The organism is Pseudomonas sp. VI4.1, from assembly GCF_002029345.1.
Classification (GTDB): Bacteria; Pseudomonadota; Gammaproteobacteria; order Pseudomonadales; family Pseudomonadaceae; genus Aquipseudomonas.
This window is the reverse complement of sequence record NZ_MULM01000174.1, coordinates 1-113020: the sequence shown is the minus strand read 5'-3', so window position 1 is coordinate 113020 and position 113020 is coordinate 1. Positions and strand designations below refer to the sequence as shown.

At 60.4% G+C, this 113020-nt stretch carries 106 protein-coding genes and 6 pseudogenes (1 of these 112 cut by a window edge); 62 read left to right on the top strand and 50 right to left on the bottom strand.

What is annotated here, in order from left to right:
* The 7 genes from BZ163_RS24915 to BZ163_RS24885 all read left to right on the top strand — a co-directional run.
* Positions 1-461 carry the 3' portion of an ABC transporter ATP-binding protein/permease gene (locus BZ163_RS24915; protein WP_128873032.1) on the top strand. 1267 nt of this gene lie to the left of the window's left edge, so the window shows 461 of its 1728 coding nt (coding positions 1268-1728); the start codon falls outside the window, past its left edge; it ends in the stop codon at positions 459-461.
* Between the two features lie 179 nt (positions 462-640).
* On the top strand, positions 641-1390 hold the full coding sequence (locus BZ163_RS24910) for a FadR/GntR family transcriptional regulator (protein ID WP_178084719.1): 750 nt from the start codon (positions 641-643) through the stop codon (positions 1388-1390).
* A gap of 437 nt (positions 1391-1827) precedes the next feature.
* The gene (gene kdgD, locus BZ163_RS24905) at positions 1828-2739 is read left to right on the top strand and encodes a 5-dehydro-4-deoxyglucarate dehydratase (protein WP_128873031.1); all 912 of its coding nucleotides are present in this window, start codon (positions 1828-1830) and stop codon (positions 2737-2739) included.
* 76 nt (positions 2740-2815) lie between these two features.
* Complete coding sequence (locus BZ163_RS24900) at positions 2816-4261, top strand: aldehyde dehydrogenase family protein (RefSeq protein WP_128873030.1); 1446 nt, start codon at positions 2816-2818, stop codon at positions 4259-4261.
* A gap of 184 nt (positions 4262-4445) precedes the next feature.
* A complete protein-coding gene (locus BZ163_RS24895) occupies positions 4446-5813 on the top strand; it encodes an MFS transporter (RefSeq protein WP_128873029.1) in 1368 nt (455 codons plus the stop codon).
* An 11-nt stretch (positions 5814-5824) separates the two neighbouring features.
* A complete protein-coding gene (gene garD / locus BZ163_RS24890; RefSeq protein ID WP_128873028.1) occupies positions 5825-7378 on the top strand; it encodes a galactarate dehydratase in 1554 nt (517 codons plus the stop codon).
* A 181-nt stretch (positions 7379-7559) separates the two neighbouring features.
* Positions 7560-8501 carry an AEC family transporter gene (locus BZ163_RS24885; protein ID WP_128873027.1) on the top strand — a complete coding sequence of 314 codons (942 nt, stop codon included), beginning with the start codon at positions 7560-7562 and terminating at the stop codon, positions 8499-8501.
* Between the two features lie 68 nt (positions 8502-8569).
* Here BZ163_RS24885 and BZ163_RS24880 read toward each other — a convergent pair whose 3' ends face one another.
* From BZ163_RS24880 to gatC, 6 genes are all read right to left on the bottom strand, one after another.
* On the bottom strand, positions 8570-8905 hold the full coding sequence (locus BZ163_RS24880; protein ID WP_371916829.1) for a carboxymuconolactone decarboxylase family protein: 336 nt from the start codon (positions 8903-8905) through the stop codon (positions 8570-8572).
* A gap of 41 nt (positions 8906-8946) precedes the next feature.
* Positions 8947-10008 (bottom strand): calcium/sodium antiporter, encoded by a 1062-nt coding sequence (locus BZ163_RS24875; protein ID WP_128873025.1) that lies wholly within the window; start codon positions 10006-10008, stop codon positions 8947-8949.
* A 50-nt stretch (positions 10009-10058) separates the two neighbouring features.
* On the bottom strand, positions 10059-10430 hold the full coding sequence (locus BZ163_RS24870) for a septal ring lytic transglycosylase RlpA family protein (RefSeq protein ID WP_128873024.1): 372 nt from the start codon (positions 10428-10430) through the stop codon (positions 10059-10061).
* A 143-nt stretch (positions 10431-10573) separates the two neighbouring features.
* Positions 10574-12019: an Asp-tRNA(Asn)/Glu-tRNA(Gln) amidotransferase subunit GatB gene (gene gatB / locus BZ163_RS24865; RefSeq protein WP_128873023.1), complete on the bottom strand. Its 1446-nt coding sequence runs from the start codon at positions 12017-12019 to the stop codon at positions 10574-10576.
* 10 nt (positions 12020-12029) lie between these two features.
* A complete protein-coding gene (gene gatA / locus BZ163_RS24860) occupies positions 12030-13481 on the bottom strand; it encodes an Asp-tRNA(Asn)/Glu-tRNA(Gln) amidotransferase subunit GatA (RefSeq protein WP_128873022.1) in 1452 nt (483 codons plus the stop codon).
* Positions 13482-13497: 16 nt separating this feature from the next.
* Positions 13498-13785, bottom strand: a complete 288-nt coding sequence (gene gatC, locus BZ163_RS24855) for an Asp-tRNA(Asn)/Glu-tRNA(Gln) amidotransferase subunit GatC (protein WP_045061473.1) — start codon at positions 13783-13785, stop codon at positions 13498-13500.
* Positions 13786-13996: 211 nt separating this feature from the next.
* Between gatC and mreB the strand changes: the two genes are divergently transcribed.
* The 8 genes and pseudogenes from mreB to tldD all read left to right on the top strand — a co-directional run bounded on the left by mreB (position 13997) and on the right by tldD (position 25339).
* Entirely contained in the window at positions 13997-15034 is a 1038-nt protein-coding gene (gene mreB / locus BZ163_RS24850) for a rod shape-determining protein MreB (protein WP_002555108.1), read from the top strand.
* Between the two features lie 185 nt (positions 15035-15219).
* Positions 15220-16298: pseudogene (gene mreC / locus BZ163_RS24845) on the top strand (rod shape-determining protein MreC).
* On the top strand, positions 16298-16789 hold the full coding sequence (gene mreD / locus BZ163_RS24840) for a rod shape-determining protein MreD (protein WP_064679735.1): 492 nt from the start codon (positions 16298-16300) through the stop codon (positions 16787-16789). The pseudogene mreC and the gene mreD overlap by 1 nt, the downstream one beginning before the upstream one ends.
* An 82-nt stretch (positions 16790-16871) precedes the next feature.
* The gene (locus BZ163_RS24835; protein ID WP_128873021.1) at positions 16872-17468 is read left to right on the top strand and encodes a nucleoside triphosphate pyrophosphatase; all 597 of its coding nucleotides are present in this window, start codon (positions 16872-16874) and stop codon (positions 17466-17468) included.
* A 57-nt stretch (positions 17469-17525) separates the two neighbouring features.
* Positions 17526-18983 carry a ribonuclease G gene (rng, locus tag BZ163_RS24830; protein ID WP_064679733.1) on the top strand — a complete coding sequence of 486 codons (1458 nt, stop codon included), beginning with the start codon at positions 17526-17528 and terminating at the stop codon, positions 18981-18983.
* 75 nt (positions 18984-19058) lie between these two features.
* Positions 19059-22862, top strand: a complete 3804-nt coding sequence (locus tag BZ163_RS24825) for a YhdP family protein (RefSeq protein ID WP_128873020.1) — start codon at positions 19059-19061, stop codon at positions 22860-22862.
* Positions 22863-23030: 168 nt separating this feature from the next.
* Positions 23031-23891, top strand: coding sequence for a carbon-nitrogen hydrolase family protein (locus BZ163_RS24820; RefSeq protein ID WP_128873019.1), 861 nt, complete (start codon positions 23031-23033; stop codon positions 23889-23891).
* 5 nt (positions 23892-23896) lie between these two features.
* A complete protein-coding gene (gene tldD, locus BZ163_RS24815; protein ID WP_128873018.1) occupies positions 23897-25339 on the top strand; it encodes a metalloprotease TldD in 1443 nt (480 codons plus the stop codon).
* A 59-nt stretch (positions 25340-25398) separates the two neighbouring features.
* Here the strand turns inward: tldD and yjgA are convergent, their stop codons facing one another.
* Positions 25399-25923 (bottom strand): ribosome biogenesis factor YjgA, encoded by a 525-nt coding sequence (gene yjgA / locus BZ163_RS24810; protein WP_128873017.1) that lies wholly within the window; start codon positions 25921-25923, stop codon positions 25399-25401.
* 107 nt (positions 25924-26030) lie between these two features.
* Here yjgA and pmbA point away from each other — a divergent pair, with 107 nt between their 5' ends.
* The 6 genes from pmbA to BZ163_RS24775 all read left to right on the top strand — a co-directional run bounded on the left by pmbA (position 26031) and on the right by BZ163_RS24775 (position 31386).
* Entirely contained in the window at positions 26031-27377 is a 1347-nt protein-coding gene (pmbA, locus tag BZ163_RS24805) for a metalloprotease PmbA (RefSeq protein WP_128873016.1), read from the top strand.
* 251 nt (positions 27378-27628) lie between these two features.
* Positions 27629-28036, top strand: coding sequence for a FagA protein (locus BZ163_RS24795; protein ID WP_128873015.1), 408 nt, complete (start codon positions 27629-27631; stop codon positions 28034-28036).
* The gene (locus BZ163_RS24790) at positions 28017-29393 is read left to right on the top strand and encodes an aspartate ammonia-lyase (RefSeq protein ID WP_128873014.1); all 1377 of its coding nucleotides are present in this window, start codon (positions 28017-28019) and stop codon (positions 29391-29393) included. Before BZ163_RS24795 ends, BZ163_RS24790 begins: the two co-directional genes overlap by 20 nt.
* Before the next feature lie 26 nt (positions 29394-29419).
* Positions 29420-29848, top strand: coding sequence for a hypothetical protein (locus BZ163_RS24785; protein ID WP_128873013.1), 429 nt, complete (start codon positions 29420-29422; stop codon positions 29846-29848).
* Positions 29849-29850: 2 nt separating this feature from the next.
* Positions 29851-30462 carry a superoxide dismutase gene (locus BZ163_RS24780; protein WP_128873012.1) on the top strand — a complete coding sequence of 204 codons (612 nt, stop codon included), beginning with the start codon at positions 29851-29853 and terminating at the stop codon, positions 30460-30462.
* A 30-nt stretch (positions 30463-30492) separates the two neighbouring features.
* Entirely contained in the window at positions 30493-31386 is an 894-nt protein-coding gene (locus BZ163_RS24775) for a ZIP family metal transporter (RefSeq protein WP_128873011.1), read from the top strand.
* Between the two features lie 82 nt (positions 31387-31468).
* On the opposite strand, the gene BZ163_RS24770 is transcribed toward BZ163_RS24775, so the two are convergent.
* The 10 genes from BZ163_RS24770 to BZ163_RS24725 form a co-directional block, all read right to left on the bottom strand.
* The gene (locus tag BZ163_RS24770; protein ID WP_128873010.1) at positions 31469-31744 is read right to left on the bottom strand and encodes an HPr family phosphocarrier protein; all 276 of its coding nucleotides are present in this window, start codon (positions 31742-31744) and stop codon (positions 31469-31471) included.
* 15 nt (positions 31745-31759) lie between these two features.
* Positions 31760-32617: an RNase adapter RapZ gene (gene rapZ, locus BZ163_RS24765; RefSeq protein WP_128873009.1), complete on the bottom strand. Its 858-nt coding sequence runs from the start codon at positions 32615-32617 to the stop codon at positions 31760-31762.
* Between the two features lie 2 nt (positions 32618-32619).
* Positions 32620-33084, bottom strand: coding sequence for a PTS IIA-like nitrogen regulatory protein PtsN (gene ptsN, locus BZ163_RS24760; protein WP_128873008.1), 465 nt, complete (start codon positions 33082-33084; stop codon positions 32620-32622).
* Positions 33085-33096: 12 nt separating this feature from the next.
* Complete coding sequence (hpf, locus tag BZ163_RS24755; RefSeq protein WP_007941242.1) at positions 33097-33405, bottom strand: ribosome hibernation-promoting factor, HPF/YfiA family; 309 nt, start codon at positions 33403-33405, stop codon at positions 33097-33099.
* Between the two features lie 74 nt (positions 33406-33479).
* Positions 33480-34973: an RNA polymerase factor sigma-54 gene (locus BZ163_RS24750; RefSeq protein WP_128873007.1), complete on the bottom strand. Its 1494-nt coding sequence runs from the start codon at positions 34971-34973 to the stop codon at positions 33480-33482.
* 183 nt (positions 34974-35156) lie between these two features.
* On the bottom strand, positions 35157-35882 hold the full coding sequence (gene lptB, locus BZ163_RS24745) for an LPS export ABC transporter ATP-binding protein (RefSeq protein ID WP_128873006.1): 726 nt from the start codon (positions 35880-35882) through the stop codon (positions 35157-35159).
* Positions 35882-36430: a lipopolysaccharide transport periplasmic protein LptA gene (gene lptA, locus BZ163_RS24740; protein ID WP_128873005.1), complete on the bottom strand. Its 549-nt coding sequence runs from the start codon at positions 36428-36430 to the stop codon at positions 35882-35884. The genes lptB and lptA overlap by 1 nt, the downstream gene beginning before the upstream one ends.
* A complete protein-coding gene (gene lptC / locus BZ163_RS24735; protein ID WP_128873004.1) occupies positions 36417-36989 on the bottom strand; it encodes an LPS export ABC transporter periplasmic protein LptC in 573 nt (190 codons plus the stop codon). Before lptC ends, lptA begins: the two co-directional genes overlap by 14 nt.
* Before the next feature lie 7 nt (positions 36990-36996).
* Positions 36997-37521 (bottom strand): HAD family hydrolase, encoded by a 525-nt coding sequence (locus BZ163_RS24730; protein WP_128873003.1) that lies wholly within the window; start codon positions 37519-37521, stop codon positions 36997-36999.
* Positions 37521-38495, bottom strand: coding sequence for a KpsF/GutQ family sugar-phosphate isomerase (locus BZ163_RS24725; RefSeq protein WP_128873002.1), 975 nt, complete (start codon positions 38493-38495; stop codon positions 37521-37523). The genes BZ163_RS24730 and BZ163_RS24725 overlap by 1 nt, the downstream gene beginning before the upstream one ends.
* Before the next feature lie 278 nt (positions 38496-38773).
* On the opposite strand from BZ163_RS24725, the gene BZ163_RS24720 reads away from it, so the two are divergent.
* The 10 genes from BZ163_RS24720 (at position 38774) to hisC (ending at position 46740) form a co-directional block, all read left to right on the top strand.
* A complete protein-coding gene (locus BZ163_RS24720) occupies positions 38774-39583 on the top strand; it encodes an ATP-binding cassette domain-containing protein (RefSeq protein ID WP_128873001.1) in 810 nt (269 codons plus the stop codon).
* Positions 39583-40380 (top strand): lipid asymmetry maintenance ABC transporter permease subunit MlaE, encoded by a 798-nt coding sequence (gene mlaE / locus BZ163_RS24715; protein WP_128873000.1) that lies wholly within the window; start codon positions 39583-39585, stop codon positions 40378-40380. Before BZ163_RS24720 ends, mlaE begins: the two co-directional genes overlap by 1 nt.
* Positions 40380-40847 (top strand): outer membrane lipid asymmetry maintenance protein MlaD, encoded by a 468-nt coding sequence (gene mlaD, locus BZ163_RS24710; RefSeq protein WP_128872999.1) that lies wholly within the window; start codon positions 40380-40382, stop codon positions 40845-40847. Before mlaE ends, mlaD begins: the two co-directional genes overlap by 1 nt.
* An 11-nt stretch (positions 40848-40858) precedes the next feature.
* Entirely contained in the window at positions 40859-41515 is a 657-nt protein-coding gene (locus tag BZ163_RS24705) for a phospholipid-binding protein MlaC (protein ID WP_128872998.1), read from the top strand.
* A complete protein-coding gene (locus BZ163_RS24700) occupies positions 41512-41817 on the top strand; it encodes a lipid asymmetry maintenance protein MlaB (protein WP_128872997.1) in 306 nt (101 codons plus the stop codon). Before BZ163_RS24705 ends, BZ163_RS24700 begins: the two co-directional genes overlap by 4 nt.
* Before the next feature lie 114 nt (positions 41818-41931).
* On the top strand, positions 41932-42171 hold the full coding sequence (locus BZ163_RS24695) for a BolA family protein (RefSeq protein ID WP_128872996.1): 240 nt from the start codon (positions 41932-41934) through the stop codon (positions 42169-42171).
* Positions 42172-42193: 22 nt separating this feature from the next.
* Positions 42194-43459, top strand: coding sequence for a UDP-N-acetylglucosamine 1-carboxyvinyltransferase (gene murA / locus BZ163_RS24690; protein WP_128872995.1), 1266 nt, complete (start codon positions 42194-42196; stop codon positions 43457-43459).
* Between the two features lie 128 nt (positions 43460-43587).
* Positions 43588-44223, top strand: coding sequence for an ATP phosphoribosyltransferase (gene hisG / locus BZ163_RS24685; RefSeq protein ID WP_007901570.1), 636 nt, complete (start codon positions 43588-43590; stop codon positions 44221-44223).
* Positions 44224-44347: 124 nt separating this feature from the next.
* Positions 44348-45685, top strand: coding sequence for a histidinol dehydrogenase (gene hisD / locus BZ163_RS24680; RefSeq protein WP_128872994.1), 1338 nt, complete (start codon positions 44348-44350; stop codon positions 45683-45685).
* 2 nt (positions 45686-45687) lie between these two features.
* Positions 45688-46740, top strand: coding sequence for a histidinol-phosphate transaminase (hisC, locus tag BZ163_RS24675; protein ID WP_128872993.1), 1053 nt, complete (start codon positions 45688-45690; stop codon positions 46738-46740).
* Between the two features lie 102 nt (positions 46741-46842).
* Here the strand turns inward: hisC and algW are convergent, their stop codons facing one another.
* Positions 46843-48030, bottom strand: a complete 1188-nt coding sequence (gene algW / locus BZ163_RS24670) for a Do family serine endopeptidase AlgW (RefSeq protein WP_128872992.1) — start codon at positions 48028-48030, stop codon at positions 46843-46845.
* A gap of 102 nt (positions 48031-48132) precedes the next feature.
* On the opposite strand from algW, the gene BZ163_RS24665 reads away from it, so the two are divergent.
* The 6 genes from BZ163_RS24665 (at position 48133) to BZ163_RS24640 (ending at position 54686) form a co-directional block, all read left to right on the top strand.
* Positions 48133-48891, top strand: coding sequence for a Nif3-like dinuclear metal center hexameric protein (locus BZ163_RS24665; RefSeq protein WP_128872991.1), 759 nt, complete (start codon positions 48133-48135; stop codon positions 48889-48891).
* A 255-nt stretch (positions 48892-49146) separates the two neighbouring features.
* Entirely contained in the window at positions 49147-50064 is a 918-nt protein-coding gene (gene cysD, locus BZ163_RS24660) for a sulfate adenylyltransferase subunit CysD (protein ID WP_064679702.1), read from the top strand.
* Positions 50065-50073: 9 nt separating this feature from the next.
* Entirely contained in the window at positions 50074-51972 is a 1899-nt protein-coding gene (cysN, locus tag BZ163_RS24655) for a sulfate adenylyltransferase subunit CysN (RefSeq protein WP_128872990.1), read from the top strand.
* Between the two features lie 695 nt (positions 51973-52667).
* The gene (locus BZ163_RS24650) at positions 52668-53198 is read left to right on the top strand and encodes a hypothetical protein (protein ID WP_128872989.1); all 531 of its coding nucleotides are present in this window, start codon (positions 52668-52670) and stop codon (positions 53196-53198) included.
* A 3-nt stretch (positions 53199-53201) separates the two neighbouring features.
* Positions 53202-53786: a 2OG-Fe(II) oxygenase gene (locus BZ163_RS24645; protein WP_128872988.1), complete on the top strand. Its 585-nt coding sequence runs from the start codon at positions 53202-53204 to the stop codon at positions 53784-53786.
* Between the two features lie 3 nt (positions 53787-53789).
* Complete coding sequence (locus tag BZ163_RS24640) at positions 53790-54686, top strand: hypothetical protein (RefSeq protein ID WP_128872987.1); 897 nt, start codon at positions 53790-53792, stop codon at positions 54684-54686.
* A 198-nt stretch (positions 54687-54884) separates the two neighbouring features.
* On the opposite strand, the gene BZ163_RS24635 is transcribed toward BZ163_RS24640, so the two are convergent.
* From BZ163_RS24635 to BZ163_RS24625, 3 genes are read right to left on the bottom strand one after another with little or no spacing between them, the layout of a single operon-like run.
* Positions 54885-55790, bottom strand: coding sequence for an acyltransferase (locus tag BZ163_RS24635; protein WP_128872986.1), 906 nt, complete (start codon positions 55788-55790; stop codon positions 54885-54887).
* A complete protein-coding gene (gene pta / locus BZ163_RS24630) occupies positions 55791-57890 on the bottom strand; it encodes a phosphate acetyltransferase (RefSeq protein ID WP_128872985.1) in 2100 nt (699 codons plus the stop codon).
* Between the two features lie 60 nt (positions 57891-57950).
* Complete coding sequence (locus tag BZ163_RS24625) at positions 57951-58289, bottom strand: DUF3565 domain-containing protein (protein ID WP_128872984.1); 339 nt, start codon at positions 58287-58289, stop codon at positions 57951-57953.
* Here BZ163_RS24625 and BZ163_RS24620 point away from each other — a divergent pair.
* From BZ163_RS24620 to BZ163_RS24605, 3 genes and pseudogenes are all read left to right on the top strand, one after another.
* Positions 58258-58742 (top strand): annotated as a pseudogene (locus tag BZ163_RS24620) (peptidylprolyl isomerase). The gene BZ163_RS24625 and the pseudogene BZ163_RS24620 sit on opposite strands and share 32 nt — an antisense overlap.
* 121 nt (positions 58743-58863) lie before the next feature.
* Positions 58864-59346: a glutathione peroxidase gene (locus BZ163_RS24615; protein ID WP_128872983.1), complete on the top strand. Its 483-nt coding sequence runs from the start codon at positions 58864-58866 to the stop codon at positions 59344-59346.
* Positions 59347-59642: 296 nt separating this feature from the next.
* Positions 59643-60746, top strand: coding sequence for an NADH:flavin oxidoreductase (locus BZ163_RS24605; RefSeq protein WP_128872982.1), 1104 nt, complete (start codon positions 59643-59645; stop codon positions 60744-60746).
* Between the two features lie 132 nt (positions 60747-60878).
* Here BZ163_RS24605 and BZ163_RS24600 read toward each other — a convergent pair whose 3' ends face one another.
* A complete protein-coding gene (locus BZ163_RS24600) occupies positions 60879-62078 on the bottom strand; it encodes a glycosyltransferase family 1 protein (protein ID WP_128872981.1) in 1200 nt (399 codons plus the stop codon).
* Between the two features lie 40 nt (positions 62079-62118).
* Positions 62119-62871, bottom strand: coding sequence for a sulfate transporter CysZ (cysZ, locus tag BZ163_RS24595; RefSeq protein ID WP_128872980.1), 753 nt, complete (start codon positions 62869-62871; stop codon positions 62119-62121).
* Between the two features lie 314 nt (positions 62872-63185).
* Here cysZ and trxB point away from each other — a divergent pair, with 314 nt between their 5' ends.
* Positions 63186-64148, top strand: coding sequence for a thioredoxin-disulfide reductase (gene trxB, locus BZ163_RS24585; protein ID WP_128872979.1), 963 nt, complete (start codon positions 63186-63188; stop codon positions 64146-64148).
* A gap of 207 nt (positions 64149-64355) precedes the next feature.
* On the opposite strand, the gene BZ163_RS24580 is transcribed toward trxB, so the two are convergent.
* The 10 genes and pseudogenes from BZ163_RS24580 to folM all read right to left on the bottom strand — a co-directional run bounded on the left by BZ163_RS24580 (position 64356) and on the right by folM (position 72554).
* Positions 64356-65639 (bottom strand): FAD-binding oxidoreductase, encoded by a 1284-nt coding sequence (locus BZ163_RS24580; protein ID WP_128872978.1) that lies wholly within the window; start codon positions 65637-65639, stop codon positions 64356-64358.
* Between the two features lie 138 nt (positions 65640-65777).
* Positions 65778-66605 (bottom strand): transporter substrate-binding domain-containing protein, encoded by an 828-nt coding sequence (locus BZ163_RS24575; protein ID WP_128872977.1) that lies wholly within the window; start codon positions 66603-66605, stop codon positions 65778-65780.
* Between the two features lie 46 nt (positions 66606-66651).
* Positions 66652-67380 carry an amino acid ABC transporter ATP-binding protein gene (locus BZ163_RS24570; protein WP_128873045.1) on the bottom strand — a complete coding sequence of 243 codons (729 nt, stop codon included), beginning with the start codon at positions 67378-67380 and terminating at the stop codon, positions 66652-66654.
* 70 nt (positions 67381-67450) lie between these two features.
* On the bottom strand, positions 67451-68425 hold the full coding sequence (locus tag BZ163_RS24565) for an amino acid ABC transporter permease (RefSeq protein ID WP_128872976.1): 975 nt from the start codon (positions 68423-68425) through the stop codon (positions 67451-67453).
* A 252-nt stretch (positions 68426-68677) separates the two neighbouring features.
* Positions 68678-69926, bottom strand: a pseudogene (locus BZ163_RS24560) (aspartate aminotransferase family protein).
* 236 nt (positions 69927-70162) lie between these two features.
* Positions 70163-70501, bottom strand: coding sequence for a HopJ type III effector protein (locus BZ163_RS24555; RefSeq protein WP_128872975.1), 339 nt, complete (start codon positions 70499-70501; stop codon positions 70163-70165).
* Positions 70494-70790, bottom strand: coding sequence for a DUF1244 domain-containing protein (locus BZ163_RS24550; protein WP_017336573.1), 297 nt, complete (start codon positions 70788-70790; stop codon positions 70494-70496). The genes BZ163_RS24555 and BZ163_RS24550 overlap by 8 nt, the downstream gene beginning before the upstream one ends.
* Before the next feature lie 97 nt (positions 70791-70887).
* Complete coding sequence (gene folX / locus BZ163_RS24545) at positions 70888-71259, bottom strand: dihydroneopterin triphosphate 2'-epimerase (RefSeq protein ID WP_008026970.1); 372 nt, start codon at positions 71257-71259, stop codon at positions 70888-70890.
* Positions 71260-71261: 2 nt separating this feature from the next.
* Complete coding sequence (gene folE / locus BZ163_RS24540; protein WP_128872974.1) at positions 71262-71822, bottom strand: GTP cyclohydrolase I FolE; 561 nt, start codon at positions 71820-71822, stop codon at positions 71262-71264.
* 21 nt (positions 71823-71843) lie between these two features.
* Positions 71844-72554, bottom strand: coding sequence for a dihydromonapterin reductase (folM, locus tag BZ163_RS24535; RefSeq protein WP_128872973.1), 711 nt, complete (start codon positions 72552-72554; stop codon positions 71844-71846).
* A 128-nt stretch (positions 72555-72682) separates the two neighbouring features.
* Here folM and BZ163_RS24530 point away from each other — a divergent pair, with 128 nt between their 5' ends.
* A complete protein-coding gene (locus tag BZ163_RS24530; RefSeq protein ID WP_128872972.1) occupies positions 72683-73660 on the top strand; it encodes a MerR family transcriptional regulator in 978 nt (325 codons plus the stop codon).
* 1 nt (position 73661) lies between these two features.
* On the opposite strand, the gene BZ163_RS24525 is transcribed toward BZ163_RS24530, so the two are convergent.
* Positions 73662-74267, bottom strand: a complete 606-nt coding sequence (locus tag BZ163_RS24525) for a hypothetical protein (protein WP_128872971.1) — start codon at positions 74265-74267, stop codon at positions 73662-73664.
* A 54-nt stretch (positions 74268-74321) separates the two neighbouring features.
* Complete coding sequence (locus BZ163_RS24520; RefSeq protein WP_128872970.1) at positions 74322-74798, bottom strand: PAS domain-containing protein; 477 nt, start codon at positions 74796-74798, stop codon at positions 74322-74324.
* A gap of 144 nt (positions 74799-74942) precedes the next feature.
* Between BZ163_RS24520 and BZ163_RS24515 the strand changes: the two genes are divergently transcribed.
* The 3 genes from BZ163_RS24515 (at position 74943) to BZ163_RS24505 (ending at position 77735) form a co-directional block, all read left to right on the top strand.
* Positions 74943-75398, top strand: a complete 456-nt coding sequence (locus tag BZ163_RS24515) for a flavodoxin (protein WP_128872969.1) — start codon at positions 74943-74945, stop codon at positions 75396-75398.
* Positions 75399-75658: 260 nt separating this feature from the next.
* Positions 75659-76561, top strand: coding sequence for an alpha/beta fold hydrolase (locus tag BZ163_RS24510; RefSeq protein ID WP_128873044.1), 903 nt, complete (start codon positions 75659-75661; stop codon positions 76559-76561).
* A gap of 262 nt (positions 76562-76823) precedes the next feature.
* Positions 76824-77735 carry an SDR family oxidoreductase gene (locus tag BZ163_RS24505; RefSeq protein WP_128872968.1) on the top strand — a complete coding sequence of 304 codons (912 nt, stop codon included), beginning with the start codon at positions 76824-76826 and terminating at the stop codon, positions 77733-77735.
* 45 nt (positions 77736-77780) lie between these two features.
* Here BZ163_RS24505 and BZ163_RS24500 read toward each other — a convergent pair whose 3' ends face one another.
* From BZ163_RS24500 to BZ163_RS34945, 4 genes are all read right to left on the bottom strand, one after another.
* Positions 77781-78032, bottom strand: a complete 252-nt coding sequence (locus tag BZ163_RS24500; protein WP_128872967.1) for a bacteriocin immunity protein — start codon at positions 78030-78032, stop codon at positions 77781-77783.
* Position 78033: 1 nt separating this feature from the next.
* The gene (locus BZ163_RS24495; RefSeq protein WP_256579109.1) at positions 78034-79782 is read right to left on the bottom strand and encodes an S-type pyocin domain-containing protein; all 1749 of its coding nucleotides are present in this window, start codon (positions 79780-79782) and stop codon (positions 78034-78036) included.
* A 450-nt stretch (positions 79783-80232) separates the two neighbouring features.
* Positions 80233-81000, bottom strand: a complete 768-nt coding sequence (locus BZ163_RS24490) for an N-acetylmuramoyl-L-alanine amidase (protein ID WP_128872965.1) — start codon at positions 80998-81000, stop codon at positions 80233-80235.
* 463 nt (positions 81001-81463) lie between these two features.
* The gene (locus tag BZ163_RS34945; RefSeq protein WP_168187399.1) at positions 81464-81667 is read right to left on the bottom strand and encodes a hypothetical protein; all 204 of its coding nucleotides are present in this window, start codon (positions 81665-81667) and stop codon (positions 81464-81466) included.
* A 146-nt stretch (positions 81668-81813) separates the two neighbouring features.
* Between BZ163_RS34945 and BZ163_RS24480 the strand changes: the two genes are divergently transcribed.
* The 3 genes from BZ163_RS24480 (at position 81814) to BZ163_RS24470 (ending at position 87694) form a co-directional block, all read left to right on the top strand.
* On the top strand, positions 81814-83607 hold the full coding sequence (locus tag BZ163_RS24480; RefSeq protein ID WP_128872963.1) for a DUF1302 domain-containing protein: 1794 nt from the start codon (positions 81814-81816) through the stop codon (positions 83605-83607).
* A gap of 22 nt (positions 83608-83629) precedes the next feature.
* Positions 83630-84997, top strand: coding sequence for a DUF1329 domain-containing protein (locus BZ163_RS24475; protein ID WP_128872962.1), 1368 nt, complete (start codon positions 83630-83632; stop codon positions 84995-84997).
* Between the two features lie 141 nt (positions 84998-85138).
* Positions 85139-87694, top strand: coding sequence for a LuxR C-terminal-related transcriptional regulator (locus tag BZ163_RS24470; protein WP_128872961.1), 2556 nt, complete (start codon positions 85139-85141; stop codon positions 87692-87694).
* Here the strand turns inward: BZ163_RS24470 and BZ163_RS24465 are convergent.
* Positions 87687-88479 (bottom strand): annotated as a pseudogene (locus BZ163_RS24465) (IclR family transcriptional regulator). The gene BZ163_RS24470 and the pseudogene BZ163_RS24465 sit on opposite strands and share 8 nt — an antisense overlap.
* Positions 88480-88642: 163 nt before the next feature.
* On the opposite strand from BZ163_RS24465, the gene hmgA reads away from it, so the two are divergent.
* The 3 genes from hmgA to maiA are packed head-to-tail and all read left to right on the top strand — an operon-like array spanning position 88643 to position 91903.
* On the top strand, positions 88643-89947 hold the full coding sequence (gene hmgA, locus BZ163_RS24460) for a homogentisate 1,2-dioxygenase (protein WP_128872960.1): 1305 nt from the start codon (positions 88643-88645) through the stop codon (positions 89945-89947).
* A gap of 3 nt (positions 89948-89950) precedes the next feature.
* The gene (gene fahA / locus BZ163_RS24455; RefSeq protein ID WP_256579108.1) at positions 89951-91255 is read left to right on the top strand and encodes a fumarylacetoacetase; all 1305 of its coding nucleotides are present in this window, start codon (positions 89951-89953) and stop codon (positions 91253-91255) included.
* A gap of 12 nt (positions 91256-91267) precedes the next feature.
* A complete protein-coding gene (gene maiA / locus BZ163_RS24450) occupies positions 91268-91903 on the top strand; it encodes a maleylacetoacetate isomerase (RefSeq protein ID WP_128872959.1) in 636 nt (211 codons plus the stop codon).
* Between the two features lie 27 nt (positions 91904-91930).
* Here maiA and BZ163_RS24445 read toward each other — a convergent pair whose 3' ends face one another.
* On the bottom strand, positions 91931-92734 hold the full coding sequence (locus tag BZ163_RS24445) for a SirB1 family protein (RefSeq protein ID WP_128872958.1): 804 nt from the start codon (positions 92732-92734) through the stop codon (positions 91931-91933).
* A 183-nt stretch (positions 92735-92917) separates the two neighbouring features.
* On the opposite strand from BZ163_RS24445, the gene BZ163_RS24440 reads away from it, so the two are divergent.
* Entirely contained in the window at positions 92918-93937 is a 1020-nt protein-coding gene (locus tag BZ163_RS24440; protein WP_128872957.1) for a Glu/Leu/Phe/Val dehydrogenase dimerization domain-containing protein, read from the top strand.
* A 305-nt stretch (positions 93938-94242) separates the two neighbouring features.
* Here BZ163_RS24440 and BZ163_RS35925 read toward each other — a convergent pair.
* Positions 94243-94497, bottom strand: a pseudogene (locus BZ163_RS35925) (YebG family protein); the annotation flags it as partial.
* A gap of 228 nt (positions 94498-94725) precedes the next feature.
* Between BZ163_RS35925 and BZ163_RS24430 the strand changes: the two are divergent.
* Positions 94726-95226, top strand: a complete 501-nt coding sequence (locus tag BZ163_RS24430) for a phosphate-starvation-inducible protein PsiE (protein WP_128872955.1) — start codon at positions 94726-94728, stop codon at positions 95224-95226.
* On the opposite strand, the gene BZ163_RS24425 is transcribed toward BZ163_RS24430, so the two are convergent.
* The 3 genes from BZ163_RS24425 to BZ163_RS24415 all read right to left on the bottom strand — a co-directional run bounded on the left by BZ163_RS24425 (position 95223) and on the right by BZ163_RS24415 (position 98592).
* Positions 95223-95540, bottom strand: a complete 318-nt coding sequence (locus BZ163_RS24425; protein WP_128872954.1) for a DUF3509 domain-containing protein — start codon at positions 95538-95540, stop codon at positions 95223-95225. The two genes, BZ163_RS24430 and BZ163_RS24425, sit on opposite strands and share 4 nt — an antisense overlap.
* 310 nt (positions 95541-95850) lie before the next feature.
* Positions 95851-97152: a serine/threonine transporter gene (locus BZ163_RS24420; protein ID WP_128872953.1), complete on the bottom strand. Its 1302-nt coding sequence runs from the start codon at positions 97150-97152 to the stop codon at positions 95851-95853.
* Positions 97153-97215: 63 nt separating this feature from the next.
* Positions 97216-98592: an L-serine ammonia-lyase gene (locus BZ163_RS24415; RefSeq protein WP_128872952.1), complete on the bottom strand. Its 1377-nt coding sequence runs from the start codon at positions 98590-98592 to the stop codon at positions 97216-97218.
* 135 nt (positions 98593-98727) lie between these two features.
* On the opposite strand from BZ163_RS24415, the gene BZ163_RS24410 reads away from it, so the two are divergent.
* The 8 genes and pseudogenes from BZ163_RS24410 to BZ163_RS24375 all read left to right on the top strand — a co-directional run bounded on the left by BZ163_RS24410 (position 98728) and on the right by BZ163_RS24375 (position 106998).
* Positions 98728-99675: a LysR substrate-binding domain-containing protein gene (locus tag BZ163_RS24410; protein WP_128872951.1), complete on the top strand. Its 948-nt coding sequence runs from the start codon at positions 98728-98730 to the stop codon at positions 99673-99675.
* Positions 99676-99889: 214 nt separating this feature from the next.
* Positions 99890-100297, top strand: a complete 408-nt coding sequence (locus BZ163_RS24405) for an HPF/RaiA family ribosome-associated protein (protein WP_128872950.1) — start codon at positions 99890-99892, stop codon at positions 100295-100297.
* Positions 100298-100524: 227 nt separating this feature from the next.
* Positions 100525-100821, top strand: a complete 297-nt coding sequence (locus BZ163_RS24400; protein WP_128872949.1) for a DUF3649 domain-containing protein — start codon at positions 100525-100527, stop codon at positions 100819-100821.
* Positions 100821-102359: pseudogene (locus BZ163_RS24395) on the top strand (PepSY-associated TM helix domain-containing protein); the annotation flags it as partial. The gene BZ163_RS24400 and the pseudogene BZ163_RS24395, both read left to right, overlap by 1 nt.
* 43 nt (positions 102360-102402) lie before the next feature.
* Positions 102403-102729 carry a DUF3325 domain-containing protein gene (locus BZ163_RS24390; protein ID WP_128873043.1) on the top strand — a complete coding sequence of 109 codons (327 nt, stop codon included), beginning with the start codon at positions 102403-102405 and terminating at the stop codon, positions 102727-102729.
* 4 nt (positions 102730-102733) lie between these two features.
* Complete coding sequence (locus tag BZ163_RS24385; protein ID WP_128872948.1) at positions 102734-103297, top strand: RNA polymerase sigma factor; 564 nt, start codon at positions 102734-102736, stop codon at positions 103295-103297.
* Positions 103294-104283 (top strand): FecR family protein, encoded by a 990-nt coding sequence (locus tag BZ163_RS24380; protein ID WP_128872947.1) that lies wholly within the window; start codon positions 103294-103296, stop codon positions 104281-104283. Before BZ163_RS24385 ends, BZ163_RS24380 begins: the two co-directional genes overlap by 4 nt.
* A gap of 285 nt (positions 104284-104568) precedes the next feature.
* Positions 104569-106998 carry a TonB-dependent receptor gene (locus BZ163_RS24375; protein WP_128872946.1) on the top strand — a complete coding sequence of 810 codons (2430 nt, stop codon included), beginning with the start codon at positions 104569-104571 and terminating at the stop codon, positions 106996-106998.
* Positions 106999-107126: 128 nt separating this feature from the next.
* Here BZ163_RS24375 and BZ163_RS24370 read toward each other — a convergent pair whose 3' ends face one another.
* Positions 107127-108017, bottom strand: a complete 891-nt coding sequence (locus tag BZ163_RS24370; protein ID WP_128872945.1) for an AraC family transcriptional regulator — start codon at positions 108015-108017, stop codon at positions 107127-107129.
* 138 nt (positions 108018-108155) lie between these two features.
* On the opposite strand from BZ163_RS24370, the gene BZ163_RS24365 reads away from it, so the two are divergent.
* A complete protein-coding gene (locus tag BZ163_RS24365) occupies positions 108156-109058 on the top strand; it encodes a DMT family transporter (RefSeq protein ID WP_128872944.1) in 903 nt (300 codons plus the stop codon).
* Positions 109059-109067: 9 nt separating this feature from the next.
* On the opposite strand, the gene BZ163_RS24360 is transcribed toward BZ163_RS24365, so the two are convergent.
* The 4 genes from BZ163_RS24360 to BZ163_RS24345 all read right to left on the bottom strand — a co-directional run bounded on the left by BZ163_RS24360 (position 109068) and on the right by BZ163_RS24345 (position 112812).
* Positions 109068-109577, bottom strand: a complete 510-nt coding sequence (locus BZ163_RS24360) for a DUF2165 family protein (protein ID WP_128872943.1) — start codon at positions 109575-109577, stop codon at positions 109068-109070.
* A 219-nt stretch (positions 109578-109796) separates the two neighbouring features.
* The gene (locus BZ163_RS24355; protein ID WP_128872942.1) at positions 109797-110771 is read right to left on the bottom strand and encodes a D-glycerate dehydrogenase; all 975 of its coding nucleotides are present in this window, start codon (positions 110769-110771) and stop codon (positions 109797-109799) included.
* Positions 110772-111096: 325 nt separating this feature from the next.
* Complete coding sequence (locus BZ163_RS24350) at positions 111097-111402, bottom strand: DUF6124 family protein (protein ID WP_128872941.1); 306 nt, start codon at positions 111400-111402, stop codon at positions 111097-111099.
* 441 nt (positions 111403-111843) lie between these two features.
* A complete protein-coding gene (locus tag BZ163_RS24345) occupies positions 111844-112812 on the bottom strand; it encodes a LysR family transcriptional regulator (protein WP_128872940.1) in 969 nt (322 codons plus the stop codon).
* Between the last annotated feature and the right edge of the window lie 208 nt (positions 112813-113020).

The following is a 113020-nucleotide window of genomic DNA, read 5'->3' as shown; positions in this document are numbered from 1 at the left end:
CGGGCCACGGCAGTATTCGTCTGCCGGCGGCGCGGTATCTGTTCCTGCCGCAAAAACCCTATCTGCCGATTGGCACGCTGCGCGAGGCGTTGAGTTATCCACAGGCCGGCGATACCTACCCGCACGAGCGCTACGTTCATGTGCTGGAAACCTGCCGCCTGCCGCATCTGGTGGCGCGACTGGACGAAGCCAATCACTGGCAGCGCATGCTGTCGCCGGGTGAACAGCAACGTCTGGCCTTTGCCCGTGCGCTGCTCTATGCCCCGCAATGGCTGTACATGGACGAAGCGACCTCGGCGATGGATGAAGAGGATGAGGCGTCGCTGTATCAAGCGTTGATCGATGAGATACCGGGCTTGAGCATCGTCAGCGTCGGGCATCGCAGCAGCCTGAAACGCTTCCATCCACGGCACATTCGTATCGAGAATGGGCATCTGGTGGACCAGGCCGTGACGGCCTGAACACCACCATCCCTGTAGGAGCTGGCTTGCCAGCGAAGGCGGTGTGTCAGTCAGCGAAGATGCTGAATGACACACCGCTTTCGCTGGCAAGCCAGCTCCTACAGGGGGGGTGGGTGATCGTACAACCGCGTTGAGCTATGATGCGGATTCAGCCGAATTTTTCGAGAATGACGTTCACCATGGAAAACCCGATCGACACGCCACGCCTCCCTCGCAAGCGCCGCAGCCTCGCACAGGAATTGGTGACGGTGCTGTCCGAGCAGATTCGCGACGGTCACCTCAAGCGCGGTGACAAATTGCCCACCGAGTCGGCGATCATGGAGGCCCATGGCGTCAGCCGTACGGTGGTGCGCGAGGCGATTTCGCGGTTGCAGGCGGCAGGGCAGGTTGAAACCCGTCATGGCATCGGCACCTTCGTGCTCGATACCCCGAGCCCGAGTGGTTTTCGAATCGACCCGGCGACCGTGGTCACCCTGCGTGACGTGCTGGCGATTCTCGAACTGCGCATCAGCCTGGAAGTAGAATCCGCCGGCCTGGCCGCCCAGCGTCGCAGCGCCGAGCAGTTGGCGCTGATGCGAGCGGCGCTGGACGCGTTGAATGAAAGTGTCTCCCACGCCAGTGATGCCGTGGCGTCGGACTTCCAGTTCCACCTGCAAATCGCCCTGGCGACGGGCAACCGTTACTTCACGGACATCATGACCCACCTGGGCACCAGCATCATCCCGCGTACGCGACTGAACTCGGCACGCCTGGCCCATGATGACCAGCAGCACTACATGAATCGCCTGAGCCGTGAGCACGAAGAGATCTACGACGCGATTGCCCGCCAGGATTCCGATGCGGCTCGTGCAGCGATGCGATTGCATCTGACCAACAGCCGTGAGCGGTTGCGTCATGCCCATGAAGAGGCTGAGGCGCAGCGGGGGTAAACATTTGACTCAGTAAATCCATTGCCTGACAGGCCGCCTTCGCGAGCAAGCCCGCTCCCACAGTAAATTGCGAGTGTTCACAAACCCTGTGTTCATATTCGATCCCATGTGGGAGCGGGCTTGCTCGCGAAGGGGGCCGCAGCCCTGCCGCAATTCTCTGGGTCTGTGCCGAAACAAGCTACCCTCGCTAATCTCTCATTCCCTCTTCCGACAACGTATCTCCTAAACGCCCCATCGGGTGCGGTGTTTTTGCACGCTTTTTTTCTGCGGCAAAGGCCCTGAAGCATTAGTCATCAGCCCATCTTGTCGAACAATTTTCACCCTCGGCGATGAAATGCAGTTGACGGTTATTTTTTAAGTTGTACGATGACCTACAACTTCAGCGCAGGCTGAACGCTTTTCTCATACATAACGTCGCTACCCAGGGTGTTCGAATAATGAATCCACAAGAACTGAAGTCCATCCTCTCTTCCGGTCTGCTGTCTTTCCCGGTTACCGATTTCAATGCTCAGGGCGATTTCCATCGCGCGGGCTACATCAAGCGTCTCGAATGGCTGGCCCCATACGGCGCCTCGGCACTGTTCGCCGCAGGCGGCACCGGTGAGTTCTTCTCTCTGGCGGCCAGCGAATACTCGGAAATCATCAAGACCGCCGTCGACACCTGCGAAACCAGCGTGCCGATTCTGGCCGGTGTCGGCGGTTCGACCCGTCAAGCCATCGAATACGCTCAAGAAGCCGAGCGTCTGGGCGCCAAGGGCCTGTTGCTGTTGCCGCATTACCTGACCGAAGCCAGCCAGGACGGCGTGGCTGCCCACGTTGAAGCCGTGTGCAAATCGGTGAAAATCGGCGTGGTGGTTTACAACCGTAACGTCTGCCGCCTGACCGCGCCGCTGCTGGAACGCCTGGCCGAGCGCTGCCCGAACCTGATCGGCTACAAGGATGGCCTGGGCGATATCGAGTTGATGGTGTCGATCCGTCGCCGCCTCGGCGATCGCTTCAGCTACCTGGGCGGGCTGCCGACCGCGGAAGTCTACGCCGCAGCCTACAAGGCGCTGGGCGTACCGGTTTACTCGTCCGCGGTGTTCAACTTCATCCCGAAAACCGCGATGGATTTCTACCACGCCGTTGCCCGGGAAGATCACGCCACTGTCGGCAAGATCATCGACGACTTCTTCCTGCCGTACCTGGATATCCGTAACCGCAAGGCCGGTTACGCGGTGAGCATCGTTAAGGCCGGGGCAAAAATTGTCGGCTATGACGCAGGTCCTGTGCGTGCGCCGCTGACCGATCTGCTGCCGGAAGAGTACGAAGCTCTGGCCGCGCTGATCGACAAGCAGGGCGCCCAGTAAAAAAAACCGATTGAGGAAGGCCGCTGAGCAATCAGCGGCCTTTTGCGTCAGGACTCTTATGTTCAGGAGAAAGATTGTGGCTGATACAAAGCGTTTCGATAACTACATCAACGGCCAATGGGTCACCGGTGCCGACTACAGCGCCAACATCAACCCATCGGAGTTGACCGATACCATCGGTGAATACGCCAAGGCCGATCTGGCTCAGGTCCACGCTGCCATCGACGCCGCTCGCGCCGCGTTCCCGGCCTGGTCCACTTCGGGCATTCAGGCTCGCCACGATTCACTGGATAAAGTCGGCACTGAAATCCTCGCCCGCCGCGAAGAGCTTGGCACTCTGCTGGCTCGGGAAGAGGGCAAGACCCTGCCCGAAGCCATCGGCGAAGTGACCCGCGCCGGCAACATCTTCAAGTTCTTCGCCGGTGAGTGCCTGCGCCTGTCCGGCGACTACCTGCCATCGGTACGTCCGGGCGTCAATGTGGAAGTCACTCGCGAAGCGCTGGGCGTGGTCGGTCTGATCACCCCGTGGAACTTCCCGATCGCGATCCCGGCGTGGAAAATCGCTCCGGCCCTGGCCTACGGCAACTGCGTGGTGCTGAAACCGGCGGACCTGGTACCGGGTTGCGCCTGGGCGCTGGCGGAAATCATCTCCCGCGCCGGCTTCCCGGCCGGCGTGTTCAACCTGGTGATGGGCAGCGGTCGAGTGGTGGGCGATGCGCTGGTGCAGAGCCCTAAAGTCGACGGCATCAGCTTCACCGGCTCGGTGGGTGTCGGTCGTCAGATCGCCGTCAACTGCGTGTCGCGCCAGGCCAAGGTGCAGTTGGAAATGGGCGGCAAGAACCCGCAGATCATTCTCGACGACGCCGACCTCAAGCAAGCGGTCGAGCTGTCGGTGCAGAGTGCCTTCTACTCCACCGGCCAGCGTTGCACCGCTTCGAGCCGTTTCATCGTCACTGCCGGGATTCACGATCAGTTCGTCGACGCCATGGCCGAGCGCATGAAGTCGATCAAGGTCGGCCACGCGCTGAAAACCGGCACCGATATCGGTCCGGTCGTCTCGCAAGCCCAGCTTGAACAGGACATGAAGTACATCGACATCGGCCAGTCCGAAGGTGCGCGCCTGGTCAGCGGCGGTGGTCTGGTGACCTGCGACACCGAAGGCTACTACCTTGCGCCAACGCTGTTTGCCGACAGCGAAGCCGCCATGCGCATCAGCCGCGAAGAGATCTTCGGCCCGGTGGCCAACATCGTGCGCGTGGCCGATTACGACGCTGCGCTGGAAATGGCCAACGACACCGAGTTCGGTCTGTCGGCGGGCATCGCCACCACGTCGCTGAAGTACGCCAACCACTTCAAGCGCCACTCCCAGGCCGGGATGGTGATGGTCAACCTGCCGACGGCGGGCGTGGACTACCACGTTCCATTCGGCGGGCGTAAAGGTTCATCCTATGGATCTCGCGAGCAAGGTCGCTATGCGCAAGAGTTCTACACGGTCGTGAAGACCAGCTACATCGGTTCCTGACAGGAAACGCCGCGGTATCGGCATCGATACCGCGACCCCCTGTAGGAGCTGGCTTGCCAGCGAAGGCGGCGTATCAGTCGACACACTGTTGAATGACACACCGCTTTCGCTGGCAAGCCAGCTCCTACAGAGGAGGCACACCCGTTTCACCCCGCATAAAAATAATCAGTGGGAGTACATCTACATGCAAGCGACCAAGCCAACCCACGTCCGCTATTTGATTTTGCTCATGCTGTTCCTGGTGACCACCATCAACTACGCCGACCGGGCCACTATCGCCATCGCGGGCTCCAGCCTGCAAAAAGACCTAGGCATCGACGCGGTCACCCTCGGCTATATCTTCTCCGCATTCGGTTGGGCCTACGTGGCCGGGCAAATTCCCGGTGGCTGGCTGCTGGACCGTTTCGGTTCGAAAAAAATCTACGCGCTGAGCATTTTCACCTGGTCGCTGTTCACCGTGCTCCAGGGCTATGTCGGCGAGTTCGGCATGTCTACGGCGGTGGTTGCGCTGTTCATGCTGCGCTTTTTGGTAGGCCTGGCCGAAGCGCCATCCTTCCCCGGTAACGCACGCATCGTCGCGGCCTGGTTCCCGACGGCAGAGCGCGGTACGGCCTCGGCGATCTTCAACTCGGCGCAGTACTTTGCCACCGTGTTGTTCGCACCGTTGATGGGCTGGATCGTCTACAGCTACGGCTGGCAGCACGTGTTCATCGTCATGGGCGTGATCGGTATCATCTTCTCCGGGATCTGGCTGAAGGTGATCTACAGCCCGCGCCAACACCCGAGGATCAATGAAGCCGAGTTCAAGCACATCGCCGACAACGGCGGCATGGTCGACATGGACCAGGACAAAGGCAAAGGCAAAAAGGTCGACGGTCCGAAGTGGGACTACATCCGCCAGCTGCTGACCAACCGCATGATGCTCGGCGTGTACCTGGGCCAATATTGCATCAACGGCATCACTTACTTCTTCCTGACCTGGTTCCCGGTGTACCTGGTACAGGAGCGCGGCATGACCATCCTCAAGGCCGGTTTCATTGCCTCGCTGCCGGCAATCTGCGGCTTTATCGGTGGTGTGCTCGGCGGGGTGATTTCCGACTACCTGCTGCGCAAGGGCCACTCGCTGACCTTTGCCCGCAAGGCGCCGATCATCGCCGGCTTGCTGGTGTCCAGCAGTATCGTGGCCTGCAACTACGTGGACGTGGAATGGATGGTCGTCGGCTTCATGGCCCTGGCGTTCTTCGGCAAAGGCGTGGGTGCGTTGGGCTGGGCGGTGGTGTCCGACACCTCGCCGAAGCAGATCGCCGGTCTGAGCGGTGGCCTGTTCAATACCTTCGGTAACATCGCGTCAATCACCACCCCGATCGTGATCGGTTACATCATCAGCTCCACCGGTTCGTTCAAATGGGCGCTGGTGTTCGTCGGTTGCAACGCACTGGTCGCAGTGTTCAGCTATCTGGTGATCGTGGGCCCGATCAAGCGTGTGGTGCTCAAGGAGCCGCCAGTCAGCGGTCCTGAAACCCATAACAAATTGTCTCAAGCGCATTCCTGAGGAGCGGCGTCATGCAGTTGATTGAACATTCCGATTCGCCGCGCTACATCCGCCTGCACGAGCGGGACAACGTGGTCATCGTGGTCAACGATCAGGGGGTGCCGGCCGGCACCGAGTTTGCGGACGGCCTGGTCACCCTGGACTTCGTGCCGCAGAGCCACAAGGTCACCCTGGAAGATATTCCCGAGGGCGGCCAGGTGATTCGCTATGGCCAGACCATTGGCTACGCGTTACACCCGATTCCACGCGGCAGCTGGGTCAAGGAAGATCAACTGCGCATGCCGACCGCGCCACCGCTGGACAGCTTGCCGCTGTCCACCGAGGTGCCGGCGGCACAGGCGCCGCTGGAAGGCTTTACGTTCGAGGGGTACCGCAACGCCGACGGCACCGTCGGCACGCGCAACATTCTTGGGATTACCACGACCGTGCAGTGCGTCACGGGTGTGCTGGACCATGCGGTCAAGCGCATCAAGGACGAGTTGCTGCCCAAGTACCCGAACGTCGATGACGTGGTGGCGCTGACCCACAGCTACGGCTGCGGTGTGGCGATTACCGCGACTGACGCGTACATCCCGATCCGCACCGTGCGCAACCTGGCGCGCAACCCGAACCTGGGTGGCGAAGCCTTGGTCATTAGCCTGGGGTGCGAGAAGTTGCAGGCCGGGCAGGTGATGCACGAGAACGACAGCTCGGTGGATTTGAGCGAACCCTGGCTGTACCGCTTGCAGGATTCCAGTCATGGCTTCAGCGAGATGATCGAGCAGATCATGGCGCTGGCCGAGACCCGTTTGAAGAAGCTCGATCAGCGTCGCCGGGAAACCGTGCCGGCGTCAGAATTGATCCTCGGCATGCAGTGCGGTGGCAGCGATGCGTTCTCCGGCATCACCGCCAACCCGGCGCTGGGCTACGCCTCGGACTTGTTGCTGCGGGCTGGCGCGACGGTGATGTTCTCCGAAGTCACTGAAGTGCGCGACGCCATTTACCTGCTGACGTCCCGCGCCGAAACCGAAGAAGTCGCCCAGGAACTGGTGCGGGAAATGGACTGGTACGACCGTTATCTGGCCAAGGGCGAGGCGGATCGCAGCGCCAACACCACGCCGGGCAACAAGAAGGGCGGGCTGTCGAACATCGTCGAGAAGTCACTGGGCTCGATCGTCAAGTCCGGCAGCAGTGCAATCAATGGGGTGCTTGGCCCTGGCGAGCGCTTCAAGCGCAAAGGGCTGATTTTCTGTGCGACGCCGGCCAGTGATTTTGTCTGCGGAACCTTGCAACTGGCGGCGGGGATGAACCTGCATGTGTTCACCACCGGTCGCGGCACACCCTATGGTTTGGCGATGGCACCGGTGGTGAAGGTCTCGACCCGGACCGAACTGGCGCAGCGCTGGCCGGACCTGATCGACATCGATGCCGGACGGATCGCGACCGGGCGGGCTTCGATCGAGGACCTTGGGTGGGAGTTGTTCCACTACTACCTGGATGTGGCCAGCGGCAAGAAGCAAACGTGGGCGGAGCGGCACAAGCTGCATAACGACATTACCTTGTTCAACCCGGCGCCGATCACGTAAGACCGAGTCGACTGCTTCGCTGGCAAGCCAGCTCCTACAGGATTTGTGTCGAGCACAAAATATGCATACGACGCGGACCTGTAGGAGCTGGCTTGCCCGCGAAGGCGTTCTACCAGACGCCAACGTCCCAGGTGGCTTATCATTCGCCCCCTGACGACGCCCACCCAAGGTGACCCCCGGCATGCTGGCTATCTTCCTCGAAACCCTGAACATCACCGCGCCGGTGTTTGCCATGCTGTTTCTGGGGGTGCTGCTCAAGCGCATCGACTGGATCAACGACAACTTCATTCACACCGCGTCAGCCCTGGTGTTCAACGTCACCATGCCGGCATTGCTGTTCCTGGGCATCCTGCATGCCGACCTGCACGCCGCGTTGCAACCGGCACTGCTGATCTACTTCTCTATCGCCACCCTGGTCTGTTTTGCCATTGCCTGGGGCTGGGCGATCTGGAAGTGCCCACGGGAAGACCGGGGCATCTACACCCAGGGTGCGTTTCGCGGCAACAATGGGGTGATCGGCCTGGCGCTGGCAGCGAGCATGTACGGTGACTATGGGATTTCCCTTGGGGCGATTCTCGCGGCACTGGTGATCCTGCTCTACAACACGCTTTCGACCATCGTGCTGGCGGTGTACAGCCCGGTGATCAAGTCCGACCCGTGGAGCATCTTTAAAAGCGTGATGATCAACCCGCTGATCATCAGTGTGTTTACGGCGGCGCCGTTTGCCTACTTCAAGATCGGTTTGCCGGGTTGGCTGGAGACCTCGGGGCAGTACCTGGCGCAAACCACCTTGCCCTTGGCGTTGATCTGCATCGGCGGCACCCTGTCGCTGGCGGCACTGCGCAAAAGCGGCTCGATGGCGCTGAGTTCAAGCCTGGTGAAGATGATCAGCCTGCCGATCCTGGCAACGCTGGGGGCCTGGCTCTGGGGGTTTCGCGGGGCGGAACTGGGCATTCTGTTCCTGTACTTCGGCAGTCCGACCGCCGCGGCCAGCTTTGTCATGGCCCGCCAGGCCAATGGCAATCACGAACTGGCGGCGGCGATCATCGTGATCACCACCTTGATGGCGGCGGTCACCACCAACGTCGGGATTTTTTTGTTGCAGTGGGGCGGGTGGATCTAGCTTCCGGATTTGTTGTGTTTTATCGGGCCTCGCGAAGACGGCCGAACGATCACCACCAATACCGACGATTACTCCGGCTTCTTGTAGCTATCGATCACTTCCTGCGCCGCCCGAAACGCGTCGATGGCCGCCGGCACTCCGGCATACACCGCGCAATGCAGCAGCGCCTCGCGAATTTCCTCCACGGTGCAACCGTTGTTCAGCGCACCGCGCACATGGCCTTTCAGTTCCTGCGGACACTTCAACGCCGTCAGCGCGGCGAGGGTGATCAGGCTGCGGGTTTTCAGTGGCAGGCCTTCGCGGTTCCAGACGCCGCCCCAGGCATGCTCGTTGACGAAGTCCTGCAGGGGCTGGGTGAACTCGGTGGCATTGCCCAGCGCGCGATCGACGAAAGCGTCGCCCATCACTTGGCGGCGGACTTCAACGCCAGGCTTTTTATTATCGGTCACGGCAATTCCCTCTTGTGGTGTTGGCGACGCCAGGCGCGCAGCGACGTGAACAGCAAATACGCCACCAGTGCCGGCAGGACGAAAAACAGCATCAGGTGTTCAAGCTTGCCGGCCAACGGCATACCCGTGGTGAACGACACCACATGCAGGCCGTACGCCAGGTACAGGCCCAGAAACAGCAGGCCTTCGGCCCGGGTCATCCGGTAGCCGGAATAGAACACCGGCAGGCACAGCGCTGCGACGCCGAGCATGACCGGCAAATCGAAATCCAGGGCATTGGGCGACACCGACAGCGGCGACGGCGCAATCAGCGCGGTAAAGCCCAGCACGCCCAGAAGATTGAACAGGTTGCTGCCGACCACGTTGCCCACGGCGATCTCACGTTCTCCGCGCAACGCCGCGATCAACGAGGTGGCCAGTTCCGGCAGGGAGGTGCTGACGGCAACGATGGTCAGGCCGATGATCCGCTCGGAAAGCCCAAGATCGGTGGCGACCGACACCGCGGCGCCCAACAGCAGATGCCCGGCGTACACCAGCATTGCCAGCCCGACGACGATCATCAGCAGGCTGCTGAACCACGGCGCTTGCGCCACATCCTGGGTAGTCGATTGCGGACGGGCCGAGTGCCGCGACTGGCGCAGCAGCAAGCCCAGATACAGCACCAGCGCTGCCAGCAGCAGCACGCCGTCGACCCGGGTCAGCTCTTCATTCCACGCCAGTATGAACACCAGCAGGCTGGCGCCGATCATCAGCGCAATATCCAGGTGCACCAGTTGCCGTGACACCCGCAGCGGGATAATCAGCGCCGAGAGCCCGAGGGTGACGAGGATGTTGAAAATGCTGCTGCCGATCACGCTGCCGACGGCGATGTCGGCGTTGTGCGCCAGGGTCGCTTGCAGGCTGACCGCCATCTGCGGCGCGCTGCTGCCGAGGGCGACGATGGTCAGGCCGATGATCAGCGGGCGAACATGCAGCCGCGCGGCCAGGCGCACGGCGGCGCGCACCATCAGTTCGGCGCCGGCGATCAGTAACAACAGGCCGCTGAGCAGTTCAATCACGCTGAGCAGGGGTAAATCGGCAAGTCCGAAGATGGTCGAGGCTCCGTCGGTCAGTCGAGGGCTTGCACACGAACCCGTGCGGTACCGCTTCTGAGCATGCCCAGGCGTTCGGCAGCCTCGTGTGAAACATCGATCAGACGCCCACGGGTATGTGGCCCGCGATCGTTGATGCGCACTACACAGGATTTGTCGTTGTTCAGGTTGGTGACTTTCACCCGTGTGCCAAAGGGTAGCTGACGGTGAGCGGCGGTCAGGGCATTTTTGTTGAAGCGCTCGCCACTGGCGGTGCGTTTGCCTTGGTGTCTGGCGCCGTAATAGGAGGCGGTGCCGGTCTTGTCGTAGCCGTGTGGATCGATGATGTCGTTGCTGGAACAACCGGCCAGCAGGGAGAGCAGGGCGCAGGCACTGAGTAGACGTTTCATTCAAAGGTTTCCCGAAGCAACTGTAGGAGCGAGCTTGCTCGCGAAGGTGTGTCAGCTACTAAGATGTCGACTGATACTCCATCGCGAGCAAGCTTGCTCCTACAGGGGGGGTGAGCCAGGCTTGAGTGCTGGCTCCATTGCAATCAGCCTTCGAGCTTGCTTTTCAGCAGTTCATTGACCTGTTGCGGGTTGGCCTTGCCTTTGGACGCTTTCATGGCCTGGCCGACGAAGAAGCCGAACATCTTGCCGCGTTTGGCTTCGTCTGCCGCGCGGTATTGCTCGACCTGTTCGGCATTGGCCGCGAGCATCTCGTCCAGCACTGCCGAGATGGCGCCGCTGTCGGTCACTTGCTTGAGGCCGCGCTTGTCGATGATCTCGTCCGCGCTGCCTTCGCCGTTGGCCATGGCTTCGAACACCACCTTGGCGATCTTGCCGGAGATGGTGTTGTCCTTGATGCGCAGCAGCATGCCGCCCAGTTGCTCGGCCGAGACCGGCGACTGGTCGATGTCCAGGCCCTGTTTGTTCAACAGGCTGCCCAACTCGACCATCACCCAGTTGGCCGCCAGCTTGGCGTCGCCGCTGATGCCCACGACTTTTTCGAAGTAATCGGCTTGCTCGCGGCTGGTGGCCAGGACGCTGGCGTCGTAGACCGACAGGCCGAACTGCGCCTGGAAACGCTCGCGTTTCTGCGGTGGCAATTCCGGCAGGGTGGCGCGCACCTCGTCGAGGAACGAGTTCTCGATGACCACCGGCAGCAGGTCCGGATCGGGGAAGTAACGGTAGTCGTTGGCTTCCTCTTTGCTGCGCATCGGCCGGGTTTCGTCCTTGTTTGGATCGTACAGGCGGGTCTGCTGGATCACCCTGCCGCCGTCTTCGATCAGTTCGATCTGGCGTTGCACTTCGGTGTTGATCGCCTTCTCGATGAAGCGGAACGAGTTGACGTTCTTGATCTCGCAGCGCGTGCCGAACTCAACCTGGCCTTTCGGGCGGATCGACACGTTGCAGTCGCAGCGCAGCGAACCTTCGGCCATGTTGCCGTCGCAAATGCCCAGGTAACGCACCAGCGCGTGGACAGCCTTGACGTAAGCCACGGCTTCCTTGGCGCTGCGCATGTCCGGTTCGGAGACGATTTCCAGCAGCGGCGTGCCGGCACGGTTCAGGTCGATGCCGGTGGCGCCGGTGAACTCTTCGTGCAGGCTCTTGCCGGCGTCTTCTTCAAGGTGCGCGCGAGTGATGCCGACGCGCTTGACCGTGCCGTCTTCAAGGGCGATGTCCAGGTGGCCCTTGCCAACGATCGGCAACTCCATCTGGCTGATCTGGTAGCCCTTGGGCAGGTCCGGGTAGAAGTAGTTCTTGCGGGCGAACACGTTGTGCTGGCCGATCTCGGCGTCGATCGCCAGGCCGAACATCACCGCCATGCGCACCGCTTCCTGGTTCAGCACCGGCAGTACGCCGGGCATGCCCAGGTCGACCAGGCTGGCCTGGGTGTTCGGCTCGGAGCCGAAGGTGGTGGAACTACCGGAAAAGATTTTCGACCGGGTGGTGAGCTGGGTATGAATCTCCAGCCCGATCACGACTTCCCATTGCATGTGTTTCTCCTCAGAAGCCGGTTGGGGTGCGGGTGTGCCAGTCAGTGTTCAACTGATACTGATGGGCAACGTTCAACAGGCGACCTTCCTGGAAATACGGGGCGAGCAATTGCACGCCGACCGGCAGCCCGTCGACGAAACCTGCAGGCATGGACAAGCCCGGCAGGCCGGCGAGGTTGGCGGTGATGGTGTAGACGTCTTCCAGGTACGCAGCGACCGGGTCGCTGTTCTTGGCGCCGAGCTTCCAGGCCGGGTTCGGCGTGGTCGGGCCGAGGATGATGTCGACCTCGTTGAAGGCGGCCATGAAATCGTTCTTGATCAGGCGACGAATCTTCTGCGCCTTCAGGTAGTAAGCGTCGTAGTAACCGGCCGACAACGCGTAGGCACCGACCATGATCCGGCGCTGCACTTCCGGGCCGAACCCTTCACCGCGGGAACGCTTGTACAGGTCGATCAGGTTTTTCGGATCTTCACAGCGGTAGCCGAAACGCACGCCGTCGAAACGCGACAGGTTGGAGGAGGCTTCCGCCGGAGCGATCACGTAGTACGCAGGGATCGCGTGCTGCATGTTCGGCAGGCTGATTTCCTTGACCACGGCGCCGAGCTTTTCCAGCTCCTTGACGCTGTTGTGGATCAGCTCGGCAATGCGCGGGTCGAGGCCGGCACCGAAGTATTCCTTCGGCACGCCGATGCGCAGGCCTTGCAGCGAACCGTTGAGGCTGGCGCTGTAATCCGGCACGGGCTCGTCGATGCTGGTGGAGTCCTGCGGGTCGAAACCGGCCATGCCTTGCAGCAGGATCGCGCAGTCTTCGGCCGTGCGAGCCAACGGGCCGCCCTGATCGAGGCTGGAGGCGTAGGCGATCATGCCCCAGCGCGAAACGCGACCGTACGTCGGTTTCAGGCCGGTGAGGTTGGTCAGCGCGGCGGGCTGACGAATCGAACCGCCGGTGTCGGTGCCTGTCGCCGCCGGCAGCAGACGAGCGGCAACCGCCGCCGCCGAACCGCCGGACGAACCGCCCGGCACGTGCTCCAGGTTCCACGGGTTTTTCACCGGGCCGTAGTAGCTCGACTCGTTGGCCGAACCCATGGCGAATTCGTCCATGTTGGTCTTGCCCAGGGTCACGGCTCCGGCAGCGGCCAGTTTGGCCACCACGGTGGCGTCGTACGGCGCCTTGAAGTTGTCGAGCATCTTCGAGCCGCAGCTGGTGCGGATGCCCTGGGTGCAGAACAGGTCTTTATGGGCGATCGGCGCGCCGAGCAGGGCACCGTTCTCGCCATTGGCCCGGCGGGCGTCAGCGGCTTTGGCTTGCTGGAGCGCGAGGTCTTCGGTGAGGCTGATGAAGCTGTTGAGCTGCGGATCGAGCTGGGTAATGCGCGCCAGCAGGACCTTGGTCAGCTCTTCGGAAGAAAACTTTTTGTCGGCGAGACCGCGGGCGATCTCGGCCAGAGTCAATTGATGCATTGCAGGCTCTTTCCCTTTAGTCGATGACTTTCGGAACCAGGTACAGGCCGTTTTCGACCGCTGGTGCGATGGACTGGTAGGCCTCGCGATGATCGGTCTCGGTCACGACGTCTGCGCGCAGGCGCTGGCTGGCTTCCAGTGGGTGGGCGAGCGGCTCGATACCGTCGGTATTGACCGCCTGCATTTCGTCGACCAGCCCGAGAATGCTGTTCAGGGCCGAAGTGATGTGTGGAAGATCGGCATCATTGAGGCCGAGGCAGGCCAGATGAGCGATTTTTTCCACGTCGGAGCGTTCAAGCGCCATGGGAATCTCCAGTGGAAAACAGAACGGACGGCGTCCGTGTGTTAGATTGGTCGGAACACTACCGCATTTCTACGGTCATAAGGCCGCGATTGTGGGGTTTGGTGCACGGAAAAGCGGCCAATTTAACATATTGGCGCCTTGCCCAAAATCCCTGTCGTTGTTAGAGTTTGCCGCACTTTTTTACCCACGCGTTGCCTAGGGTCCTTTCCCCATGTTCAAGAAACTGCGTGGCATGTTTTCCAGCGATCTTTCCATTGACCTGGGCACTGCCAACACCCTTATTTACGTGCGCGAGCGCGGAATCGTTCTGAATGAGCCATCGGTTGTGGCCATTCGGACACACGGTAACCAGAAAAGTGTCGTTGCCGTCGGCACCGAGGCCAAGCGCATGCTCGGCCGTACGCCAGGTAACATTGCTGCCATTCGTCCGATGAAAGACGGCGTTATCGCCGACTTCAGCGTCTGTGAAAAGATGCTGCAATATTTTATCAACAAAGTTCACGAAAACAGTTTTTTGCAACCCAGCCCTCGCGTGTTGATTTGCGTCCCGTGCAAATCCACCCAGGTTGAGCGTCGTGCCATCCGTGAATCGGCCCTCGGTGCCGGTGCCCGTGAAGTCTTCCTGATCGAAGAGCCGATGGCGGCCGCGATCGGTGCCGGTTTGCCGGTTGAAGAAGCTCGCGGCTCGATGGTTGTCGATATCGGTGGCGGTACCACTGAAATCGCGCTGATCTCCCTGAACGGTGTGGTGTACGCCGAATCCGTACGGGTTGGCGGCGACCGCTTCGACGAAGCGATCATCACTTACGTGCGTCGCAACTACGGCAGCCTGATCGGCGAGTCCACCGCCGAGCGCATCAAGCAGGAAATCGGTACCGCCTACCCGGGTGGCGAAGTTCGTGAAGTCGACGTTCGCGGCCGTAACCTGGCCGAAGGCGTTCCACGCGCCTTCACCCTGAACTCCAATGAAGTGCTGGAAGCTCTGCAAGAGTCCCTGGCCACCATCGTTCAGGCCGTGAAAAGTGCGCTGGAGCAATCGCCGCCGGAACTGGCGTCCGATATCGCCGAGCGTGGCCTGGTGCTGACCGGTGGTGGCGCCTTGCTGCGCGACCTCGACAAGTTGCTGGCCCAGGAAACCGGCCTGCCGGTGATCGTTGCCGAAGACCCGCTGACCTGCGTCGCTCGCGGCGGTGGCCGTGCCTTGGAAATGATGGATAAACACACCATGGACCTGCTTTCCAGCGAGTGATATCGCCGGTTGCATCTATGCTGTTGGCGCGCAGGCAGCACTTTGCAGTGCTGCCTGTTGCGTTTATCTTCTGTCAGTCTGCATCCAGGCCGGTCTGCCTATGAATAACGAGAACATTTGCCTGGGAGGAGCGGCTTATTAAACCGCTTTTCACCAAAGGGCCTTCACTGGGCGTGCGCTTGTTGGTGCTGGTCGTGCTATCGGTCGCGCTGATGGTGGTCGATGCGCGCTTCACACTGTTCAAGCCGGTGCGTAGCCAAATGTCGCTGGTGCTGATGCAGTCTTACTGGATCACCGACCTGCCGCAGCGGCTATGGCAAGGTGTGGCCAGCCAGTTTGGCAGCCGTACCGAACTCGTCGCGGAAAACGAAAAACTCAAGACCGAAAACCTGCTGTTGCAGGGCCGCATGCAAAAGCTTGCCGCCTTGACCGAGCAGAACGTGCGGCTGCGCGAGTTGCTCAACTCCTCGGCGCTGGTCAACGAGAAGGTCGAAGTCGCCGAGCTGATCGGCATGGACCCCAACCCCTTCACCCATCGCATCATCATCAACAAGGGTGAGCGCGACGGTGTCGTGCTCGGTCAGCCGGTGCTCGACGCCCGCGGCCTGATGGGCCAGGTGGTCGAATTGATGCCGTACACCTCCCGCGTGCTGCTGCTGACCGACACCACGCACAGCATCCCGGTGCAAGTGAACCGCAACGGCCTGCGGGCGATCGCCAGCGGCACCGGCAACCCGGAACGCCTGGAACTGCGTCACGTGGCAGACACGGCCGACATCAAGGAAGGCGATCTGCTGGTCAGCTCCGGTCTCGGTCAGCGTTTCCCGGCGGGTTACCCGGTGGCCACGGTCAGGGAAGTGATCCACGACTCAGGGCAGCCGTTCGCCATTGTTCGCGCCGTACCGACCGCCGCCTTGAACCGCAGCCGTTATCTGTTGCTGGTGTTCAGTGACAGCCGCACCGCCGAAGAACGCGCCAACGATGCCGCCCAGGCCCAGGAAGCGCTGGATCAGCACGGCGGTGGACCGATCATTCCCGCGACCGTGCCCAGGCCTGGCTGCCGTCATTCCGGGCTGCCGTTGTCGCTCCGGCCGCTCCGGTTGCTCCGGTGATTGTGCCTGCCGCCGCGGCCAAGCCGGTCGCCACCAAACCTGCCGCCACCAAGCCGCCCGCCGCCAAACCACCGACAGCTCAACCCGCTGCCGTGAGGCCTGCCGCCAAACCGCCTGTCTCCGCGCCGGCTACCCCTGGGGGAAGAGAATAATGGTCGGTATTACCGCCTCCCGAAACGGCTGGATAGTCTGGCTGACGTTTGCCATCGGCCTGCTGCTCAGCGTCTCGCCGTTACCGCAATTCATGGAAATCCTGCGCCCCCTGTGGCTCGCCTTGCTGCTGGCATTCTGGGCGTTGGCCTTGCCGCAGAAAGTCGGCATGGTGACCGCGTGGTGCCTGGGCCTGGCCGAAGACGTGCTGTATGGCACGCTGCTGGGCCAGAATGCGTTGATCCTGACGCTCATCACCTACCTGGTGCTGGCGCTGCAACAGCGCCTGCGGATGTTCCCGATGTGGCAGCAGAGCCTGGTGATCCTGGTGATCTTCGGCCTCGCGCAGCTGGTTCAGCTATGGCTCAGCGCCCTGACCGGCAATCGTCAGCCAACGCTGGCGCTGGTCTTGCCGGCACTGGTCAGTGCGTTGCTCTGGCCTTGGGTCAGCTACGGTTTGCGTGGATTGCGTCGACGTTACAGAATCAATTGATTCGGTCAGGCATTGGCCCGTACCGGTGCCCTGCCAAGGAACAGTATGTGTGCGGCAGGGCGCTAAACAGGGAGATGTCTTGATGAAACAGCTGTACCTCGCCTCTGGCTCGCCGCGTCGGCGTGAACTGCTCACGCAGATCGGCGTACCGTTCTCCGTCATCAGTGCGGACATCGATGAAACCCCTTTGGATCTTGAATCGCCGTCGGCCTATGTCGAACGCCTCGCGCGTGGCAAGGCTGAAGCCGGGCGCCGGTTGGTCGTGTCCGATGCAGATTGCTGTGTGCTCGGTGCCGATACCGCCGTGGTGCTGGACGGGAAAATTCTCGGCAAGCCGGTTGATGAAGTTGAAGCTTGCGCCATGCTTATGATGTTGTCCGGACGTGAGCATGAAGTGCTGACGGCGATCGCGGTGCTCGAGGGTGAACATTGCGAATCCCGGGTGGTGCGCAGTCTGGTGCGTTTTCGCCCCATCGACCGCGAGGAAGCGCTGGCCTACTGGGCCAGCGGCGAACCGCGGGACAAGGCGGGCGGCTATGGCATTCAAGGGTTGGGCGCGGTATTTGTCGCCCAGTTGAATGGAAGCTATTCGGCGGTCGTCGGACTGCCGCTGTGCGAAACCTCGGAGCTGCTCGGCCATTTCGGCATACCCTGTTGGCAAACCCTTAACGCGCGCTGAGCGTCGTACTGACAAGATGCGGCCATTATCGTGAATATGCCTGAACGAGACCCTGCCATGAGTGAAGAGATCCTGATCAACATCACGCCGATGGAATCGCGCGTGGCGGTGGTTGAAAACGGTGTCCTGCAAGAGGTTCACGTCGAACGCACGCAAAAGCGCGGCATCGTCGGCAACATTTACAAAGGTAAGGTCGTGCGGGTATTGCCCGGCATGCAGGCGGCTTTCGTCGACATCGGCCTGGACCGCGCCGCGTTCATTCACGCTTCGGAAATTTCCCTGCGTGAAGGCCCGACGGTCGAGAGCATCAGTGCGCTGGTCCATGAAGGCCAGAGCCTGGTGGTGCAAGTCACCAAGGACCCGATTGGTTCCAAAGGCGCACGCCTGACCACTCAGCTGTCGATTCCATCGCGCTACCTGGTGTACATGCCGCGCACTGCCCACGTCGGCATTTCGCTGAAGATCGAAGACGAAGCCGAGCGCGATCGCCTCAAGCAAGTGGTCACCGATTGTGTCGCCGCGGAGGGCATCAAGGAAGCCGGCGGTTTCATCCTGCGTACCGCTGCCGAAGGTGCCGGCGCCGATGAAATCCTCATGGACATCCGCTACCTGCGCCGGCTCTGGGACCAGATCAACGACCAGATCAAGACCATCAGTGCGCCAAGTGTGATTTACGAAGACCTCGGCCTGGCGCTGCGCACCCTGCGTGACCTGGTCAGCCCGAAGATCGAGAAGATCCGCATCGATTCCCGCGAGACCTTTCAGAAAACCACGCAATTCGTTGCTGAACTGATGCCGGAAATCGCCGATCGCCTGGAGCATTACCCTGGCGAGCGACCGATCTTCGACCTGTACGGCGTCGAAGACGAAATCCAGAAAGCCCTCGAGCGTAAAGTGCCGCTGAAGTCCGGCGGCTATCTGGTGGTGGATCCGGCGGAAGCCATGAGCACCATCGACGTCAACACCGGGGCCTTCGTCGGTCATCGCAACCTCGAAGAAACCATCTTCAAGACCAACCTCGAAGCCGCCACCGCCATCGCCCGTCAGCTGCGCCTGCGCAATCTGGGCGGGATCATCATCATCGACTTCATCGACATGGAAGACGAAGAGCATCAGCGCCAAGTGCTGCGCACCCTGGAGAAACAGCTGGAGCGCGATCACGCCAAGACCAACATCATCGGGATCACCGAGTTGGGCCTGGTGCAGATGACCCGCAAGCGTACCCGCGAAAGTCTGGAGCAAGTGCTGTGCGAACCCTGCAGCAGTTGCCAGGGCCGCGGCAAGCTGAAGACCCCGGAAACCGTTTGCTACGAAATTTTCCGCGAAATCCTCCGCGAAGCGCGCGCTTATCAGGCCGAAGGCTATCGTGTATTGGCGAACCAGAAAGTCGTCGACCGTTTGCTCGATGAGGAGTCGGGCAATGTCGCCGAGCTGGAAGGTTTTATCGGACGCACCATTCGGTTCCAGGTGGAAACCATGTATTCGCAGGAACAATACGACGTGGTGCTGCTCTGAATCGTCGTGTTTTAACCTTACTGGAACAGCTGGCCTCAGCTTTTTGCATTGTCTTTGCCATGGGAGCCAACTGACATGGAGCGTCTGACACGCATACTGGCCGCACTGACCCGCTGGGGTCTGGGCCTGTGCGCGTTGGTCCTGGTGCTGATGGCACTTTACGTCAGCCTCGGCCGGGAGTTGACCCCCCTGGTGGCCGAATACCGCGCCGAAGTCGAAACCAAAGCCGGTGCTGCGTTGGGCATGCCGCTGCATATCGGCGAACTGGAAGGCAACTGGAGCGGTTTCGCGCCGATCTTGCTCGCTCACGACGTGATGGTCGGCGAGGGCGCCAATGCCCTGCGCCTGGATCAGGTGCGCGCGGTACCGGATCTCTGGGCCAGCCTGCTGGCACGGGAGGTGCGCATCGCTCACCTGGAGCTCGATGGCCTGAAAATCAGCCTCAAGGAAGGCGCAGACGGTCACTGGGCGCTGGAAGGTCTGCCGGTACAGCAGGATCAGCCGCTTGATCCGCAGCAGCTGCTCAATCGCCTGCAAATGGTCCGGCAGCTGTCAGTGCTCGACAGCCAGATCACCTTGCAGCCACTGGATCAGCCACCGCTGACCCTGACTTACGTCGGCTTGAGTCTGACAACCGGTGCCTCCCGCCAGCGACTCGACGCCCGCCTGACCCTGCCCGACGGCCAACCGGTGGCCATGAGTCTGCGTACGCGTATTCGCGCCAGCGAGTGGAAGGACGGCGAGGCGGACGCCTACCTGAGCCTGCCGCAAAGCGACTGGTCGAAATGGCTGCCGGAGCGCCTGACCCAGCAGTGGAATTTCTCCGAGATCAAGGCGGGCGGCGAGCTCTGGCTGAACTGGGGCAAGGGCGCCCTGCAAAGCGCCGCACTGCGTTTGAATGCGCCGCAACTCAAGGGCGCCTACGCCGAGCGCAAGCCGATCCAGATCAACAATCTGGCACTCAACGGTTATTTCCAGCGCAGTGCCGAAGGCTTCCTCGCGAGCCTGGATTCCCTGGCCATGAACCTTGGCGAGACGCGCTGGGAGTCGCGTTTGCAACTCAAGGGGAGCGTGGCCACCGACAAGACCGAAGAGCTCTGGCATCTGCAGGCCGACCGCCTCGACCTCACCGCGCTCACGCCTCTGCTGAATGCCTTGGGGCCACTGCCCCAGGGTGTTTCCACGGCGGTGGAGCGGCTGAAGGTGACCGGTGGTTTGCGCAATGTGCTGATCGATTTCCGGCCCAACGCCACCGACGACAGCAAGTTCAGCTTTGCCGCCAACCTCGATCGGGTCGGCTTCGATGCCTATCACGGCGCTCCGGCGGCGCGTAATGTCAGCGGCAGCATCAGCGGTGACCTTGGCCGCGGTGAGTTGCGCATGGACAGCAAGGATTTTTCCCTGCACCTGGACCCGATTTTCGCCAAGCCCTGGCAATACATCCAGGCCAACGCCACCTTGAACTGGAAGCTCGACAAAGAAGGCTTCACCCTGATTGCGCCTTACCTGAAGGTGCTGGGCGAGGAGGGCAAGATTGCCGGCGATTTCCTGATCCGCCTGCATTTCGATCATACCCAGGAAGATTACATGGACCTGCGGGTCGGTCTGGTGGATGGCGATGGCAAGTACACCGCCAAGTACTTGCCGAAAATGCTCAGCCCGGCGCTGGACGAATGGCTGCGTACGGCGATTCTCAAAGGCGCGGTGGACCAGGGTTTCTTCCAGTATCAGGGGTCGCTGAACAAAGGCGCGGCGGACGCGGACCGCAGCATCAGCCTGTTCTTCAAGGTGCACGATGCCGAGCTGGCCTTCCAGCCGGGCTGGCCACATGTCAGCAAGGTCACGGGTGACGTGTTCGTCGAAGACAGCGGTGTGCGCATCCTGGCCAGCAAGGGCCAGTTGCTCGACACCCAGGTCCGCGACATTTACGTCAATATCCCTCACGTAGCGAGTGGCAAAACCAGCCACCTGTTGCTCGACGGCGCGTTCGCCGGCGGCTTGGGCGATGGCCTGAAGATTCTGCAACAAGCACCGATCGGCACCGCCCAGACCTTTGCCGGTTGGGAAGGCGAGGGTGATCTGCAGGGCAAGCTGAAACTGGATATCCCCTTGGCCAAAGGCGAACAGCCGAAGATCCTCGTCGATTTCAAGACCGCCAAGGCCCGCCTGAAACTGGCCGAGCCGAGCCTGGAACTGACCCAGCTCAAGGGCGATTTCCGTTTCGACAGCGCCAAGGGCTTGAGCGGGCAGAACATCAGCGCTCGCGCCTTCGACAAACCGGTCAGCGCGCAGATTTTCGCCGATGGCAGCCCGGGCAACCTCAAGACCCGCGTTGCCGCCTCGGGTCAGGTCGAGGTGAAGAAACTCACGGACTGGTTGAGCGTCACCCAGCCGCTACCAGTGTCCGGCTTGATTCCCTATCAGCTGCAATTGAATCTTGAGGGTGACAACAGTCAATTGATGGTCAGTTCCAGCCTCAAGGGCGTGGCGCTCGATTTGCCTGCGCCGTTCGGCCTGGCGGCCGAGACGGGCCGCGACACCACCTTCCGCATGACCCTGCAAGGTCCGGAGCGGCGCTACTGGGTCAACCACGGCGAGCTGGCCAACTTCACCTTCGCGGCGCCGCCCGGCAATTTTGCCGACGGTCGCGGTGAGTTGATCGTCGGTGGCGGCAATGCCGTGCTGCCCGGTGCCAAAGGCTTGCGAGTGCGTGGCGCGCTGCCGGAACTGGATGTCGGACCGTGGAAGGATCTGCTGGACAAATACGCCGGCCAGGACCCGGGCGGTAATGCCAAGCAGTTGCTCAACAGCGTGGACTTCAAGGTAGGCAAGCTCAGCGGGGTCGGTACCACCCTCGATCAGGCTGACATTCAGCTGAACCGCAAACCGAGCGCGTGGGCCTTGCAACTCGATAGTCAGCAGGTCAAAGGGGGCGCCAGCGTTCCCGATGCCAAAGCCGCGCCGATTGCGGTCAATCTGCAATACGTGCGTTTACCCGCGCCGGATCCGACAGTGCTGGCTGACGAAAACTCGCCTGATCCGCTGGCCGCGGTAGACCCGACGAAAATCCCGGCGCTGGATATCACCATCAATCAACTGTTCCAGGGCAAGGATCTGGTGGGCGGCTGGTCGCTGAAAGTACGTCCGACCGCCAAGGGCATCGCCTTCAATACGCTGGACCTGGGCCTCAAGGGGATTCTGTTGCAGGGCAGCGGCGGTTGGGAAGGCACGCCAGGCTCCTCCAGCAGCTGGTTCAAGGGCCGGGCCAGTGGCAAGAACCTCGCCGATGTGCTCAAAGGCTGGGGCTTTGCACCGAGCGTCACCAGTGAAAATTTCCATATGGATGTCGACGGTCGCTGGCCTGGTTCGCCGGCGTGGCTGGCCACCAAGCGCTTCTCCGGAACCCTCGACGCCTCGTTGAATAAAGGCCAGTTTGTCGAAGTCGAGGGCGGCGCCCAGGCATTGCGGGTGTTCGGGCTGCTGAATTTCAACTCCATCGGCCGCCGCCTGCGCCTGGACTTCTCCGACCTGTTTGGCAAAGGCCTGAGTTACGATCGGGTCAAAGGCCTGCTGGTGGCGACCAACGGCGTGTACGTCACCCGTGAACCCATCCGGTTGACCGGTCCGTCGAGCAATCTTGAGCTCAACGGCACCCTGGACCTGGTAGGGGACAGGGTGGATGCCAAGTTGCTGGTGACCTTGCCGGTGACCAACAACCTGCCGATCGCCGCACTGATCGTCGGCGCACCGGCCATTGGCGGGGCGCTTTTCCTGATCGACAAGCTGATCGGTGATCGCGTGGCACGTTTTGCCAGCGTGCAATACAGCGTCAAGGGGCCGTGGAAAGATCCGAAAATCACCTTCGACAAGCCTTTTTGAAATCCCGTCCCTGGCCCGATGGAGTAGCATGGCCGTAGCGACGCAATCCCCTGTAGGAGCCGGCTTGCCGGCGAAGGCGTCTTCATGGGCGGTGCAAGGCTCGAGGCCGCCTTCGCTGGCAAGCCAGCTCCTACAAGGTCTGCGTTAACTCCAGATCAGGAAAAAACCATGTCTGTAGCGGTGATTCAAATGGTCAGCCAGAGCGATGTGCTGGCCAATCTGGCCCAGGCCCATCGCTTGCTCGAGGAAGCGGCCGCGGGTGGTGCGCGCCTGGCCGTGCTGCCGGAAAATTTCGCCGCCATGGGGCGTCGCGACGTTGCCGACATCGGCCGCGCCGAGGCAGCGGGCGAAGGACCGATCCTGCCATGGTTGAAACAGACCGCACGCGACCTCAACTTATGGATAGTGGCCGGCACATTGCCGCTGCCGCCGGTGGATCAACCGACGGCGAAAGTGCATGCCTGCTCGTTGCTGGTGAACGACCGGGGCGAAACGGTGGCGCGCTACGACAAGCTGCATTTGTTCGACGTGGATGTGGCGGACAATCGCGGGCGTTATCGCGAATCCGATGACTATGCTTATGGCAGTGGTGTGGTGGTGGCGGACACGCCCGTCGGTCGAGTCGGCCTGACGGTGTGTTACGACTTGCGATTTCCAGAGCTTTACAGTGAATTGCGTGCCGCCGGCGCGGAGTTGATTACCGCACCGTCGGCCTTTACCGCGGTGACCGGCGCGGCCCATTGGGACGTGCTGATTCGCGCACGAGCGATCGAGACCCAATGTTACGTGCTCGCGGCCGCCCAGGGTGGGACCCATCCGGGGCCACGGGAAACCTGGGGGCATGCCGCAATCATCGACCCCTGGGGGCGGGTATTGGCACAAAAGGATCAAGGCGAGGCCGTGCTGCTGGCCGAACGCGATAGCAGCGAACAGGCGTCCATCAGGGCGCGGATGCCGGTGTCCAGTCACCGGCGCTTTTTCTCGCAGGGCGCACAGCGACCTGCCCGGAACGACGAATTTAAGGCGTAAAGCATATGAGCGAGTTGTTGTCCTCAGTCAGTGAACACCTCCTGGCGCCCGGTGGCGTAACGATAGAGAGCCTGCAAGGGGTGCTCGGCGACCTGGCCGGTCCAGGCATCGATGCGGCCGACCTGTATTTCCAGGGGCAGATTTCCGAGTCCTGGGCGCTGGAAGACGGCATCGTCAAGGAAGGCAGTTTCAACCTCGACCAGGGGGTCGGCGTGCGGGCGCAATCGGGTGAAAAAACCGGATTTGCCTACAGCAACGCCATTACCCTGGAAGCGTTGGGGGCGGCGGCACGCGCCGCCCGTTCGATCTCCCGCGCCGGGCAGAACGGCACGGTGCAGGCGTTTACCACCCAGGACGTGGCCCAGTTGTACGGGCCGGATAACCCGCTGGAAGTGCTGACCCGCGCCGAGAAAGTCGAGTTGCTCAAGCGCATCGACGTCGCGACCCGCGCCCTCGATCCGCGTATCCAGCAAGTCACCGTCAGCATGGCCGGGGTCTGGGAGCGCATTCTGGTGGCGTCCACCGACGGCGGCCTGGCGGCGGATGTGCGGCCGCTGGTGCGCTTCAACGTCAGCGTGATCGTCGAGCAGAACGGTCGCCGCGAACGCGGCGGTCATGGCGGTGGCGGGCGTACCGATTACCGTTATTTCCTCGGCGAAGACCGCGCCATGGGCTACGCCCGTGAAGCCCTGCGTCAGGCGCTGGTCAACCTTGAGGCCATTCCGGCGCCGGCCGGTACCTTGCCGGTGGTGCTGGGCTCGGGCTGGTCCGGCGTATTGCTGCACGAAGCGGTGGGTCACGGTCTGGAAGGCGATTTCAACCGCAAGGGCAGCTCCGCCTACAGCGGGCGCATGGGTGAGATGGTTGCGTCCAAACTCTGCACCATCGTCGATGATGGCACGCTGGCCGGTCGTCGTGGCTCGCTGAGCGTCGACGATGAAGGCACCCCGACCGAGTGCACCACGCTGATCGAAAACGGCGTGCTCAAAGGCTACATGCAGGACAAGCTCAACGCCCGCCTGATGGGCGTGGCCCGCACCGGTAACGGTCGCCGTGAATCCTACGCGCACCTGCCGATGCCTCGCATGACCAATACCTACATGCTGGCGGGCGAAAGCGATCCGGCGGAAATCATCGCCTCGGTGAAACGCGGCATTTACTGCGCGAACCTCGGCGGTGGTCAGGTGGACATCACCAGCGGCAAGTTCGTGTTCTCCACCAGCGAGGCGTACCTGATCGAAGACGGCAAGATTACCGCCCCGGTCAAAGGCGCGACGTTGATCGGCAATGGGCCGGAAGCCATGAGCAAAGTGTCGATGGTCGGTAACGACCTGGCGCTGGACAGCGGCGTGGGGACGTGTGGCAAGGATGGGCAGTCGGTGCCGGTGGGTGTCGGCCAGCCAACGCTGAAAATCGATGCGATCACTGTGGGTGGCACAGGATCGTAAGGGGCTCTGAAAACGTGAAGCTTCGGGTGAGTTGCGAGGCAACCCACCCGATTCGGGACTCAGCGCAAACCGCGTTGAGTCTCGTCCAGTTCACGGATGTACTTGAAGATCTTACGGCTCGAGGCCGGTGGCTTGTTGGTCGCCAGTTCGTGCTGGGCCTGACGGATCAGGGAGCGCAATTGCTGACGATCAGCCTCCGGGTAGTCGAGCACGAACTTCTCCAGGACGCCGTCGTCGCCTGCGATCAAGCGATCGCGCCAGCGTTCCAGGCCATGGAAACGTTCGTTGTACTGCCGGGTGGAGGCATCGAGTTGATCGAGCAGAGTCAGAATGGCGTCAGTGTCCTGATCGCGCATCAGCTTGCCGATGAACATGAGGTGCCGTTTACGCGCGATATTCGCGGTGTGCTTGGGCGCATCGGCCAGGGCCCGGCGCATGGCGTCGGTCAATGGCAGTTTTGCCAGCAAGTCAGGCTTGAGCGTTGTAAGGCGCTCGCCGAGGCCAACCAGAGCATGCAGCTCGCGTTTGACCTGGGATTTGCTTTTTTCTCCCGTATCGAGGGAGTCGTCGTAAGAATCAACCATGGTGGCCGTCCGCAAAGAAACGCCGCCATGATAACCAGTCGGGGGCCGCTTGTCCGGCCCGGTCGCTCGAAGGCCTTACCGAAAGCAGAATTTGAGTGGAGAACAGCATGAGTGCAGTTGAAAGCGTCGGCCCACAAGCGTTGCCGGCACTGCAAGAACAAGTCGAGCAGATCATCGCTGAAGCCAAGCGCCAGGGCGCCAGTGCCTGTGAAGTGGCGGTGTCCCTGGAGCAGGGGCTGTCCACGACCGTGCGCCAGCGTGAAGTCGAAACCGTCGAATTCAACCGCGACCAGGGTTTTGGCATCACGCTGTATGTCGGCCAGCGCAAAGGTTCGGCGAGTACTTCGGCCAGTGGCCCCGAGGCGATTCGCGAGACCGTCGCTGCCGCGCTGGCCATCGCCAAGCACACCTCGGAAGACGAAGCCGCAGGCCTGGCCGATGCCGCGCTGATGGCCAAGGATCTGCACGATTTCGACCTGTTCCACCAGTGGGACATCACCCCGGAACAAGCCATCGAGATGGCCTTGACCTGTGAAGCGGCGGCGTTTGCCGCCGACAGCCGGATCAAGAACGCCGATGGCACCAGCCTCAGTACCCACCAGGGTTGCCGCGTTTACGGCAACAGCCATGGGTTTGTCGGTGGCTACGCATCGACTCGCCACAGTCTGAGCTGCGTCATGATCGCCGAGGCCGACGGCCAGATGCAGCGCGATTACTGGTACGACGTGAACCGTCAGGGCAACCTGCTGGCCGACCCGGTGAGCATTGGCCAGCATGCCGCGCAACGGGCGGCCAGCCGTCTGGGCGCGCGTCCGGTGCCGACCTGCGAAGTGCCGGTGCTGTTTTCCGCGGAACTGGCCGGTGGTCTGTTCGGCAGTTTCCTCTCGGCAATTTCCGGCGGCAGCCTGTACCGCAAATCGTCCTTCCTCGAGGGCACGCTGGGGCAGAAACTGTTCCCGGAATGGCTGACCATCGATGAGCGTCCGCATTTGATGCGCGCACTGGGCAGCGCGGCGTTCGATGGTGATGGCCTGGCGACCTATGCCAAACCGTTCGTCGAAAAAGGCGAGCTGGTGTCCTACATCCTCGGCACCTATTCCGGTCGCAAACTCGGCATGCCGAGCACCGCCAACGCCGGCGGCGTGCACAACCTGTTCGTCACCCACGGCGACGAAGACCAGGCTGCCCTGCTGCGGCGCATGGGGCGCGGCCTGCTGGTGACCGAACTGATGGGCCAGGGCCTGAACATGGTCACCGGCGATTACTCTCGTGGCGCGGCCGGTTACTGGGTCGAAAACGGCGAAATCCAGTTTGCGGTCCAGGAAGTGACCATCGCCGGCAACATGCGCGACATGTTCAAGCAGATCGTTGCGGTGGGCAATGATCTGGAACTGCGCAGCAACATTCGCACCGGGTCGGTGTTGATCGAGAAGATGATGGTGGCGGGTAGCTAACCCCCGACCGTTACACAAAAAAGGCGCGCTACCCGATTGGGTGGCGCGCCTTTTTTATGCGTCTGGCGCGGTCCCCTGTAGGCGCTGGCTTGCCAGCGAAAGCGGTATGCCAGTCAACAAAGATGTCGAATGTCACACCGCCATCGCGAGCAAGCTCGCTCCGCAGTTTAAGATCCTGCCTGCATCGTCGGGGTTGTTTTGCTTCTCATTATCATATAATAATAAATCTCATTACCGAATGAGCCCGGATTATGAGTTCTGCCTTGCACGAGCAGCCCTACCTCGAAAACTGGCGCTGGATGAGCCGCCAGATCCGTTGCGCGATGGACCCCGACGAACCGCGCCTGATCGACCATTACCTGGCCGAAGGCCGGTACCTGGCATGTTGCACGGCAACTTCGCCCTGGACCATCGCCGAAACTTCTTTCCGTTTATTGCTCGATACCGCCGCCGACGTCGCGCTGCCGTGGCACTGGCGGACCTATTGCCTGGATCAGGCCTGGCGTCCGCTGCGCGAACTGGAACGCCTCTCTCTGTGCAAGTGCCGCCTCAAGCGCTGGCAGAGCTACACCTGGCAACTGGCGACCTGCGAGTTGCATCCCTCGATTCCTCTTATTGAACTGGTGCAAGGATTTTCAGATGACCAAGACACGTATTGAGCGCGACAGCATGGGCGAGCTGCAGGTCCCGGTAGACGCGCTCTACGGCGCGCAGACCCAACGCGCGGTGGATAACTTCCCGATCAGCGGCAAACCGATGCCCGTGCAATTCATCCGCGCGTTGATCCTGGCAAAGGCCGCCGCCGCCCGGGCCAACGTCGAGCTCAAGCAAATCAGCGAAGCCCAGGGCCAAGCCATTGTCGATGCGGCCCAAGGCCTGCTCGAAGCTGACTTCATGCAGCACTTCCCGGTGGACATCTTCCAGACCGGCTCCGGCACCAGTTCCAACATGAACGCCAACGAAGTGATCGCCACCCTGGCCAGCCGTCTGCTCGGCGAGCCGGTGAACCCTAACGATCACGTCAACTGCGGGCAGAGCAGCAACGACATTATCCCGACCACCATCCATGTCAGCGCTGCGTTGGCGTTGCATGAGCAATTGCTCCCCGCGCTGCTGCATCTGGTGCAAGTGATCGAGCGCAAGGCCGAGGCCGTTCATCACCACGTCAAGACCGGGCGCACGCACTTGATGGATGCCATGCCGGTGCGCATGAGCCAGGTGCTCAATGGTTGGGCGCAACAGCTCAAGGCCAACATCGGTCATTTGCAGGATCTGCTGCCGAGCCTGCAAGCCCTGGCTCAGGGCGGCACGGCGGTGGGCACCGGGATCAACGCACACCCCGAGTTTGCGGGGCGTTTCAGTCAGCAACTGACCCGGCTGACCCAGGTGCAGTTCACGCCGGGCAAAGACCTGTTTGCGCTGATCGGTTCCCAGGACACTGCGGTTGCGGTGTCGGGGCAGCTTAAAGCCACGGCGGTCTCGTTGATGAAAATCGCCAATGACCTGCGCTGGATGAACTCCGGCCCCCTGGCCGGCCTCGGTGAAATCGAGCTCGAAGCCTTGCAACCGGGTTCTTCGATCATGCCGGGCAAGGTCAATCCGGTGATCCCGGAAGCCACGGCGATGGTCGCGGCTCAAGTGATCGGCAACGACACGGTGATCACCATCGCCGGCCAGTCGGGCAATTTCGAACTGAACGTGATGTTGCCGATCATCGCCCAGAACCTGTTGAGCAGTATCGAGTTGTTGGCCAACTCCAGCCGTCTGCTGGGGGACAAGGCCATCGCCAGCTTCAAGGTCAACGAAGCCCGGCTCAAGGAAGCGCTGTCGCGCAACCCGATTCTGGTCACTGCACTCAACCCGATCATTGGTTACCAAAAAGCCGCTGAAATCGCCAAGAAGGCCTATCAGCAGGGTCGTCCGGTGATCGATGTCGCCCTGGAACACACCGACCTCACACGCAACCAGCTTGAGGTGTTGCTTGACCCGGAAAAACTCACCGCAGGCGGCGTGTAATCACTGTTAACGCTTTGGAGCCCACCATGGAGCACTGGAAACGCACGATCGAAAGAGCCAATCGCTGTTTCATGCTGGGCGAACTGGTCGATGCCCGCGAGGCTTACTTGCAGGCATTGGCCCTGGCCCAGGTGTTGTTCGAGCGCTGGGCGGATGCCGATGAAGCGGTGGCGGCCTGCGTGATTTCCCACCACAACCTGGCAGACCTGCATCTGCGTCTGAACCAGCCGGAGGAGAGCGCCGAATATTTGTGCGCCATCCATCAGCGGTTATTGCAGACCGTGCAGGACCCGCGCCTGGCGCCGGCCTTGCGTGAAGCGGCATGGCGTCAGAGCAGCAAGACCTACGTCGAGCTGCTGAGTTTCATCAGCGAGCACGGCGAGTACCCGCGCAGCCATCGTTTACTGGACATGGATGCCGCCTCACCTGCACCTCTTCATCATGGAGTCCATTGAACATGGCTTTTACCCTGCCTGCCTTGCCCTACGCCTACGATGCCCTGGAACCGCACATCGATGCGCAGACCATGGAAATCCATTACACCAAGCACCACCAGACCTACATCAACAACCTCAATGCCGCGGTGGAAGGCACCGAGTATGCCGAGTGGCCGGTGGAGAAACTGGTGGCAAGCATCCAGCAACTGCCGGAAACACTGCGCGCGGCGGTGATCAATCAAGGCGGCGGCCACGCCAATCATTCACTGTTCTGGGAAGTGATGGCGCCTCATGGCGGCGGTCATCCCGACGGTGCGCTGGCCAAGGCGATCGATGAGCAACTGGGTGGCCTGGACACGTTCAAGGAGGCCTTCACCAAGGCCGCGCTGACCCGGTTCGGCAGCGGCTGGGCATGGCTCAGTGTCACGCCGCAAAAGACGTTGATCGTTGAAAGCAGCGGCAATCAGGACAGCCCGTTGATGAGCGGCAATACGCCAATTCTCGGCCTTGATGTCTGGGAGCACGCTTATTACCTGCGGTATCAGAACCGCCGTCCGGAATACATCAATGCGTTCTACAACGTGATCAATTGGCCACAAGTCAGCGCGCGCTATCAGGCAGCGCTGGCTTGAGTCTTCTATAAAAACCATCCAAGGCTGATTATGGGCACTGAAACACTGGCGATCGGAAGTGGACGAATGTTTCGTTACGCGATGGGATCGCTGTTGCTGTTGGCGGGCATGACGTTATTGGTCGCCCATGGGCTGGCGTGGCTGGACCTGGAGCCGAAACTGTTACGCGCATTGCAAGGCGGGGCGATCTGCGCGCTGGGTACGGCGTTGGGCGCGGTGCCGGTGTTGGTGATTCGGCAGATGCCCCAGGCGGTCAGCGATACGCTGCTGGGCTTCGGCGCCGGGGTGATGCTCGCGGCGACGGCGTTTTCGCTGATCGTTCCAGGTATCGCCGCCGCTGAAAACCTGGGGCTGACGCCCTGGGCGGCCAGCGGCCTGATCAGCTTCGGCATCATGCTCGGTGCGTTCGGGCTGTATCTGGTGGATCGCAAAGTGTCCGGCGCGTCGCCGGAGATGCTCGTGGGGACCGTTGAACATCCGGTGATTCCCCCGCGAATCTGGCTGTTCGTGTTTGCCATCATCGCTCATAACATACCGGAAGGCATGGCAGTGGGCGTCTCGGCCGGCGGCGGGATGCCGGATGCCGACAGTCTGGCCATGGGCATCGCCTTGCAGGATGTGCCGGAAGGGCTGGTGATTGCGTTGGTCCTGGCCGGGGCAGGGATGTCGCGGGTCAAGGCATTCCTGATCGGTGCGGCGTCAGGATTGGTCGAGCCGGTCTTCGCGCTGTTATGCGCCTGGCTGGTCAGCCTGGCCGAGATGTTGCTGCCATTGGGGTTGGCGTTGGCGGCGGGGGCCATGCTGTTGGTGGTTACCCATGAAGTAATTCCGGAGTCGCGCCGGCATGGTCACGATAAGCTGGCCAGCCTGGGGTTGCTGGTCGGGTTTTGTTTGATGATGGTGATGGATACGGCGTTGGCGTGAAGAAAGTTTAAGATCAAAAGATCGCAGCCTCGTTGCACTCGACAGCTCCTACAGGTGCAACGAGGCTGCGATCTGTTGACGTTTACTCGCCTTCATCGAAGTAGTTGTTGATCAGCGCCACCAGCGCATCCAGCGCTTCCTGTTCCTGCTCGCCTTCCGTGCTCAGATGAATTTTCGTGCCCTTGCCAGCCGCGAGCATCATCATCGCCATGATGCTTTTGCCATCGACCGTAGATTCCGGCGTACGTCCTACCCTGATCGAGCAATCCTTGAACTGACCGGCGACGCCGACAAATTTTGCAGACGCACGGGCGTGCAGGCCCAGCTTGTTGATGATTTCGATTTCCAGAGCAGGCATCGCGATGTGAATCCTTTAGCTGAGGTCGCGGTGGCGGACCTGGACGTTCTTCAGGGTTTTTTGCAGGGCCTGACCCAGACGTTCGGTCAGGTAGACGGAGCGGTGATGCCCGCCGGTGCAGCCAATGGCGATGGTGACATAAGCGCGATTGCTGGCCGCAAAGCGGGGCAGCCACTTGAGCAGGTAGGTAGAAATGTCCTGGAACATTTCTTCGACGTCCGGCTGTGCCGCCAGGTAGTCGGCGACCGGCTTATCGAGCCCGGACTGTTCACGCAACTCCGGCTTCCAGTAGGGGTTCGGCAGGCAACGCACGTCGAACACCAGGTCGGCGTCCACCGGCATGCCGCGCTTGAAGCCGAAGGATTCCACCAGGAACGCCGTACCGGGTTCCGGTTGATTCAGCAGGCGCAGCTTGATGGTATCGCGCAACTGATACAGGTTCAGGTTGGTGGTGTTGACCTTGAGATCGGCGAGGTCGGCGATCGGCCCGAGCAGGGTGGTTTCATCGCTGATCGCTTCCGCCAGTGAGCGGTTGGCGTTGCTCAGGGGGTGACGCCGGCGGGTCTCCGAAAAACGTTTGAGCAAGGTTTCTTCGTCGGCGTCCAGGTACAGGACATCGCACTGGATATGCCGGCTGCGGACTTCTTCCAGCAGCTCGGGGAAGCGCGACAGGTGGCTCGGCAAGTTGCGCGCGTCGATCGACACGGCAACCAGCGGCTGGGCCAGTTCGGTGTGGATCAGTGCACGTTCGGCCAGTTCCGGCAAAAGCCCGGCAGGCAGGTTGTCGATGCAGTAAAAGCCGTTGTCCTCGAGAACATCGAGCGCGGTACTTTTACCTGAGCCGGAACGGCCACTGACGATGATCAAGCGCATGATTACTGACCGTTTTGCTCGTCCAGGACAACCTGATACAAGGCTTCATTGCTCGGGGCGCTGCGCAGCTTTTCGCGTACTTCCTTGCGATCGAGCATGCTGGCGATCTGCCGCAGCAGCTCCAGGTGCGCATCGGTGGCGGCTTGCGGGACCAGCAGTACGAACAGCAGGTCGACCGGGGCACCGTCGATGGCGTCGAAATCGATGGGTGCGTCCAGATGCATCAAGGCACTGACGGGTGCGGTACAGCCCTTGAGGCGACAGTGGGGGATGGCGATGCCGTTGCCAAAACCGGTCGAGCCGAGTTTTTCACGGGCAATCAGAGCCTCGAAGACATCTTGCATCTCCAGATCCGGGACTTCTTTATGGATGAGGTTGGCAATTTGCTCGAGGGCTTTCTTTTTACTGCCGCCCGGCACGTTCACGAGGGAACGGCCGGGGGTCAGGATGCTTTCAAGTCGGATCATGGGTTGGGAGTGTTAACGACCGGTCGCGCCCTGGAGGAGGCTTTGGGTCTTTTCCTTATGCTTTTTGAGTTGTTTATCCAGCTTGTCGGTCAATGCGTCGATCGCCGCGTACATATCGGTATGTTCCGCGTTGGCGACCACTTCATTGCCGGGAATATGCAGCGTGGCTTCGATTTTCTGCTTCAGCTTTTCGACCGTCATCGTGACCTGCACGTTGGTGATCTTGTCGAAATGCCTCTCCAATCGTTCGAGCTTTTCGCCGATGTAGGTGCGAAGAGGTTCGGTCACTTCCAGTTGGTGTCCACTGATGTTGACTTGCATACAGCTTCTCCTTCGTTGCCAGTGCATAAAGCGGCAGGCAGAAATGCCTGCCACTGGAACGCTGTGGCGTGGCTCTACATCAACCGCTTGCGTTCGCTCGAAGGCGCGATCCCGAGGGATTCGCGGTACTTGGCGACGGTGCGGCGAGCCACCTGAATGCCTTGTGCCTCCAGTAAACCAGCGATCTTGCTGTCACTCAACGGCTTTTTCTGATTTTCCGCTGCAACCAGTTTTTTGATGATCGCGCGGATCGCCGTGGACGAGCATTCGCCGCCCTCGGAGGTGCTGACGTGGCTGGAAAAAAAGTATTTCAGTTCATAGATGCCCCGGGGGGTGTGCATGAACTTCTGCGTGGTCACCCGGGAAATCGTCGACTCGTGCATGCCCACCGCCTCGGCAATGTCATGCAGCACCAACGGCTTCATGGCTTCGTCGCCGTACTCCAGGAAGCCGCGCTGATGCTCGACGATCTGGGTGGCCACCTTCATCAGGGTTTCGTTGCGGCTCTGCAGGCTCTTGATGAACCAGCGGGCCTCTTGCAACTGATTGCGCATGAAGGTGTTGTCGGCACTGGTGTCGGCGCGGCGCACGAAACCGGCGTATTGGGCGTTGACCCGCAGCCGCGGCACCGATTCCTGGTTCAGCTCCACCAGCCAGCGCTCGTTGTCCTTGCGCACGATGACATCGGGGACGACGTATTCGGCTTCGCTGGACTCGATCTGCGAGCCAGGCCGCGGGTTGAGGCTCTGCACCAGTTCGATCACCTGGCGCAGTTCATCTTCCTTGAGCTTCATGCGGCGCATCAGCTGGCTGTAGTCGCGGCTGCCAAGCAGGTCGATGTAATCGCTGACCAGACGCTTGGCCTCGGCCAGCCACGGGGTCTTGGCGGGCAATTGGCGCAATTGCAGCAACAGGCATTCGCCCAGGTTGCGGGCGGCGATGCCGGCGGGTTCGAATTGCTGGATGCGATGCAGGACGGCTTCTATTTCGTCCAGTTCGATGTCCAGTTCCGGGTCGAAGGCTTCGAGAATTTCCTCGAGGGTTTCGTCCAGGTAACCCTGATTGTTGATGCAGTCGATCAGGGTCACGGCAATCAGGCGATCGGTGTCGGACATCGGTGCCAGGTTCAGTTGCCACAGCAGATGGCTTTGCAGGCTTTCACCGGCCGATGTACGGGTGGTGAAGTCCCACTCGTCGTCATCGTTGCTCGGCAGGCTGCTGGCGCTGGTCTGGTAAACGTCCTCCCACGCGGTATCGACGGGCAGTTCGTTGGGAATGCGCTCGTTCCAGTCACCTTCCTCGAGGTTATCCACCGTCGGGGCGGTTTCCTGGTAGGAGGGTTCCGACACGTCGGCATTGGGGAGCTGTTCGGCTTTGTCGGCCAAGGGGTCTGCGTTATCGAAGTCGTCGCCTTCTTCCTGGCGTTCGAGCATCGGATTGGACTCCAGGGCCTCCTGGATTTCCTGTTGCAGGTCCAGGGTCGACAATTGGAGCAGGCGGATGGCCTGTTGCAGCTGCGGTGTCATCGTCAGCTGCTGGCCCATTCTCAAGACTAGCGATGGTTTCATGGCAGGGGCTTAACACCTTATTCGCCGGCGCACATGCGCCATCCACTACAGGGCGCCGGAGCGCCAAACATAAGCAAATTATATGCCCGAAACTTTAGCGTTTGCCTAGAGCGCTGTAACAATAAAAAAGTGTTGATTTTTTATCGAGACAAGCGCTTGAGCGGCAAGGCGGACACCTCAACGCTACAGGCGGAACTCATGGCCCAGATACACTTCCTTGACCAGTTCGTTGGCCAGGATGGTGGCAGAGTCGCCTTCGGCGATCAGTTGCCCATCGTTGACGATGTAAGCGGTTTCGCAGATATCCAGGGTTTCGCGGACGTTGTGGTCCGTGATCAGCACGCCAATGCCCTTGGCCTTGAGGTGGTGGATGATCTGTTTGATGTCGCCCACCGAAATCGGGTCCACGCCGGCGAAAGGTTCGTCGAGGAGGATGAATTTCGGGTTGGTGGCCAGTGCCCGGGCGATTTCCACGCGGCGGCGTTCACCACCGGACAGGCTCATGCCGAGGTTGTCGCGGATGTGGTGGATGTGGAATTCCTGCAGCAGGCTTTCCAGCTCCTTGCGGCGACCGGCCTTGTCGAGTTCCTTGCGGGTCTCGAGGATCGCCAGGATGTTATCGGCTACCGAGAGTTTGCGGAAGATCGACGCTTCCTGCGGCAGATAGCCGATACCGGCTTTCGCGCGACCGTGCATCGGCTGGTGGCTGACGTCCAGGTCGTCGATCAGTACGCGGCCCTGATCGGCCTGTACCAGGCCGACAATCATGTAGAAGCAGGTGGTTTTGCCGGCGCCGTTAGGGCCAAGCAAGCCGACGATCTGACCGCTGTCGATGGACAGGCTGACGTCGCGCACGACCTGGCGGCTCTTGTAGCTCTTGGCCAGATGCTGAGCTTTCAGAGTTGCCATTACTGGGCCTTTTGCTCGTCGGATTTCTTTTTCGGCTGGATCACCATGTCGATGCGTGGGCGTTCTTCGGTGACTTTGGTGCCGGTGGCGCGGCCAGCGTTAGCCAGTTTCTTGACCGTGTCGTAGACGATTTTTTCGCCTTGGGTGACGTTGCCGTCCTTGTCGATGACTTTGGCGCGATCGATCAGCACAACGCGGTCTTGCGAGGCATGGTACTGGATCGTGACGCCATAACCCTGAACCGGCTTGGCGTCGCCGGCAGTCTGCATCTGCTCGAAGTAGGCCAGGTTGCCCACCGAGGTCACCACGTCGACGTCGCCGGAAGCGGTGCGGGTGATGGTCACGGTGTTGCCGGTGACCTTCATCGTGCCCTGGGTGATGATCACATCACCTTTGTAGGTGGCGATGCCTTGCTTGTCGTCCAGTTGGGCGTCGTCGGCCTGAATGCGGATAGGCTGGTTTCTATCGTCCGGCAGAGCCCAGGCGCTCACGCTTCCCAGTGCTGCGCCCAGACTGAGCAAAATAGGGAGGGTTTTAACGAGCCTCATACTGTCCTCTTACGTTCGATAGCAGGTGTATCCTGCTTTCTTTCAAATACGCTTTCATGCCCGTGCCGGTCGACACGCCACCAGCGCCGTCGATTCTAACGGGTTGCACGGTCTGCGCATATTGCTGCTGCGGGAACACGGTCATGCGACTGCTGGTGATAATGGTCGTGCGCTTTTTTTCGTCGGTGCGGGCGATACGTACCGAGTCGATCAGTTCGACTTCGGTTCCGCCGGAATTGACTTCGCCGCGTTCGCTCTGCACATGCCACGGAAACTCGGTGCCGCGGAACATGTTCAGGTCAGGTTTGCTGACCAGCGTCACATCAGTGGCCTTGAGGTGTTCGACCTTGTCGGACGTCATGTCGTACTGCAATTTGCCGTCTGGCAGGTACTGCACGCTATGGGTGTTGGTCGCGTACCAGTCGATCCGGGTTTCATCGGCCTTGGCCACCGGCTTGTCGAGGAACCGCTCCGGACTGATGTTCCAGTAGCCGACCGCCGCGAAAAGGGCGGCGATGCAGCCGAACACCAGGAAATTGCGAATCTTTTTGCTCAGCATAGTGGGCTCACAGGTACGCGGCGTTGGCCGCATCGAGGCGGTCCTGGGCGCGCAGGATCAATTCGCAGAATTCGCGAGCGGCACCTTCGCCACCACGGGCCTGGGTGATGCCGTGGGCGTGTTCGCGCACGAAACTGGCGGCACTGGCCACCGCCATGCCCAGGCCGACGCGGCGAATGACCGGCAGGTCCGGCAAGTCGTCGCCGAGGTAGGCAACCTGTTCATAGCTTAGGCCGAGTTTGGCAAGAAGCTCGTCGAGCACCACTAGTTTGTCTTCGCGACCCTGGTACAGGTGTGGAATGCCGAGGTTCTTCGCGCGTCGCTCGACCACCGGGGTCGTGCGCCCGCTGATGATAGCGGTCTGCACGCCGGCTGCCATCAACATCTTGATGCCCTGGCCGTCGAGCGTGTTGAAGGTCTTGAATTCGCTGCCGTCTTCCAGGAAGTACAGGCGTCCGTCGGTCAGTACGCCGTCGACGTCGAATACCGCCAGTTTGATGCGCTTGCCGCGTTCCAGCAGGTCGGTCGTCATTACATTACTCCTGCACGCAGCAGATCGGACAGGTTGAAGGCGCCGATCGGACGGTCCTCCTTGTCCACCACCACCAGTGCGTTGATTCGATGGTCTTCCATGATTTTCAGGGCTTCGGCGGCCAGCATTTCAGCGCGAGCGGTCTTGCCGTGAACGGTCATGACCTGGTCGATGGTGGCGTGATGGATGTCGATGGCGCGGTCCAGGGTGCGGCGCAAATCGCCGTCGGTGAAGATCCCGGCGAGTTTACCATCGGCTTCGAGAATCACGGTCATGCCCAGGCCTTTGCGGGTCATTTCCATCAGCGCGTCCTTGAGCAGGGTGCCGCGCTGGACCTGCGGCAGTTCCTGTCCGGCGTGCATGACGTTTTCGACTTTCAGCAGCAGGCGTCGGCCAAGGGCGCCGCCGGGGTGGGAAAAGGCGAAATCTTCAGCGGTAAACCCGCGGGCTTCGAGCAGCGCGACGGCCAGGGCATCGCCCATGACCAGGGCCGCGGTGGTCGACGACGTCGGTGCCAGGTTCAACGGGCAGGCTTCGTGCTCGACGTGCACGTTGAGGTTGACCTCGGCAGCCTTGGCCAGCGGCGAGTCGGGGTTGCCGGTCATGCTGATCAGCTGGATGCCCAGGCGCTTGATCAGTGGCAGCAGGGTCACGATTTCATTGGTCGAACCGGAGTTCGACAGGGCCAGGATGATGTCATCGCGGGTGATCATGCCCATGTCGCCGTGGCTGGCTTCGGCCGGGTGCACGAAAAAAGCCGTGGTGCCGGTGCTGGCCAGGGTGGCGGCAATCTTGTTGCCGATGTGCCCTGACTTGCCCATGCCGACCACGACCACGCGGCCTTTGCTGGCCAGAATCATCTCGCAAGCGCGTACGAAATCCGCGTCGATACGGGGCAACAAGCCGGTGACGGCTTCCAGTTCGAGGCGGATGGTGCGTTGTGCAGACTGAATCAGGTCGCTGGATTGGCTCATGTCGGAAATCGTATAGCCTGATGAAAAGGCGGCGATTATAGCGGTAATGATCGAAACCCTCACGCAAGTTCGTCGCGCTTTGTCACTCCCTGTTACTTAATCCCATCAAATACACGCTTTTACCCTGCCGGGTTGCTGAACATGAACCGGCTTGGGCCTTGGGCGCTTGGCCTTTGCAGTGATATAGTTCGCCGCCAGTTCGGCCCTGCCCGGGGAGGCATGTGCTTTCGCAAGAAAGCCAGGCGTCCGAGTGAGAGGCTGCATCGCAAGGAGTTTAGATGAGTGCCGATAACGCCTACGCGGTCGAGCTGAAGGGACTGACCTTCAAGCGCGGTGCGCGCAGCATTTTCAATAACGTCGATATCCGTATACCGCGCGGCAAGGTCACCGGCATCATGGGGCCTTCCGGGTGTGGCAAGACCACACTGTTGCGTTTGATGGGTGCCCAATTGCGCCCGACCAAGGGCGAAGTCTGGGTCAACGGCCAGAACCTGCCGAAGCTGTCGCGCAGCGACCTGTTCGATGCTCGCAAGCACATGGGCGTGCTGTTCCAGAGCGGCGCGCTGTTCACCGATCTCGATGTGTTCGAGAACGTCGCCTTTCCGCTACGGGTTCATACCGAGCTTCCGGAAGAAATGATCCGGGACATTGTACTGCTCAAATTGCAGGCCGTGGGCTTGCGTGGCGCCATCGACCTGATGCCCGACGAACTGTCCGGCGGCATGAAGCGCCGTGTCGCGCTGGCCCGGGCGATTGCCCTTGATCCGCAGATCCTCATGTATGACGAGCCCTTTGTCGGTCAGGACCCGATCGCCATGGGCGTACTGGTGCGCCTGATCCGCCTGCTCAACGATGCGCTGGGCATCACCAGTATCGTGGTGTCCCACGACCTGGCCGAGACAGCGAGCATTGCCGACTACATCTATGTGGTGGGTGACGGGCAGGTATTGGGGCAGGGCACGCCTGACGAACTGATGAATTCCAGTGAACCCCGTATCCGTCAGTTCATGACGGGGGACCCTGACGGACCGGTCGCCTATCACTTTCCAGCGACGGATTACCGCGCAGATCTTCTGGGGAAGCGTTGATGCGCAAGATTTCACTGCTAGAACGAGTGCGCCGCTTCGGCCATTCCGGCATCGATGTGCTGGCCGTGTTTGGCCGTTCGGCGATATTCCTGTTTCATGCCCTGTTCGGCCGCGGCGGTATCGGCGGCGGTTTCGGGCTGCTGGTCAAGCAACTGCATTCGGTGGGCGTGATGTCCCTGGTGATCATCGTGGTCTCCGGGGTGTTCATCGGCATGGTGCTGGCGCTGCAAGGGTTCAACATCCTGTCCAGCTATGGATCGGAGCAGGCGGTCGGGCAGATGGTTGCGCTGACGTTGCTGCGTGAACTGGGGCCGGTGGTCACCGCCTTGCTGTTCGCCGGGCGCGCAGGTTCGGCCCTGACGGCCGAAATCGGCAACATGAAGTCCACCGAGCAATTGTCCAGCCTGGAAATGATCGGTGTCGATCCGCTCAAGTACATCATCGCCCCGCGCCTGTGGGCCGGCTTCATTTCCCTGCCGGTGCTGGCGATGATTTTCAGCGTGGTGGGTATCTGGGGTGGTTCGTGGGTGGCCGTCGACTGGCTGGGGGTCTATGAAGGCTCCTACTGGTCGAACATGCAGAACAGCGTGACCTTTGCCGACGATGTGCTCAACGGCATCATCAAAAGCATCGTCTTCGCCTTTGTCGTGACCTGGATCGCCGTATTCCAAGGCTATGACTGCGAGCCCACTTCCGAGGGGATCAGTCGTGCCACTACCAAGACCGTGGTGTATGCCTCTTTGGCAGTGCTCGGCCTGGACTTTATTCTGACCGCCTTGATGTTTGGAGATTTCTGATGCAAAACCGCACCCTGGAAATCGGTGTCGGCCTTTTCTTGCTGGCTGGCATCCTGGCTTTGCTGTTGCTGGCGTTGCGGGTAAGTGGCCTGTCCCCGAGCGCAACGACCGATACGTATAAACTTTATGCCTATTTCGACAATATCGCCGGTTTGACGGTCAGAGCTAAAGTGACCATGGCCGGTGTGACCATCGGCAAGGTCACGGCGATCGATCTGGACCGCGACAGTTTCACCGGCAGAGTGACCATGCAGCTTGAAAAATCGGTGGATAATCTGCCGACCGACTCCACTGCATCTATCCTGACCGCTGGTCTGTTGGGCGAGAAGTACATCGGTATCAGCGTGGGCGGCGAAGAAGGCTTGCTCAAGGATGGTGGAACTATCCACGACACCCAGTCGTCGCTGGTGCTCGAGGACCTGATCGGTAAATTCCTGCTCAATACCGTTAGCAAAGAAGCCAAATGAGGAGTTTTTGAATGATCTCTACCTTGCGACGTGGCCTGTTGATATTGCTTGCGGCCTTGCCGTTGATGGCTAACGCAGTGGCGGCGCCGTCGGCGCACGATCTGATAAAGGACACCACGACCCGGATGCTGGCAGATCTGGCGGCCAACAAAGACAAGTACAAACAGGATCCGTCAGATTTTTATACGGCACTGAATACTATCGTGGGACCCGTTGTGGATGCCGAGGGCATTTCCAAGAGCATCATGACGGTCAAGTACTCGCGCAAAGCCACGCCCGAGCAAATGAAGACGTTTCAGGAAAACTTCAAAAGAGGCCTGTTCCAGTTTTATGGCAATGCCTTGCTCGAATACAACAACCAGGGCATCACCGTTGATCCTGCCAAGGATGAGTCGGGCGACCGTACAAGCGTTGCCATGACGGTCAAGGGCAGCAGCGGTTCGGTCTATCCTGTGTCCTACACACTCGAGAAAATCAACGGCGAGTGGAAAGTGCGCAACGTGATCATCAACGGTATCAACATCGGCAAGCTGTTCCGTGATCAGTTCGCTGACGCGATGCAGCGCAATGGCAACGACCTGGACAAGACCATCAATAATTGGGCCGGTGAAGTCGCCAAAGCCAAGGTCGCCACCGAGAAACAAGCGCCGGCGAAGCAAGCCCAATGAGTGTGTCGGCCATTCGCATGAACAACGCCGGCGAGTTGCTGCTCAGCGGCATGCTGGACTACCGCACCGGCCCCGGCCTGCGCAAGCAGGGCCAGGCGCTGATCAAGTCCAGCAAGGCGGCTACATTGGTAGTCGATTGCTCGGCGGTGTTGAAGTCCAGCAGTGTCGGCTTGTCGCTGTTGCTATGCTTCATGCGCGATGCAGAGGCGGCCGGCAAGGCGTGGAGCATCCGTGGGATGCCGGAAGACATGCGCGAAATCGCTCAGGTCAGCGAATTGACCGAGCTGTTGGCGCAACCCTAACCAGCATCTATGAACAAGCCCCCCGTCAGAGTCCTGCTTAGCGGGGTTCGCAGGCGCGGGGCTTTTTTGTATGATGTCCGACCCGCGCGCACAGGGCGCCGATTGAGGTTGAGCATGCAGGCCACCGAAGTAAAGAGCTTCCTTGAAGGAAAGCTGCCCGGAACGTTGGTAGAAGTTGAAGGCGAAGGCTGCAACTTTCAGCTGAACGTGATTAGCGATGAACTGGCGGCGTTGAGCCCGGTGAAGCGTCAGCAGCAGATCTATGCCCATTTGAACCCATGGATCACCGATGGCAGCATCCATGCGGTCACTATGAAATTTTTCAGCAGCGCGGCCTGGGCCGAGCGCACCTGAGCCCAAGGGCGTCGAGATTCTTATGGATAAATTGATTATTACCGGTGGCGTTCGTCTTGATGGCGAAATCCGCATCTCCGGGGCAAAGAACTCTGCCCTGCCGATCCTGGCTGCCACCTTGCTGTGCGATGGCCCGGTGACCGTGGCCAACCTGCCGCACCTGCACGACATCACCACCATGATCGAGCTGTTCGGTCGCATGGGCATCGAGCCGGTGATCGACGAGAAGCTCAGCGTCGAAATCGACCCGCGCACCATCAAGACCCTGATCGCCCCGTACGAACTGGTTAAAACCATGCGTGCGTCGATCCTGGTGCTGGGCCCGATGGTTGCCCGTTTCGGTGAAGCCGAAGTCGCACTGCCTGGCGGTTGCGCCATCGGTTCGCGTCCGGTTGACCTGCACATCCGCGGCCTTGAGGCCATGGGCGCAGTCATCGACGTCGAAGGCGGCTACATCAAGGCCAAGGCGCCTGAAGGCGGCCTGCGCGGTGCGCACTTCTTCTTCGATACCGTCAGCGTGACCGGTACCGAAAACATCATGATGGCCGCCGCACTGGCCAAGGGCCGCAGCGTGCTGGCAAACGCCGCTCGCGAACCTGAAGTCATCGACCTGGCGAACTTCCTGAACGCCATGGGCGCCAAGATCACTGGCGCCGGCACCGACACCATCACCATCGATGGCGTCGAGCGTCTGCACCCGACCACTTACAAGGTGATGCCCGACCGTATCGAGACCGGCACCTACCTGGTGGCCGCAGCGGTCACCGGCGGTCGTGTGAAGGTCAAGGACACGGATCCGACCATCCTTGAAGCCGTCCTCGAAAAACTCCGCGAATCGGGTGCCGAAATCACCTGCGGCGAAGATTGGATCGAGCTGAACATGCACGGCAAGCGGCCAAAAGCGGTCAACGTGCGTACGGCGCCGTACCCGGCGTTCCCGACCGACATGCAGGCACAGTTCATCTCCCTCAACGCCATTGCCGAAGGCACCGGTGCCGTGATCGAGACGATCTTCGAAAACCGCTTCATGCACGTTTACGAACTGCACCGCATGGGCGCCAAGATCCAGGTCGAAGGCAACACCGCCATCGTCACCGGTACCGAGAAGCTCAAGGGCGCGCCAGTGATGGCCACCGACCTGCGTGCATCGGCCAGCCTGGTCATCTCGGCGCTGATCGCCGAAGGCGACACCCTGATCGACCGCATCTACCACATAGACCGTGGTTACGAGTGCATCGAAGAGAAACTGCAGATGCTCGGCGCCAAGATCCGCCGCGTACCGGGCTAGTTTCTGCTGCAGGGGCACAGGGACGTGCCCGTTGGTTTCGTTTCAAGTCGAGCCTGTTTCAGGCTCGATGTGTGTCCGGCGCCATTTGCGACCGGGCATCAGTAGCCTGATAAGGACTGACGTTTCCCATGTTGACCATCGCACTGTCCAAGGGCCGCATCCTTGACGACACCCTGCCGCTTCTGGCTGAAGCGGGCATCGTGCCGACCGAGAATCCGGACAAGAGCCGCAAGCTGATCATTCCCACGACCCAGGCCGATGTGCGCCTGCTGATCGTGCGCGCCACCGATGTGCCGACTTACGTCGAGCATGGCGCCGCCGACCTCGGTGTCGCCGGTAAAGATGTGCTGATGGAATACGGCGGCCAGGGTTTGTACGAGCCGCTGGATCTGCGTATTGCCCTCTGCAAGCTGATGACCGCTGGCCGTGTCGGCGATGTCGAGCCCAAGGGCCGGTTGCGGGTGGCGACCAAGTTCGTCAACGTTGCCAAGCGCTACTATGCCGAACAGGGCCGTCAGGTCGACATCATCAAGCTCTACGGCTCGATGGAACTGGCTCCGCTGATCGGTCTGGCGGACAAGATCATCGACGTGGTCGACACCGGCAATACCCTGCGCGCAAACGGCCTGGAGCCGCAGGATTTCATTGCCGACATCAGCTCTCGCCTGATCGTCAACAAGGCGTCGATGAAAATGCAGCACGCCCGTATCCAGGCGTTGATCGACACCCTGCGCAAGGCAGTGGAGTCTCGACACCGCGGCTGATTCACCTGCGCGACGCTGAGTCGCGCCGTCTATCCGCCTCATAGCCAGAATTCTCAGGTGCCCAAGCGGATCGAATGTTAGCTTCGGGCGCCTGAGTTTTTGCCAATTCTATGAGGCTCTCGCTATGACCGCACCGACTGCAATTCGCCGACTCAACGCTGCTGACCCGGATTTCGCACATCATCTGGATCATCTGCTGAGCTGGGAAAGTGTGTCCGACGACTCGGTCAATCAGCGCGTGCTGGACATCATCAAGACCGTGCGTGAGCGTGGCGATGCGGCGCTGGTGGACTACACCCGGCAGTTCGACGGCCTGGACGTTGCCTCCATGGCCGACCTGATCCTGCCGCGCGAGCGCCTGGAACTGGCCCTGACGCGGATCACCGTGCCCCAGCGCGAAGCCCTGGAAAAAGCCGCATCCCGCGTGCGCAGCTACCACGAAAAGCAGAAGCAGGACTCCTGGAGCTACACCGAAGCCGATGGCACGGTGCTGGGCCAGAAGGTCACGCCGCTGGATCGCGCCGGTCTGTACGTACCCGGTGGCAAGGCGTCGTATCCGTCCTCGGTACTGATGAACGCGATTCCGGCCAAGGTGGCCGGCGTGACCGAAGTGGTCATGGTCGTGCCGACTCCCCGCGGTGAAATCAACGAGCTGGTGTTGGCCGCGGCCTGCATCGCCGGTGTCGACCGCGTCTTCACCATCGGTGGCGCGCAAGCGGTCGCCGCGCTGGCTTATGGCACCGAAAGCGTGCCGAAGGTCGACAAGGTGGTCGGGCCGGGCAACATCTATGTCGCCACCGCCAAGCGCCACGTGTTCGGCCAGGTCGGTATCGACATGATCGCCGGCCCCTCGGAAATCCTCGTGGTGTGCGACGGCAAGACCGATCCGGACTGGATCGCCATGGACCTGTTCTCCCAGGCCGAGCACGACGAAGACGCCCAGGCGATCCTGGTCAGCCCGGACGCCGAGTTCCTCGACCAGGTCGCCGCCAGCATCGCCAGACTGCTGCCGACCATGGAGCGCGCCGAGATCATCGAAACCTCGATCAACGGCCGCGGCGCGCTGATCAAGGTCCGCGACATGGACCAGGCCATCGAAGTGGCCAACCGCATCGCGCCGGAACACCTGGAGTTGTCGGTCGCCGATCCGCAAGCCTGGCTGCCGCAGATCCGTCACGCCGGCGCGATCTTCATGGGCCGTCACACCTCGGAAGCCCTGGGCGACTACTGCGCCGGTCCGAACCACGTGCTGCCGACTTCCGGCACTGCACGGTTCTCCTCGCCGCTGGGTGTGTACGACTTCCAGAAACGCTCGTCGATCATCTTCTGCTCCGAGCAGGGTGCGTCGGAGCTGGGCAAGACCGCTTCCGTGCTGGCCCGTGGCGAGTCGTTGACCGCCCACGCGCGAAGCGCCGAATACCGCATCGTTGACGAAGACTTTCCACAAGGGCAGGGGAACTGAACATGAGCAAATTCTGGAGCCCGTTCGTCAAGAATCTGGTGCCTTACGTACCGGGCGAGCAGCCGAAACTGGCCAAGCTGGTGAAGCTCAATACCAATGAAAATCCGTACGGTCCATCGCCCAAGGCCCTGGCGGCGATGCAGACCGAACTGAACGACAATTTGCGCCTGTACCCGGACCCGAACAGCGATCTGCTGAAAAACGCAGTCGCCAGGTACTACGGGGTACAGAGCAATCAGGTGTTCCTCGGCAACGGTTCCGATGAAGTCCTGGCGCACATCTTCCACGGTCTGCTGCAACACGATCAGCCGCTGCTGTTCCCGGACATCAGCTACAGCTTCTACCCGGTCTACTGCGGGTTGTACGGCATCGCCTTCGACGCCGTACCGCTGGACGCGCAGTTCCAGATCAATCCGACCGACTACGCCAAACCGAACGGCGGGATCATTTTCCCTAACCCGAACGCGCCGACCGGCTGCCTGCTGGCGCTGGAAGCGGTCGAGCAAATCCTCAAGGCCAGCCCGGACTCGGTGGTCGTGGTGGATGAGGCTTATATCGATTTTGGTGGCGAGACGGCGATCACGCTGGTGGACCGTTACCCGAACCTGCTGGTGACTCAGACCCTGTCCAAGTCCCGCTCTCTGGCCGGGCTGCGGGTGGGTCTGGCGGTCGGCCATCCGGACCTGATCGAGGCACTGGAGCGGATCAAGAACAGCTTCAACTCCTATCCGCTGGATCGCCTGGCGATTGTCGGCGCGACGGCAGCATTCGAAGATCGCGAGCACTTCGACAAGACGTGCCGGTGGGTGATCGAGAGTCGCGACAAGGTGGTCGGGCAATTGCAAGCGAAGGGCTTTGAAGTGTTGCCGTCAGCGGCGAACTTCATTTTTGCTCGCCATCCGCAACACGATGCAGCGGGCCTGGCGGCGAAGTTGCGCGAGCAGGGTGTGATCGTGCGGCACTTCAAGCAAGAGCGGATTGCCCAGTTCCTGCGGATCAGCATTGGTACGCCTGAGCAGAACCAGGCGCTGATCGACGGCCTGGCCGACCTCTAAACCACACCGCGGTCCCTGTAGGAGCGTGGCTTGCCCGCGAAGGCATTCTACCAGTCAACATCATCGTTGAATCTGATGGCCTCTTCGCTGGCAAGCCAGCTCCTACAGGGATTTGTGTTGCTGCTTACTCTTCTTCTTTCTCTTTGGCCGGCGCCGTGCAGGCGGCGGACGCAGTCCGACTTCCGCCACGAGCTTGAGCTCCTTGCCGTTGCGCATCACCTCAATCGTGACCTTGTCGGTCGGCTTGATCCGCGCCACCTGGTTCATCGAACGACGGCCATCGCCAGCCGGTTCGCCATCGATGGCGAGGATCACATCGCCCAGTTGCAGCCCGGCCTTCTGCGCCGGGCCATCACGGAAAATCCCCGCCACTACGATTCCCGGACGCCCGGACAGACCAAAGGACTCCGCCAGTTCCTGGGTCAACGGCTGCACTTCGATCCCGAGCCAGCCGCGGATCACCTGGCCGTGCTCGATGATCGACTTCATCACGTCCATGGCCAACTTGACCGGAATCGCGAAACCGATGCCTTGCGAACCGCCGGACTTGGAAAAGATCGCCGTGTTGATGCCGGTCAGGTTGCCGTTGGCATCCACCAGCGCGCCGCCGGAGTTGCCCGGGTTGATCGCCGCATCGGTCTGGATGAAGTCTTCGTAGTTGTTCAAGCCCAGCTGATTACGCCCGGTGGCGCTGATGATGCCCATGGTCACGGTCTGGCCGACGCCGAACGGGTTGCCGATGGCCAGGGCCACGTCGCCGATGCGGATATTGTCGGAACGGCCGACGGTGATCGAGGGCAGATGCTTCAAGTCGATCTTCAGCACCGCGAGGTCGGTTTCCGGGTCGCTGCCAATCACCCGGGCCAGGGTTTCCCGGCCATCCTTGAGCGCCACCACGATCTGGTCGGCACCGCTGGTCACATGGTTGTTGGTCAGCAGGTAGCCTTCCGGGCTCATGATCACGCCCGAACCGAGGCTCGACTCCATGCGCTTCTGCTTGGGCGAGTTGTCGCCGAAAAAGCGCCGGAACTGCGGATCCTCGAACAGCGGATGGTTCGGTTTGTTGATGACCTTGGTGGTGTACAGGTTGACCACCGACGGCGCGGCCGTGGTCACCGCATCGGCATAGGACACCGGGCCCTGTTGCATGATGGTGGTTTGCGGGGCTTGCTGCAGGTTGACGTCGAGGCTCGGGAGCCCGACCCACTGCGGGTAACGCTGGATGATCAATAGAGCGATAAGCACGCCGGCCAACAGCGGCCAGCCGGAAAAACGCAGCGCCTTGAGCATTAAGCACGTCCTGAAAGGTTGCAGGCGGTATGAGACCGCCCATAATGTCGCGCATTATACGAGGCCAAGCGCGCCTCCGAACGGGATATTTAGGAGTCTTTTATGGCCGTCGCCCTGAGCACCCTGGTCGAAGAAGCCGACCGTTACCTGAACAGTGCCAAGATTGCCGATTACTGCCCCAACGGCTTGCAGGTCGAAGGCCGGCCGCAGGTGATGCGCATCGTCAGTGGCGTCACCGCCAGCCAGGCGTTGCTCGACGCCGCGGTGGAGGCCAACGCCGATCTGGTGCTGGTGCATCATGGCTATTTCTGGAAGGGCGAGAATCCGTGCATCACCGGCATGAAGCAGCGTCGGTTGAAGACGTTGCTCAAGCACGATATCAGCCTGCTGTCCTACCACCTGCCGCTGGATCTGCACCCGGAAGTCGGGAACAACGTGCAGCTTGCTCGTCAGTTGGACATCACTGTCGAAGGCCCGCTGGACCCGGACAACCTCAAGGTTGTCGGCCTGGTCGGCTCCTTGAACGAACCGCTGACACCGCGGGATTTCGCCCGTCGCGTGCAGGAAGTCATGGGCCGCGAGCCATTGCTGATCGAAGGCAGCGAGATGATTCGTCGGGTGGGTTGGTGCACCGGTGGCGGCCAGGGTTACATTGACCAGGCGGTGTTGGCCGGCGTCGACCTGTACCTGTCCGGCGAAGCCTCCGAGCAAACCTTTCACAGCGCCCGGGAAAACGACATCAGCTTCATCGCCGCCGGTCACCATGCCACCGAGCGCTATGGCGTGCAGGCGTTGGGCGATTACCTGGCACGGCGTTTTGCCTTGGAACATATCTTCATCGATTGCCCGAATCCGATCTAACCCGGATTGCGGGTATATGAACCCCTGCAGGGGCTGGCTTGCCAGCGAAGACGTTCTTGAGAACGCCGCAAGATTCAAGGCCGCGTTCGCTGGCAAGCCAGCTCCTACAGGGGGGCTGCAGCACCCAAACGAGGGGGTATATTCATATACCCTTTCGATCTAGTTAGCGTCCTGATTAGAAGAGGTCGCTGTGCTAGGATTCCTCGCTCGAACACGGCCCGCTGGCCGTCCATAAGATCGTTTTCGTGAGTAGCCATGGTCGACAAACTGACGCATCTGAAACAGCTGGAGGCCGAAAGCATCCACATCATCCGCGAGGTCGCCGCCGAGTTCGATAACCCGGTGATGCTGTACTCCGTCGGTAAAGACTCCGCCGTAATGCTGCACCTCGCGCGCAAGGCATTCTTCCCGGGCAAACTGCCGTTCCCGGTGATGCACGTCGACACCCAGTGGAAGTTCAAGGAAATGTACGCGTTCCGCGACCGCATGGTTGAAGAACTTGGCCTGGACCTGCTGGTGCACGTCAATCCCGAGGGCGTGGCACAGGGCATCAACCCGCTGACCCACGGCAGCGCCAAGCACACCGATATCATGAAAACCGAAGGCCTCAAGCAGGCTCTCGACAAGTACGGTTTCGACGCCGCGTTCGGCGGTGCCCGTCGCGATGAAGAGAAGTCCCGGGCCAAAGAGCGCGTGTACTCCTTCCGTGACACCAAGCACCGCTGGGACCCGAAAAACCAGCGCCCGGAGTTGTGGAACGTCTACAACGGCAACGTCAACAAGGGCGAATCGATCCGCGTATTCCCGCTGTCGAACTGGACCGAACTGGACATCTGGCAGTACATCTACCTCGAAGGCATCCCGATCGTGCCGCTGTATTTCGCCGCCGAACGCGACGTCATCGAGATGAACGGCACCTGGATCATGATCGACGACGAACGCCTGCTCAATCACTTGAGCGACGAAGACAAGGCACGCATCGTCAAGAAAAAGGTCCGCTTCCGTACGCTCGGCGACTACCCGCTGACCGGTGCGGTCGAGTCCGAGGCCACCAGCCTGACCGACATCATTCAGGAAATGCTCCTGACGCGAACTTCCGAACGCCAGGGCCGGGTCATCGACCACGATGGCGCAGGCTCGATGGAAGAAAAGAAACGTCAGGGTTATTTCTAAGGGGTTGTCATGTCGCACGTATCTGATTTGATCAGCGAGGACATCCTCGCCTACCTGGGCCAGCACGAACGCAAGGAAATGCTGCGCTTTCTGACCTGTGGCAACGTCGACGACGGCAAGAGCACCCTGATCGGGCGCCTGCTGCACGACTCCAAGATGATCTACGAAGATCACCTGGAAGCCATCACCCGCGACTCGAAAAAAGTCGGCACCACCGGTGACGACATCGACCTGGCCTTGCTGGTCGACGGCCTGCAGGCCGAGCGTGAGCAGGGCATCACCATCGATGTCGCCTACCGCTATTTCTCCACCGCCAAGCGCAAGTTCATCATCGCCGACACCCCCGGCCATGAGCAGTACACCCGCAACATGGCCACCGGTGCGTCCACCTGTGACCTGGCGATCATCCTGATCGACGCCCGTTACGGTGTGCAGACCCAGACCCGTCGCCACAGCTTTATCGCGTCGTTGCTGGGGATCAAACACATTGTGGTGGCCGTCAACAAGATGGACATCAATGGCTTTGACCAAAGCGTGTTCGAGTCGATCAAGGCCGATTACCTGAAGTTCGCCGAAGGCATCGCCTTCAAGCCGACCACCATGGCCTTCGTGCCGATGTCGGCGCTCAAGGGCGACAACGTGGTGAACAAGTCCGAGCGCTCGCCGTGGTACACCGGCCAGTCGCTGATGGAAATTCTCGAAACCGTCGAAATCGCCAGCGACCGCAACTACACCGACCTGCGTTTCCCGGTGCAGTACGTCAACCGTCCGAACCTGAACTTCCGTGGTTTCGCCGGCACCCTGGCCAGCGGTGTCGTGCACAAGGGCGACGAAGTCGTGGTGCTGCCGTCGGGCAAGAGCAGCCGGGTGAAATCCATCGTCACCTTCGAAGGTGAACTGGAACACGCAGGTCCTGGCCAAGCGGTGACGCTGACCATGGAAGACGAGATCGACATCTCCCGCGGCGACTTGCTGGTACACGCCGACAACCAGCCGCAGGTGACCGACGCTTTCGACGCCATGCTGGTGTGGATGGCCGAAGAGCCGATGCTGCCGGGCAAGAAATACGACATCAAGCGCGCCACCAGTTACGTGCCGGGTTCGATCACCAGCATCGTCAACCGCGTTGACGTGAACACCCTGGAAGAAGGTCCGGCCAGTTCGTTGAACCTGAACGAGATCGGTCGGGTCAAGGTCAGCCTCGACGCCGCCATCGCACTGGATGGCTACGCGAGCAACCGCACCACCGGTTCGTTCATCGTCATCGATCGTCTGACCAATGGCACCGTGGCAGCCGGCATGATCATCGCTCAGCCGTTGAGCCATGGCACCAGCACCCACCACGGCAAACTGGCGCACGTCGCCACCGAAGAACGCGCCCAGCGCTTCGGCCAGCAACCGGCCACCGTGTTGTTCAGCGGCTTGTCGGGCGCGGGCAAAAGCACTTTGGCTTACGCAGTTGAACGCAAGCTGTTCGACATGGGCCGTGCGGTGTTTGTACTCGACGGCCAGAACCTGCGTCACGACCTGAACAAAGGTCTGCCACAGGATCGCGCCGGGCGTACCGAGAACTGGCGTCGTGCCGCGCACGTCGCGCGTCAATTCAACGAAGCCGGCCTGGTGACCCTGGCCGCCTTCGTTGCGCCAAGTGCCGAAGGTCGTGAGCAGGCCAGGGAACTGATCGGCAAGGAGCGCCTGCTGACGGTCTACGTCCAGGCCTCGCCGACGGTCTGTGCCGAGCGTGACCCGCAAGGCCTGTACGCGGCGGCCGGGGACAACATCCCGGGCGACTCCTTCCCGTACGACGTGCCGCTGGACGCCGACCTCGTGGTCGACACCCAGTCGCTGTCGCTGGAAGAAAGCGTCAAGCAAGTGCTGGACCTGCTGCGTCAGCGTGGCGCGATCTAAGCGCTAGCTGCACTTAAAGAACCCGCCGATGAGGGATCATCGGCGGGTTTTTTTGTGCCCGTAATATCGCTTTCGCTGCGATGCGGCGATCCGACAAGCCAGCTCCTACATGGATGCATGTTGTCACACCATTATCATACAACGCGGACCCCTGTAGGAGCTGGCTTGCCAGCGAAGAGGCCGGTACAGGCGCCCAAGACTTGGCAGAATAATCACACTGCATCTACCGCAACCCCCCCATCCTTCCCCAGCCAAAAGTAGTCCGCAAACTTCAACGCTGTAGGAAAACTCCATTTGTAACTTTTCCTATACGTAACTACCCGATTGACCATTCTTTGTCAGACCAGGATTACACCCGCCTCGGAAGTCGGTAACTGACATTAATTAAAGTGCCCAGGTAATATTCTCGGCAGATGAAGTGTGTTGTTTCGATCGAACGGATGCCGCTTCGGTAACACTTTAACTGCGGGAGGGTAAAGTATGCCGGTCAAGCTGGCTTCAGCTCTGGAAAGCATATTAACGCTCGACTCTAACCAACCCTTAGGTCTTCGTAGTCACTGCGTTTTCGGGGAGGATATTTCCAATTCGGGAGGCAAGGCCTTCGCAAATAGTGTTGTTTGCAGAGTGAGTGAGCTCGATTCTAAGTAGTGTTTGCGTTCATTAGAGTCGCTTGTGCTTTCGTCGGGAGTTGTGGTGTGGGATATAAAATATTCGATGTTCCCAGTGGTTATGTGCCTAGTGTTTTTGAAGTTGTTTTGTTGGTTGTTATTCTGATGTATTTTTCTATTATTTCCTTGTGGCACCTTGGTAAGGTGATAGAAGTTCCTTCGGCTCCAAGAAAAGTTGTTTTGGAACGCGCTTTTATATACAGGGATATTTCGAAGGCCTCAAAAATTACTTCGAATTTATATCTCAGGGTTGGGCCGGATGATGAAGCATATGATTATGTCATCGAGGCTTCTACTCAAGATATTCAGCGCTTGGATTTGGATAAGTCGCGAAAGCTATGGGTCGCTGTAGAGCCGGATCGGAGTAAACGATTTGTTTGGGGGGTGTATGATAATGAGCTAGGGTTGTTGATAAGTCGTAAGGATATTTTGGGGTGGGTGCAATACAGTAACTCCGCAAATTATTTTGTGGTTGTTACATGGGGTTTTCTGTCTCTGTATTTGCTATTTGTGCTTTTAAAACATGGTGTTTGGAATGGATTTTGGCGAAAAGGATAACGTGTGAAAATCGAGCAGATTGATAATGGAATATTTGTAATCGACGAGTTCTTAACTCAAATTGAAGAGGAAAGCATAAATATTCAGCTTAAAGGTGCGGTCTGGAGATACAACTGGCCAAATTATGAAGAGCTTCCCTTCATTAGACCCTGTTGGCATATTTTTATTGCCGGTAAAGGTCGTCCTGATAGGCAGTCTTGTGTAGAGGAACTGAACAGCAACGAATCATGGCGGTTCCTGATAGGGTTTTGGGAGCGGCTATCAAAATTACATGACTTCAACATTACCTTGCTGGGTGTTTATGCAAATGGCCAGACATTCGGACAAGACACGATTATTCACCGGGATAACAAAATTTATCCAGGGCTGACAGTTATCATTTTCTGTAATGAACATTGGCCTACCTGCTGGGGAGGGGAGCTTGTTTTCTATGATGATAAAAAAGAAAACGTTATCAAGTCTGTATTGCCTAAATCACGGAGAGTTGTGATTTTCGATGGGCGAATTCCCCATGCTGCAAGATCGCCTTCTGTGAAGTGTGATCAGGTAAGAATGACGCTTGCTTTCAAAACAGTTATTAAGGAGTAGTATATGGCAGGTAAGGCCGTAATACTTGTAGGTGTTGTCAATGACGGTGTAACTGTTGGCGCAGCTTCGACTGCAGTCTCAGATCAATTTCTAGTTAACGGGACTGGGATGGTGCTGTTGAATCAAACGGCGCAAACAGGCGCGCTGATAGCGAGTGTGACCTCCGTGACAAAGCTAGCGGGGCCTTATGTTCCGATTGTAAGCATGCCTGCCAATATAGTTGCGGGAACAATTACCTTTCTGAAAATTGGAATAGATATCAGGGGCGGCGCGAAACTCCAGGAGGGTGACGTTGTTAGTCTTGTCGGCAATGTTGCAGGTGTGATTGCTACAATGACAATATTGGGCGGGGCAGCACCTTGGATTATTGCAAGTTTAGGTATTGTTACTGTAGGAGTTGGGCTGTATTCAATTCGGGAAACTGAAACGTATAAAAAAATCACGAAAAGCGCAGCGAGCTTTTTTGAAGGCAATACATTGGATAGCTATCTTGACTATTCTTGCGCCCCCGATATGCAAATCGTTCATAGAAATACGTTGAGAGACGCATACGGTAATCAGATGCTTTCCTGTCAATGGATATCTGAAACTGGAGAGTTGCAGGCGTTCCCGATGGCTGTTCCCCCTGAAGGCATTGGTAACGGTGTTGGTGGAGAAGGGGTAGAGGTATCAGAGGCACCAGAGGTGCCAGAGGTGCCAGAGGTAGAGGCTGAGGGTGATAGTGGAGGTATTGGTAGCAGTTTTTATCCCCCTACAGTACCTGTCACACCTGCACCCCCTCCTGAAACAATCCCAGTAGTTACCATTGGTCCTCTTGATTTTGGTGACGGAAGTTCTGGTGCTGACGATAATGGTGATGAGTATGGTTGCTGTACAGGAGGAAGTGATGGTTATGTTTAGTGGTTCGCATTCATAAGTTCATATTTTGCCAATAAAACCCGCCGATGAGTAATCATCGGCGGGTTTTATTGTGCCCTTCAGATCGTCTTCGCGAGCAAGCTCGCTCCCACTATTTATCTTCAGGGCACACAAAATGTGTATTCCCAAGAGATCCAATATGGGAGCGAGCTCGCTCGCGATAGGGCCAGACCAGCAACCTTAAGACTTGGCGGGATACTCCCGATGCATCTGCTCCAGCAGCGCATCCTTATCCAACCACAACTGATTGATCCACCCCTGAAACTGCAATCGATACTCCCCATCCTGCTCATAATTCTTGCCGATAAACTCCGGCGGAATCTTCACCTCCTGGAAATGCACCACCACATCCTTCACGTTCCCGCAGAGCAAATCCCAATACCCCGGACGTCCGCCCGGGTAGTGAATTGTCACGTTGACGATCGACTCCAGCTGCTCGCCCATCGCATCCAGCACAAACGCGATGCCACCGGCCTTGGGCTTGAGCAGGTACTTGAACGGGGATTTCTGCTGCGCATGTTTGGCTTCGGTAAAGCGCGTGCCTTCGACGAAATTGAAAATGCCCACCGAGTCATGGCGGAACTTCGCACAGGTCTTGCGCGTGGTTGCCAGGTCCTTGCCTTTCTTCTCCGGGTGCTTTTCCAGGTAGGCCTTGGAGTAGCGCTTCATGAACGGAAAGCCCAGCGTCCACCAGGCCAGGCCAATCACCGGGACCCAGATCAGCTCCTGCTTGAGAAAGAACTTCAGCGGCTGGATGCGCCGGTTGAGCACGTACTGCAGCACCATGATGTCGACCCAGCTCTGATGATTGCTGGTGATCAGGTACGAGTGGCGATAGTCCAGGCTTTCGAGACCGCTGAGGTGCCAGCGGGTGCGGCAGACCAGGTCCATCCAGGCTTTGTTGTTGCTGATCCAGGCTTCATGGGTATGGCTCATCAGCCAGCGCGTGAAGCGCTGGGCGAGGGCGAAGGGCAATACCTTGAAGATCGCCACGCAGAACAGGAACGAGCACAGCAGGATGGTGTTGAGCGCCAGCAACAGCGATGCAATCACGCCGCGTACGGCGGCAGGCAGGAAATCGAGCATTTAAAGGTCCACAGGTCGGTTGGCCGCTTGAATCGCGGTCAACGCGATGGTGTAGACGATGTCATCGACCTGGGCGCCGCGGGGCAGGTCGTTCACCGGTTTGCGCAGGCCTTGCAGCATTGGCCCGAGGCTGACGCAGTCGGCGCTGCGTTGCACGGCCTTGTGGGTGGTGTTGCCGGTGTTGAGGTCGGGGAACACGAACACCGTGGCGCGACCGGCCACCTGGCTGTTCGGCGCCAGTTGCCGGGCGACGGTTTCGTTGGCGGCGGCGTCGTATTGCAGCGGGCCGTCGATCAGCAGCGAGTGCTGTTGTTCATGGGCGAGCAACGTGGCCTCGCGCACCTTCTCGACTTCTTCGCCGCTGGCCGATTCCCCGCTGGAGTAGCTGATCATCGCCACGCGCGGGGTGATGCCGAATGCGGCTGCCGAATCAGCGCTTTGCAGGGCGATCTCCGCCAGTTCGCTGGCGCTCGGGTGCGGGTTCATCACGCAGTCGCCGTAGACCAGCACCTCTTCGGGAAACAGCATGAAGAACACCGACGACACCAGGGTGCAGCCCGGCGCGGTCTTGATCAGCTGCAGGGCCGGGCGGATGGTGTTGGCGGTGGAGTGAATGACCCCGGACACCAGGCCATCGACTTCATCCAGCGCCAGCATCATGGTGCCGATCACCACGGTGTCTTCCAGTTGTTGCTCGGCCATTGGCGCGTTCAGGCTTTTGGTCTTGCGCAGCGCCACCATCGGCTCGACGTACCGCTCGCGGATCAGGTCCGGGTCGAGAATCTCCAGCCCCGGCGGCAGCTCGATGCCCTGGGCGCGGGCCACGGCTTCCACGTCCGCGGGTTTGGCCAGCAACACGCAGCGGGCAATGCCGCGCGCCTGGCAGATCGCCGCGGCCTGCACGGTCAACGGCTCGCTGCCTTCGGGCAGGACGATGCGCTTGTTGGCGGCCTGGGCACGCTGGATCAGTTGATAGCGGAACACCGCCGGCGACAGGCGCATTTCCCGTGGCGTGCCGCAGCGCTGGTGCAGCCAGTTGGCGTCGAGGTGGCTGGCGACGAAATCGGTGATGATCTCCGCACGTTCGCGGTCGTCGATCGGGATTTCCTTGTTCAGGCCGTTCAGCTGGTTGGCGGTGTCGTAGGAACCGGTGCTCACCGACAACACCGGCAGGCCCGCCTGCAACGCACCGCGACACAGGTCCATGATGCGCGGGTCGGGCAGGGTGTCGCTGGTCAGCAGCAGGCCGGCCAGGGGCACGCCATTCATGGCCGCGAGGCTGACGGCGAGGATGATGTCGTCGCGATCGCCGGGGGTCACCACCAGCACGCCGGGCTTGAGCAGCTCCACGGTGTTGCGCATGGTGCGGGCGCAGATGATGATTTTGGTCATGCGCCGGGTTTCGTAATCACCGGCATTGAGGATCTGCGCGCCCATCAGGTCGGCGACGTCGCGGGTGCGCGGCGCGTTGAGTTCCGGCTGGAACGGAATGCAGCCGAGCAATCTGAAATCGCCGCTGCGCAGCAAGGGCGAGTGTTCCTTCATGCGCGCGGCGAAGGCTTCCATGCTTTCGTCGGTCTTGACCTTGTTGAGGATCACGCCGAGGACTTTCGGGTCTTTCGGTCCGCCGAACAATTGCGCCTGCAGTTCCACCCGGCCGGACAGTTCGGCCAGCACTTCGTTTTCCGGGGCAGAGACCAGGATCACGTCGGCGTCGAGGCTTTTGGCCAAGTGCAGATTGACCCGTGCGGCATAACTGGCGCTACGGGTCGGGACCATGCCTTCGACGATCAGCACGTCCTTGCCGATGGCGGCCTGCTGATACAGGGTGATGATTTCTTCGAGCAGCTCGTCGAGCTGGCCGTCGCCGAGCATGCGCTCGACATGGGCCAGGCCCAAGGGCTGCGGCGGTTTCAAGCCGTGGGTGCGGGCCACCAGTTCGGTGGAGCGTTCAGGCCCGGTATCACCCGGATGGGGCTGGGCAATCGGTTTGAAAAAGCCGACCTTGAGGCCGGCCCGCTCAAGGGTACGCACCAGCCCGAGGCTGATGGAGGTCAGACCCACACCAAAATCGGTGGGTGCGATAAAAAAAGTCTGCATGCGAATTCTCTGGGGGTGCATGGCAATGGTGACAACTTATGACGGGTCGTCTACCGAATTTCAGTCGTCAAGGTTATCGCTTACAGAGCCTTGTGCACACCAACCGCAAGCAAAGGGCTGGCCTATTTTTTCATTGCGCAGCAAAGGGTTCAGCACCCAGGCCCGGGACTGCCACGGTGGCTGGTGGCGCAGGTGCTGAGTGTGGCCGCAGGAAAGCTCGGCCACCCAGTGGCCGTCTTCGTCCTGATGGAAGCCTGTAACAGTCGAGCCTTTCGCTGCGGTCCGTCTGTCCGGGTTGTGTTCGCTTTCGGGCGATTGCTTCGCTAAACTGGGTCTTTCAATATTCTTATGCAAAAGGTCTCGCCCCATGCTGATCGCCGCCAATAAGGCTGTCTCCATCGACTATACCCTGACCAACGACGCTGGTGAGGTCATCGACAGCTCCGCCGGCGGCGCGCCGCTGGTCTACCTGCAAGGCGCAGGCAACATCATTCCAGGCCTGAACGGGCCCTGGACGGCAAGGCAGTCGGTGACGAACTGACGGTCGCCGTAGAACCTGAAGATGCCTACGGCGAGTACGCTGCCGAACTGGTCAGCACCCTGAGCCGCAGCATGTTCGAAGGCGTCGACGAACTGGAAGTGGGCATGCAGTTCCACGCTTCCGCGCCGGACGGCCAGATGCAGATCGTCACCATTCGCGATCTGGATGGCGACGACGTCACCGTCGACGGCAACCACCCGTTGGCCGGTCAGCGCCTGAATTTCCAGGTCAAGATCATCGACATCCGTGATGCCAGCCAGGAAGAAATCGCTCATGGCCACGTCCATGGCGAAGGTGGCCATCATCACTGATTTTCTGCGCTAAGCTTTCGAGTACTGGAGAGGCGCCCGAGGGCGCCTTTTTAGTCCGCGGCTGTCCTTGATGGCACCGCCAAGTGGCTGTTTTGAGAAGAACGGGAATCTGGAGTTCGTCATGAGTGCTTTTCACGACCTTAAATTGACAGCCCTGGATGGTCAGGAGCTACCGCTGGCACCCCTCAAGGGGCGCGTCGTGCTTGTGGTCAACGTCGCCTCCAAATGTGGTTTGACCCCACAGTACGCGGCGCTGGAAAACCTTTATCAGAAATACGAAGCCAAGGGTTTCAGTGTGCTGGGCTTGCCGTGCAACCAGTTTGCCGGGCAGGAACCGGGCACCGAGCAAGAAATCCAGGCGTTTTGCGAACTCAACTATGGCGTGACCTTTCCGTTGTCCAGCAAGCTGGAAGTCAACGGCCACGATCGCCATCAGTTGTACCGTCTGCTGGCGGGCGAGGGCGCCGAGTTCCCGGGTGACATCACCTGGAACTTTGAAAAATTCCTGCTCGGCAAGGATGGACGCGTGCTCGCGCGGTTCTCGCCGCGTACACCGCCGGATGATCCTGCGGTCGTCCAGGCGATCGAAAAAGCCCTGAGCTGACATCTCTTTGTAGGAGCTGGCTTGCCAGCGATGTACCTGAGAGCGCCGCGCAGTATCAGGCTCGCAGCGTTATCGTTGACGACCATCGCGTGTAGGAGCTGGCTTGCCAGCGATGTACCTGAGAACGCCGCGCAGTATCAGGCTCACAGCGTTATCGTTGACGACCATCGCGAGCAGCTCGCTCCTACATTATTCATACCTTTTGAACCTTAATCACCGCAATCAATAGTGCTGTTCAATCTGTCGCGCGCTCAATATTATACTCGTCATAAAATATTTCCTCGTGGAGCGCCCCCATGCCCGTCAAAGCCCTGTTCAAACCGTTCCACCTCGGCACCCTCGAACTGCCGACCCGGGTCGTCATGGCCCCGATGACCCGCTCGTTTTCGCCGGGCGGCGTGCCCAATTCCAAAGTGATCGAGTACTACCGTCGTCGCGCCGCCGCCGGCGTCGGGTTGATCATCAGCGAAGGCACCACCATTGGGCACAAGGCGTCCAACGGCTACCCGAACGTACCGCACTTCTACGGTGAAGCAGCATTGGCCGGCTGGAAGAAAGTCGTCGACGCGGTCCACGCCGAAGGCGGCAAGATCGTGCCTCAGCTGTGGCATGTCGGCAGTGTGCGCCGCATCGGCACCGAGCCGGATGCCAGCGTGCCGGGTTACGGTCCGTCGGAAAAACTCAAGGACGGTCAGGTCGTGGTTCGCGGCATGAGCAAACAGGACATCCAGGAGGTGATCGCTGCGTTTGCCCAGGCGGCCAAAGACGCGCAGAGCATCGGCATGGACGGCGTGGAAATCCATGGTGCCCACGGCTATCTGGTCGACCAGTTCTTCTGGGAAGGCAGCAACCAGCGCACTGACGAATACGGCGGTAGCCTGGCCAGCCGTTCGCGTTTCGCCATCGAACTGATTCAGGCGGTGCGTGCAGCGGTCGGTGAAGGGTTCCCGATCATCTTCCGTTTCTCCCAGTGGAAGCAGCAGGATTACACCGCGCGCCTGGTGCAAACCCCGCAAGCGCTGGGCGAGTTCCTCAAGCCATTGTCCGACGCAGGCGTGGACATTTTCCACTGCTCGACGCGCCGTTTCTGGGAGCCGGAATTCGACGGTTCCGAACTGAACCTGGCAGGCTGGACGCGCAAGCTCACCGGCAAGCCGACCATCACGGTCGGGAGTGTCGGCCTGGATGGCGAGTTCCTGCAGTTCATGGTCAACACCGACAAGATCGCCCAGCCGGCCAGTCTGGAAAAACTGCTGGAGCGGTTGAACAATGATGAGTTCGATCTGGTGGCGGTGGGGCGTGCGCTGCTGGTGGATCCGGATTGGGCGCAGAAAGTGCGGGACGGGCGTGAAGAGGACATCCTGCCGTTCAGTCGTGAGGCGTTGATGACATTGGTTTAAGCAGCGCCTGGAAGGGCCTCTTCGCTGGCAAGCCAGCTCCTACAGGGTTCCTGGTGTTCACATATCATGTGGTCGCACAAATCCTGTAGGAGCTGGCTTGCCAGCGAAGACGGCCTTAATGTCAGCAAAAATTCAGGGCATGGTCGGTGCATTCGGCACCACCAACTCCCCCACGCAAGCCCCCCGCAACTGCCCCTCGAACTGCTCGATAATCGCCGCCCATCCCTGGCGACTCGCATGCTGCCGCGCATTGAGCCGCACGCAGCGCAAGGTCTCCTCCTCCTCGAGCAACCACACCGCGGCATCGCAAAACGCCTCTTCATCCCCCGGCATCGCCAGTACGCCGTTGTAGCCATGGCGAATATGCTGAGCGGCCGCGGCCATATCGTAGGCCACCACCCCCAGCCCCGAAGCGAGCGCCTCAAGCACCACATTGCCGAAGGTTTCGGTCAGGCTCGGAAACAGAAAAAGATCCGCCGACGCATAGTGACTGGCCAAGGCTTCGCCGCGTTGCGAGCCACAGAAAATCGCCTCGGGCAGTTCCTTCTCCAGAATCACGCGTTGCGGCCCGTCACCCACCACGATCAACTTGATCGTACGCTTTGGATAAGCCGCTTTCAGCGCATCAAAACTGCGCCTGAGCAAACCGGTATTCTTCTCCGGTGCCAAGCGTCCTACGTGGATGACGGCGATGTCGTTCTCCGCCAGTCCCCACTGTTCGCGCAGTGACTGCAGCCGTTTGGCCGGATGAAACAACTGGCTGTCGACACCTCGCGACAACAGCGCCAGGCGCTCGAAATGCCGACGTTCCAGCTCCAGGCGCTGGCTGATGCTTGGCACCAGGGTCAGGGTCGAACGGTTGTGAAACCAGCGCAGGTAGTGGGTCAGCAGGCGCGTCAGCAAGCCCAGCCCGTACTGGCTGGTGTATTGCTGGAAATTGGTGTGAAAGCCGCTGACTACGGAGATCCCCAGGCGCCGCGCCGCGCGCAATGCGGACAGTCCCAACGGTCCTTCCGTGGCGATGTACAGCACGTCCGGCCGATGGCGTTTCCAGCGGCGCAGCAACTTGTGCATCGATGACTGCCCCCATTGCAAACCGGGATAACCCGGCAGCGGCCAGCCCCGGCACAACAGCAATTCATCGTCGCTGCCCAGCTGCTGGTCGCCCACCTGTCGCGGCCGCACCAGTTCCACCTGGTGCCCGCGCGCGCGCAGGCCGTCGCACAAGCGGCCGAGGGTGTTGGCCACGCCGTTGATTTCGGGAGGAAAGGTTTCGGTGATCAGAGTGATATGCAGAGCTGTCGTCATGACCCCAGTATCGGCTGAGGCCATGTCGTCATTGTGGCGGTTTGATGATGGATTTATGACCCGCTCAGCGCTGGACCACCAGGTTTTCCGCGCCGCGCTCACGGACCCAGAACAGCGTCGCCCCCGCCACGGCGGCCGGCATCATCAGGATGTTGACCACCGGGATCAGCAGCACCAGGTAAACGCTTCCGCCGAAACTCATGCTCTGCCAGCGTTTCTGCCGCAGCCAGGCGAGCATCTCGTTCCAGCCCAGCTTGTGGTTATCCGCCGGGTAGTCGATGTACTGGATCGCCATCATCCACACCCCGAACAACAGCCACAGCGGCGCGGCGATGATGTTGACCACCGGGATGAACGAGAGGATGAACAAGCCGATGGCGCGGGGCAGGAAGTAGCCCAGCTTGCGCATTTCCCGGGCGAAGGTGCGGGGAACCATGGCAATCAGTTCACCCCAACTGAAGGCCGGGAAGTCGTCGGTGCCGCGCACCACCACTTCGACTTTCTCCGCCAGGAAACCGTTGAACGGCGCGGCGATGACATTGGCGAGCATGGTGAAGGTGAAAAACACCATCAACACCACCAGCACCACGAACAGCGGCCAGAGGACATAACTGAGAAAGCTCAGCCATTCAGGCAGGGACGGCATCAAGGTCTCGACCCACAGGCTGAATTGATGGCTGGCCAAATAGATCAATCCGACGAACAGCACCAGGTTGATCGCCAGCGGCAACAAGACGAACAAGCGCAGGCTGGGGCTGAGGACCAGCCGGAGGCCTTCGCGCAGGTATTGCGGGCCGGACAGAACGGGGGCGGGCATATCGAGCTCCGAGCAAAGGGGAAACGCGCCGACCTTACCGGCTTTGCCTGACAGGCGAAAGCGTGGCGGTGACATCGACATTAACAGTAACAAAGGCGTCTATATCTGCACCGTGACTGGATAGAGACCGCCTATGAGCTGGATTGTTAAACCGTATTTCCTTAATCTTCGCCCCCTCGATACGCTGCACCCATTCTTTTTACAGGATTGTCGAGCCAAGCCTTCCCCAAGTGCTTTCAACGATCCTTTTTTATTCCCGCCGGCAACCCGGCGTTCCGCGCCAGGTATTCCAGGCCGGTCAACAGGAGCAGGTCATGTCTGAAGTCCGTCATTCGCGAGTGATTATTCTCGGTTCCGGCCCTGCCGGTTACAGCGCCGCCGTCTATGCCGCCCGTGCCAACCTCAAGCCTTTGCTGATCACCGGCATGCAGGCCGGCGGTCAATTGACCACCACCACCGAAGTCGACAACTGGCCGGGCGATGTCCATGGCCTGACCGGCCCGGCGCTGATGGAGCGCATGAAAGAGCACGCCGAGCGCTTTGAAACCGAGATCGTCTTCGATCACATCAATGCCGTGGACTTCGCTGCCAAGCCATACACCCTGACCGGCGACAGCGCGACCTACACCTGCGACGCGCTGATCATCGCCACTGGCGCCAGCGCCCGTTACCTCGGCTTGCCGTCGGAAGAAGCGTTCATGGGCAAAGGCGTTTCGGCCTGCGCGACCTGCGACGGTTTCTTCTATCGCAACAAGCCAGTGGCCGTGGTCGGTGGCGGCAACACCGCTGTCGAAGAAGCGCTGTACCTGGCGAACATCGCCAGCACTGTGACCTTGATCCACCGTCGCGAAACCTTCCGCGCCGAGAAGATCCTGATCGACAAGCTCAATGCCCGGGTGGCCGAAGGCAAGATCGTCCTGAAATTGAACGCGACCCTGGACGAAGTGCTGGGCGACAACATGGGCGTGACCGGTGCTCGCCTGAAGAACAACGATGGCAGCTTCGACGAGCTGACTGTCGACGGTGTGTTCATCGCCATCGGCCACACCCCGAACACGTCGTTGTTCGAAGGCCAGCTGACGTTGAAAGACGGTTACCTGGTGGTGCAGGGCGGCCGTGACGGCAACGCGACGGCCACCAGCCTGGAAGGTATCTTTGCCGCCGGTGACGTGGCTGACCACGTTTACCGTCAGGCCATCACCTCGGCCGGCGCCGGCTGCATGGCGGCACTGGATGCCGAGCGTTACCTCGATGATCTGCAGAACGCCAAGTTCTGATTTCGTCGCCATGAAAAAACCGGCTTCGGCCGGTTTTTTTGTATCCACGACAAGTGCGCGTCCACCACATCTCCTGTAGGCGCTGGCTTGTCGGATCGCCGCACCGCAGCGAAGGCATCCGTTCAGTCGAAAAATTTTCCAGCTGACCCACCGCTTTCGCTGGCAAGCCAGCTCCTACACGGATTGTGTTGGCCGCGTCGATTGCGTTCAGCCGCGCAACCGCTCCTGGACAAAATCCATCACCTTCAACGATTGGTAAATCGCATTCGCCGCAACCCGTCCGAATGGCCCCCCGTTCCAGTCCAGCAGGTACGGCTTGAACAACTCATGCCGCGCCGTTTCCCCACACACCGCCTCGGCAATCACCCGGCCGCCAATCGAGCCGGTGTTCAAACCATGGCCACCAAACGAGGTGCAGGCCCAGACGCCTGGTTCGAGCATTCCCAGGTTGGGCATTTTGTTGGTGGAGTAACCCATCAGGCCAGACCAGGCCAGTTCGATGTTCACCGGCGCCAATTGCGGATAGACCGAAACCATGTCCGCCTTGAGCATCGCCGCCAGCGCGTGTTCGTTCTGTTCGTTGCGGGTGGTGATGCGTCCGCCCCACAGCAGGCGATCGCCTTCGACGATGCGGTAGTAGTCCGATGCGCGGCGGTCGTCGGAAAACGCGGCACCGGAGTCGAGAATGTTTTTGATCGAGTCGCCCAGGTGTTCGGTCAGCACCACGTAGGTCGCGATAGGCAGGTAGGCGCGGCTGAGTTTTTGCAGCTCCGGGCCGCCGTAGCCACCGGCGCAGAACACCAGGTCCTGGCAGTGCACGGTGCCGTGGGCGGTCTGGACGATTTTGTTGGCGCCTGCGCAACGCCAGGCGAGCATTTTCGATTGTTCGAAAATCCGTCCCCCGCTCGCTTCGATGGCCAAGGCCAGGCCCAGGCAATAATTCAGCGGGTGGAAGTGCAGGGCATTGGGGTCTTCGACCCCCTGGAAATAGCGCGAAGTGTGCGCCCGTTCGCGGACTTGGGCGGTGTCGAGGTAGTTGAGCGAGTAGCCGAAGTCCCGGCGCATGCTATCGATATGGCTTTTCACGCCAACGCTGTCGTCGTAGCGCTTGACCCGAATCGTACCGGCGGATGGATCACAACCGGACAGCGCCAGTTCGGCAATGTTGCGCCGGACGATTTCCACGCCTTCGACCGACATCTGGAACAGCGCCTTTGCGTGTTTCAGTCCAAGTTTCTTGCGGATCGCCCCCGATCCTTCGGCCCAGCCCGGTGAGACGACCCCGCCGTTTCGACCGGACGCGCCCCAGGCGACTTGATGGGCTTCAAGGATAATCACGCGTTTGCCGCGTCGACTCAGTTCCAGGGCGGCGGTCAGGCCGGCAATCCCGGCGCCGATGATGCAGACGTCGCAGGTTTGATCGGCGTTCAGTTCAGGCCTGGTTGCGCGGGGCAGCGAGGTTTGGGAATACCAGGTGGTGGGGAAGGACATGGTCAATCCTTGAGAAACTGTTTTTTTGTAGGAGCGAGCTCGCTCGCGAAAAACGCAGGAGCGCCGCGTGCATTCAGACTGCCTGCGTCATCGTTGACGTCCTTCGCGAGCGGGCTCGCTCCTACAGGGGGCAGGTGTTTAGTTGACCGTTGAATAATCCACGCCATACCACTTGTTCGACAGCTTGGTCAGCGTGCCGTCCTTGTGCATCGCGCCGATGATTTCACTCAGCTTGGCCTTCAACTCCGGGTCACCCTTGTCGGTAGCAATCGCCAGCGGTTCGTAGAATACGATGCTGTTGTCGACGGCCCGCAGCGGGTAATTCTTTTTGATCGCCGCTTCCAGGGTGCTGCGTTGCGTGAGGATGCCATCAAGACGAACGCCGTCGCCCAGACGCAAGTCATCCAGCGGGCCGAGGGAGCCGGCATAGGTTTTCATTTTCTTGGTCTGCACGTCATAAACCACTGGCGGCACGTCAGTGGTTTCGATGGCCAGCGCCTGGCTGAAATAGTCCTCGGAGGTGGTGCCGCCTTCGACGCCGATGGTCTTGTCATTGAGCGCTTTGTGGTCGGTCAACGCCGATTTGGTATGGACTGCAAACACATACGGCACGTAGTAATAGGTCGCGGGGAAGTCGAGGATCCGCGCGCGACTTTTGGTGGCGGTCATCGAGCCCACCGACATGTCCCAGCGCCCGTTCCACTTGCCCGCGGTGATCACGTCCCAGTCAGGGGTGATGAATTTGACCTCGACCCCCAGACGCTTGGCGATCTCCTTGGAGACGTCGATATCGAACCCGTCGATTTCATTCTTGTCGTTGATAAAACCCTGGGGTGGCCAGGTCGCCGACGTGGCGACGGTCATGGTCTTGCTGCTCTGGATCTTGTCCAGGACGGCGCCAGCGTTGGCGGCGCCGATGAACGCCAGCGAGAGTGCGGCGGCTAACAGGTGTTGTTTGCTGATCATGTCCATCTCCACTTATCGTTATTGTTTTGGGGCGGCAAAGCGGTGCTCAGTGACCAATGATCTGTGACAGGAACTGTTGTGCGCGTTCGGTCTGCGGGTTGTTGAAAAATTCGGCGGGGGTGGCTTGCTCGATAACCTGGCCCTGGTCCATGAACAGCACGCGGTCGGCGACCTTGCTGGCAAAACCCATCTCGTGGGTCACGCAAATCATGGTCATGCCATCGGTGGCCAATTCGCCCATCACGTCCAGCACTTCGTGGACCATTTCCGGGTCCAGGGCCGAGGTCGGCTCATCGAACAGCATGACCTTGGGGTTCATGCACAGCGCCCGGGCAATCGCCACGCGCTGTTGCTGACCCCCCGACAATTGCGACGGGTATTTGTCGGCATGCTCGGCTATGCGCACCCGCTCCAGGTACACCTGGGCGCGTTTTTTCGCCTCGGCGGACGACACGCCTTGCACCAGTTGCGGGGCCAGGGTCAGGTTGTCCATCACGCTCAAATGCGGGAACAGGTTGAAACTCTGGAACACCATGCCGATCTCCCTGCGCACGGCGCTGACACTTTCCGCCTCGCTGGTGAGGGTGATGCCGTTGACCTGAATCTGGCCTTTCTGGAAGTTCTCCAGGTGGTTGATGCAGCGAATCATCGTCGACTTGCCTGAGCCCGAGGGGCCGCACACCACCAGGATTTCTCCGGTGGCGACGGTCAGGTCGACATCGCGCAAGGCGTGAAAATTGCCGTACCACTTGTTCAGGCCAGTGATGGAAATCATGGAAGGGCTGGTCTGCGCAGCAGGTACCAGGTCGGGCAGTTCAGCGGTATTGGTCCGAGTCATCAGCCATTCAACCCCTTGCTATGGATCGATTGACCCGTTTTTCGATCCGCGCCTGCACCCGTTCAAGGATGAACGACAGCGCCCAGTAAATCATCGCGGCGGTGATCAGCATTTCCAGGTGGCGGAAGTCCGCGCGGCCCTGGGTCTTGGCCAGGTACATCAGTTCCCAGACGCCGATCACCGACACCAGCGAACTGTCCTTGAGCATGGCGATGAACTGGTTGCCGGTGGGCGGGATGATCACCCGCAAGGCTTGCGGCATGATCACCCGGCTCAGGGTCTTGAACGGGTTGATGCCCAGCGCCCGGGAAGCTTCCCACTGGCCAACCGGAATGCTCTGGATGCCTGCGCGAAAAATCTCGGTCATGTAGGCGCCGTAACACAGCGACAGCGCAAGAATGCCCGCCGGCACCGCGTCGACCACATAACCGAGCTGCGGCAGTCCCAGGTAAATCAGGTAGATCTGGATCAGCAACGGCACGCCGCGAAAGAACGAGGTATAGAACGAGGCGATGGCATTGGCCAGGCCGTTGTTCGACAGCTTGGCCACGGCACCGATCAATGCCAGGACGAAGGCAATCACAATCGCGATGGCGGAAATGTACAGCGTGGTGGCAGCGCCCTGGATGATCAGGAAGCCGATCTTGTCGAGGATGAAACTGTAGGACAGGTCGAAGGTGTCGAAGAACGCCAGGAACAGGATCAACAATTCGATCCAGACCACGGTGGTCTGCACCTTGAACTTCAAGCGCCCGAGGACGTGGAAGTTCAGCGTGCCCAGTGCGGCGATGCCCAGGCCCATGGCGATATTGCGTGCGGTCAGGCTGTCCGGGGCATTGCCCAGCAGCGGATGCAGGAAGTGACTGAGGGCGCTGTTACCCAGGTTCATCAGGTAGGAGCCGAGAAACAGCACCACGGCGACGCCAAGCAGGAATTGAGGATCGTTGGACTTTTTCTTATAAATTATATTGTCGTGATACATGACGACCTCAGGTGTGTAGGTGGCAGTGATCTCGCTTGATGAACGGGGGGTTGACTGATCCAAACGCTCAGGTGATCTGCTTTTTGTAGGAGCCGGCTTGCCGGCGAAGGCGTCCCCAAGATCGCCTGCGCCAAGTCGGATCGACGCATTGCTGGCGCCTGCAGCAAGGTCTTTAGCCAGTATTGCGGCGCATTTTCAGGGACCGCAAGCGAACATAATTCGCTACGTCAGTCCCTGATCGTAGTTTGCTTTTCAGGAAAGCCTGGCGAGGCATGCCTCAAGAATGTCCAGTCCTTCCTCCAGCACCGCCGCTTCAGTGGTCAGCGGTGCCAGCAGCCGGATGATGTGACGCGACTTGCCGCTGGGCATCAGCAGCAAACCCGCGTCGCGCGCCAACGCCAACAGTTGCGTCAACTGCGCCGATGCCGGAGTGCCGTCGCATGATCAGCTCGATGCCGCGCATCGCCCCGACGCCGGTCAGGCGACCCAGATACGGCGACAGCTTGCGGGTGCGCCAGGCTTGGTAGCGGCTGACAATCGCTTCTTCCTGTTGCGCACCCCAGGCGTGCAGATGCGCGTCGGTCATTTCGTCGAGCGTCGCCAATGCCGCGGCGCAGGCAATGGGATTGCCCGAGTAAGTGCCGCCCAGTCCGCCCTTCGGCAACGTGTCGAGCAGCGCCTTGCGCCCGACCACCGCCCCCAGCGGCACGCCACCGGCGATGCTTTTGCCCAGCAGGATCAGGTCCGGCTCGATGCCCAGTCGCGAGAACGCAAAGCGTTGCCCGGTGCGACCGAAGCCGGACTGGATTTCATCGGCGATCAACAGGATGTTCTTGTCATCACAGAAGCGCCGCAGCACCTGGGCGAACTCCACGTCCATCGCCAGGAAGCCCGCTTCGCCCTGCACCGGTTCGACGATAAAACAGGCCACGTCCTCGACGTCGATTTCGACGCTGAACAGGCGCTCCATGGCTTTCAAGGCCTCGGCGCAGCTCACGCCGTTGTCTTGACTGGGGAAGGGCAGGTGGTACACCGGACCCGGCAACACGCCGACTTTCTGTTTGTAGGGCGCGACTTTGCCGTTGAGGTTGAGCGTGGCCAGCGTGCGGCCATGGAAGGCGCCATCGAAAGCAATGATGGCGGTGCGGCCGGTGGCGCCACGGACGATCTTCAGGGCGTTTTCCGCCGCTTCCGCGCCGCTGTTGGTCAGCATGCCGCTCACCGGGTAGTCCACCGGGATAAACGCGGCGAGACGATCCATCAGTTCGATGTAGGGAACATGAGGCGCGGCGTTGAACGCGTAGTGGGTCAGTCGCGTGGCCTGTTCACGGATGGCTTCGACGATGCGCGGATGGCAATGGCCGAGGTTCAGTACGCCGATGCCGCCGACAAAGTCGATGTAGCGTTTGCCGTCGGTGTCCCAGACCTCGGCATTCTTGCCGTGGCTGAGGGTGATGGGGTGCACGATGTTGATCGACCGGCTGATGGTTTCGCTGCTCATGAATGCCTGACTCTGAAGAAGGGATGCTTCTTTTTATCTAAGCCGTGAGCAGCGGTACCCGGCAAACGAAATAAAGTCGCCGGGTCAATCTTAAAAGTCGGGATGTGGTTTGCGCGCTATGCAAATCATCCGGACAACGCAGAACCTTGTAGGCGCTGGCTTGCCAGCGAAGGGGCCCTCGAGTCGTGTATCGCCCTTGAGGACGCCTTCGCTGGCAAGCCAGCTCCTACAGGGGGTTACCGGCGGGTCAGTGGCTGCTGGGTGAACTTCACGCCAGCCAGGCCATGGGCAATCAACGCACGGATATTGCCGTGGTCGCTGCCCTCAGGCGTCGCCACGACCGAACGATAATGCTCGCCAAACGCCAACAGCGCTTCCTCATCGCTCAGACCTTCCAGCAGTGCCAGGCCCAGGGTCTTGCACGAACCTTCGTTCTGCCCGGCGGCGTTTTCCACGCCGCCATTGCTGAACGCCTGAGGCTGATAGTCGTAGCCGGCGGCGATGAAGGCCAGGGTGTCGGCGAAAACGTGTGCGCCGCTCTTGAGGCTGGCGCGCAGGGTGTTCAAATCACTCATTGGGTTTTCCTTTGGCGAACGCCGCTTGTTGTTCGGCGCTGGCTTCCTGCTGGTATTGGGCTTTCCACTCGGCGTACGGCATGCCGTAGACCACTTCGCGGGCGTCATCGAGGCTGACCTCGATCTGGCGTTCGTCGGCAGCGGCCTTGTACCACTTGGACAAGCAGTTGCGGCAGAAACCGGAGAGGTTCATCAGGTCGATGTTCTGCACATCCTTGCGGCTGTCCAGGTGGGCGACCAGCCGGCGGAAGGCGGCGGCTTCAAGTTCCAGGCGTTGTTGATCGTTCATGGGGGTCTCGGAGAGACAGCTTCAAGCGGCAAGCTTCAAGCTGCAAGATGGATTGCGGTGGCTGTCAGTTTACAGCTTGCGACTTGAGGCTTGAAGCTTAGCGGCTCGCCGCCAGCGTAATCGACACCGACTCGGCAAATCGCAGGGCGTGGGGCTTGTCGACCTCGACCTCGGCATACAGCACCGACTCGTTGGCCATGACCAGGTCGAGAATTTCCTGGGTCAGGCGTTCGAGCAGGGCGAAGCGATTGCCCTCCACGTGGGCGATGATCGCCTTGGTGATGGTCCGGTAGTTCAGCGCGTGATCGATGTCGTTGTCACGCACCGCTTCCTGGGCGGCATAGAGGATGGTCAGGTTGATCAACACATCCTGCTTGTTGAGGATTTCATCCTCGTTGATCCCGATGAAGGTACGCAGGCACAGGTCCTTGACCCGGATGCGCGCCATTCCTGGTTGAAGTTGTGGCATTGCTACTTGCTCCGTCCGATCAATTGCAGAAACTCCTGGCGGGTGTTGCTCGATTCGCGAAAGGCGCCGAGCATCACCGAGGTGTTCATGGTCGAATTCTGTTTCTCGACGCCGCGCATCATCATGCACATGTGCCGGGCTTCGATGACCACCGCGACGCCCGCCGCACCGGTCACTTGCTGCACGGCATCGGCGATTTGCCGGGTGAGGTTTTCCTGGATCTGCAGGCGACGGGCGAACATGTCCACCAGCCGCGCAATCTTCGACAGGCCCAGCACCTTGCCCGTTGGAATATAAGCCACATGAGCCTTGCCGATGAAGGGCAGCATGTGATGTTCGCAAAGCGAGTACAGCTCGATGTTGTCGACGATGATCATTTCATCGTTGTCGGAAGCGAACAGCGCACCGTTGACGATTGCTTCGACACTCTGCTCGTAGCCATGGCAGAGGTACTGCATGGCCTTGGCGGCGCGCACCGGGGTGTCGCGCAGGCCTTCGCGGTCGGGGTTTTCGCCGAGGCCGATGAGGATCTCGCGATAGTTCTGGGGCAGGGATAACGTCATGGAACATCCTCGCGGGGGCGCTTATTTGATGTGCCGTCCGCCGTTGACGGTCAGGGTGGTGCCGGTGACATAAGGGTTGTCGAGCAGGTAGCGCAAGCTCTGGTAGATCACTTCGCTGCCGGGTTCGATGCCCAGGGCCGACTTGGCCAATGCCTTGGCGCGGTACGCCGCGTCGTCGTCGGGGTTGAACAGTAGCAGGGCTGGCGCGATACCGTTGACCTTGATGGTCGGCGCGTATTTGGCGGCGAAAGACAGGGTCAGGCTATCGAGCCCGGCTTTGCTGGCGCAATAGCCGATGTGCTTGCTGCTGCCCTTGCGGGTCACGTCATCGCTGATGTGCACGATGTCGGCGGGGCACGAGCGTTCGAGCAAATCGGCACAATGCAGGTTGATCAGGTAGGGCGCCAGCATATGCACGTTGAACATGCGGGTAAAGGCGGCGGCGTCAGTGTCCGGGGTTTCGGCCAGCCATTCGGAGGCGTTATGGACGATCGCCCGCAGGCTGTCGGTGTGGGTGTTCAGTTCGCGGATGAAGGCAAAGATCCCGGCCTCGGTGGAGAAGTCTGCAAACACCGCGGTCGCCCCCAGGTCGCGCAGGGTTTGCACACCGGGGCGCTCGCTGCGGTAGCTGAAGATCACCGGGTGGCCGTCTTCGAGCAATCGCTGCGCACAGTGCAGGCCGACACGCTGGCCGGCGCCGGTGATGAGGATCGGGGCGAATGAAGAGGTCATGAACGGCTCGCGTCGCAGTGAGAGCAAAACTATACCAGCGAACGGGAGACCTACACCTATTACGCGCGTGTCTTCTGCAGGCCTTGAATAACGATAGGGCAAGCGCGGTACAATAGGATCCAATTCACATGGACGTAGACATGTACATGCCTGTGTTGATCGACGATGTCTCAACTGTGCAAGGCACTGCTTCGCTCGGACAGGAAGAGCTGTTTCCGATTCGCGAAGTGGCGCGCCTGACCGGCGTCAACCCGGTCACGCTACGCGCCTGGGAACGACGTTATGGGCTGATTCAGCCCATGCGCACCGACAGTGGACATCGTCTGTATTCGATGGACGATATCGAGCGCATTCGCAGCATTCTCAGCTGGATCGAACGCGGCGTTGCGGTCAGCAAGGTCGGCAAGATTCTGGCTCGGGCTGCACCGCTCCAGGCGCTGTCGCCCATTATCCCGAATGAGCTGGTGCAAGCGGATTACGCGCAATGGCAGGAGCAAGTCCAGGCGGCGGTCAGTGCCTTTGACGAGCCTCGCCTGGAGCAGGTCTATGGGCAGATCTTTGCCAGTTACCCGCTGACGGTGGTGTTTCAGAACATCCTGCTGCCGCTGTGGAAACTGTTGCTGCAGCGCCAGGAAGCCTATGGCCAGGCCAGCGAATGGCTGTTTCTGGATGGCTTCCTGCGTTCTCGGGTGTTGCAGCGTCTGCTGCTGGTGCGGGTCATGCAGCCGCGACGGGTGATTGTCTGCGCGCTGAACGATCAGTGCCGTGAACTCGAAGTGCTGGTCACGGCGCTGTTTCTGAGCAGTGTCGATTCGGCCATTCAAGTGCTGGCGCTGGGTCAGCCTTTCGACGAATTGACCCTGGTCTGCGAAAGGGTCAAGCCCCAGGCGCTGGTGCTGTTTTCCAATCATATGCCAGCACCCGAGTTGCCACGACGCTTGAATCGCCTGGCCTTGGGGCTGGATTGCCAGTTGATGCTGGCAGGGGATGCGTCGGATCTGGCGCAGGAGAGCCTGGCCGGATCGTCGGTCGGATGTCTGGGGAGCGAGGCAATGGTGATGCGCCAACGGTTGAAGCAGTTCCTGGCCGGCAATCTCGATACGTGAGTCAGAGATGCAGGGCGGGATGGGTTAGCCGATGCTGTTGCAGGATGAATTGGCGCAGACGCTCGGTTTCGTCCTTGTCGCCCTGGTTCAGCTGATAGGCATGGAAGCCGTTATCGGTTTCTTTCTCGAGGGTGCCGCGCAACGCAATCCGCTCATAGCCTGACGGGCTGAACCACAAGGCGAAATGCCTGGGGGGTTTGGTCTTGTTGCGAACTTCCAGCAACACCCCTTTGAATGACACTTCGTGTACCCACATTCTGCCGGGCTGGCCGCTGGCATTTTCCAGCGCCACCGGCTCCTCGAGCACCAGGCGCCAGGGCCGGACCATCGGCCCGTCTTCATAGATGCTGGGTACGCCGAGGCGTAAATGCAGCGCATGAAACTCGTCTTCCACCAGCTGCAGCGGGAAGGTCATCTGCTGGTTTTCGAACGTGGCCTGGAGGGTGACTTGCTCATGAGCGGCAAGGCGCGTGAGCAAGTCACGGATCTGCGAACCACCGTTGACCAGCAGGCTCGACGTCGCATCCCGCACATTGAGTTGCGGGTTATGCTGCATGGTCTGGATAAAATCCAGTTCATCCTGGGTCAGGAGTGCGTCGCGCTGCATGATTGGCTCGAAGAAAATAGTTACAAAGTCATCGGTGATTGTAGTAAGTGACCATTAATTCGCGGTTTTGTTTTCGCCGTTCGTCGCTTTGAGTGCGGCAAGTTCGGCCTGGACTTCAGCCAATTGCGCCTCCAGCTGCACCACCCGCTGCTGCGCCTTGACCTGGACGGTGACGTCTTTCTGCACGCCGACAAAATAAGTCTGCCCGTCGTGCGGATTTTTCACCGTCGACAGCGACAGTTCGTTCCAGAATGGCGTGCCATCCTTGCGGTAATTGCGCAGAATTTCCCGGCAGGAACCGCCGCTGCGCAATGCCTCTCTAATCAATGGCAGGGCTTGCTGATCGCGGTCCCCGGACTGAAGGAAGCGGCAATCCTGATAGAGGATTTCTTCGCTGGTATAACCGGTCAGCCGCTCGAATGCCGGGTTGACGTAAATCAGAATGTCGTCCTGCTCGCCTTCCTTTTCGGCAATCACGATGCCGTCGTTGGAAGCGTTGATCACCATTTGCAGCAGTTGTGCGTTGATCATCGGAGGGTCCTTTCCAGATTGATTGAGCAGCATTCTAAAAAAGAACTCTAGTGGCCCTCAATGCGAAATGAGAGCTAATCGCAGATTTTTTGCTGTGGCTGTTAATATCCCCCCTCTTTTTTACTCAGATTCAGGATTAGATTGATGAAAGTCGCCATCCTTTCCGGCTCGGTGTACGGCACGGCTGAAGAAGTCGCCCGCCACGCTGCGAGCATTTTGCAGAACGCAGGCTTCGCCACCTTCCATAACCCGCGCGCGAGCCTCGCCGATGTTCAGGCCTTTGGCCCCGAGGCCTTCCTGGCGGTGACCTCGACCACTGGCATGGGCGAGCTGCCGGACAACTTGCAACCGATGTATTTCGCCATACGCGACCAGTTGCCAGCGGCCTGGCGTGGCTTGCCGGGCGCCGTGATCGGGCTGGGCGATGCGAGCTACGGCGACACCTTCTGTGGCGGCGGGGAGCTGATGCGTGAACTGTTCGGCGAACTGGGCATTCGCGAAGTGCTGCCCATGCTGCGCCTGGACGCCAGCGAAAGCGTGACCCCGGAAACCGACGCCGAGCCCTGGCTGGCGGAGTTGGTCAGTACCCTGCGGGGCTGATCGACCGCTCGCGCGGCAAGGCGAGACTTTGATGGGATCCAGCCTGGCGGCGCACTGACTCGCTAGGCCATCAAGCTGGCTGCCAATGCAACTACACGATCTCTGGAGGCTGACTAGACTCGGTAGTCATTGGCAACACTCCATAATAAAAAGCCGAGGTTCCTTGCCGTGAGCGTAACCACCGTTCATTCACCCTCCAGTGTCAAAGGGCCGGCGCTGCTGCGCAAACTCGATAAACTCGAACCGGGTTATAAATGCTGATGCCACTCGCCGAGATCCCCCTGTGTGTCTGGCGCAAGCGCGGCCAGACGTTCGTATTTCGTGGCCAGGCCATCCGTTACTGGACGGCGGGGCAGGGTGAGCCGCTGTTGCTCATCCATGGTTTCCCGACCGCCAGCTGGGACTGGCATTACCTGTGGCAGCCCCTGATCCAGCGGTATCGGGTGATTGCCTGTGACATGCTCGGCTTTGGCGACTCCGCCAAACCGCAGGACCATGAATACAACCTGCTCGAGCAGGCCGATCTGCAGCAGGCATTGCTGGCTCATTTGAATGTCGAGCAGCCGGTCCATGTTCTCGCCCACGATTATGGTGACAGCGTCGCCCAGGAACTGTTGGCCAGGCATTACGAAACGCACATCGATATTGCCAGCTGCGTATTCCTCAACGGCGGCCTGTTCCCCGAAGCTCATCGCCCGGTGCTGATGCAAAAACTGTTGCTCAGTCCCCTGGGCTGGATGATCGGGCGAGCCTTTTCCCGTGACGGGCTGGTGAAGAGTTTCCGGCAGATCTTCGGTCCCCAGAGCCGCCCCACCGAGAGCGAGATGGATGATTTCTGGAGCCTGATCGAGAGCAATAACGGGACACGGGTCATGCACAAGTTGATCGCCTATATCCCCGAGCGGCGAGTGCAGCGCGAGCGCTGGGTCGGTGCGATGCAGCGCGGTGAAGTGCCGTTGCGGGTGATCGACGGCGAGGTCGATCCGGTCTCCGGTGCGCACATGGTCGAGCGCTATCGGGAGCTGATCCCCAACCCGGATACGGTCTTGTTGCCCGGCATCGGCCACTACCCGCAGACCGAAGCGCCGGGGCTGGTGCTCAAGCACTATCTGGAGTTCCGCGATCAGCAGGTTTCGCCGCCGCGCAAGGTGGCATGTTCCTGAGTCGCACCGAAAAGATCGCAGCCTCGTTTCACTCGTCAGCTCCTACGCCAAACGGGTACATCCGCGACATTGCGGCGTACGCGCACTCTGTAGGAGCTGACGAGTGAAACGAGGCTGCGATCTTTTAACATCCACCGCAAATTCCAACTCATCATCCCCCAGCCTTATCGCACACTATTCAGCCTCCCCCGTGTTCATTGTGACCAGCATCGCCGTGCCTGACACTCGGACTCACTGTCCCTGGCCTGCTGGAGTCCCCCCGATGAACGAGTCTGTGCGCTTCGAAGATAAAGTCGTGATTATTACGGGTGCAGGTGGCGGCCTGGGGCGGGCGCATGCGCTGTTGTTCGCCAAACAGGGCGCCAAAGTACTGGTCAACGACCTCGGCGGCTCGGCCCAGGGCGAAGGCGCAAACGCTTCGGCGGCGGACCGTGTGGTGGCCGAAATTCGCGAGGCGGGCGGCACTGCCGAGGCCAACCATGACTCCGTCACCGATGGCGACAAAATCGTCCAGCACGCCCTCGATGTATTCGGTCGGGTCGACGTCGTGGTCAACAACGCCGGGATCCTGCGGGACAAGACCTTCCATAAAATGGACGACGGCGACTGGGACCTGGTGTACCGGGTCCACGTCGAAGGCGCCTACAAAGTCACCCGCGCCGCCTGGCCGCACCTGCGCGAGCAGAACTACGGCCGGGTGATCTTCACCGCCTCGACCTCGGGCATCTACGGTAATTTCGGCCAGTCCAACTACGGCATGGCCAAACTCGGCCTCTACGGCTTGACCCGCACCCTGGCCATCGAAGGCCGCAAGAACAACATCCTGGTCAATGCCATCGCCCCCACCGGCGGCACCCGCATGACCGAAGGCCTGATCCCGCCGCAAGTGTTCGAACAACTCAAGCCGGAACTGGTCAGCCCGCTGGTGGTGTACCTGGCCAGCGAGAACTGCCAGGAAACCTCCGGGTTGTTTGAGGTCGGTGGCGGCTGGATGGGCAAGGTCCGCTGGGAACGCAGCCTGGGCGCCGGGTTTGATCCGCGGGTGGGGTTCTCGCCGGAGGATGTGGCGGCACATTGGCGGCAGATCTGTGATTTCGAGGGGGCGGCGCATCCGAAGGACAATATTGAGGCGTTGAAGGAGATGATGGAGAATTTGCAGAAATATTCGTTGTAAAATTACAACAGGGTCAAGAACAAATTCTTGACCCTGTTGTTTCAATTACTCGGATTTGAAGCCGGACTTACCGTTTTCAGCTCGCCACGCTTTAACTTTTTGAGTAATAATTTCGGGGGTTGCATCCTCGTCAGAGTTCGCATAGTAAATCAAATCGGAGCCGTCAGGATGCTCTGTCAGTTCTTCAAACAGAAGTACTGCGTCAATCTGGGCCTTTTCGGTAGGATATTCTGCTTTGCAAATTCGAGTTACGAATTCTAGAAACTCAATTTCGGTATAGTCGGACAGGCTGCTCATGTCACTTCTCTCCTTTATGTATCTCGGCGTGCCGTTTTGGAGTGGTAATTCGGATGTTGTCGACGTCGTATACCTCGCCGCCTTTAGAAACTGGGTTCACATGATGTAATTCAAATTTTACCCGGCCACCCAACCTGTCACGTTTACGCGTAAACGCGGCTCGTTCATTTTTCATTTCGTTAACATTGTTTGCAGTGAACTGTTTAACCAGTTCAGGATCGTCAGTGACAGCTTTCCAGAGAGCTTCTCTAAAATACCTAAAACTTGAAAACACCCGTCCTCGGAGTTTATCCGCAATCTGCCTGGGAATCACTGCGCCGTTAGCCTCTGAGGCTGGCGCCAACCAAATACCGGATATTTCGTCTCCGTAACCGCTTGCTACACCAGGATCATTGCGTCGATCCCTGAACATCGTGAAAGTCGGAAGCATCCCCGAATCAGCCGGGAATACCGTGATGAATCCACCAAAGCTATAGAGATCCAACTCTGGAAAATCATCGAGCCTTCCTTCCAGTGCCGTCACGGTAGCGCCGTCATAGACGGCAATCTTCTGCTCGTCCGCTGGCAATGTAGTGGACGCATCGTTAGGTGTGACAATTGGCGTCCAGGTCATGCCAATGGATGGCACATCCGGGTTATAGGACTTGTAGGCGTTCAGACCTGGATCGAAAGCGGCGAGCCGCACCGGCACTTTGGCAGGCACCGTTGTGCCGTTGGTTGCGGCTACAAAGAACTCCGTTGTGTTACCCACAGTCCTGGAGCCAATAGCGACCGGCAGTGCGATTTCCCCATTGGCCTCTGCAATGGCGTGCAAGTCATGGGAGTCGCCAGGCGCGAGATCCGTTAGCGGTACACTCAAGGCGTAGAGATCGCTGTTGCCCAGTGGCGAGGGCAACAGCAGCGCTGCAAACCCGCCAACAACCGCGCCTGCAGATGCTGCTACCGCAGCAATCACAGCAGAGACCGCTGCGCGCAAACTGGTCTGGATTGCCACGGTGGTTGCCGTGCTTGTGGCGAGGCTTGCCGCTGCAACGGTGAACACCGGACCTGCTGCCGCCGCCTGACCTGAGACGGGAAACGGCCTATTGGCTCGGGCGGCGTTCAACGCTTCCATCGCTTCTAGAAGTTCTTTTATTTGCGCATCCCGCTCTGCAAGTTCCTTTGCGGCAGCCTCTTCCCGTGCTCTTGCCTCTTGCGCTTTGCGTGCCTCTTCGGCAGCTACACGTTGTGCTTCCTGCTCTGCCGCCAATCGCGCTTGCTCGGCAGCCTGCATAACATTGAAGGTGTGTTGAAGATTGACGGTTCGTTGTTGGAGCGACTGCAGGGTTTGAGACAGCAGTCTGGCGTCGATCGCGGCTCTGAGTGATTCATTCAAGGCCTGCATGGCAATGCCATTCGGTCCCGGCCACTTCTCTATCTTTGTGGCTTTGAGCATGAATTCATTGATATGCCGGTTAAATGGATCACCTCCATAAAACGCATTGGCGGTGGCTGTTTTACTGTGAGACTCTGCGGCTTTACGTTCTGTAAGTCTGTTCAGTACGCCTAGTTCGCGGACGATTGATTCCAATGGCGGAACTGGATCCGTGGGACCTTCCTGTCGGGTCGCTGCCAGTTCTGCCTCGATGGTTTGCGGCAATTGGCTGGACCTAACCTGATATTCCTCTTCCAGCGCCCGGGTCGTGTTAATTACGGTGCCTCTGTTTTGGTTGTATGTCGATACGCCGCGCCCAAAGGGGCCAGGTTGCAAGTTGGCTCCAGTTCTTTGCGGGGGTATAAAATGATCAGGTGCGATTCCTTTTATCTCTACAGGCGAAGTTATGTCAAGAAAACCAGGTCTTGAGTTGTTTCCCTGCGGTGGTTTTGGAGGTTTTTGCATATTCGTGTCCCTGTGAATTTTCTTAATGTTCGAAGCTGATTAATTGCCGTTGTTTAGTCGTCAACTATTGCTCCGTGTCCTTTAAAGTTACGACGAAACCCAACAAAGTGGGTCTGAAAGTAGCGTGGGCATCAACGTAGAAAATTGAGGGAAATTTCTGAATCATGCGTAAGCTAGGAATAGTCTTTTGTATAAAAAGATTTTTCTTACGTGTTGCAGGGAATATTTGTAGGGTTGGGTTAAATAACTATTATTTTTATTGCGGCGAGACGAGCTCCACTAAAATTGCCGCGCAATCGCAACGGCCATTTCAGAGGGTTTTCAAGCAAAATACTTGCGAACCAACGCCCCCAGATTCGCTGCCGTCTGCGCGTCCATGACCCCGTCATATTTTTCCGGGCGAAAGTGCAACTGAAATGCCCGGACAAGCTGGGTGAAGCCTTGTTCGGTTGCCGCGCCGGACACGTCATACCCGTAAGTCTTGAACAACTTCAGCAATTCGGACCGGGCTGGAATGCCGGACTCGACATATTGCTGCTGAATGGCATTTCGAGTGGTCTCGTCGAACCAGGCACCGATGCCTTTCAAGTAAAGCGCATGCCAGGGAAATTGCGGCCCCGGGTCACTTTTGCGCCCGATCGCAATATCGCAGTGACCCAGAACACGGGTGGGGTTGATGCCCGGATAGCGTTCAAGGATGTCCAGCGCCAGCTCTACAATTGCTGCAATTTGTGCTGGATGATAAGGAGGTAAGGTGAACTTCCCCAGGTTAAAGGACGCGAGGTTGACAATTTCTACAACGATAGAAGCGTCATTCAGATTGTTCCGCTCGCCCCAGTGACTGACGCCCGCATGCCAGGCGAGCTTGGTTTCGTCGACTAGATTGAAGACTTCCTGCCCGGTGTGACCTGCTTTCAAGTAGCTTTGATCCGTCACATCGGGCACCAGATAGTGGGCGCTGACATCCGGACCGGTCAGTACTTTGAGTGAACTGGAGAAGGTGCCGGCGGTATAGTGAAAGACCAGAAATTGTATTTGGTTTTTAAAAATCTTTGTGCAGTGATTGTTTTTGTAGTTAGTCGATATCATGAAAGCGTACTCTTAATGAATAAAGTTGATGTCGGCACACGATTGCAAATGAGTGCTGGCTGTTATTAACTTTAATCATTCGGTGTTTCATATGTTTACATAGTCGTGTAGTCACTTTCCGAAAGTTATGTAGGCGATGGAAAAGCTTCGCCCTCTAAAAAAGGCTTTCACGGAGTTCCGGGAAACACATGTAACGCAATACCTGTAGGAGCCGGCTTGCTGGCGATGGACTCAAGTGCGCCGCGTTTAACCAGACCGCACGCGTTTTCGTTAACGATCATCGCCAGCAAGCCGGCTCCTACAAGGGATCGTGTCCAAGCTGGAAAATGCAATGGCCTCCAAACCAGTGAATGCCGCCCATAAAAAAGGCCGCTGCAAACGCAGCGGCCAAAGTAAGACGTTGGATCAAGGAGCAACAAATCAACGTCAGTGAACACAGGGTGACGAGTCGAATATTTTCAATTCATCTGAAATCCGTCGCCAATGGAATGGATTGATCACAGGCCATTGGTTTGATGCTTTCAGGCTGTTTGCCGTTAAAGCCCGACAAGAATAAGCCTTTGGCCGCAAAGGAAAAATAGTGATTTCGGTCATGCACTGTTGCGGTTTGGGTAACAGTCGTTTTTTGCTCCCCGCTGCGCCATGCCTTGCGTTGATAACCCTCCATCCAGCCCATCCATATCCCGGGCAGAACCCCACCCGCTGCCGCCATTCATCCTTAAGAGCGACACCACGAATACCTCCTTGGTGCGCTTATCGCCTTCGGGATGCGGCAGTAGGGTGTGGTCTTCTGTCACTCACCGGGGAAGACGCATGACAAAAACAACAATGCGCGCCATCTTCACACCGCAGGTCCTGGCCGCCGCGGTGGCCTTGGGTTGTTGCGCCCAGGCGCAGGCCATTTCATTCAACATTGGCGAAATCGAGGGGACCTTCGACTCCTCGTTGTCCGTCGGCGCAAGCTGGGGCATGCGCGATGCCGACAAGGCGCTGGTGGGCACCGTCAATGGCGGGACCGGCCAGGCGTCGACCGGTGACGACGGGCGGCTGAACTTCAAGAAGGGCGAAACCTTCTCCAAGATCTTCAAGGGGATCCACGATCTCGAACTGAAGTATGGCGACACCGGGGTGTTTGTCCGAGGCAAGTATTGGTACGACTTCGAACTGAAGGACGAGGACCGCGAGTTCAAGCCGATCAGCGATAAAAATCGCAAGGAAGGTGCCAAGTCTGCCGGTGCGCAGATCCTCGACGCCTTCGTCTATCACAACTATTCCATCGCCGATCTGCCGGGCACCGTGCGTGCCGGCAAGCAGGTGGTCAGCTGGGGTGAAAGCACCTTCATCGGCAACTCGATCAACAGCATCAACCCGGTCGATGTGTCGGCGTTCCGCCGCCCTGGCGCCGAGATCAAGGAAGGCCTGATCCCGGTGAACATGCTGTTCGCCTCCCAGGGCCTGACCGACAAACTCACGGTGGAAGGCTTCTATCAACTGGAGTGGGACCAGACCGTTCTCGACAACTGCGGCACCTTCTTTGGCGGTGACGTGGCAGCAGACGGTTGCACCACGGGCTACACAGTCGCCAGCCCGGCCATCGCGCCGTTGCAACCGATTGCCGCCGCATTTGGCCAGGGCTTCCAGGTCGGCAGGGAAGGGGTGATTGTGCCCCGTGGCGGTGACCGCGACGCCCGCGACTCCGGGCAATGGGGCACGGCGCTGCGCTGGTTGGGCGACGACACCGAATACGGCCTGTACTTCATGAACTACCACAGCCGCACCCCGAACGTCGGCACCACGACGGCCGGCCTGGGCACGTTGTCGCAAATCCCGGCCATCGTCGGTACCGCCAACGCGATTGCGCCCGGCACCGGATCGGCGCTGGCCCAGAGCGTGATGCTCGGTCGCGGCCAGTACTACCTCGAGTACCCGGAAGACATTCGACTCTACGGTGCGAGCTTCTCGACCACCTTGCCTACCGGCACCGCATGGACCGGTGAGATCAGCTATCGCCCCAACGCACCGGTGCAGCTCAACAGCACCGACCTGACGCTGGCGATGCTCAACCCGATCGCCGGCGGCGCGGCATCGCCGATCGCGACGACGCCAGGCGCGGACAACAAAGGCTATCGTCGCAAGGAAGTGACGCAGATCCAGAGCACCCTGACCCACTTCATCGACCAGGTGATGGGCGCGGACCGGCTGACCCTGGTGGGTGAAGCGGCCGTTGTCCACGTCGGTGGGCTGGAGGGCCGCTCCAGGTTGCGCTACGGCCGCGACTCGGTGTACGGCCAATACGGTTTTGGCGGCGATACCGACGGCTTCGTCACGTCGACCTCCTGGGGCTACCGCGCCCGCGCCATCCTCGACTACAACAACGTCATCGCCGGGATCAATTTCAAACCCAACCTGTCCTGGTCCCATGACGTCGCCGGTTACGGCCCCAACGGGCTGTTCAACGAAGGCGCCAAGGCGATCAGCCTCGGTGTCGATGCCGACTACCGCAACACCTATACCGCGAGCTTGAGTTACACCGATTTCTTCGGCGGTGACTACAACACCCTGGAAGACCGCGACTTCCTGGCGCTGAGCTTTGGCGTGAACTTCTGATCTGGCTGAGAGGATGAAATCAATGCGCAAGATGATTCTGCAATGCGGCGCCCTGGCCCTGAGCCTGTTGGCTGTCAACGTGATGGCCGCGGTGTCGCCGGAAGAGGCGAACAAACTCGGCACCAGCCTGACCCCGCTGGGCGGCGAGAAGGCCGGCAACGCCGATGGCTCGATCCCGGCCTGGACCGGTGGCCTGCCGAAAAACGCCGGCGCCGTGGACAGCAAGGGTTTCCTGGCCGACCCGTTCGCCAATGAAAAGCCGTTGTTCACCATCACCGCGGCGACGGTGGACAAGTACAAGGACAAGCTCTCCGATGGCCAGATAGCAATGTTCAAGCGCTACCCGGAGACTTACAAGATCCCGGTTTACCCCACCCACCGTACCGTGGCCGTGCCAGCGGAGATCAATGAGTCGGCCAAGCGCAGCGCCTTGAACGTAACACCGATCAATGACGGCAACGGCCTGGCCAATTTCACCGGCAATCGCTACTACGCGTTCCCGATTCCGAAGAACGGCGTCGAGGTGATCTGGAACCACGTCACCCGTTATCACGGCGGTAACCTGCGCCGCACCATCACCCAGGCTACACCGCAGACCAATGGGGATTTCACCGTCATCCGCTTCAAGGACGAGGTCGCCGTGCCGTCGCTGCTGGGGGATCTGAAACCGGGCAGCGATGAGAACGTACTCAGTTATTTCAAGCAGGAAGTCACCGCGCCAGCGCGGCTGGCGGGCAACGTGTTGCTGGTGCACGAGACCCTAGATCAGGTCCAGGAACCACGCAAGGCCTGGATCTACAACGCCGGCCAGCGCCGTGTGCGCCGTGCGCCGCAAGTCGCCTACGACGGCGTGGGCACTTCGTCCGACGGGCTGCGGACCACCGACAACTTCGACATGTTTTCCGGGGCACCGGATCGCTACGACTGGAAGCTGGTCGGCAAGAAAGAAATGTACATCCCGTACAACAGCTACAAGCTCGATTCGCCCAACCTCAAGTACACCGACGTGATCCAGGCCGGGCACATCAATCAGGACCTGACCCGGTATGAGCTGCACCGGGTCTGGGAGGTGGTCGCGACGGTCAAGCCGAACGAGCGGCACGTGTATGCCAAGCGCCACATGTACATCGATGAAGACAGCTGGCAAGTCGCACTGGCCGACCACTACGACGGTCGCGGTCAGCTGTGGCGCGTCGCCGAAGGGCATGCGCAGTTCTACTACGATCACCAGGTCCCGGCGTATACCGTCGAAGCGCTGTATGACCTGATTGCCGGTCGCTACATTGCCCTGGGGATGAAGAACGAGGAGAAGCGCAGCTTCGAGTTCGGGGTCGTCGCCAAAGCAGGGGACTACACGCCGGCAGCCTTGCGGAGTACAGGGGTGAGGTAGCTTTCCTACAGTCGTCCTACAGAAAAAGGTGACATAAGGTCACCTTTTTTATAGGGCGCGATCAGTGTGTTGAATACTTCTTCAACAAGCTGGCGGGACAGGGCTAGGGTGGCGCCACAATTATAAAAAAGGCGCACCACTATGACTGCCATGACGCTGTGTCTGGACCGTCCTGGACTCCTGCCCCGTTTGTCTTGCCACCACCAGTCCCGCGAACGGTTGATCGAACCCTTGCTGGCATCGACGGCGCGGGTGAAATTGCTCTGCGCACCGGCGGGAAGCGGCAAGAGTGCGCTGCTCATCGAATGCCTGCTGCAGGCGCCCGCACAGTGTCAGGTCCATTGGCTGCCGTTGGCGGGGGAGGCGATCGGTGTGGTCGATTTTCGCCAGCGCCTCGCGCAAACCCTGGGGTTGCCGGCTTCGGATGAACCCGCATTGCTGGCGCATCTGGCTCGATTGCAGACAGCCACCTGGCTGTTTCTCGATGACTATTGCCGGTTGCCCCAGCCGCAACTGGATCTGTTGCTCGACCGGTTGCTGGCCATCAGCAGCCCGCAGGTTACCTGGTGGCTGAGCGGTCGGCGGCGTCCGCAATGCAATTGGCCACGCCTGCTGCTGGATGATGAATTGTACGATTGCGAACGTTCCACGCTGGCGTTCACCCAGGGTGAAATCGAACCCCTGCTGCATCACCTGGAGCCGGTCCAGGCCACGAAAGCTGCCGAGTGGATTTTCCAGCGCACGGGTGGCTGGTGCGCCGGGGTACGGATGGCGCTGCTGCAAAAATGCGACGGGTCACGCAGCGACACACTCCACGGTCGGCCGGACACCCTGCACGATTACCTGGAACATGAGCTCTTCACCAGCCTGACCCCGGAGCTGGCCGAAGCCTGGCGGGTGCTGGCCCACTTGCCACGTTTCAATGCCCGGCTCTGCGATCACCTGTTCGGCGCGGGCGAGGGCGCTCAATACTTGAATGCGCTGCAGGAACTGGGCTGCTTCATCGAGCCCTGGCAAGACTCGGCAGACTGGCTGCGGATTTTCGCCCCCCTGACCCGCTTGATGCGCGACGAGCAATGGCCAGCCGGGCGCTCCTGGCATCGGCGTGCCTGTCAGTGGTTCGCCGCCGAACGGGACTGGAAGGCCGCGTTCGAACAGGCCTTGCTGGCCGAAGAGTTCGAGGTCGCCGTCAGCTTGTTGCAGCATTTCAATTTCGAGCAGCTGTTCGAAGAGCAGACCGTGGTGCTGCTGTTGCGTTTGCACGAGCAACAAGGCGAAGAACTGATGCTCGGTTCGCCGCAACTGGTCGGGCTGGTCACCGCGGCCTTGTTGTTTGCCGGACGCTTCGAGCAGGCGGGGGAGTGCATCGCCCATTTGTCGCGCTTCCTGCCCCAACCGTCAGCGTTCCATCAACGGCAATTGATCGCGCGCTGGCAGGCGCAACAAGGCTGGTTGCTGCATTTGCAGGGGCGCATGGACGCTTCGCGGGCACACCTGCTTGAGGCGCTCGACGCGCTGGGGCCAGCGCTCTGGCCCGTCCGGCTGCTGTGCCTGTCCGGTTTGACGCAACAGGCCCTGGTGCGGGGCGAACTCGAGGTGGCGCAGGCGCTCAACCGTGAGGCGTTGTGCCTGGCCCGGGCGCAAGGCTCGCTGGTATTCGAAGGCCTGCTGGAACTCGATCACGCCCAGTTGCTCGAGCAACGGGGGGCTTGCGCCAGAGCCGAGCACTTGCTCGCCAACATGGACGGCCTGCTCCTGCGGCAGCAACCGCTGGCCGAACCCTTGCTCGGACGGCTGGCCCTGCATCGTGGCCGCCTGAGCTTGAGTCAGGGTCGGGAAGCGCAGGCCGCGGCGCATTTCGAGAGCGGCCTGCAGATCTGCCTGCGCAACCAGGATAAACGCGCGCTGTACGGGTTCCTCGGCCTGGCACAATTGGCGGCCAATCGGCTGGATTACGCTCAAGCTTTCGTGCTGCTGCGTGACGCCGAACGGCTGATGCAGCAACGACGGATTCCAGACACGGTGTACCGCAGTGTCCTGCTGCAAATGAGTTGCCATTTCTGGCTGCAACAAGGCCGGCCGCACTTGGCGCACGAAGCCCTGACCCGGGTGCTCCGTCACTATCAGGGGGCCCACGCACGTCAGGCGCCGCCGGCGACGCTGGAGCTGATTCCGGTCCTGGAGTATCTGCTGGTATTGACCGAGGTTTATCTGGAACAGGCGCACAAGCCGTTGGCCCGGCTCGAGGCGCAATTGCAGTGGGCCAGGCTGCGCGGGATGTCGGGGCTGCAGGCGCAATTGCACCTGGCGCTGGCCGAAGTCGCCTGGCTGACCGACCACCCGGCCGTTGCCCGGCAATCGTTGCAGGAAGGCCTGGCCCTGGTCGAGCGTTGTCACCTGCAACAGGCCTTGCGCGATTTGCAGTTGCGCCAGCCACGGTTGCCGCAGGCCATTGGACGGGCCGAACCGGGGCATGATCCTGAGGTGGCGGCGGCCACCGGGAACCGGTTGAGTCAACGTGAAATCGAAGTGCTCGCGTTAGTGGCACAGGGCAACTCGAACCAGCAAATCGCCGATCTGTTATTCATCTCGTTGCACACGGTGAAAACCCACGCGCGACGCATCAATGGCAAGTTGGGGGTGGAACGCAGGACTCAAGCGGTGGCCAGGGCCAAGGCATTGGGCATTGTCATTTGACGGCGGGCGACTCGTAGCCCATCCGCCAACTCACGGCCTGCGTCGTCGCCAGCAATCGCCGGGCCGCCGGGCCGTTTTCGTCGGCATGGAACAACGAGGCCGGGCCGACAATGGTGATCACTGCCGCCACGTGGCCGACGGCGTTGAACACCGGTGCCGACAGCGCATCGACAGCCGGGCATCAGCAAGCCATGCACATGATGCAGGCCGCGGTCACGGATCTGCCCGAACAGGGTTTCATAGGTCTGATCGTCGGCGAGGGCGTGCGCGCTGTCGTTTTGCAGTTCCTGCTCGCGCAAATCCACGGTTTCCCGCTTGGGCAGGAATGCGCCGAATACCAGCCCGGTCGATGAGCTGAGCAATGGCAGCACCGAGCCCAATTGCGTGACCACCGTCACTGCGCGCACCGCCGGCTCGATATGCACCACGGTTGCGCCCTGATTGCCCCACACCGCCAGAAAGCAGGTTTCGTTCAGTTCATCGCGCAACTCGGCCAAGGGCAGGGCGGCGACTTTGAGCACGTCCATACTGTTGAGGGCGGCCAGCCCGACGCGCAAGGCTTCGCGGCCCAGGCCGTAATGGTTGGTGGTGCTGTTCTGCTCGGCAAAGCCGCTGGCGATCAAGGCCTGCAGGTAGCGGTGAACCTTGCTCGCCGGCATCTGCACGTGTTCGGCCAGACGCGATAACGAGGTCGATGGCGACAACTCGGCCAGGGCCTTGAGGATGTCGGTACCGACTTCGGCCGAGCGGACTTTCTGTTTGCCGTTGCTGTCTGGCTTTTCCATGGAAGCGGTGATCCCGGGACGAATGGGCGTCTTTATAGCTTGACGGTCATTACCAATCAAATTACGTTATGCGTAATTGGATTACGATAAAAATAACCCGGGCGTGCCATGACCTCTCCAACCGAGCGAAAGGCCACTGCCTATTCCCTGTTCAGGAGGCTCCATGAACCTCGATCCAACGGCGCCCGCGCTGGCTTATCAGTCAGGCTTCGGTAACGAATTCAGCAGCGAGGCGTTGCCCGGCGCGTTGCCTGTCGGCCAGAACTCCCCGCAAAAAGCCCCCTATGGCCTCTACACCGAATTGTTCTCCGGCACCGCGTTCACCATGGCCCGCAGCGAAGCGCGGCGCACCTGGATGTACCGCATTCAGCCGTCGGCCAACCACCCGGCGTTCGTCAAACTGGACCGGCAACTGGCCGGCGGCCCCTTGGGTGAAGTGACCCCCAACCGCCTGCGCTGGAATCCGTTGGAGATCCCGAGCGAGCCCACCGATTTCATCGACGGGCTGGTGAGCATGGCGGCCAACTCGGGCGCGGAAAAGCCGGCCGGGATCAGCGTCTACAGCTACCGCGCCAACCGCTCCATGGAGCGGGTGTTTTTCAACGCCGACGGCGAGCTGCTGCTGGTACCGCAACTGGGCCGTCTGCGCATCGCCACTGAACTGGGCGTACTGGATCTTGAGCCGCTGGAAATCGCGGTACTGCCGCGCGGCCTGAAATTCCGCGTCGAACTGCTCGATCCGCAAGCCCGCGGCTACATCGCCGAGAACCACGGCGCCCCGCTGCGCCTGCCGGACCTGGGGCCGATCGGCAGCAACGGCCTGGCCAATGCACGGGACTTCCTGACCCCGGTCGCCCAGTACGAAAACCTGAAGCAACCGACCACCCTGGTGCAGAAATTCCTTGGCGAGCTGTGGGGCTGCGAGCTCGATCATTCGCCGCTGAACGTGGTGGCCTGGCACGGTAATAACGTGCCGTACAAATATGACCTGCGCCGCTTCAACACCATCGGCACGGTCAGTTTCGATCACCCGGACCCCTCGATCTTCACCGTCCTGACCTCGCCCACCAGCGTGCACGGCCTGGCGAACCTCGACTTCGTGATCTTCCCGCCACGCTGGATGGTGGCCGAGAACACCTTCCGTCCACCATGGTTCCACCGCAACCTGATGAACGAATTCATGGGCCTGATCCAGGGCGAATACGACGCCAAGGCTGAGGGCTTCCTGCCGGGCGGCGCGTCGTTGCACAGCTGCATGAGCGCCCACGGCCCGGACGGCGAAACCTGCACCCGGGCGATCAACGCCGAACTGGCACCGAGCAAAATCGACAACACCATGGCCTTCATGTTCGAGACCTGCCAGGTGCTGCGCCCGAGCCGTTTCGCCCTGGACTGCGCGCAATTGCAAACCACCTACGACGCCTGCTGGGCCACGCTGCCCGCCACTTTCGACCCGACCCGGAGATAACCCATGACTCAGACATCCATCACTCGTAGCTGGGTTGCCTCCGCCAACGGCCATGCTGATTTCCCGCTGCAGAACCTGCCATTGGGCGTGTTCAGCGTGAAGGGCTCGGCACCCCGCAGTGGGGTGGCCATCGGCGAGCATATATTCGACCTGGAAGCGGCACTCGATGCCGGTCTGTTCGACGGCGCGGCAAAGACTGCAGTCGAAGCCACCCGTGGCGGTCAGTTGAATGCGTTCTTCGAACTGGGCCGCGACGCGCGTGTCGCCCTGCGCGAGCGCCTGCTGGAACTGTTCACCGAAGGCAGCACCCTGCACGGCAAGATCGAAGCCCAAGGCGCGAAACTGCTGCCGCTGGCGGCGAATTGCGAGCTGCACCTGCCGGCGAAAATCAATGACTACACCGACTTCTATGTCGGCATCGAGCACGCGCAAAACGTCGGCAAACTGTTCCGCCCGGACAACCCGCTGCTGCCGAACTACAAGTACGTGCCGATCGGCTACCACGGCCGCGCCTCGACCATTCGCCCGTCCGGCACCGACGTGCGCCGGCCGAAAGGCCAGACCCTGCCGGCCGGCCAGACCGAGCCGACCTTCGGCCCCTGCGCACGCCTGGATTACGAGTTGGAACTGGGCATCTGGATCGGCCAGGGCAACGAGATGGGCGACTCGATCGCCATCGGCGACGCGCCGATCACATCGCCGGTTTCTGCCTGCTGCAACGACTGGTCGGCGCGGGACATCCAGGCCTGGGAATACCAGCCACTGGGGCCGTTCCTGTCGAAAAGCTTCATCACCAGCATTTCGCCGTGGGTGGTGACCGCCGAAGCGCTGGAGCCGTTCCGCCGCGCGCAACCGGCCCGTCCCGAAGGCGATCCGCAGCCGCTGCCGTACCTGTTCGACAAGCGTGATCAGGCCGCGGGCGCCTTCGACATCGAACTGGAAGTGCTGCTGCTCACCGAAGCCATGCGCGAGCAGAACCTGCCGGCCCATCGCCTGACCCTGAGCAACACCCGGCACATGTACTGGACCGCGGCGCAACTGGTCGCCCACCACAGTGTCAACGGCTGCCAGCTGCAGGCCGGCGACCTGTTCGGCTCGGGCACCTTGTCGGGACCGGAAAACGGTCAGTTCGGCAGCCTGCTGGAAATCACCGAGGGCGGTAAAAAGCCGATCGAACTGGCGTCGGGCGAGGTGCGTAAATTTCTTGAGGACGGCGACGAAATCATCCTGCGCGCCCGTTGCAGCCGCGAGGGTTTTGCCTCCATCGGTTTCGGCGAATGCCGCGGCACAGTGCTGCCGGCACGTTGAGAGGATCGGTTCATGGAACTCTATACCTACTACCGTTCGACGTCGTCCTATCGGGTGCGGATCGCGTTGGCCCTCAAGGGCCTGGACTATCAGGCGCTGCCGATCAACCTGATCGCGCCGCCGGGTGGAGAGCACCGGCAACCGCCATACCTGGGCATCAACCCGCAGGGCCGGGTGCCGGCCTTGCGCACGGATGACGGTGACCTGTTGATCCAGTCGCCGGCAATCATCGAGTACCTGGAAGAGCGTTATCCACAGGCGCCGCTGCTGTCCAGGGACCTGACTGCACGCGCCCGCGAACGCGGCGTCGCGTCACTGATCGGTTGCGATGTGCACCCGCTGCACAACGTCAGCGTGCTCAACTGGCTGCGGCAGCTGGGCCACGATGAACCCCAGGTGGTGGAATGGATCGGCCACTGGATCAGCCAGGGGCTGGCGACGGTGGAGCAGTTGATCGGCGATGAAGGTTATTGCTTCGGTCCGCAGCCCGGGCTGGCGGATACCTACCTGATCCCGCAGCTCTACGCCGCCGAACGCTTCAACATTTCGCTCGAGGCGTATCCGCGGATTCGCCGAGTGGCGGCACTCGCCGCGGTACACCCGGCATTCATCAAGGCGCATCCGGCGAACCAGCCCGACACCCCCTGAAGCCTCGCTCCTACAAGGGATCTGCGATCAATGCACGATCGAGTTGGGCGGAAGGTGTTCCAGCCGGTCCGTCAGGCGTATCCGCTGGATCGGGTCGTCGCTGAGCAGCAACGCATGCTCAAGGTCGAAGCGCTCGGCGTTCGGGCAGTCCAGCCGTTGGTACAGGCTGGCCCGGGCCAGGTAATCGGCGGCGCTGGCATTGCCCAATTCCAACACCCGTTCGGCATCGATCAGGGCACCGATGTAGTCATCGTTGGAGAGGTGCAACTGGCGCAGGTTGCGTGACAGCCGTTGCAGCATTTGTACCGGCTCGGCGGTCAGCAAGTGCTCGGCGCTGAGTTTCATGTTCGGGCCATACTGGCGCAGCAGCAGTTCCCGGCAATCGTTGGGGTACAGGCGACGGCCACCGCAGGGGTCGAGCAGGTGATCGGCACCCGGTACGCGCAGCAGGAAATGCCCGGGAAAGTTGACCCCGACCATAGGGATTTCCAGCCGCCTGGCCAGCTCCATCGCAATCAACCCCAAGGCCAGCGGCTGCCCGCGCCGGCGTTCCAGCACCTTGTTGACCAGGGCCACGTGCGGGCGCAAGGGCGTGAAATCGTCCTGGGCAAAGCCCAGGTCATTCATGCGCCGCAACAGCGGCTGGGCCAATTCGCTGACCGGCAACATCGGCAAACCATAACTGACCCGCTGCTGCAGGTCCTTGAAGTCTTTCAGGACCGCCTCCGGATTCACCTCTTTGTCGTGTTCGGCCGCGATCCACAGCGCCGCGTCGAACAGCGCGGGCGGTGAACGTTGCAGACAGGCGAAGAAACATTGGCGCGGCGTCATCAAAATCTCCGGGGTATGCCTCGTTTTAGCCTCGTCTGCGACATTCGTCCAGTACCCCGCGCCAGCCATTCCAGGTTATTTCCGAAAGCCTGCTTGGCGGCTGCGCTTATTCCGGCGCGCTTCTGCAATTTTTTAGCGCAAGCCTATACTGGCGACTACGAGTAGTCATTCGGGAGCCCTGCAATGTTCGCTCTCATGCAAAGCACTCGCCTTGAATCGCTGCATTTGAGCGTCGACCCGGTCACCGGGTTGAAGGCGGTGATTGCCATTCATAACAGTCGTCTCGGACCTGCCCTGGGAGGCTGTCGCTACCTGGCCTATCCTGACGACGAGTCCGCGGTCGAGGATGCTGTTCGACTGGCGCAAGGCATGAGTTACAAGGCGGCGCTCGCTGGCCTGGCTCAGGGCGGCGGCGTGGCGGTGATCATGCGACCGGTGCATGTGGAAAGCCGCGCCGCGTTGTTCGAGGCCTTCGGGCGCTGCATCAATCAGCTCGACGGCCGCTACATCACGGCCATCGACAGCGGCACCTCGGTAGCGGACATGGATTGCATCGCCCAACAGACCCAGCATGTCACCAGCACCACATCGGCGGGCGACCCTGCACCCCACGCGGCCATGGGCGTGTTCACCGGCATACGTGCCACCGCCATGGCCCGCCTGGGCAGCGATAACCTCGAAGGCCTGCGCGTGGCAATTCAAGGGCTGGGCAATGTCGGTTTCGCCCTTGCCGAACAGCTGCATGCCGCCGGTGCCGAACTGCTGGTCAGCGACATCGATCACGGCAAGGTGCAATTGGCGATGGAGCAGCTGGGCGCTCACCCGATCGCCAACGATGCGTTGCTCAGTACACCCTGCGACATCCTCGCGCCCTGCGGCCTGGGCGGCGTGCTCAACAGCAACAGTGTGACTCAACTGCGCTGCGCGGCGGTGGCCGGGTCCGCCAACAACCAATTGATCCACCTGGACGTTGCCGATCAACTGGAGCGGCGGGGCATCCTGTATGCGCCGGACTATGTGATCAATGCCGGCGGGCTGATCTACGTCTCGCTCAAGCACCGCGGCGAAGCGCTGCCGACCATCACCGCACACCTGTCGAAAATCAGCTCGCGCCTGACCGAAGTCTTCGCCCATGCCCAGGCGGAAAAACGCTCCCCGGCGCGGGTGGCGGACGAGTTGGCGGAGAGAGTGTTGTACCGCTGAAGCAAATCAAAAGATCGCAGCCTCGTTGCACTCGACAGCTCCTACAGGATTACGCGTCACAATGTAGGAGCTGTCTCGCGGAGCGAGGCTGCGATCTTTGATTTTATGGACATGAAAAAGGCCCTGAATCATTCCATTCAGGGCCTATTCAATTCGGGCGTTGCTTACTTCGGCGTCTTGGCCGCTTTGGCTGGCTTGGTCGGCGCAGCGCTCGGCGCCTCTACCGGTGCTGCTTCGTCCGGTGCCGCTGCAACCGATGCAGCCGCTTTAACAGGTGCAGCCACTGCAACGGGCTCAACGACTTCAGCAGGCGCGTTCAGCAGTTCGGACAAGGCGTCCGGCTGGCTCTTGAACGCCTTGGCGAATACGTCGCGATTTTTTGCCATGTAGATCCCGGCTTCTTCCACTTGCTGTTCAGTCAGGGACGGAACGGCTTTTTGCAACACTTCGGCCAGCAACTCAGCCAGTTCGAGCATTTTGTCATGACGGTCAGCTTCGGCTTTATCCATGAACAAGCGCTCCAGATCTCGGCTGCTGCGGTATACCACTTCGACGGCCATTCACCACCTCACATGCCTTCACATTAAGTTGTCTGTATCGACTACTGTATCTATATACAGCGAAAGGATAAGCGAATCCGCTCGCTTTGGGTAGTGGCTTTTCAATGTAGTGCCTCATTTCCCGCAGCCATCATCTCACCCAAGGCCTCTGGCCTTTTTTCTGCATGCAGAACAACCGTCACGTCCAACCCGCATCATCCGCTCGAACCGAGCTAAGGAAGAATCATCGTGAAAATAAACTGGGCCGAGAAGCTGCGGCAGAACGTGCACCAACTGGCCGAGTCCCTGGGCAACCTGTTCGTCGAAACCTTCCACTACCTGGCGCTGTTCGCCATCGGTGCGGTGACCGCGTGGGCGGCGGTGATGGAGTTTCTGGGGATGCTCGAGGAAGGGCACATCAAGATCGATGACATCTTGCTGCTGTTCATCTACCTGGAACTGGGGGCGATGGTCGGGATTTACTTCAAGACCAACCACATGCCGGTGCGCTTTCTGATCTATGTGGCGATCACCGCGCTGACGCGGCTGCTGATCTCCAACGTCTCGCACCACAATCCGCCGGATATAGGGATCATCTACCTGTGCGGCGGGATTTTGCTGCTGGCGTTTTCGATTCTGGTGGTGCGTTATGCCTCGTCCCAATTCCCTTCGGTGAAGATCGAACAACCGCAGCGCAAGATCGGTGCGGGTTCCGGTGAACATCCCGAAGTGGAGAAGGGCGAGATTTAAAGCCCCACGGCCGGCCGGCTGTGGCTTTTGACCTGGGGTGGCGGCAGGTTGCGATTGTCGCCGTCGGTCATGGCTTCGAGGATGGCCACGGCGCTGTGGCCCTGTTCGATGGCGATGCCGAACTGAATGCTTTCCACCAGGCGTTTAAGGCGTTTGGGGTCATTGCGTTGTTCGGTGCTGATCATCCGTTTGGCGACCACGTGGCCGCTGTTGGACAGGGTCAGCATGATGCTGCCGTCCAGCCCCTGAATGCTCAGGTTGATCTGGTAATCCGGTGCGAAGGCATCGGTAATGAGCTGAAAAGGGTTGTCCATGATGCGTCACCGCCTGATTGAACGTGCAGTTGTTGACCGGACGAGATCGGATTGGTTCGCAACACCAGACCATCGGCATCCCATAGCCATATCGCCATCATCGCTTTTGCAGGAGCCTGCGGCGGCTCCTACATACGCAAAGCAAGGGGCATGCCGGGAGGATCGTCGAGCGTTGATTACGGCAGGAGGACTGTTGGCCGATATCTGTAGGAGCTGGCTTGCCAGCGAAAGCGGATGTGTCAGTTAAAACATGTGTCGATTGATACACCGCCTTCGCTGCAAGCAGCTCCTACAGGGGGGGCTGCCCGTTTCAGGGCATGAATGAATAAATGATCGCAGACAGTGCAATCAAACCGATCAGCACCACGAACACGTTCGAGGCCTGGCCCGAGTACTGGCGCAATGCTGGTACGCGGCGGATGGCGTACATCGGCATCAGGAACAACAGGCACGCGATGATCGGGCCGCCGAGGGTTTCGATCATGCCCAGGATGCTCGGGTTGAAGGTCGCCACGGCCCAGCAGCTGAGGATCATGAACAGCGCCGTCGCGCGGTTCAGCCAGCTCGCCGACATCACCCGGCCGCGGCCGCGCAGGCTTTTCACGATCAGGCCCTGAAAGCCTTCGCTGGCGCCGATGTAATGGCCGAGGAAGGATTTGGTGATCGCCACCAGCGCAATCAGCGGCGCCGCATAAGCAATGACCGGGGTCTGGAAGTGGTTGGCCAGGTACGACAGGATCGAGATGTTCTGTGCCTTCGCCGCGGCCAGGTCGGCCGGGGACAGCGCCAGCACGCAGCTGAAGCAGAAGAACATCACGGTAACGACCATCATCCCGTGGGCGATGGCCAGGATGCCGCTGCTCTTGCGCTCGGCCTGTTCGCCATAGCGTTGTTTCTGATCGACGGCGAAGGCAGAGATGATCGGCGAATGGTTGAACGAGAACACCATCACCGGGATCGCCAGCCACAGCGTCTGGAAGAACATCGGCAGCGGCATGCCTTCACTGGCGGTGGCGAAGAAGGCGCCGTTCCAGTTCGGGATCAGGCTCAGGCCGAGCAGCAGCAACGCCGCGACGAAGGGGTAAACCAGCACGCTCATGCATTTGACGATGACGCCCTGGCCGCAACGAACGATGGCCATCAGGCCGAGGATCAACCCCAGCGACAGAATCGCCCGCGGTGGCGGGGCGATGTGCAACTGATGCTCCATGAAACTGCTGAGGGTGTTGGTCAGCGCCACGCTGTACACCAGCAGAATCGGGAAGATCGCGAAGAAATACAGCAAGGTGATCAGCTTGCCGGCACCGATGCCGAAGTGCTCTTCCACCACGTCGGTGATGTCCCCGGAGCGACCGGACAACACGAAACGGGTCAGGCCGCGGTGGGCGAAAAAGGTCATCGGAAACGCCAGGACGGCCAGGATCAGCAAGGGCCAGAAACCACCGACGCCGGCGTTGATCGGCAGGAACAGCGTACCGGCGCCAATCGCCGTGCCGTAAAGGCCGAGCATCCAGGTGGTGTCGTGTTTGCTCCAGCCCTTGTGGGATATTTCGGTATTGCGTGTCAGGTCTGCCGCGGGATTATCGGCAGCAGGTGTACGTACATCGGTCATCGATCAGGCCTCGTTATTGTTCTTGCTCGGGCTCACGTGTTGCGGACGGTCAGGGAATGCGCCTCAGCACTCCACCCAGCTCACCGCCAGGCCGCCCCGTGAAGTCTCTTTGTATTTGTCATGCATGTCGGCGCCGGTATCGCGCATGGTGCGGATCACCCGGTCCAGGGAAATGAAGTGCTTGCCGTCACCGCGCAGGGCCATTTGCGTGGCGTTGATCGCCTTCACCGCGGCAATTGCGTTGCGCTCGATGCAGGGCACCTGGACCAGGCCGCCGACCGGATCGCATGTCAGGCCGAGGTTGTGTTCCAGGCCGATTTCGGCGGCGTTTTCCAGTTGTTCCGGGGTGGCGCCGAGCACGTCTGCCAGACCGGCGGCGGCCATTGCGCAGGCCGAACCGACTTCGCCCTGGCAGCCGACTTCGGCGCCGGAAATCGAAGCGTTTTTCTTGCAGAGGATGCCGACGGCGGCAGCACCCAGAAAGAACGCGACCACGTCGTCGTCCGACGCATCCGGATTGAATTTCATGTAGTAGTGCAGCACCGCCGGGATGATCCCGGCCGCGCCGTTGGTCGGAGCCGTGACCATGCGTCCGCCGGCCGCGTTTTCTTCGTTCACGGCGAGGGCGAACAGGTTGACCCACTCCATGGCCGACAGGGTCGAGGTGATGACATTCGGCTTGCCGATTTCCAGCAGGCTGCGGTGCAATTTCGCCGCGCGACGCGGAACGTTCAGCCCGCCGGGCAAGATGCCTTCATGCACCATGCCTTGCTCGACGCACTCGCGCATCACCGACCAGATGTGCAGCAGGCCCTGGCGGATTTCGCTTTCGCTGCGCCAGGCCAGTTCATTGGCCATCATCAACTCGGAAACCCGCATCCCATGTTGGTTGCAGAGCTTGAGCAGTTCGGCGGCGCTGGAGAAATCGTAGGGCAGCACGACGTCGCTGGCTGGCGCAATGCCGGACTCGGCTTCGGCCGCTTCGATAATGAAACCGCCACCGATCGAGTAATAGGTTTGCTCCCACAACTCACCGGTGTCGCCGAAGGCGCTCAGGGACATGGCGTTGGGGTGGTAGGGCAGGCTCTCGTCCAGCAGCAGGAGGTCGTGCTGCCAGTTGAAGGCGATGGTGGTTTTGCCCGCCAGGTTCAGCTCGCCGGTTTCGCGCAGGGCCTGGATTCGGCTATCAATGGACGCGGGATCGATGCTGTCCGGCCATTCGCCCATCAGGCCCATGACACAGGCGCGGTCGGTGGCGTGACCGACGCCGGTCGCCGACAGGGAGCCGTAGAGGCGGATTTCCACCCGCCGTACGTCGTCCAGCAGGTGCTGGTCAATCAGGGCCTGGGCGAAGGTCGCGGCGGCGCGCATCGGGCCGACGGTATGGGAACTGGACGGGCCGATACCCACTTTGAAAAGATCGAAAACACTGATAGCCATGCTAAAGCCTATACAAGCAATGGAAGAGAAATCGCTGCCATTTTTGTAGGACAAGCGCAATCTCGGCGATACTGCCTCCCTTGGTCCTACGTGACCAACGAAACTTTCTAAGACAGCCTTTAGCAGGACTAAACGATGAGTCGTCAATTGCACGCCCAGACCTACGTCTGGCTGCACGTGTTTTCCTGTGCCGCGCGGCACCTGTCGTTCACCCGATGCGCCGAAGAACTGCACATCACGCCGGGTGCGGTCAGTCAGCAGATCCGGCAGCTGGAGGAACGGCTGGGCTTTCGCCTGTTCCATCGGCGTGCGCGCGGGGTGGAATTGAGCGCGGAAGGCCAGCGACTGGCCATCACGGTCAACGAGGCTTACGGCAGCATCGATGCAGAATTACGACGACTGGACGCGGGCATGATCAGCGGGATTTTGCGGCTGCGCTCGATTCCTTCCTTCCTGAGCAAGTGGCTGACCCCGCGGCTGCCGCGTTTGCAGCAGCGTTTCCCGGATATCCAATTGCGCCTGGTGGCCGAGGACAGCAGCGTGCCCTTGCACGAGGGCGACTTCGATCTGGCCATCGATCTGAACGACGGCAGTTATCCCGGCTTGTTATCCACCACGCTGCTCGACGAGCAAATCTTTCCGGTGTGTGCCCCGAGCCTGTTGCGTGGCCGTCCGCCGCTGCATGGTCCGGCGAACCTGGTGCACTTCCCGTTGTTGCACGACATCACCGCCTGGCGCGGCAGTTATGAGTACGCGGAATGGGAGTTCTATCTCAATGCCATCGGGTTTGAAGGCGCGGACGTCCGGCGCGGGCATACCTTCAATCGCAATCACTTGACCATCGAGGCGGCGATTGCCGGCATGGGCGTAGCGATTGCGCGGCGAACGCTGCTCAACGATGAGCTGGAGCGCGGGACGCTGATCGTGCCGTTTGGCCTGGCGGTGCCCAATCACAAGCGGTACGTGCTGCTCTATGCGCCGGGCGCGCTGAGTCATCCGGGCGTGCGTGCGGTGCATGACTGGCTGGTGGAAGAGGCGGGGATCTTTCGTAGCCTGCACCCGCTGGGAGAGGGGCAGATGTGAGCCGTTCGGGACCTCGGAGCGAGGCGACCCAACTCCCGACCTTAACAGCGCTTTTACCGGTTGTCCGACTTTTTTTGCAAATCCATATTTATCTTTATCCAGGGGTTGAATTGTTTCGCGCGCACACCGATTGTGTAAGTAAGAGGTCACGGTGATGACGCCCAAGGGCCAGCCGATGCGCCTCTCGCGAGCTAGCTGAAATAAGGGATGAACTATGCAAATCCAAGTCAACAGCGATAACCATATTCAAAGCAGCATCCGACTGGAGGAGTGGGTACGTACTACCATTGAGAGCACGCTCGAACGTTATGAAGAGGACCTGACCCGTGTCGAGGTTCATCTGCGGGACGAAAACGGCGACAAGCCCGGACCGCATGACATGCGCTGCCAGCTGGAAGCGCGGCCAAAAGGCCACCAACCGATTTCTGTAACCCATAAAGCCGACTCCCTGGAACTGGCGATCGACGGGGCGGCCGAAAAACTCGAACACGCGCTGGAACACCTGTTTGGCAAACTGCGGGGCAAACCACGTGCCGCTGTAGTGCCATTCGAGCGACCTGCTGCCGATGCGCTGCTGGAAGATGAGTTTCTCGAGAATGAACAGGCTGCGCAAAACGGCTAAAGCCTGATTCACTTTTTACCGTCCCACATAGAACGGGCCTGCTGATGCAGGCCCGTTCGCGTTTGTGCGCCATGCATGATCGTGACGTGTCTCAAAACGCATGGATCCCTGATTGGCAGTGACGATCTCATCGGATCGTTTTGCGTATGCGAATATTTATCATTAATATTGCGACCTTGCTGGTCCCGTGACTTCACGCGACCCCTCCCTCGTTTCAAGGTCGAAACATGAAAGGCAAAAGTCTCCCCGTTTCCTATCGGCTGGCGGTCACCTCGCGGGTGCTGGCTGCCGTGTTGGGCGGTTACCTCGTGGCGGCGCTGGCCAGTGTCAGCCTGAGCCTGTGGTTGCCCATGGCCCGCGCCGAAGCCGTGGTGACCGGGATGATGACCTCGTTTCTGGCCTACCTCGTCGCGGTGCTGTGGTGTTTTGCCTGTCGCAGCGCATGGCAGGCCTGGTGGGGGCTGATCGTGTCGAGCCTGGTGCTGGCGGTACTGTCGGGCCTGGCGTACTGGGTGGGCCACTGATGAAAGAGGGTTTTCGCCAGGCCATGGCCTGGCTGCACACCTGGGCCGGGCTGATCTTCGGCTGGCTGCTGTTCGCCATTTTCCTGACCGGCACCCTGGCCTATTTCAAGGACGAGATCAGTCACTGGATGCAGCCGGAAATTCCCGCCCGGTCCGCTACCTCCGAGGCCAGCCTGAGCCTGGCCCAGGACTATCTGCAACAGCACGCAGCCGGGGCTTCGCGCTGGCTCATCGATCTGCCCGATGCGCGGGAGCCCGGTCTTTCGGTGCGGTGGCAGCAAGCCCCGGCCAAGCGTGGCGAGCGGGGTCAATTCACCGAGAAACTGCTCGACCCACAAACCGGCGCCGAAGTGCAGGGCCGGGAAACCCGGGGCGGCGACTTCTTCTATCGCTTCCATTTCCAGCTGCAGATGCCGTATCCGTGGGGCCGCTGGTTGTCGACCATCGCGGCCATGGTGATGTTTGTCGCGTTGATCAGCGGGATCATCATCCACAAGAAAATTTTCAAGGACTTCTTCACCTTCCGCCCGCGCAAAGGCCAGCGTTCCTGGCTCGACGGGCACAACGCCGTGGGCGTGCTGGTGTTGCCGTTCCACCTGATGATCACCTACAGCAGCCTGGTGATTTTCATGTCGATGGTGATGCCGGCGAGCATCCTGGCCTCGTACAAGGGCGATGTCCGGGTGTTTTACGATGAGGTGTTTCCGGCTTCCACTACGCCTGAGCCCGCCGGCCAACCGAGTCAGTTGGCGCCGATGGCACCGCTGCTGGAACAGGCCCGGGAATTATGGTCGGGCGGTGGAGTGGGGCGGCTGGCGGTCAACAACCCGGGCGATGTGAACGCCTCGGTGGTGCTTTTCCGTGATGGCAGCGACCAGGTGGTCCACGACTTCGGCAGTGCAGTGACCTTTAATGGCGTCACCGGCCAATTGCTCGGCACAACAGCGCAACAGCCTTTGCCCATGGCGATTTCCGGGGCCTTCTACGGTTTGCACATGGGCCATTTCGCGGGCCCGGTCTTGCGCTGGCTGTACTTCATTTGCGGGCTGGCAGGCACGGCGATGATCGGCACCGGGCTGGTGATCTGGCTTGGCAAGCGTCAGCTCAAACATGCGAAAAGCGCGGTGATGCCGTTCGAGCTGCGGCTGGTGCACGTGCTGAACATCGCCAGCATGTCGGGGTTGATGGTCGCGGTGGCGGCGTACTTCTGGGCCAATCGCCTGCTGCCGGACGACATGGCCGGCCGCGCGGACTGGGAGGTGAGCAGTTTCTTCAGCGTCTGGGGCTTGAGCGTGCTGCATGCCATGCTCCGCCGTGGTCGTGCGGCGTGGGTCGATCAATTGGCGCTGGCCGCGTTGCTGTTTTGCGCGGTGCCGCTGTTGAACGCCATGACCACGCCCTATCACCTGGGTGCCACCTTGGCGCAGGGTGACTGGGCCATGGCCGGCTTTGATCTGACGTGCCTGGGCAGCGGTGTGTTTCTCGCCTGGGCGGCGTGGAAAATGCAGCGTTCGGCGCACGCTCGAAGCGTTACCCGAACCCCGCGTGGCAATCGATCGCCCTTGAGCGAGGGGCGCCCTGATGTTGCTGGGCTTTTTGCTTTGCTATGGCGGGTTCACCGCGCTCTGTTTGTCGATGGATCGGCATCATGGGGAACTGCTGGGCCGCAAGCCCTCGGCCCGGCGCCGTCAAGGCATGCGCATCGGTGGCTGGCTGCTGTTGGCCTTGTCCTTGTGGGCGGCGGTGTCGGCGGCGGGTTGGGGAGTGGGGCTGGTGCAATGGTTTGCGGTGTTGATGCTCAGTGCGTTGTTGCTGGTGCTGTTGCTGCCGTATCGCCCGCGCCTGGCGTTGGCATTGGCCGGGGTGAGCCTGCTCGCCAGCCCCGTTGCCGCGTTTGCGCAGTGCTGACCGGATGATCCCCCGCCCCCCGGAACCCCGCGATGAGGAGCATCGGGGCGCCCGTGCGCATTTCCTCCAGGTGTTTCTTTCCCAGCGTTCGCAAATGGAAGCGCTGGTGAGTCGGCGCGTCGGTTGTCGAGCGACCGCGGCGGACCTGGTGCAGGATTTGTTCCTGCGTTTCTGGCGCCGGCCGCTGGTGCAGGTCGAAGAACTCAGCACCTACCTGTTGCGCTGCGCCGGCAATATCGCCATCGACCATTTGCGCAGTGAAGGCACGCGGGTGCGGGTCAACGAAGGCTGGATGCCGGATGCGCCGGACAGTCACGGCAGTGAACCGCAAGCGGCACTCGAGGCGGGCAACGATTTGCGCCACGTCGAAGCCGCGTTGCGCGCCTTGCCCGAGCGTACGCGGCAGATCTTTTTGCTCAACCGCATCCACGGGCGCAAATATGCCGAAATCGCCAAGGCCATGGGGCTGTCCCAAAGCGCCGTGGAAAAACATATGATGCGCGCCCTCGAAGCCTGCAAGGCCAGCCTTCGCGAACCCCAACCGCGCACGCCAGGGAAAGCACCGTGAATACCATTGAACGCGTCACCCCGACGCCGGCTCAGGAGCAGGCGGCATTGGCCTGGCTGAGTCTGTTGCATGACCAGCCGAGCAGCGCCGATCAGGCCACCTTCAGCCATTGGTTACAGGCGGACCCCGCCCACGCCGAGGCGTATGCCCAGGCACAAGTGGTGTGGGAATTGACCGAAGCACCGGCGCGCACCTTGGCCGACGAAGAAGACCTGGCTCTGCAGGGTTACCTCAACGCCATGAACCGCTCGCGCCGGCCCGGCGTGCGGCGTTGGGCCGGGGCGTTGGCAATGGCGGCGTGCCTGGTGCTGATGATCAGCCTCGGCGCCGGCTGGCAGCCGGCGCGCTGGGTGGATGATCTGGGGGCGGACTACGTGTCGGCGCCGGGGGAAATCCGCACCGTCACCCTGGCGGATCAGTCGCAGGTCACCCTGGATGCCGACAGCGCGATTGCCGTGGATTTCAGTCGCGGCGAGCGGCATGTGCAGTTGCGTCGCGGTGCCGGCTTTTTCAACGTGACGCACACTGGCGAGCCGTTTGTGGTGGACGCTGAAATGGGTCAGGCGCGGGTGCTGGGCACGCAGTTCGAAGTCCGTCTGCAGCCCCGCGGCGCGCAGGTCACGGTATTGTCCGGGCGGGTTGGCGTCACGGCGGACGCACAGGCCGGGCAACAGATTCTCACGGCCGGCCAGCAAGTGGCTTATGGCGATGGCTTGGCGGAAAAACTCCACAGCGTCGACAGCGAAGCACAGTTGGCCTGGCGTCAGGGTTGGCTCAACTACTACAAGGCGACACTGGCCGAGGTGGTGCAGGACCTGGGGCGGTATTACCCGGGGCGGATCCTGTTGCTTAACGATGAGCTGGCGGCACGGCGGGTCAGTGGCAGTTTTCCGAGCAAGGATCCGCAGGCGGTGTTGAGTTCGTTGCAGGGGGTGTTGGGGTTTGAGCAGCACAGCGTTTTGGGGCATTTGATTATATTGCGGTGAGGCATAGGGCGCCTTCGCTGGCAAGCCAGCTCCTACAGGGGATTGCATTACAAGCTGCGACGCGCCACCGCGCGTCATGACGCCGTGTCGCCGTGTCGCCGTCGCCAGGTGAATGCATTCCAAATGTAGGAGCTGGCTTGCCAGCGAAGGCGGCCTGTCAAACACCACATCACTCCCGATAAAAATATTTTCAACTTTCTTGTGAGGTAAACCCGATCCCCATCCGTGTAGTGACTGAAACTGCGATTCATTCGCATCCAGTAGGTTCTACACAGGTCATGAGCAATGAAGTCCAGGGCAAAATCGGGTTTGGTCAAACAATGGTTGCAAGTGTCTGCCTTGAGCTTTTCGGCGTTGGCGTTGCTGCCGTTGAGCATCGCGCTGGCGGCTGAGGCTGGCACCGACCAGCAGCGTGCCCAGTTCAGCTTTGCGCTGGCCGCCAAACCATTGCCCCAGGCCTTGAGCGATTTCAGCCGGATCACCGGCATCAGCGTGGTCTACACCGATGAGGCGCCCTACGGCATCACGGCCCCGGCCGTCAGCGGGCAGATGAGTGCCGAGCAGGCGCTGCAGCGTTTGCTCAGCGGCTCGGGGTTCACCTTCCGTCGCACCGACGGCCATACCCTGGTCCTGGAGCCGTTGCCCGGCGCAGGCACCTTGAACCTGGGCGCGACCACCATCACCTCGGTGATGGATCAAGCCACGAGCTACCAGCCGCCGCCCACCAGTTCGGTGATGCGCTCCTCGGCCTTGCTCCAGGAAATCCCCCAGACCGTCAACGTGATCCCGGCCCAGGTCATTCGCGACCAGGCACCGCGCAACCTGGACGATGCGCTGGCCAACGTCAGCGGCATCACCCAGGGCAATACCCTGGGCAGCACCCAGGATTCGGTGATGACCCGCGGCTTCGGCGACAACCGCAACGGCTCGATCATGCGCGACGGCATGCCGGTGATACAGGGCCGAGGCCTCAATGCCAGCGTCGAGCGCATTGAAGTGCTCAAGGGCCCGGCATCCTTGCTCTACGGCATCCAGGACCCGGGCGGTGTGGTGAACATGGTCAGCAAGAAGCCCGAGCTGGAGCAATACAACGCAGTGACCGTGCGCGGCTCGACCTATGGCGAGGGCAAAAACGGCAGTGGTGGCAGTCTTGACAGCACCGGTGCCCTGGGCGATTCCGGGCTGGCGTATCGCATGGTCCTCGACCATGAAGACGAAGACTACTGGCGCAATTTCGGCACCCATCGCGAGACCCTGGTGGCGCCGTCCCTGGCCTGGTTCGGTGACAGCACCACGCTGTTGTTCGCCTATGAACACCGCGAGTTCCTGACCCCCTTCGACCGTGGCACGATCATCGATCCGCGTGACAATCATCCGCTGGACATCCCCCGTGATCGTCGCCTGGATGAGCCGTTCAACAACATGGAAGGGCGCTCGGACCTGTATCGTTTCGAGGCCGACCACGCGCTCAACGACGACTGGAACGCCCACTTCGGCTACAGCTGGAACCGCGAAACCTACGATGCCAGCCAGGTGCGCATCACGGCCATCGACACCAATGCAGGCACGCTGACCCGGAGCATGGATGGCACGCAGAACGCCATCAGCACCGACCGCTTCACCACCGCCAGTCTCGAAGGCAAGGTCAATGTCTGGGGCATGCAGCATGACCTGGTGTTCGGCATCGACGACGAGTACCGCAAGATCTACCGCGAAGACCTGATCCGCCAGAAAAGCCTGAGCACCTTCAGCTACACCAACCCGGTTTACGGCCGCGAAGTCGCCGGCACCACCGTCAGCCCGGCCGACAGCGCGCAGACCGATAAACTGCGCAGCGATTCGGTGTTTGTGCAGGACTCGATCCACCTCACCGACCAGTGGATCCTGGTGGCTGGCGCACGCTTCCAGGAATACGACCAGTACGCCGGCAAAGGCGTGCCGTTCCAGGCCAACACCGACAGCAACGGGCAGAAATGGGTACCGCGCGCCGGCCTGGTCTATCGCTACACCGATGCGTTGTCGTTCTACGGCAGTTACACCGAATCGTTCAAGCCCAACTCGACCATCGCCCCGCTGAGTGGCAGCAGTACCGTGCTCGACGGCAGCATCGCCCCGGAAGAAGCCAAGTCCTGGGAGGTGGGGGCCAAGCTCGATATCCCTGGCCGCGTGACCGGTAACGTCGCGCTGTTCGACATCAAGAAGCGCAACGTGCTGGTGGCCAACTCCGAAGGCCCGGTGACGCTCTACAGCGCGGCCGGCGAAGTGCGTTCCCGTGGCCTGGAAGTGGATTTGACCGGTCAGCTCAGCGACCGCTGGAGCATGATCGGCAGCTATGCCTACACCGATGCCGAGGTCACTGAAGACCCGACCTACAAAGGCAAGCAACTGCAGAACGTCGCCAAAAACAGCGGCTCGCTGTCGGCGGTCTACGACTTCGGCACCCTCGTCGGCGGTGACCAGCTGCGGGTAGGCGCGGGTGCGCGGTATGTGGGGGAGCGGGCGGGTAACGCGGTGAACGATTTCGACCTGCCGAGCTACACCGTGGCGGATGCGTTCGCCAGCTACGAGACCAGAGTTGAAGGGCAGAAGGTCAAGTTTCAGCTGAATGTGAAGAACCTGTTTGATCGTACTTACTACACCTCGGCGGCGAGCCGGTTTTTTGTGTCGATGGGGGATTCGCGGCAGGTGACGTTGTCCAGCACCCTGGAATTCTGACGGTAGACCGAGTCATCGTTCTTCGCGAGCAAGCCCGCTCCCACATTCGACCCAGTTCTTTCAGGAGATTGCGGTTAAATGTGGGAGCGGGCTTGCTCGCGAAGACGGCATCCCGTTCACCTTCATTTTCAGAGATGCCGGCCTGGCGTAAAAAACGCCTGCCGATACTCCCCAGGCGTCCCGCCCAGCGCCTGACGAAACCGGTTGGTAAAGTGACTGGCACTGGCAAACCCGCACGCCAACGCGATGTCGCCCAATGGCTGTGATGTTGTGCGCAACAAGTCCCGCGCCTGGCTCAGTCGTCGCGCCAGCACATACTGATGCGGCGGCAAGCCAAAGCTCTCCCTGAACATCCGCGCAAAATGATATTCGGACAGCGCGCATAGCCCCGCCAATTGCCCCAGGCTGATGGCTTCCGCCAACTGGCTGTCGATGAACTCGACCAACTGCCGACGCTGATGCGCCGCCAACCCACCCTTGAGCCGCAAGCCCTCGCGCATTCCGACCTGGCCGAGCAGCACGTGACTGAGCATTTCATGCGCCAGGCTGCTGGTGAGCAGACGTTCGCCGGGCTCTTGCCAATTGAGCGTGATCAACTGCCGGAAGCGTCGGGCTTGCTGCGGGTCATCGAGGAAGGTGCTTTCACGTAATTGAAGTTCGCGCGGTTCCCGGTCCAGCAACGTGACGCAGCCAAGGGCAAATTGTTCGGGGCTGAAATAGACATGGGCGAGGCGAATGTCGCCGTTGATCACCCAGGCTGACCGGTGTTCGGCCGGCAGGATGCATAGCTTGTCCGGGCCGCCTTTGGTGCCGGGCCGGTCGCGGCGAAAAGTGCCGGTGCCACCGGCGATGTAGCAGGACAGTGTGTGGTGGCTCGGGGCTTCGTAATCCTGGGCGTCGTGATGGTTGCTCCACAAGGCTGCAGCCATGCCGTCACCGAGCTCGGCGCTGTGCTCGAGGCGAGCATTGGGCGAGCGGTTGAGGGCTTGAAACACTTGCAGGCTTTCCAGTGCGGGCATGATCGGTTCTCTCCAACGCCTTGCATCCTACTCCGTAGACGTTGGCCTGCCAGCCCGGCGGGCGACAAAAGCGCAAGTTTATGCAAGTGCGAAAAGGTTTGGCGCAGGACACTGGGCACCTGCCAGGGAGTCTTTGCCATGAACCTTTCGTTGTACTTGCTGACCGTGTTGATCTGGGGCACCACCTGGATTGCCCTGAAATGGCAACTGGGCGTGGTGGCCATCCCCGTGTCGATTGTCTATCGCTTCGGCCTTGCCGCGCTGATGCTGTTCGTGATGTTGCTGCTCAGCCGCAAGCTGCAAGTGATGAACCGCCGCGGGCATCTGATCTGTGTGGCGCAGGGGCTGTGCCTGTTCTGCATCAATTTCATGTGCTTCCTCACCGCCAGCCAGTGGATCCCCAGCGGCCTGGTGGCGGTGGTGTTTTCCACCGCCACGCTTTGGAACGCCTTCAATGCGCTGGTGTTCTTCGGCCAGAAAATCGCGCGCAATGTGCTGATGGGCGGAGCGCTGGGATTGCTCGGGCTCGGCCTGTTGTTCTGGCCCGAACTCGCCGGTCATACCGCCAGCCCGGAAACCTTGCTCGGGCTGGGACTGGCCTTGCTCGGCACCCTGTGCTTTTCGGCCGGCAACATGCTGTCGAGCCTGCAGCAGAAAGCCGGCCTCAAGCCACTGACCACCAACGCCTGGGGCATGGCCTATGGTGCGGCGATGCTCGCGGCCTGGTGCCTGGTCAAAGGCGTTCCGTTCGACATGGAGTGGAATGCCCGTTATATCGGCTCGTTGCTGTATCTGGTAATCCCCGGTTCAGTCATCGGGTTTACCGCCTACCTGACGCTGGTCGGGCGCATGGGGCCGGAGCGGGCCGCCTATTGCACGGTGTTGTTCCCGGTGGTGGCGCTCAACGTGTCGGCCTTTGTCGAAGGTTATCAGTGGACTGCCCCGGCGCTGGCAGGCCTGGTGCTGGTCATGCTGGGTAATGTGCTGGTGTTTCGCAAACCCGGCGCCGGGATCAAACCGGTGACGGGCAAGTTGGCATGAACGGGTGGTTCATTTGTCATACACCAATACCAGGTATACCAGCGCGAAGAACATGTATTCAATATTACTTCGTGCCCAGTCAAAGGCATTTTGCTGAGCGGAATACTCCATGTCGAACCATTCATTCAATACGACAACGTACAGGACGTAGTAAACAAAAATAGCGGTGGTCAAACCCACTATGGCGAATTTCTTGGCCTCGTGAAATTCGTTGCGCGACTTATTCAGATTCCGAAACAGCTGATAAGCCCCGTACAGGCAACTGAACGTGTAGATGATCTCGAGCGTGATGATCGCCCAGTAAAACCGGTGGTGGAACAGGGTCGAAGTGACCGCCCGGTAGCGTCGGGAGTCGTTACCTTCGGTATGGCTCATGCTGATGATTCGCCCGATATACTCGGTGTATGCCGTGTAATCGGTAAAGTTATTGATCAGGGTGGCTATGCCGAAGAGTGCCCCCATCAAGACAATCACGACTTTGCTCCGCCTGATAGCGCAGACGGCGGTGAATTGATTCATCCAGGTGTTCTCCAAATCCGTTTGGTAGTGCTTCCAGGTTTTTTAAAGTTTATAACGTTTGTGAATAACCCCGGCGAGCGACTGAGTTGCAAGTTATGTCATTCAGGGTGAATCAGGCTAAATAGCGCAGTATCGAAAAAGGCGGGGGTGTTATCAGTTGCCGATTATTGATGCAGCCGTCAGGGCAACGGCACGTCCGCTCGACGTGCCGTGGGGCACTCAGCCCTTCCAGACCTGTGGATTGACCAAGTCCTGCGGTCGCTCACCCAGCAGGGCGCTACGCAGATTGCTCAAGGCCCGATTGGCCATCGCTTCGCGGGTTTCATGGGTCGCTGAGCCGATGTGCGGCAATGTGACAGCGTTTTTCAACTGGAACAGCGGCGATTCGGCCAGCGGTTCTTTCTCATAGACGTCCAGACCGGCGCCGCGAATACGGTTGTTCTGCAAGGCTTCGATCAACGCCGGCTCGTCGACGACCGGACCGCGCGAGATGTTGATCAGGATGGCGCTCGGTTTCATCAGCGCCAGTTCGCGGTGGCTGATCAGGTGTCGGGTCTTGTCGCTGAGCGGCACCACCAGGCAGACGAAGTCGGCTTCGGCCAGCAATTGGTCCAGGCTGCGCAACTGTGCGCCAAGTTCGTGTTCCAGTTCGGTCTTGCGGCTGTTACCGCTGTAGATGATCGGCATGTTGAAGCCCAGGCGCCCGCGACGGGCAATGGCGGCGCCAATGTTGCCCATGCCGACGATGCCCAGGGTCTTGCCGTGTACATCGCAGCCAAACAACGGCGCGCCAACGGTGGCTTGCCATTGGCCGGCCTTGGTCCAGGCGTCCAGTTCCGCAACGCGACGGGCACTGCCCATGAGCAAGGCGAAGGCCAGGTCGGCGGTGCTTTCGGTGAGGACGTCGGGGGTGTTGGTGAGCATGATCCCGCGTTCGTTGAAGTAGCCGACGTCGTAGTTGTCGTAGCCGACCGAGACGCTGGAGACGACCTCCAGTCTGGCGGCGTTTTCCAGCTGCGCGCGCCCGAGTTTGCGACCGACACCGATCAGGCCGTGGGCGTGGGGCAGGGCTTCGTTGAACTGGGCGTTGATGTCGCCGTTTTTCGGATTGGGCACGATGACGTCGAAGTCTTGCTTGAGGCGTTCGATCATCTCGGGGGTGACGCGGCTGAAGGCGAGGACGGTCTTTTTCATGGGGGGAAGGGCTCGTCGGGGCTTGGGTGAATGCCAAGCACGCTAACATTCTTCCCGGAGGTTGTGCGAGCCCCTGAATGCCTCGGATGTACGCGTTCCCCTGTAGGAGCTGGCTTGCCAGCGAAAGCGGCCTGTCAGTCACATCAATGCTGGATGTGCCGCCGTCTTCGCTGGCAAGCCAGCTCCTACAGGGTTCGGCGTTGACCACAATCCATCGGTACACCGGCGATCCCTGTAGGCGCTGGCTTGCCAGCGAAAGCGGTGTGTCAGATACACCGTGTTGCAGCGATCGCCAGCAAGCCGGCTCCTCAGGGCAGGCGGATTTTTAATCCTGCGGATCGACGTTATCCAGGGCCTGGTTCACGGCCAGTTCGCCGAGCATGATGACCTGCTGGATGCCCAGCATGGTGTTGCGATGCGGCCCTTCGAGGAATCCGGCGAGGTCACTGGCCATGACACTGGCCGAGGCGAGGGACTCGCTGGCGTGGACCAATAGGGTTTCGGTTTTGATGTTGGGGGCGACGACGAATAGATGGCTGGGGGTGTGGGGCGGGATGGAGGTTTTCAGGGTGAGTGGTTTTTGGGGCGAGGTGATTTCTGCATCTGGCGGATTAGGCGACGGCTTTTTCATGACGTATTCCTCTTGCTGGACGGAGCCGCCATCTTTCGTTTCCAGGCGAAAAGGTGGCAGCTATGCGCGGGCTGGAAAACCGAGGCAAGAGTAAAACCCGGCAGACCCGAAGGTCTCCCACGCACAGCCGCCATAACAAGTTCTAACGGGTAAAAAAGCGCCGTAGTATGTCATGAAGTCAGGCATCTATACTCTTGAACCTCGGGTTTCCAGACCCGGTCGCTGATTTTTCAGCGACCGCAAAAGCCTACCTATTTCGCTTCCCACACGACAACCGACAGAGCATGTGGGAAACATCCTAGGACGCCACACCCTTTGTAGGAGCGAGCTCGCTCGCGAAAAACGTGAGGCCAGCGCCGGGTGTCAGGTTTACAGCGTTATCGTTAACGACCATCGCGAGCAAGCTCGCTCCTACAGTAATCGGTGGTCTGTAGTCAGTGGTCAATTCGCCAACCGCACCCCACCCAGGCTCCCGCTCAACTCATACGCCGTCAGTTCCGCCTGATGCGCCGCCAATATCTCCGGCAGCGAACCGCGCAAGTATTCGACCCAGGTCTTGATCTTCGCATCCAGGTACTGGCGCGACGGGTAGATCGCATACAGGTTCAATTCCTGGGAGCGGTAGTTCGGCATCACCCGCACCAGCGTGCCATTGCGCAGCCCTTCGATGGCCGCATACACCGGCAACACGCCAACCCCCATGCCGCTGATGATCGCGGTGGTCATCGCGTCGGCGGAGTTCACCAGGAACGGTGAGCTGTTGATGGTGACCATTTCCTGGCCATCCGGGCCGTCGAAGGCCCATTTTTCCAGGGGAATCACCGGGCTCACCAGGCGCAGGCAGGCGTGATTGAGCAGGTCGCTGGGTTTATGCGCGCAGCCGTTGGCTTTCACATAGGCCGGCGAGGCGCAAACGATGCTGTAGGTGATGCCCAGGCGCTGGGAGACGAAACCCGAATCCGGCAGTTCGCTGGCCAGGACAATGGACACGTCGTAGCCCTCGTCCAGCAGGTCCGGTACGCGGTTGGCCAAGGTCAGGTCGAAGGTGACGTCGGGGTGGGTCCTGCGGTAGCGGGCGATGGCGTCGATCACGAAGTGCTGGCCGATGCCGGTCATGGTGTGCACCTTGAGTTGCCCGGCCGGGCGTGCGTGGGCGTCGCTGGCTTCGGCTTCGGCTTCTTCGACATAGGCCAGGATCTGCTCGCAGCGCAACAGGTAGCGCTTGCCGGCCTCGGTCAGGGCGATGCGGCGGGTGGTGCGGTTGAGCAGGCGGGTTTGCAGGTGGGCTTCCAGGTTGGAGACCGCGCGTGAGACGTTGGCCGTGGTGGTGTCGAGTTGCACGGCGGCGGCGGTGAAGCTGCCGGCCTCGGCCACGTAACTGAAGGCGCGCATGTTTTGCAAAGTGTCCATGGGGTGCTCTCGAGGGCGATGGCAAATTGTGACACGAAGTTACGGAGGCGGTGACCCCGACGAAGGGATTATCGCGTTAACGGTAACAAAGATTCACAGGAATCCCAGCTTATCGCCATCAAAGCTCACCCCTAGAATTGCACCCACTGTAGGAGCCGGCTTGCTGGCGATGGCGTCACTGCGGTCTTGCAGAGACACGGCGGTGATG

What these genes read in the sequence shown, in the direction of transcription:
- BZ163_RS24910 (WP_178084719.1), top strand. Translation starts at nt 641, where the DNA reads ATGGAAAACCCGATCGACACGCCACGCCTCCCTCGCAAGCGCCGCAGC.
- kdgD (WP_128873031.1), top strand. Translation starts at nt 1,828, where the DNA reads ATGAATCCACAAGAACTGAAGTCCATCCTCTCTTCCGGTCTGCTGTCT.
- BZ163_RS24895 (WP_128873029.1), top strand. Translation starts at nt 4,446, where the DNA reads ATGCAAGCGACCAAGCCAACCCACGTCCGCTATTTGATTTTGCTCATG.
- garD (WP_128873028.1), top strand. Translation starts at nt 5,825, where the DNA reads ATGCAGTTGATTGAACATTCCGATTCGCCGCGCTACATCCGCCTGCAC.
- BZ163_RS24885 (WP_128873027.1), top strand. Translation starts at nt 7,560, where the DNA reads ATGCTGGCTATCTTCCTCGAAACCCTGAACATCACCGCGCCGGTGTTT.
- BZ163_RS24880 (WP_371916829.1), bottom strand. Translation starts at nt 8,905, where the DNA reads ATGGGCGACGCTTTCGTCGATCGCGCGCTGGGCAATGCCACCGAGTTC.
- BZ163_RS24870 (WP_128873024.1), bottom strand. Translation starts at nt 10,430, where the DNA reads ATGAAACGTCTACTCAGTGCCTGCGCCCTGCTCTCCCTGCTGGCCGGT.
- gatB (WP_128873023.1), bottom strand. Translation starts at nt 12,019, where the DNA reads ATGCAATGGGAAGTCGTGATCGGGCTGGAGATTCATACCCAGCTCACC.
- gatA (WP_128873022.1), bottom strand. Translation starts at nt 13,481, where the DNA reads ATGCATCAATTGACTCTGGCCGAGATCGCCCGCGGTCTCGCCGACAAA.
- gatC (WP_045061473.1), bottom strand. Translation starts at nt 13,785, where the DNA reads ATGGCGCTTGAACGCTCCGACGTGGAAAAAATCGCTCATCTGGCCTGC.
- mreB (WP_002555108.1), top strand. Translation starts at nt 13,997, where the DNA reads ATGTTCAAGAAACTGCGTGGCATGTTTTCCAGCGATCTTTCCATTGAC.
- mreD (WP_064679735.1), top strand. Translation starts at nt 16,298, where the DNA reads ATGGTCGGTATTACCGCCTCCCGAAACGGCTGGATAGTCTGGCTGACG.
- BZ163_RS24835 (WP_128873021.1), top strand. Translation starts at nt 16,872, where the DNA reads ATGAAACAGCTGTACCTCGCCTCTGGCTCGCCGCGTCGGCGTGAACTG.
- rng (WP_064679733.1), top strand. Translation starts at nt 17,526, where the DNA reads ATGAGTGAAGAGATCCTGATCAACATCACGCCGATGGAATCGCGCGTG.
- BZ163_RS24825 (WP_128873020.1), top strand. Translation starts at nt 19,059, where the DNA reads ATGGAGCGTCTGACACGCATACTGGCCGCACTGACCCGCTGGGGTCTG.
- BZ163_RS24820 (WP_128873019.1), top strand. Translation starts at nt 23,031, where the DNA reads ATGTCTGTAGCGGTGATTCAAATGGTCAGCCAGAGCGATGTGCTGGCC.
- tldD (WP_128873018.1), top strand. Translation starts at nt 23,897, where the DNA reads ATGAGCGAGTTGTTGTCCTCAGTCAGTGAACACCTCCTGGCGCCCGGT.
- yjgA (WP_128873017.1), bottom strand. Translation starts at nt 25,923, where the DNA reads ATGGTTGATTCTTACGACGACTCCCTCGATACGGGAGAAAAAAGCAAA.
- pmbA (WP_128873016.1), top strand. Translation starts at nt 26,031, where the DNA reads ATGAGTGCAGTTGAAAGCGTCGGCCCACAAGCGTTGCCGGCACTGCAA.
- BZ163_RS24795 (WP_128873015.1), top strand. Translation starts at nt 27,629, where the DNA reads ATGAGTTCTGCCTTGCACGAGCAGCCCTACCTCGAAAACTGGCGCTGG.
- BZ163_RS24790 (WP_128873014.1), top strand. Translation starts at nt 28,017, where the DNA reads ATGACCAAGACACGTATTGAGCGCGACAGCATGGGCGAGCTGCAGGTC.
- BZ163_RS24785 (WP_128873013.1), top strand. Translation starts at nt 29,420, where the DNA reads ATGGAGCACTGGAAACGCACGATCGAAAGAGCCAATCGCTGTTTCATG.
- BZ163_RS24780 (WP_128873012.1), top strand. Translation starts at nt 29,851, where the DNA reads ATGGCTTTTACCCTGCCTGCCTTGCCCTACGCCTACGATGCCCTGGAA.
- BZ163_RS24775 (WP_128873011.1), top strand. Translation starts at nt 30,493, where the DNA reads ATGGGCACTGAAACACTGGCGATCGGAAGTGGACGAATGTTTCGTTAC.
- BZ163_RS24770 (WP_128873010.1), bottom strand. Translation starts at nt 31,744, where the DNA reads ATGCCTGCTCTGGAAATCGAAATCATCAACAAGCTGGGCCTGCACGCC.
- rapZ (WP_128873009.1), bottom strand. Translation starts at nt 32,617, where the DNA reads ATGCGCTTGATCATCGTCAGTGGCCGTTCCGGCTCAGGTAAAAGTACC.
- ptsN (WP_128873008.1), bottom strand. Translation starts at nt 33,084, where the DNA reads ATGATCCGACTTGAAAGCATCCTGACCCCCGGCCGTTCCCTCGTGAAC.
- hpf (WP_007941242.1), bottom strand. Translation starts at nt 33,405, where the DNA reads ATGCAAGTCAACATCAGTGGACACCAACTGGAAGTGACCGAACCTCTT.
- BZ163_RS24750 (WP_128873007.1), bottom strand. Translation starts at nt 34,973, where the DNA reads ATGAAACCATCGCTAGTCTTGAGAATGGGCCAGCAGCTGACGATGACA.
- lptB (WP_128873006.1), bottom strand. Translation starts at nt 35,882, where the DNA reads ATGGCAACTCTGAAAGCTCAGCATCTGGCCAAGAGCTACAAGAGCCGC.
- lptA (WP_128873005.1), bottom strand. Translation starts at nt 36,430, where the DNA reads ATGAGGCTCGTTAAAACCCTCCCTATTTTGCTCAGTCTGGGCGCAGCA.
- lptC (WP_128873004.1), bottom strand. Translation starts at nt 36,989, where the DNA reads ATGCTGAGCAAAAAGATTCGCAATTTCCTGGTGTTCGGCTGCATCGCC.
- BZ163_RS24730 (WP_128873003.1), bottom strand. Translation starts at nt 37,521, where the DNA reads ATGACGACCGACCTGCTGGAACGCGGCAAGCGCATCAAACTGGCGGTA.
- BZ163_RS24725 (WP_128873002.1), bottom strand. Translation starts at nt 38,495, where the DNA reads ATGAGCCAATCCAGCGACCTGATTCAGTCTGCACAACGCACCATCCGC.
- BZ163_RS24720 (WP_128873001.1), top strand. Translation starts at nt 38,774, where the DNA reads ATGAGTGCCGATAACGCCTACGCGGTCGAGCTGAAGGGACTGACCTTC.
- mlaE (WP_128873000.1), top strand. Translation starts at nt 39,583, where the DNA reads ATGCGCAAGATTTCACTGCTAGAACGAGTGCGCCGCTTCGGCCATTCC.
- mlaD (WP_128872999.1), top strand. Translation starts at nt 40,380, where the DNA reads ATGCAAAACCGCACCCTGGAAATCGGTGTCGGCCTTTTCTTGCTGGCT.
- BZ163_RS24705 (WP_128872998.1), top strand. Translation starts at nt 40,859, where the DNA reads ATGATCTCTACCTTGCGACGTGGCCTGTTGATATTGCTTGCGGCCTTG.
- BZ163_RS24700 (WP_128872997.1), top strand. Translation starts at nt 41,512, where the DNA reads ATGAGTGTGTCGGCCATTCGCATGAACAACGCCGGCGAGTTGCTGCTC.
- BZ163_RS24695 (WP_128872996.1), top strand. Translation starts at nt 41,932, where the DNA reads ATGCAGGCCACCGAAGTAAAGAGCTTCCTTGAAGGAAAGCTGCCCGGA.
- murA (WP_128872995.1), top strand. Translation starts at nt 42,194, where the DNA reads ATGGATAAATTGATTATTACCGGTGGCGTTCGTCTTGATGGCGAAATC.
- hisG (WP_007901570.1), top strand. Translation starts at nt 43,588, where the DNA reads ATGTTGACCATCGCACTGTCCAAGGGCCGCATCCTTGACGACACCCTG.
- hisD (WP_128872994.1), top strand. Translation starts at nt 44,348, where the DNA reads ATGACCGCACCGACTGCAATTCGCCGACTCAACGCTGCTGACCCGGAT.
- hisC (WP_128872993.1), top strand. Translation starts at nt 45,688, where the DNA reads ATGAGCAAATTCTGGAGCCCGTTCGTCAAGAATCTGGTGCCTTACGTA.
- algW (WP_128872992.1), bottom strand. Translation starts at nt 48,030, where the DNA reads ATGCTCAAGGCGCTGCGTTTTTCCGGCTGGCCGCTGTTGGCCGGCGTG.
- BZ163_RS24665 (WP_128872991.1), top strand. Translation starts at nt 48,133, where the DNA reads ATGGCCGTCGCCCTGAGCACCCTGGTCGAAGAAGCCGACCGTTACCTG.
- cysD (WP_064679702.1), top strand. Translation starts at nt 49,147, where the DNA reads ATGGTCGACAAACTGACGCATCTGAAACAGCTGGAGGCCGAAAGCATC.
- cysN (WP_128872990.1), top strand. Translation starts at nt 50,074, where the DNA reads ATGTCGCACGTATCTGATTTGATCAGCGAGGACATCCTCGCCTACCTG.
- BZ163_RS24640 (WP_128872987.1), top strand. Translation starts at nt 53,790, where the DNA reads ATGGCAGGTAAGGCCGTAATACTTGTAGGTGTTGTCAATGACGGTGTA.
- BZ163_RS24635 (WP_128872986.1), bottom strand. Translation starts at nt 55,790, where the DNA reads ATGCTCGATTTCCTGCCTGCCGCCGTACGCGGCGTGATTGCATCGCTG.
- pta (WP_128872985.1), bottom strand. Translation starts at nt 57,890, where the DNA reads ATGCAGACTTTTTTTATCGCACCCACCGATTTTGGTGTGGGTCTGACC.
- BZ163_RS24625 (WP_128872984.1), bottom strand. Translation starts at nt 58,289, where the DNA reads ATGGAGACAGCCTTATTGGCGGCGATCAGCATGGGGCGAGACCTTTTG.
- BZ163_RS24615 (WP_128872983.1), top strand. Translation starts at nt 58,864, where the DNA reads ATGAGTGCTTTTCACGACCTTAAATTGACAGCCCTGGATGGTCAGGAG.
- BZ163_RS24605 (WP_128872982.1), top strand. Translation starts at nt 59,643, where the DNA reads ATGCCCGTCAAAGCCCTGTTCAAACCGTTCCACCTCGGCACCCTCGAA.
- BZ163_RS24600 (WP_128872981.1), bottom strand. Translation starts at nt 62,078, where the DNA reads ATGGCCTCAGCCGATACTGGGGTCATGACGACAGCTCTGCATATCACT.
- cysZ (WP_128872980.1), bottom strand. Translation starts at nt 62,871, where the DNA reads ATGCCCGCCCCCGTTCTGTCCGGCCCGCAATACCTGCGCGAAGGCCTC.
- trxB (WP_128872979.1), top strand. Translation starts at nt 63,186, where the DNA reads ATGTCTGAAGTCCGTCATTCGCGAGTGATTATTCTCGGTTCCGGCCCT.
- BZ163_RS24580 (WP_128872978.1), bottom strand. Translation starts at nt 65,639, where the DNA reads ATGTCCTTCCCCACCACCTGGTATTCCCAAACCTCGCTGCCCCGCGCA.
- BZ163_RS24575 (WP_128872977.1), bottom strand. Translation starts at nt 66,605, where the DNA reads ATGATCAGCAAACAACACCTGTTAGCCGCCGCACTCTCGCTGGCGTTC.
- BZ163_RS24570 (WP_128873045.1), bottom strand. Translation starts at nt 67,380, where the DNA reads ATGATTTCCATCACTGGCCTGAACAAGTGGTACGGCAATTTTCACGCC.
- BZ163_RS24565 (WP_128872976.1), bottom strand. Translation starts at nt 68,425, where the DNA reads ATGTATCACGACAATATAATTTATAAGAAAAAGTCCAACGATCCTCAA.
- BZ163_RS24555 (WP_128872975.1), bottom strand. Translation starts at nt 70,501, where the DNA reads ATGAGTGATTTGAACACCCTGCGCGCCAGCCTCAAGAGCGGCGCACAC.
- BZ163_RS24550 (WP_017336573.1), bottom strand. Translation starts at nt 70,790, where the DNA reads ATGAACGATCAACAACGCCTGGAACTTGAAGCCGCCGCCTTCCGCCGG.
- folX (WP_008026970.1), bottom strand. Translation starts at nt 71,259, where the DNA reads ATGCCACAACTTCAACCAGGAATGGCGCGCATCCGGGTCAAGGACCTG.
- folE (WP_128872974.1), bottom strand. Translation starts at nt 71,822, where the DNA reads ATGACGTTATCCCTGCCCCAGAACTATCGCGAGATCCTCATCGGCCTC.
- folM (WP_128872973.1), bottom strand. Translation starts at nt 72,554, where the DNA reads ATGACCTCTTCATTCGCCCCGATCCTCATCACCGGCGCCGGCCAGCGT.
- BZ163_RS24530 (WP_128872972.1), top strand. Translation starts at nt 72,683, where the DNA reads ATGGACGTAGACATGTACATGCCTGTGTTGATCGACGATGTCTCAACT.
- BZ163_RS24525 (WP_128872971.1), bottom strand. Translation starts at nt 74,267, where the DNA reads ATGCAGCGCGACGCACTCCTGACCCAGGATGAACTGGATTTTATCCAG.
- BZ163_RS24520 (WP_128872970.1), bottom strand. Translation starts at nt 74,798, where the DNA reads ATGATCAACGCACAACTGCTGCAAATGGTGATCAACGCTTCCAACGAC.
- BZ163_RS24515 (WP_128872969.1), top strand. Translation starts at nt 74,943, where the DNA reads ATGAAAGTCGCCATCCTTTCCGGCTCGGTGTACGGCACGGCTGAAGAA.
- BZ163_RS24510 (WP_128873044.1), top strand. Translation starts at nt 75,659, where the DNA reads ATGCCACTCGCCGAGATCCCCCTGTGTGTCTGGCGCAAGCGCGGCCAG.
- BZ163_RS24505 (WP_128872968.1), top strand. Translation starts at nt 76,824, where the DNA reads ATGAACGAGTCTGTGCGCTTCGAAGATAAAGTCGTGATTATTACGGGT.
- BZ163_RS24500 (WP_128872967.1), bottom strand. Translation starts at nt 78,032, where the DNA reads ATGAGCAGCCTGTCCGACTATACCGAAATTGAGTTTCTAGAATTCGTA.
- BZ163_RS24490 (WP_128872965.1), bottom strand. Translation starts at nt 81,000, where the DNA reads ATGATATCGACTAACTACAAAAACAATCACTGCACAAAGATTTTTAAA.
- BZ163_RS34945 (WP_168187399.1), bottom strand. Translation starts at nt 81,667, where the DNA reads ATGGAGGGTTATCAACGCAAGGCATGGCGCAGCGGGGAGCAAAAAACG.
- BZ163_RS24480 (WP_128872963.1), top strand. Translation starts at nt 81,814, where the DNA reads ATGACAAAAACAACAATGCGCGCCATCTTCACACCGCAGGTCCTGGCC.
- BZ163_RS24475 (WP_128872962.1), top strand. Translation starts at nt 83,630, where the DNA reads ATGCGCAAGATGATTCTGCAATGCGGCGCCCTGGCCCTGAGCCTGTTG.
- BZ163_RS24470 (WP_128872961.1), top strand. Translation starts at nt 85,139, where the DNA reads ATGACTGCCATGACGCTGTGTCTGGACCGTCCTGGACTCCTGCCCCGT.
- hmgA (WP_128872960.1), top strand. Translation starts at nt 88,643, where the DNA reads ATGAACCTCGATCCAACGGCGCCCGCGCTGGCTTATCAGTCAGGCTTC.
- fahA (WP_256579108.1), top strand. Translation starts at nt 89,951, where the DNA reads ATGACTCAGACATCCATCACTCGTAGCTGGGTTGCCTCCGCCAACGGC.
- maiA (WP_128872959.1), top strand. Translation starts at nt 91,268, where the DNA reads ATGGAACTCTATACCTACTACCGTTCGACGTCGTCCTATCGGGTGCGG.
- BZ163_RS24445 (WP_128872958.1), bottom strand. Translation starts at nt 92,734, where the DNA reads ATGACGCCGCGCCAATGTTTCTTCGCCTGTCTGCAACGTTCACCGCCC.
- BZ163_RS24440 (WP_128872957.1), top strand. Translation starts at nt 92,918, where the DNA reads ATGTTCGCTCTCATGCAAAGCACTCGCCTTGAATCGCTGCATTTGAGC.
- BZ163_RS24425 (WP_128872954.1), bottom strand. Translation starts at nt 95,540, where the DNA reads ATGGACAACCCTTTTCAGCTCATTACCGATGCCTTCGCACCGGATTAC.
- BZ163_RS24420 (WP_128872953.1), bottom strand. Translation starts at nt 97,152, where the DNA reads ATGACCGATGTACGTACACCTGCTGCCGATAATCCCGCGGCAGACCTG.
- BZ163_RS24415 (WP_128872952.1), bottom strand. Translation starts at nt 98,592, where the DNA reads ATGGCTATCAGTGTTTTCGATCTTTTCAAAGTGGGTATCGGCCCGTCC.
- BZ163_RS24410 (WP_128872951.1), top strand. Translation starts at nt 98,728, where the DNA reads ATGAGTCGTCAATTGCACGCCCAGACCTACGTCTGGCTGCACGTGTTT.
- BZ163_RS24405 (WP_128872950.1), top strand. Translation starts at nt 99,890, where the DNA reads ATGCAAATCCAAGTCAACAGCGATAACCATATTCAAAGCAGCATCCGA.
- BZ163_RS24400 (WP_128872949.1), top strand. Translation starts at nt 100,525, where the DNA reads ATGAAAGGCAAAAGTCTCCCCGTTTCCTATCGGCTGGCGGTCACCTCG.
- BZ163_RS24390 (WP_128873043.1), top strand. Translation starts at nt 102,403, where the DNA reads ATGTTGCTGGGCTTTTTGCTTTGCTATGGCGGGTTCACCGCGCTCTGT.
- BZ163_RS24385 (WP_128872948.1), top strand. Translation starts at nt 102,734, where the DNA reads ATGATCCCCCGCCCCCCGGAACCCCGCGATGAGGAGCATCGGGGCGCC.
- BZ163_RS24375 (WP_128872946.1), top strand. Translation starts at nt 104,569, where the DNA reads ATGAAGTCCAGGGCAAAATCGGGTTTGGTCAAACAATGGTTGCAAGTG.
- BZ163_RS24370 (WP_128872945.1), bottom strand. Translation starts at nt 108,017, where the DNA reads ATGCCCGCACTGGAAAGCCTGCAAGTGTTTCAAGCCCTCAACCGCTCG.
- BZ163_RS24365 (WP_128872944.1), top strand. Translation starts at nt 108,156, where the DNA reads ATGAACCTTTCGTTGTACTTGCTGACCGTGTTGATCTGGGGCACCACC.
- BZ163_RS24360 (WP_128872943.1), bottom strand. Translation starts at nt 109,577, where the DNA reads ATGAATCAATTCACCGCCGTCTGCGCTATCAGGCGGAGCAAAGTCGTG.
- BZ163_RS24355 (WP_128872942.1), bottom strand. Translation starts at nt 110,771, where the DNA reads ATGAAAAAGACCGTCCTCGCCTTCAGCCGCGTCACCCCCGAGATGATC.
- BZ163_RS24350 (WP_128872941.1), bottom strand. Translation starts at nt 111,402, where the DNA reads ATGAAAAAGCCGTCGCCTAATCCGCCAGATGCAGAAATCACCTCGCCC.
- BZ163_RS24345 (WP_128872940.1), bottom strand. Translation starts at nt 112,812, where the DNA reads ATGGACACTTTGCAAAACATGCGCGCCTTCAGTTACGTGGCCGAGGCC.